The sequence below is a fragment of the Limimonas halophila genome (genome assembly GCF_900100655.1).
Lineage (GTDB): Bacteria > Pseudomonadota > Alphaproteobacteria > Kiloniellales > Rhodovibrionaceae > Limimonas > Limimonas halophila.
This window is the reverse complement of record NZ_FNCE01000005.1, coordinates 1-109,331: the sequence shown is the minus strand read 5'-3', so window position 1 is coordinate 109,331 and position 109,331 is coordinate 1. Positions and strand designations below refer to the sequence as shown.

Here is a 109,331-nt window from a genome sequence, read left to right as displayed (position 1 = left end):
GGTAGGGATAGCGGTGGGCGAGGCGCACGGCCTGCGCGCCGTCAACGGGGATCAGCCGGATCGCCGTGGTTTCGGCCAGGCTGGTGATGGCGCTGGCGGGCGTGCCGCCGACGAAGAAGACGGCATCCAGCTCGCCGTCGCGCAGGCGGTCCGCGGCACGGCCCGCGTTGAGCTGCACCTTCTCGACGCCGTCGAAGCCCACGCCATAGGCTTCCAGGATGAACTGCGCGTCCACGCGCGTGCCCGACCCCGGCGCGCCGACGGCCACTTTGCGGCCCTTGAGGTCCTCCACCGTGCGGATGTCGGAGGTGGCGCGCACCACGATGTGGATGGCCTCGGGAAACAGATTGGCGATGGCGCGCAGGCCGGGGACGGGTGGGCTGTCCTCGAACAGCCAGGTTCCCGTGTGCGCCCAGTACGCCACATCCCCCTGGACGAGCGCGGAGGGCAGCTGCCCGCTGGCCATGCGGCGGATGTTGTCGACCGACCCTTCGGTGGACTGGACGACGCCGATCAGGTTGGGAACGCCGCAGCTGCCGCCGGCCTCGCAGGCGCGGCTGCCGTGCGGGTGGCTGATCGCCTTGGCCAGCATGCCGCCGATGGGAAAGTAGGTGCCGCTGGAGGCGCCCGTGCCGATCTGGAAGAACTGCATGTTGCTTTCGGCAGCGCGGGCGGCGGGCACACTCGTCAGGGCCGCGGTGACGAGAAGGGTGATGACCCGGATGAATCGCCGAAAACGCTGCGGCCCCATCGCGAAGACCTTTGCATTGCGGAGTTTCACGCTAGCATGTCCGCGAGTGTTGCACCAGGGTCACACATTGACGCGAATGGCGGGGATCGGGGCGCGCGGCCTCCGCACGGCCGCACTGGCGGGGCTGCTGGTCCTGGCGGGACCGGGCGCCGCGCCGGCCGCGCCCGATCAGGCGGCCAGCAACCGGCTGCGCATCGGCTGGACACCCTGGGCCTCCAGCGAGGCGACGGCGCGCCTGGCCGCCACGGTGCTGCGCGAACGCCTGGGCTACAGCGTGGAGCTGGTGCAGGCGGGCGCGCCCTTCCTCTACCGCGCGCTCGCCGAGGGGGAGGTCGACGTCTTCCTGGACTCCTGGCAACCGGACGGCCACCGCAGCTTCCTCGACGCCGTTGGGCGTGAGGTGGTCGATTACGGCATCCTCTACGGCGGCGCGCGCCTGGGCTGGATCGTGCCCGAGCGCACGACCCCGGCAGTGATCGGCGCCATCCCCGACCTCAAGGATACGGACGTGCGTGCGCGCCTGAACGGCACGATCCGGGGCGTGGACGCGGGCACGGGCGTCATGCAGCTCTCCCGGGACGCGCTGCAGGCGTACGGCCTGGACGGCTACAGCCTCGCCCCGTCCAGCGATGCGGGCGCAGCCCTGGCCGTGCGCCGCGCGCTCGACAACGGCGAACCCGCGGTGGTGACGGCGCGCCGCCCGCACTGGATGTTCGAGGCGTACGCGCTGCGCTTCCTGGCCGACCCGAAGGACGCGCTCGGCGGACCGCAGCGCGTCCACAAGCTGGTGCGCACGGGCTTCATGACGGACCACCCCTGGGCCAGCCGGGTGCTCATGCGCATGCACCTGCCGCGCGCGGCCGTGCGGCGCATCATGGCCGAGGGCCGGGCGCGGACCTACCCTCGGGCGGTCGACACCTACATCCGTCGCAACCCGGCCCGGATGCGCTACTGGGTGACCGGCCGCATGACCGCGCGCGAGGAGCCATGAGCCTGCCCTCCACGGCCCACGTTCCCCAGCCCGTCCCGCTGGTGCTCACCACCAACGCGGGGTTGGAGGACATCGTCGCCGCCGAGTTGAGCGAGCGCGTCGCCGAGCACGGCGGGCCCCGTGAGGCGGTGACCCACCTGCCCGAACGCGTGCGGGGGCGCGTGCGCGTGGACGTCGCCGCGCCCGCGGACACGGCGCTGGCGGCGGCCATGGCGCTGCGCTCGGCGCACCACGTGCTGCGGCCGCTGGCGTCCCTGCGCCTGCCGGACGACGGCGCGCCGGCAGCGGTCGCCGAAACCGCGCGGCACGTTGCGATGCCGGAGTTGACGCCGGACACGCCCTTCCGCGTGACCACCGAGCGCAGCGGCGAGCACCCCTTCACCTCCGTCGCGGTCAACCAAGCGGTGGGCGCGGCGCTTCAAGCCGCCACCGGAGCGCCCGTGTCCCTGGACGCGTTCGCCGTCGAGATCCGCGTCGATATCGTGGACCGCGACGCGCGCATCTCCGTGCAGCACACGCGCCAGCCGCTGTCGATGCGTCATCCCATGCGCTACCGCCAGCGCGTGGCGCTGCGCGCGACCGTGGCCCACGCCACCGCGCGCCTGGCCGGGCTGGGACTCGATCGTCCGCCGCTGCGCATCGGCGACCCCTTCTGCGGCACGGGCACGCTGCTGATCGAGGCGGGGGCGGTGTTTCCCGAGGCCGCCCTGCTCGGCGGCGATCACGCCCGGCGCGCAGCGGCCGGGGCGCGCCGGAACCTGGCCGCGATGGGCCTGGGCGAGCGGGCGGCGATCAAGCAGCTCGACGCGCGCGAGCTGGCGGACCACTGGGCGCCGGACAGCCTGGACCTCGTCCTGACCAACCCGCCCTACGGCCGGCGCATCGGCCGCGGCATCGTCTTCGAGCCCTTCTACGGCGACATCCTCGCCCAGCTCCGGCGCGTCCTGCGGCCCGGCGGGCGGGCGGCGGTGCTCACCGACCGGCGCGGGCCGTTCCGCCGCGCGGTTCACCGCATCGGCGGCTTCGGCATCCCGCACCAACGCGTGCTGCGGACCGGCAGCACCTTCCCCGCCATCGTCGTGCTGGAAAAGCACGCGTGAGCCGTCAGCGACCCCCCGTGACGGTGGCCACATCGGGCACGGCCAGCAGGTGCGCCGGGCAGCGCCGGCAGTCGGAACTGCCAAGGCCCTTCACGGGCGCGCTCGCACCCCGTTCGCTGAGCCAGCGCTGCCACGCGCACTCTTCGCCGCCCGGCCAGCCCAGGACGCAGCGCACCTCGGCCCGCGCAAGCACGTGGTCGACGTGCCAGCGCGGGCGTTTGTCGGGCCGCAGGTGACGGCGTACGCGCGCGGCGATTCCGCCGGGCCCGCGCGCGTTGCCGAGATACACGTACAGGCCCGGCGACAGCGTACACCCGTTCGGGCGCGGCACGGGCAGCTGTACGGACTCGGCAATCGTCAGCACCAGGGCGTACGCGCCCGCCTCGGCCGGCAGCGCCCTGGCGTCCGGGCCCGGCTGATACGTACGCTCACAGAGTGGAACGCATGGCCTCATTCTGTCTTTCTCCTATAAGGAGAAAGAACCCTGGCGAGATTCCGCTGCTGAATCCTCGGCTCGCCGTGGGTTCCGCTGACGAAGCGCCCAGATAAACCGTCATTTGCGGAACAACCGGGAACCTCCCTAGGCTCCACGCGCACCGCAGGGGACGGACCGGCCATGCTCCTCCAGCCCGAACGCATGCGCGCCTACGCCGAGCGGGTCGCGGATCTCATCGGCGAGGAACGCTACGCCGAGGCCGCGCGCGAGGCAACGAACCTCTCCCACGCCCGTGTCGCCGAGATCCTGATGGAGGACGCGCCGCGCCGGGCCGTCGTGCCCTTCCTGGAACGCTGGGGCCGCGACCGCGCCGCCCTTACGCTGGCCGAGCTGCCCGACGAATTCGCCGCCGAGCTGGTGGCGGAAGCCGACCGCGAGCGCGCGACCGACTGGCTGGCGGGCATGCCCACCGACGTCGCCGCCGACATCGTCGCCGAGCTGGACGGCGACACGGCCGAACCCCTGCTGGCGGACCTGCCCGCCGCCTCCCGCGCCTCCGTCCAGCGCCTGTCGCGCTACGAGGAAGACAGCGCGGGCGCCTGGATGAGCCCCTACTTCGTCGCCGTGCCGCTGGACAAGTCCGTCGGCGAGGTCATCGAGGCCCTGCGCGCCGCCCCGCACCGCCACGCCAACACGGCCTACGTCTACGTCGTCGACGAGCAGCAACGCCTCGTCGGCGTGGTGTCGCTGCGCGAGCTGATGCTCAGCCCCGCGACACTGCCCGTGCGCCGCCTGATGAAGCGCGACATCCTCGTGGCGCGCACCGGCGACAACGCCGCCGAGGCCGCCGACCGCACCTACACGCGCGGCCTGAAGATGCTGCCGGTCGTCACCGAGGCGGACGCGCTCGTGGGCGTGCTGACGATGGAGGACGCGCTGGAGCTGCTGTCCGAGCAGCTGGCCGACGAGCTGTCGGGCATCGGCGCCACCTCCCGCGAGGAGAGCTTCTTCACGCCGCCGTGGCGCGCCATCCAGCTCCGCCTGCCGTGGATGGCGGCCAACGTCTTCCTCAACCTGGCGGCGGTGAGCATCATCTCGGCGTTCGAGGCGACGCTCGCCCAGGTCGCGATCCTGGCCGCCTTCCTGCCCATGATCACCGACATGGGCGGCAACGTGGGCATCCAGGCGCTGTCGGTGTCGATCCGCTCGATCGCGCTGGGCGAGGTGCGCCTGCGCGACTACTGGCAGGCCGTGCGCAAGGAACTCGCCATCGGCGTGGTCAACGGCCTCGCCCTGGGCGCGCTGTTCGGGGTTATCGCGTACGCCATGGAGGCCAACGCGCTGCTGGGCGGCATCGCGGGCGCGGCGCTGGCGGTGAACGTGCTGGTCGCCGGGGTGGTGGGCGGAACGATTCCCTTCTTTATCCGGCGCATCGGCCTGGACCCGGCGATGCTGACCGGCCCCATCCTGACCACCGTGACCGACATCACCGGCGTCAGCATCTACCTGGGCCTGGCGAGCCTGGTGCTGGCGGGCCTGGTCGCTTAGCCCGGCGGCGCGGTGGTGGGGGCCAGGCTCACCACACAGTCGCGGCCCGCGTGCTTGGCCCGGTAGAGCGCGGTGTCGGCGCGGTCCGTTAGACTGGTGAGATCGTCGCCCTCCTGCATCTGCGCGACGCCCACGCTGACCGTGATGGCTTGCCCGCGCGGGAAGGCGTGCGCCTCGACGGCCGCGCGCACGCGCTCGGCGAGGGTTTCCGCCTGCGCCTGATCCGTTTGCGGGAGGACGATGGCGAACTCCTCGCCGCCCCAGCGGCCCACGAGGTCGGCACTGCGCGTCACCTCGCCCAGGATGCCGGCGAGGTGCTTGAGGATCTCGTCCCCGGCGAGGTGTCCCAGGCTGTCGTTGACGCGCTTGAAGTGGTCCAGGTCCAGCATCACCAGGCTGAGCCGCTGGCCATAGCGCGCCGCCACGGAGATGAGGTGGTCGGCCTGACGCTCGAACGCGCCGCGGTTCGCCAGCCCGGTGAGGAAGTCCAGCTGCGCGTTGCGCTGGTCGGTGATGTCGCGAACGATCGCGTAGAGGCCGTGAACCTCACCGTGGACCCCGCGATGCGGGATCATCTCCACGCGGTGCTGGCGCGTGCCGCCGTCGGCGTCCGGCAGGCTGTGCTCGTAGCTGACGCGCCGCCCGGCCAGCGCGGCCTCCAGATTGGGGCGGATGCGCTCGTAGGTCGCCTCACCCAGCAGCTCGCTGACGTGCATGCCGCGGATGGTGTCGGCGCTGAGCCCGAAGCGCTCCTCGTAGGCCGCATTGACCTCGCGATAGCGCAGGTCCGTGTCGAGGTAGGAGATCAGGACGGGCACCGCGTCGACCAACAGCGCGCGCCGCTCCCGTTCCGCGTGGTAGGCGGCGGCGTTGTACAGGCTCGCCGCCAGCACACCCGACGCCAACTCCAGCAGGTGACGTTCCTCCTCGCCGAAGCGGTCCGGCTCACCGGCCATCACCTTGAGCACGCCGTAGGTGCGGTTCTCGTGAATGAGCGGCGCCACGATGCCCGAGACGAAGCCCAGCTCGCGCGCCTTGTCCTTAAGCTGGACGGCGGGATCGGTGGCGACGTCCGTAACCAGGCGCGGCGTGCGGCTGTGAAACGCGAGCCCCGAGGTGGAGCCCGACATGGGCAGGCGCGTCCCCTCCAGGCCGCGCGCGCTGCCGGCCGTGGCGCGGTAGACCATCTCACCGCCCTCGGCCTCCTCGACCGCCGCGCCGTCGCCCCCGGTCACCGCGAGCGCCACCTCGGCCACGCGCCGGCGCCGTTCGTCGAGGTTCAGGCCGGCCGTGGCGACCTCGCGCTGAAGCCGCGTCAGGGCTTCCAGTTGGTGGAGCCGCGCGGCGGCCTTGCGGTCCTCGGACACGTCGCGCTGGAGGGCGACGAAATGCGTGATCGCCCCGCCGTCGTCGCGGAGCGGCGAGACATCCGCCGCCATGTAGAAGGGCGAGCCGTCGCGCCGGTAGTTGACCAGCTCGAAGGTGGCTTCGCCGTCGCTTTCCAGCGCCGCGCGCATGCGCTTGAGCACCTGCGGCGAGGTGGCCGGGCCCTGCAGGATGCGCGGCGACCGGCCGACGACCTCGTCCGCCGAATAGCCGGTCATGCGTTCCCAGGCCGGATTCACGTAAAGGATGCGGGGGCCGGGCCGGTCCAGCTTGGCGTCGGCGATCAGCACACCGTCGGACAACGCGTGCAGGGCCGACGCCATAACGTCCGGGGACAGGGCATTTGCCATCGCATCGCTCAACCCAAGCCGAAACACGTTCCTTTTATTTAAAATTTGGTTGATAGGCAACCACACCGACAATCCGCCGGCTGTGCTGTCGAGATGCCCGTGTCCGGCGCCGCAGGCCCCGAACTCGGCCATCGCCGCCGACCGGCCCGTTCGCGTGTCCGGGGCCGGCCGGGCGCGGCTACGGTTTTTCCTCGACGCGGGACCGGTACTCGGTCGACCCGTCCAGCGTGGCGATCGCCGCGTTGGCGCGCGCCACGGCTTCGGTGACGTTGGGATCGGTCTTGTCGAAAATCAGGTGGAAGCTGCTGCGGCTGAGCACGACGTCGCCCAGGTGCACCGGCGCCATGTCCCCGAGGACCCGTTTGACCTGGTCGCGCAGCCGCGGCGGCTCGCCCACCAGGAAATCGATCCGCCCGCGGTCGAGGAGTTTCAGGCACTGGGCGTAGGCGCGTGTGCGCTGGACGTGGATCGTGCCGTCGGCCGCCATGCGGTCCAGCTTCGCGATGCCCAGCGACCACCCCTGCGGCGCGCAGGTGTGCAGGCCCCGCATGTCCGCAAGGCTGGTGATGCGGCCGGCGTCGCCGGCCCGCGTCATGGGCACGATGGGCAGCGTGAAGATGGGATCGGAGTAGACGTACCGCTCCTGGCGGGCGCCGTTGCGCGTGTAGGGAAACGCCGCCTCGGTCGTGCCGCGCCGGACAGCCTGCTCGGCGCGCTTCCACGGGCGGTAGACGACCTTTACCTCGTGCCCCGCCCGTTCGTAGGCCGTGCGCACCAGGCGCGTGACCGGCCCGCCGCCGGGCTGCTCGCGGCCCGTGAAGGGCGCCCAGGTTCCCGTGACCAGCCGGATCGGATCGGCCGCGGCCCCGGTTGCCGCCAGGAGGACACCGGTCGTGACCGGAACCACCCATCTCCGCATCGGCGCGCGACCTCTTCGACCGCCATGTACCTCAGACGTGTTCTTAATCTGAGATTTTCATATTGCTTTGATGGCGGTCAAAGCCAGATCGCAACGGTGTGAAGACAATTGATCTGCGAAAATCAATAAAAATTTTCGGTGTATTCAATTTTTCGGGCCCGTGCTTGGATCAAACACCCCGGTCGTCGCAGCGCTCGCCGCGCGAGCGCCCCTTGGACTCGCCGCCATCGGGCCGGGCGCAGCGCTGACGATCGGCGCGGCCGCCGGGGTCGACGGGATCGGCCGGGGCATCAGGGGCTTCGCGTTCGCGCCGTGCCTCCTCCAGGGAACGCAGGCGCCGGCGCAGATAGGGGCTGACGCAGTTCGGATCGGGGTCGGCCATGGTGCAGCCCTCCTGATAGCGAGTCCGAACTACACCATGACCGCCCAGCGTGAATCAACCTAGGTTATTTTGCATCCGTTTCTTGGCAAGGCCGGCGCGCGCTCACTCCAGCTCGATGGCGCCGTCGATCTCGACGGTTTCGTTCAGCTCCGGCAATTCCAGCGTCACCTTGGCCTTCACCGTTTCGTTGCCGGAGAGCTTGCCCTCGGAGATGGCCTTGTTCACGGCCTTCTCGATCTCGCGCTGGCTGGTGACGCCGACCTTCTTGAGGAACTTCCGCGTGGCCATGTTGAAGGTTTCTTCGTTCATCGTGACTGCCCTGTCCGCCGGTTTCCGGGTGAAGTTCGCGCGCCAGCGTAGCAGGAACACCGCCGCCGAGGCACATCCTTCCCGTCCGTGAGCGGGGGCGCGCCGGCGGGGCCGGGTCAGGCGGGGATCATTGCTCGTCCTGAAGCGTGTCCATGAAGTCCCGCATCTGGTTGTGCATTTCGATGCGGGCTTCCAGCGCCTTGCCGTGGCGCTCGGCCATGCGGTCGTGAAGCTCGCGGATGCGGGCGGGATCGGGGCGGTCCGCCACCATGGCCTGCTGCATCTCGTCGCGGATGGCCATCATGTCGAGCATGGCTTCCATGTGCTGGCGCCGCATGTCCTGGCGCATTTCGGTCAGCTCGGCCTGCTTCTCGTCGCTGAGCCCCTGCATCATGCCGGGACCCATCATGCCGCCGCCCATCATAGGCCCCATCATGCCCATGCCGCTCATCATGCCGGGCCCCATCATACCCGAGCCGCCCATCATACCGGGGCCCATCATCCCGGACTGACCCATCATGCCCGGGCCCATCATGCCGGATTGGCCCATCATACCCATGCCGCCCATCATACCTGGGCCCATCATCTGCCCGCGCATCATGCCGGAGCCACTCATCATCATGCCGGGGCCGCCCTGCTGCCCCATCATGCCCGAGCGCTGGCCGCGCATGGACCGCATCATCTGACGCCGCTGGTCGGGGTCCATGTTCCGCATCATCTCGCGCATCTCGTCGCGGTCCATCTTCCCCTGCATCATGCCTTGGCCGTGGCGGTCGTCGTCGGCCTGGGCGAGCGGGGACAGGGCCAGTCCGCCGGCCATCACCGTGGCGGCCAGCGCGGCGCGCAGGGTGCGTGTTGCAAACGTCATCGCCGTTCTCCTTTCGATAATCTGAACCGAGGCCATGCCTCCGGCTGCGCGCCGAAACAGCGTGAAAGCCCTGCGCCCCCGCGAGCAAACCGGCGGGTGCGGCGCTACCCCGGATGCACCGGACCGGCCGGGCGGCACGCTGCCCGGACGCATCCGGATGCACCTTCATGCGCCACGGTCGGCCTTCCGCTTGCTGGAAGGTCAAGCACCAATGCGGGGTGATGCCGACAAAAGCGGCGGGTTCGCTCGGCAGGCGCCGCGAGAGGGTTACTCTCGTCGCGCGCGCTGCCGGCCCATCAACCGGGCGAACTTGGTGAGCAGCTTGACGGTGTCGGCGTCGAGGTCGTGGACGGTCTGGACGAGCTTGCGCTGGGCGCGGCGGTGTTCGGTGTCGTGGCGGGGCAGCTCGTCGAAGCGGAAGAACTCCTCCAGCGGCTGCCCCAACGCGTCCGCCAGGTGCACCAGCGTGGTGAGGCTGGGCGCGGTCTTGCCCGTTTCGTACTGCGAGAGAGTCTGGGACTCGACGCCCGCGGCTTCAGCGAGCTTTTCCTGACCGTAGCCGCCGACCTTGCGCAGTTCCTGGATGCGCACGCCCAGCATGCGCTGAACGTCGTACACGCGCTGCGTCTTGGTGTTGCGCCGCTTCGCCATCGCGGCGGAGCGTGCCGACGCGGCGATGAAGCCGACACATATGCAAAATCGTATTCGGCGCTCAACCCTCTTTTAGTTGGTGTGTGAGTCATAGTACGGTTCGCTCGTACACCGATTCAGAAACCAGAGCAGTTTTGATATGGGTGACACACTGGATCAGCGCGGGTGGCCGGTGCGGCTTGGCGGGCTGGTGCCGCGCGCGGGCGCAAGCGCACCGGTCCCGGCCGAACGCGAGCGGGTGGCGTGGTGCGTGCGCTGGATGCGGGCGGACGTGGCCGGGCTGTCGCGGCGTGCGGCGGCGCGGCGGACCGGCTTTTCCCTGGCGCGCGTGGCGGCGTTCGAAACCGCCTGCGACGGCGTGCCGACCCGCTACGCCGGGCGGCTGCTGCGCGCGTGCGATGTGGAACCCGACGCCTTCATCGACGTGCTTTTCGGCCCCACGGACTGGCCGCGCGACCCGGCGATGTTCACACCCCTGCCCGCCGACGCCCGCGCCCTCGAATCCCTGCTCCGCCTCTGGCGCACCGAACCTACCGGCGCGAACGCCTCCCTGCGGCGGCTCGTCGAGGCGACGTTGGGTGGGGTTCCAAAGTAAATACAAAAGCCTGAAAGAACAAAGCAACGTTTGTATCGATCAAACTACTTTTACTTAATTATTTATATTAACTTTACTATATTACACTTTATTCATTGCGTCATATAATTTTAGTAATGTTATTGACTCAACGCTTCCATCAAGAGGAAAAATTTTGTACCCTACTTTTGGCGTGGGATCGGTTGTCGATTCGGCGCTCGAATTACAATGAGCTTGGCAGCCTTCGAGGAAACTTTCTTTAAATTTACCAAGATTAAAAACAAATGATGGGACAAACCCTCCAAAAAGGCCCGCGCATGCGTACAAATTTCCATGAGATGGCAAAAATATAATAAGATGACATTTCTGCTCTTTTTCCTTTTGATCTAATACGGTGTTCGCCATTTTTAGGCCATCTTTTATACCTTTTTGTTGTTGCCAAAATGTTAAAGCTGCCCCACGGTCGTTCAAAATATTGCGTAAAAAATCACCGTTGTTGCTAAACGTCCATTCTTTTTCAAATAATAAATGTCCTGAGCCCAACAATATTTTGGACATCATTTGAATATGTGATATAAAATCTACGGAAATAGATCCTTGAAAATGACTTTCTTGTTGAATTTTGCACGATAGACGTGCTTGTTCGAGATTCTCTATCGGATTCCCGTCCCCATCAAACATTTTTTTACCACTTTTATTTATTTTTCCCAAAATAACTTTTTCTACTTCATCTCTCGGTCCCGATATTTCTTCAATATTATATCTTTCGCGATATTCAGTGTTAACATCCAGCTTAAACTCAGTATGGACCTGACCGCTTTTGTCTACCTTGAATTTAGCATTTTTCCCGCTCCCGGTTGAAAAGACAGACAGATCAAGATCACTCAGTCCAATTTGATTTGCTGCCATACTTACAATTGGATCTTTTAAGTAAGATGCATCTATGCTAGAGCCTAAATCGTTATTACACTTTGCGCTTACATCGAATGTTACAAATTTATTGCTTCCCCCAATAGATCTGGGTATAATATGTTCTTTTGAGGCTTTGTATGTACTGTCGTGAGAATCGTTGTAGATCCTGTTTTTGCTGTATATACAGTAGGGCATTTTTCCACCATGATTCCATGCAGGATCGACGTTATTAATTGATGAGCCCCAAACTAAACGAAACCTAGTGTTGAGTATATGACATATGGAAGACCATGTAAGATTACAGCATCTCACGTCTTTTCGGGAACAGGTGTGGATGGCCGTGACAAGCACGGCCATGAGGGTTTGGGGCCGACTTTCCTACGCCGTAACGGTCGAACACCGTTGCGGCTATCCGCGCCGTGATTCTCGGTTTGCATCCGATCTGTACCATTTTTCGTGGTCTGCCGGAACGTACAGCCGGTCGTGAGGGACCCATTCAGTGCCGCGAGACGCCGGTGTCGAGTGACAGATGGGGTCAAACTGCCTGTCAGTTTGTCAAACAGCCTCCTGTTTGTTGATGCGATCCGCCTTCTCCACGAGTTGCCGGGCCTGGCGGACGGAGGCGGCGTCGATCATGCGGCCGTCGAGGGTGACGGCGCCGCGGCCGTCGCGCTGGGCTTCGGCCATGGCGTCGAGGATGCGGCGGGCGTGCTGGACGGCGGTGTCGTCGGGCGTGTTGACCTCGTTCGCCAGCTCGATCTGGGCGGGATGGATGGCCCACTTGCCCTCGCAGCCGAGCACGCTGGCGCGGTGGGCTTGGGCGCGGAAGCCGTCACTGTCTTGCACGTCGCCGAAGGGGCCGTCGATGGGGCGCAGGCCGTTGGCGCGCGCGGCGACGACCATGCGCGCGATGGCGTAGTGCCACATGTCAGCCCAGTGGGTCTGGCGCGAGCCGTCGGCCAGGGTGTCGGTGAGCACGCTGTAGGCGGGGTTGGGGCCGCCGATCGTGGTCACGCGCATGCCGGTGGAGGCGGCGTAGTCGGCCACGCCGAAGTGCAGGCTTTCGTTGCGCGACGAGGCGGCGGCGATGGCCTCGACGTTCTGCATGCCCAGCGCGGTTTCGATCAGCAGCTCGAAGCCCAGGCGCTTCTGCCGGCCGGTGGCGGCTTCCAGCTGGCTGACCAGCATGTCCACGGCGTAGACGTCGGCGGCCGTGCCCGCCTTGGGGATCATCACGAGGTCCAGGCGCTCGCCCGTCTGCTCCAGGATGTCGACGAGATCCCGGTACATGTAGTGGGTGTCGAGGCCGTTGATGCGGATGGACACCGTCTTCTCGCCGTAGTCGACGGTGTTCAGCGCCTCGATGATGTTTTTGCGCGCCTGGAGCTTGTCGTCCGGCGCGACGGCGTCCTCCAGGTCGAGGAAGAGGACGTCGGCGGCGCTGCTGGCCGCCTTTTCCAGCATCTTGGCGTTGCTGCCGGGAACGGCGAGTTCGCTGCGGTTGAGGCGCGCGGGCGCGGGCTGGACGGGCGTGTGGCTCATTTTGAAGACCTCTCGTGGCGGGCCGCCGCGTTTTAGCCGCCTCGGGTCAGATTCGTCAGCCCCCGCGCAAGGGGATGGCGTTCGGTCACGAGCTCCTTCAGGCGCGCGTCGAGGACGTGGGTGTAGATCTGCGTCGTGGAGATGTCGGCGTGGCCCAGCATCTGCTGCAGCGAGCGCAGGTCGGCGCCGTTGGCGAGCAGGTGCGTGGCGAAGGCGTGGCGGACGACGTGCGGGGAGACGCGGTCGGGGTGGATGCCGGCGCGCACCGCCAGGTCCTTGAGCAGCTGCGCCACGCGGTCGCGCGTCAGGTGGCCCGAGCGCGACGTCCGCGAGGGGAACAGCCAGCCCGCGTCCGCGCCGGGCGGCAGGAAGCTGGGCCGCAGCGGCAGGTAGGCGGCGAGGGCGTCGCGCGCCGGCTGGTTGATGGGGACCATGCGCTCGTTGCCGCCCTTGCCCTCGATCACGAGGGTGTCCGAGCGGCGCCGGGCCGCGCGCACCGGCAGCGTGACCAGTTCGCTGACGCGCAGGCCGGTGGCGTAGAGCAATTCCACCAGCGCGGCGAGGCGCAGGCCGCGCGGCCCCTCCAGCGCGCGCGCCTCGGCGAGCAGGCGGTCGACCTCGTCCTCGCCCAGCACCTTCGGCAGCGGGCGCTTGGGCGTGGGGCTGTCCAGCGCCTGGGCGGGGTCGTCGGCGCGCCAGCCCTCGGCGTAGAGGAAGCCGTAGAACTGCCGCAGCGTGGCGATGCGCCGGGCGGCCGTGCGCTCCGCCAGCCCCTGCGCGTGCAGGTCGGCGAGGTAGGCGCGGATCGCGCCCGCGTCCGCCCCCGCTAGCGACTCGCCGCGCGCGGCCAGGAACCCGGCAAGGTCGCGCAGGTCGCGGCCGTAGGCGGCGAGGGTGTTGTCGGCCGCCGCACGCTCACCCGCCATCATCTCCAGGAAGCGCTCGATCAGGGCGTCCTGGCTGGCGGTCATGGCCCGGCCTCAGATCCCGTTGGCGGCGGCGGCCTCGATGGCGATGCGGCGCGCGACCCCGGTGAGCTCCACGCGGCGCAGGGCCGTCAGCGCGGTCCCCAGCACCATGGGGTGGATGCGTTCCAGGCCGCTCTCGCCGAGGACGACGAGAGAGAGCAGCACCGTCTCGCCCGTGCGGCCGGCGCGGCCAGCCTCGCGCAGGGCGTAGAGCAGCGCGGCCGGGGGCGCCGGGCGGGCACCGTCCCCGGCGGCGCCAGCGATCTCGATCCAGGGGCGCGCGTCATTCACCTCCAACGCCTGGAAGCCCGCGCGCACCACGCTTTCGCGGAACGCCAGCGTGGTGCCCTCGGCCTCGGTGGCGGAACGCCACGCCGCGAGGCTGCCGTTGGCGGGCACGTGCGCCGCCCCGGCCAGCCGCGCGTAGGGCACCAGGGCCGTCACCGCGGCCTTGGCCGCCGGGTCCACGATGGCCTCGCCCTGGGCCATCTGCAGCCACTTGCCCGCGGCCTCGCCGCGCCCGGCCACGTAGAGCAACCGCCCGCCGGGGCCGGTAAACCACGCCAGCTCGGCGCGCGGCGTCATCTCGGCCGCGACGGGCGCGAACAGCCGCGCCAGGGCCGGATACAGCGACGGCTCGGCGGTCTGCATCACCTGCCGGATCAGCTCCGCCCTGACCGCGTCCTCGCTCTCGTCGCGCGCGGCCTGGTGGTACAGGGCGCGCCGCCGGGTCGGGGTCATGGCCTGGACCGCGTCCTCCTCGGTCAGGCTGGCGGCGTTCTTCAGGCGGGCCGACTCGAAGCTGAAGCGGTCGTAGAGCGCGCCCAGGCGCTCGGCCGGCAGCGCCCCCATGGCGGCGGCGCGCTCGGCGGCGCGGGCGCGGCGCGACAGCGGCGTCTTCGGCGACTCCGCGATGGCCGCGAGCACGCCCGGGCCGGCCCCGTCCAGCATGGCGTCGGGCACGGGCGTGTCCGTGGCGGCCAGCAGCGCCAGCGTCAGCGCGCCCGGCCGCTCGGGCAGCGGCAGAGAATCGGCGCCGCCGTCCACCGCGTCGTAGAGCGCCAGGAAGGGCGAGGCCTGCCCGCCGGCCTTCTCGCGCAGGAGGCGCACGGTGAGCGCGGCCTGCTGCGGCTTGCCAGTGTGGTGCTGGCAGACCGCCAGCGCCCGCTGCCAGAAGCTGTGATCGTATTGGCCGAGGCCGTCGCGCACGCGCTGGCAAGCGCCTTCGACGTCCCGGCGCAGGAAGAGCGCCTGCACGCGCAGGCGGGCCAGCTCGGCCGTGCGGTGCTCGCGCGGGACCACGCTCAGCAGGCGCAGCAGCCCCTCGGTGTCGCCCATCGCCCACAGCCGGCGCAGGCGCGCGTGCAGGAGGTCGGGGCCGTCCGTGTCCCCGGCGCGCGTGCGCTCGGGGGGCGCCGTGCTCGACAGCAGCAGCCGCCGCGCCAGCTTGCGAAGCGCGGGGGCGTGCAACTCGGCCGGGATGCGGGGAAGCAGCCGCGCGACCACATGGCGCGGCGTGCCGTCCCAGATGGCGGCGCCCAGGCCCTGGCCGCCGGGGTCGAGCACGCCGATCGTGGCCGGGTCCAAATCGCCCAGCGGCGCGACGTCGATGCCCTCGCCGGCGCCCTTGTCCTCTTCGCCGGCAGCCGTGTCGCCCCCGGTGTCGGGCGCGGACCCGTCGGCCGGCGTGTCGCCGTCCGGCTGCGCGGAATCCGCGGCCGGTTCCGTGTCGGCCGAGCCGGTGTCGGCCGGCTCCAGGCTCAGCGGCTCGCCGGCATCGCCGTCCTGCGCCCGCGCGGCTGCCGCCGTCAGCCCCGCGGCCAGCGCCAGGGCCAGGACCGCCACCCCGGCGCGGCACCGGGACACACCGGCCGACTCGCCCGCGTTAGCTGTCGAAAAAGCGCGCATCGGGAATCGTGATCTCCACCTGCTGGCGCGGCACGGGGAAATCCCACAGCGTGACGAAAATCCCGCCGCCGACGACGGCGAGCAGGATGACAACAAGAAGAGCAAGGCTGACGTGCTTCATGGGCTCCACTGCCGAAAAGGCGGCACGACCTTGCGTCGCGCCGTCGCTATCGTGCTAGGTTCCGAGTATGACGACTTTGGGGCATCCTGGTGCGCGGCGCAAAACCTGCGCCCGGCGACCACCGGAGCGCCCCGTCCCACGCTGCGCGCACCATCCGCAGAGCGCAATGACCAACCCGTCGACCGCTGACGCTCTTCCGTGTTCCGTTGCCCTCGTGGGGTTGATGGGCGCGGGCAAGAGCGCGATCGGCACCCGCCTGGCTCACCACTGGGGCGTGGCCTTCACCGACACCGACACCGAGGTCGAGCGCGCCGCCGGGATGTCGATCGCGGACATCTTCGAACTGCACGGCGAACCCGCGTTCCGCGACTGCGAGCGCCGCGTCATCGCGCGCCTGCTGGACGGCCCGCCGCAGGTCCTGGCCACCGGCGGCGGCGCCTTCGTGCAGGACGCCACGCGCGCGCTCATCCGGGAGCGGGCGGTGTCGGTATGGCTCAAGGCCGACCTCGACACCCTGTACCGCCGCACGCACAAGCGCGGGCACCGGCCGCTGCTCCAGACCGAGGACCCGCGCGCCAAGCTGGAGCGCCTGGCCGCCGAGCGCGACCCGCTCTACGCGCAGGCGGACCTGACCGTGCCCACGGACGACCGCCCGCTCGACGCCACGGTCGCGGCCGTCGCCCAGGCCGTGGAAGCCCACTTCGCCGCGCGCGGCACGCCGCCGACCCCCCGGACCGGAGCGACCGAGTCGTGACCACCCACAGCCCCGAAGCCGTCGAGCGCGTCGAGGTGGACCTCGGCAGCCGGTCCTACCCCATCCTCGTCGGGCCGGAGCTGCTCGCCACCGGGGGCGAGCACATCCGCGAGGTCCTGGACGCGCGGCGGGTGTTCGTCGTCGCCGACGAGACCGTGGCCGGACTGCACCTGCCCGCCTTCCAGCGCGGCCTGGAACAGGCGGGGCTGCGGCACGAGGCCTTCGTCGTCCCGGCGGGCGAGCACACCAAGGATTTTTCCCACCTGGAGCGGCTGGTCGACCGGCTGCTGGACGCCGGGGCCGAGCGCCGCGACGTCGTGGCCGCGCTGGGCGGCGGTGTCGTGGGCGATCTGGCGGGCTTCGCCGCGGCGGTGACGCTGCGCGGGCTGGCCTACGTGCAGGTGCCGACGACGCTGCTGGCGCAGGTGGACAGCTCCGTCGGCGGCAAGACGGGCATCAACACCCGCCACGGCAAGAACCTCGTCGGCGCCTTCCACCAGCCCTCGCTGGTGCTCGCCGACACCGACGTGCTGGACACCCTGCCGGCGCGCGAGCTGCGCGCGGGCTACGCCGAGGTCGTGAAGTACGGCTGCATCAACGACGCGCCCTTCTTCGCCTGGCTGGAAACCAACGGCCTCGACGTGCTGGAGGGCCGGACCGCCCCCCGGCGCGAGGCCATCGTGCGTTCGTGCCGGCGCAAGGCCGGAATCGTCGCCGAGGACGAAACGGAATCCACCGGCGCGCGGGCGCTGCTCAACCTGGGCCACACCTTCGCCCATGCGCTGGAGGCCGAGTGCGGCTACGACGGGACGCTGCTGCACGGCGAGGCCGTGGCGATCGGGCTGGTGCTGGCGGCGGAGCTTTCCGCCGAGCTGGGCGTCTGCCCCGGCGCCGACGCGGCGCGCGTGCGCGCCCACCTCGCGGCGGCGGGCCTGCCCACGAGCCCCCTGGACCGCCCGGCCGTCGCCTGGTCCGTGGCGCGCCTGCTGGACCACATGGCCCACGACAAGAAGGTCCGCGACGGGCGCGTGACCTTCGTGCTCATGCGGGGCATCGGCGCGGCCTACCTGAGCCGCGAGGTGCCGCGCGAGGCCGTCGCGGCCGTGCTCGGGAACGCCCTCATGGCCGCCTGAGCCCTTTCCCCTTCACCACCGGGTTCATGCTTGATGGGAAGTGAGATCGCGATCTCCGTCCTCGTCATCGTCGCGCTGCTGATGGCGTCGGGGTTCTTTTCCGGCTCCGAAACGGCGTTGACCGGGGCCTCGCGCCCACGCATCCACGCCGCCGCCCAGCAGGGCAGCCGCGCCGCGCAAATCGTGTATGCCCTGTGGGAGCGCAAGGAGCTGCTGATTGGCGGCATCCTGCTGGGCAACAATCTGGTGAACATCGCCGCCTCCGCGATCGCCACGGCCGTGTTCATCAAGCTGGTGGGGGACGCCGGCACGATCTACGCCACCGTGCTGATGACGCTCCTGGTGCTGGTGTTCGCGGAGGTGCTGCCCAAGACCTACGCCATCCACAACGCCGAAAAGGTCTCGCTGGCGGTGGCGCCGGTGATGCGCGTGGTGATGGCGGTCTTCGGCCCGGCCACGCACGCCATCAACTTCCTGGCGCGCGGGGTGCTGCGGCCCTTCGGCGTCGACATCGGGGCGCCGCTGGGCTCCAGCCAGACCGAGGAGGAGCTGCGCGGCGCCATCGACCTGCACGCCGGCGGCACCGAGGAGGTGCGCCAGGAACGCCAGATGCTGCGCTCCATCCTGGATCTGGGCGACGTCGAGGTGGGCGAGATCATGACCCACCGCAAGAACATCATCGCCCTCAACGCGGACGAGGACGTGGACACCCTGATCGAGCAGGTGCTGGATTCGCCCTTCACCCGCATCCCCGTCTGGCGCGAGACGACCGACAACATCGTGGGCGTGCTGCACGCCAAGGAGCTGTTCCGCGCCTTCAAGGAAGCCGGCGGCGACACGAGCGCGCTGCACGTCGGCGAGATCATGCACGCGCCCTGGTTCATCCCCGATTCCACGGACCTGCTGCGCCAGCTTCAGTCCTTCCGGCGGCGGCAGGAGCACTTCGCCATCGTCGTGGACGAGTACGGCGAGATGCTCGGCATCGTCACGCTGGAGGACATTCTGGAGGAGATCGTCGGCGACATCGCCGACGAGCACGACGTCGAGATCGCCGGCGTGACCACGCTCAAGGACGGCGCCATCCTGGTCGAGGGCACGGTCACGATCCGCGACCTCAACCGTCAGTTCGAGTGGACCCTGCCGGACGAGGAAGCCTCCACGATCGCCGGGCTGGTGCTGCACGAGGCCCGCCGGATTCCCGAAGTGGGCCAGACCTACGTCTTCCACGGTTTCCGCTTCGAGATCCTGGGCCGCCAGCGCAACCAGGTGACCTCCATCAAGATCACGCCGGTGGAGGACGAAAACGCCGAGGAAACCGGGTAGGATCGTTAGGCCACCGCCGAAAGGGCACCGCCATGCCGCTGTCCGACCCCACCGAGCGCGAGCCGCTGCACCGCCGCCGCTACGTCTTCGACGGCTACCGGCGCGCGGACGGCCTGTGGGACATCGAGGGCCGGATCGTGGACACCAAGGCCTACACCTTCGCCAACACCGACCGCGGCACGATCCCGGCGGGCGAGCCGCTGCACGAAATGGCGGTGCGGCTGACACTGGACGACGATTTCACGATCCGCGACATCGAGGCCGCGACGGACCACGGCCCCTTCACCGTCTGCCCCGGCGCGACCGCGACCTACCGCGCGCTCATCGGGCACAGCGTGGGCGCGGGCTGGCGGCGCACGCTGCGCAAGGTGGCCGGCGGCTGGGACGGGTGCACGCACATCACCGAGCTGCTGGGTGCGATGGGCACGGTCGCCTTCCAGACCATCGGCCCCGCCCGCGCCAAGCGTGCGGGCGACAGCGGCGGCGACGGCGAGCGCGGCCTCATCGGCACCTGCCACGCCTTCCGCCGCGACGGCCCCGTGGTGCGCCGGCAGTGGCCGGAGCACGCCACCCCGCCGGACGGCGAAGAGACGTGACCGCCTCTCACGCCGGGGCGCGCGGCGGCATGCCCAGGCGGAACAGCAGCCCGTGGCCCGCGTTGGCGTGGCCGCGTTCCGTGGCCGCGCTGCGGAAGTAGCCCAGCACGAAGGTCCGCACCGCCGAGGTCAGCCCGCCCACGGCGCGCTGGGCATCCACCCCGGCGACGATGTCGCTGACCGTCACGCCCTCGCGCCGGGCGATCTCCTCCAGGCTTTCCCACAGTTCGGGTTCGAGCCGCAGACTCGTCCGCCGGCCGTTCACGGTGACGTTCCGGCTCACGAGCGCGCTCGACAAGGCATCCCGACCATCCGCCATCGGGTTCGACGTGCCCCCTCGCTTTCACAACCTATCCGGCTAGGCCGTGCGGCGAAGGATAGACACGCTGCACGCGTTTGCAACCAGAAATGACGTATCCGAGGAGTTATACCCGTTATCCGAGCGCGCGACCGCCGGCGTGTCACGCCCCGGCGATGCGCGCGTCCTCGGCCGGGGTGCGGGCCGTGAGCTGGAGGGCGTGCACGCGCTCGGCCAGTTCGGCGCTGAGCGCGTCGTGGATCATGCGCTGGCGCTGCACGCGGCTGACGCCCTCGAACACGGGGCTGACGACGGTAACGCGGAAGTGCGTCTCGCCGCCGGGCAGCCAGCCGCTGTGGCCGCGGTGCTTGTGGGAGTCGTCCGCGATCTCCAGGCGCTCGGGCGTGAAGGCGTCGCGGAGCTTGGCCTCGATGCGCTCGGCCATGGTCATGGCTGCCTCGCGGAATTCCGATAGCCGGCAGGGTTGTGGCCCTGAACGCCGCTGATAGCCTTCCCGCGCCGCCGCATGCAAGCGCGGCCGACCCGCAGGCCCCGGACCCAACCGCGCAGAACCCACGCGACCCGCCGCATGAGCACCCAAACCGCCACCGCCACGGGCGCATTCTCGCGCCGAGCCGCCTACCTGTTGCTCGCCGCCGTCGTGCTGATCTGGGGCGCGAACTGGCCTGTCATGAAGGTCGGCCTGGCCTATGTGGAGCCCTTCACCTTCACGGCGCTGCGCATGCTGCTGGGCGCGGCGGCGCTGTTCGGCGTGCTGGCGGCGACGGGGCGGCTGGCGGTGCCGACGCGCCGCGACCTGCCGGTGCTGCTGTCGGTCGGGCTGTTCCAGATGGCGGGCTTCCTGGCCTGCGTCATGTTCGGCCTGCAGACCGTGGATGCGGGGCGCTCGGCCATCCTGGCCTACACCACCCCGCTGTGGGTGACGCCCGTGGCCGTCGCCGTGCTGGGCGAGCGCATCGGCGCCTGGAAAGGGATCGGGCTGGGGCTCGGCCTCGCCGGGGTGGCGGCGATGTTCAACCCGCTGGGCTTCGCCTGGGACGACCCGGCGGTGGTGCGCGGCAACGGCCTGCTGATGCTGGCCGCGTTCTGCTGGGCGGTGGCGATCCTGCACGTGCGCGCGCACAGCTGGGATTCCTCGCCGCTCCAGCTGGCGCCCTGGCAGATGTGCGTGGCCGCGCCGATCCTGACCGCGCTGGCGCTCACCTTCGAGGGCACCGGGAGCATCACCTGGGCGCCCGAGTTCCTGGCCGTGATCGCCTACAACGCCCCGCTGGCCACGGCCTTCTGCTTCTGGGGGGCGGTGACGGTGACGCGCGCCCTGCCCGCGATCTCCACCTCGCTGGGCTTCCTGGGGGTACCGGTGCTGGGGATGCTGCTGGCAGCGGTGACACTGGGCGAGACGCTGACGCTGACGCGCGTGAGCGGGCTGGTGCTCATCGTCGCCGGAATGGCGCTGGTCAACCTGGCGGACCTGCGCAGCGACTGACCGCCGGCGGGCCGCGCTTCCTTGTCTCACCGCGCGGCGCCACCCATACTTTCGGCACCATGAAGAAAGCCGCCGCCGAAGCCCTTTCCCGCCCGTTCCGCGACAGCCGGGCCTACGCCCGGAGCGAGCCGCGTGCGTGCGACCAGCCGGGCTGCGAGGGCGTGGGCGAATACCGCGCCCCGCGCTCGCGCGAGCGGCTGAACGAGTACTACTGGTTCTGCCTGGACCACGTGCGCGCCTACAACCGCTCGTGGAACTACTTCGCCGGCATGAGCGAAGAGGAGATCGAGCGCGAACGCGAGCGCGACTGCACGGGCAGCCGCCCCACCTGGCCCTTCGCCAGCCTGGGCCGCGGCGGTCCCCGCTACGGCACACGCGGCTTCCGCGACGACTTCGGCTTCTTCCACGAGGAACGCGGGGACGAGGACGGCGCGCGCGCCCACTGGCAGGAAGAGCGCGGTAGCGGCACCGGCTCGAAGCGGCGCGCCCGCACGCCCGAGGACGAGGCGCTGGCGGAGCTGGACCTGCAGCGCCCCGTGACCTTCGCCGACATCAAGGCGCGCTACAAGGCGCTGGTGAAGCGCTTGCACCCCGACGCCACGGGCAACCGCGACGAGGCGCAGCAGGACAAGCTGAAGGCCGTGAACCAGGCCTACGCCACGCTGCGCACCGCCTGGGGGCGGTGACCCGTCCGCGGATCTCGTTGCCGGCTCTCGGGGGTACGCAAACGCCGGTCGGCCACCTACATCGGAGAGCGAGCGCGCCCGCCCGCGGTGCGCGGGATGGCAACGGAAAGGACGACGATGGCAGCAGAGACGGCAACGGCGCCGGGTGTCAGCCAGCAGCCCGACATCAAGGTGTCGGTGCGCCAGACCTTCGGCATCGACAGCGACATGGAGGTTCCCGCGTTCAGCCAGGGCGACGAGCACGTTCCCGAGCTGGACGAGACCTACCGCTTCGACCACGACACCACGCTGGCGATCCTGGCGGGCTATGCCTACAACCGCCGCGTCCTGATCCAGGGCTACCACGGCACCGGCAAGTCCACCCACATCGAGCAGGTGGCGGCGCGGCTGAACTGGCCGTGCATCCGCATCAACCTGGACAGCCACATCTCGCGCATCGACTTGGTGGGCAAGGACGCCATCGTCCTGCGCGACGGCAAGCAGGTGACGGAGTTCCGCGAGGGCCTGCTGCCGTGGGCGCTGCAAAACCCCACGGCGCTGGTGTTCGACGAGTACGACGCCGGCCGCCCGGACGTGATGTTCGTCATCCAGCGCGTGCTGGAGGTCGAGGGCAAGCTGACGCTCTTGGACCAGAACCGGGTGATCCACCCCCACCCGGCCTTCCGCCTCTTCGCCACGGCGAACACCGTGGGCCTGGGCGACACGACGGGCCTCTACCACGGCACGCAGCAGATCAACCAGGGCCAGATGGACCGCTGGAACATCGTGGCCACGCTCAACTACCTCCCCAGCGAGGAGGAGAAGGCGATCCTGCTGCAAAAGCTGCCGCAGTACGACAGCGAGCAGGGCCGCAACACCATCCAGGCCATGGTGAACTGCGCCGACCTGACGCGCGCCGGCTTCATGAACGGCGACATCTCCACCGTGATGAGCCCGCGCACGGTTATGACCTGGGCGGAGAACGCGGCGATCTTCAACGACCCCGGCTTCGCCTTCCGCGTCAGCTTCCTCAACAAGTGCGACGAGCTGGAGCGGCCCATCGTGGCCGAGTACTACCAGCGCTGCTTCGGCACCGAGCTGCCGGAGACGGGCGTGAACGCGACGATCGTTTAGGCAGGGCGCATGAGCCGGAACACCGGCGGCGAAAGCAGCAGCGAGCGCTTCAAGCAGGCGACCGGCGCCACGCTGCGCGCGCTGGCGCGGCGGTCGGACGTGACCGCGAGCTTCCACACCAACCATCAGACCGGCTCGCAGGCGGGCACGGACGTCCAGCTGCCCGAGCCGGGCCGCGAGATGTCCAGCGAGGAAGCCGCCCGACTGCGCGGCGAGGCCGACGCCTGTGCCGTGCGCATGCGCTACCACGACCAACGGGTCCACAGCGCCAACCGCCCCACGACCCAGGCGGCGCGCGAGGTCTTCGACGCCGTGGAGCAGGCGCGCTGCGAGTCGCTGGGCAGCACCTTCGCCGGGGTGTCCGCCAACCTCGACGCCGCGCTGGACGAACGCTACCGGGCGCGCGGCTACACGCACATCCAGCACCGCGAGGATGTGCCGCTTTCCGAAGTGCTGCGCGTGCTGGCGCGCGAGCGCATGACCGGCCAGACGCCGCCGCCGGCCGCCAAGGCCATGCTGGACGCCTGGCGCCCCACGCTGGACGCCGACGTGCTGCGCGACCTGGAGGAGATGGCCGGCCAGCGCGAGGATCAGGCCGGCTACGCCCACACCGCCCACCGCCTGCTGCGCCACCTGGACCTGGAAGCGCCCGAGGAGGAGACCCCCGAGGAGGAGCAGCAGGAAGAGGCCGAAGCCGAAGAGGGCGGCCAGGACGACGAGAACGAGGACACCACGGGCTCCGCCGGGCAGCAGCACGGCCAGGACCACGGCGGCGAGGAAAGCGAGTCGGGCGAGCAGCAGCACGCCAGCGCCGCCGCCGAGGAGTCGCAGACGGAGTCCCAGAGCCAGACGGTCGCCGGCGCGAGCTCGGAGCAGCCCGGCCGCCCCGGCACGGAGCCGCGCCCCGACCGCGACCACAATCAGGCGGAACAGCCGCCCTATCAGGCCTACACCACGGCGTTCGACGAGACCGTGGACGCCGCCGATCTGTGCGACCCGGACGAGTTGACGCGCCTGCGCCGCGTGCTGGACCAGCAGCTCACCCACCTCCAGGCGGTCGTCTCGCGCCTCGCCAACCGCCTGCAGCGCCGCCTGATGGCGCGGCAGACGCGCGCGTGGCAGTTCAACCTGGAAGAGGGCTATCTGGACACCGCGCGCCTGGCCCGCGTGATCGCCAACCCGGACCAGCCGCTTTCCTACAAGCAGGAGACGGAGAGCGAATTCCGCGACACCGTGGTCACGCTGCTGCTGGACAACTCCGGCTCGATGCGCGGGCGGCCCATCACCGTGGCGGCGATGAGCGCCGACATCCTGGCGCGCACGCTGGAGCGCTGCGGCGTGAAGGTGGAGGTGCTGGGCTTCACCACGCGCATGTGGAAGGGCGGTCAGTCGCGCGAGCGCTGGATCGCGAACGGCAAGCCGGCGCATCCCGGCCGCCTGAACGACCTGCGCCACATCGTCTACAAGAGCGCCGAGACCCCCTGGCGCCGCGCCCGGCGCAAGCTGGGCCTGATGCTGCGCGAGGGCGTGCTCAAGGAGAACATCGACGGCGAAGCGCTGATGTGGGCCCACCAGCGCCTGATCGCGCGGCCCGAGCAGCGCCGCATCCTCATGGTCATCTCCGACGGCGCGCCGGTGGACGACTCCACGCTCTCGGTGAACCCCGGCACCTATCTGGAGCGTCACCTGCGCCAGGTCATCGACTGGATCGAGCGGCGCTCGCCCGTGGAGCTGACGGCCATCGGCATCGGCCACGACGTCACGCGCTACTACCGGCGCGCGGTGACGATCCACGACGCCGAACAGCTCGGCGGCACGATGATGGACAGCCTCGCCGACCTCTTCGACGAGCAGCCCGTCAGCACCAGCGCGCGCGGCGGCCAGCAACGGGACCGGACCGCCCGAAGCGGCTCGTCCGTTTGGCGGCGCTGACCTGCGTTTCCCCCACCGCCTTCGCCCGTTCGGACAGCGGACGCGCTCCGGCGCGCGTGCGATCCTGCCGGTCCGTTGCGCGGTCCCGCCTCGGGACCGGCGCCGGATCGGAGGACGCAACCGTGATCGGCTTCAAACGCATCGCGATCTGGGCGCTCGCTGCCCTGCTGCTGGTCCCGGGCGCCGCGCACGCCCAGCGGGAGCTGACCGTGGCGGCGCTGACGGGCTGGCCGCCCTTCTCCGACGAGGGCCTGCCGGCGAACGGCTTCGCCAACGAGGTCATCACGGTCGCGCTCAAGCGCGCCGGCTACGACGCCCGGGTGGAGATGATGCCGTGGCCGGAAGCCAAGGCCAGCGTCATGGCCGGGGAACACGACGTGCTCTCCTCGGTCTGGCACACCGAAGCCCGCGCGGAGAAGCTCGCCTTCACCGACCCCGTCGCCGAGAACCGCATCGTCTTCATCGCGCCGGCGGAGTCGCCCTTCACCTACACCGGCCTCGACAGCCTGAAAGGCAAGACGGTCGCCGTGGCGGAGGAATACCACTACGCCGAAGCGTTCCTGGAATCCGACGCCTTCACGCGCCTGGAGAACCCCAATCTGGTCGCCGGGCTGTTCCAAGTGGCCAACGGCGAGGCGGATCTGGCCGTGGGTGACGAGCTGACCGCGCGCTACCTGATCGGCGAGAGCGCCAAGCGCTTCGAGGGCATGGACTTCGCCCTGAGCGAGCGCGCGCTCAGCGAACGCCCGCTGCACGTGGGTGTCAGCCGCGCCGTGGCGGGCACGCAGGCGATCGTCACGGCGTTCAACGAGGCGCTGGCCGCGATGCGGAAAGAGGGGACCTACGTGGAGATCAAGGAGAAGCACGGGCTTACAGAGGCGGACGCGCCGCAACAAGTGGCAACACCCGACGCGGAGTGAAGCCGCACGCAGCGAAAACCGCGTTGAGTCGCATCGAATTTGGCGGAATAGCTTGCGCGATTTGAATCCTTTTCTTGCAACATCGCGCGCGACCCCCGTGGATACGGACGTATCTGCCGCCGAGCGCACGCGAATGTCATGCGCGTGCCACAAACGACCGCAATTCGACTTGATCCGGATGAAAAGGTTAACGCGCTGTTAACTTTTGCCGTGCCAGGCTGTGCCCACTGAGCAGGAGGCCGTGTGCGCACATGCGCTGGCAGGATCGCCATACCAGCTGGTTCCGGCGGGCCGTCCGCCCCGGCCGCGTGCTACGCGGCCTGGGGCGCGAGGAGCGCGGCACGGCGGCGGCTGAGTTCGCCTTGCTGATCACGCCGCTGATGGTGATCATGTTCGGCATCGTGCAGTTCGGCCTCGCCTTTTCCGTCTACAACACCATGACGGACGCCGCGCGTCGAGCCGCCCGCGCCGTGGCGGTCCAGGGCGAGGCGCCGGGGAACGCCGGCACCATCGCCCAAAACAGCCTGCAAAGCTGGGGCCACACGCAGTTCAGCGTGGACACCGAGGTGGCCCCCGACGGGCGTGTCACCGTCCGCATCAGCACGGGGCTCAGCGAAGCAGCGCTGATCAATCCGGTCGGTCTCATCCCGGACGACGCCCAGCTCAGCACCCGCGTCGTCATGCGCCGCCTGCCGGGCGCCGGGGGCGGAAGCTAGGGCGGATCGCCGGAAAGCAGAATCACCTTTTCCGTATGCTCACGGCGCCGTGGCCGTCCCGGGGTGATTCTGCTTGCTCGTGCGTGGACAGCCACACGGCTACCACGCCGAAGGCGCTGAAACTGCTCGCACGGGAAAACAGGAACCTGGCGTGAGGTTTCTGGCTCTATCGGCGAACACGATTTCACGCACGATGGTCTCGGGCGCCGACACTCCTCCCCGTCCGGACGGCTGCCGGGTCCGGCCTTCGCGGGCAAACTCTTGGCGTGACCAGCGCGAGGAGGCCCCGTGTCGGACCGGCGGCGCCGGGCGGAAACGGACGCGGATCGGCCGGCCATCCGCGTCGCGGTGCTGATCAACGGTGTGGGCTTGCGCCTCGCCAAGGGGCGCTTGCTGCTGGCCGTCGTGGACCGGCTGGTGGCGCGCGGCTACGCCGTCGACGTGCTCGTCCACGATCCGCCGGCCTGGCTGGCGGCGCGCTTGCCGGCGGAAGCGCGGGCGGTCGACATCAGCCGCGTGTGGGAGCGCTGGCTGCCGCCGCGGCAGTTGGGGAAGATGGGCGTCTACCTCTCGCTGGCGGCGCTGGTGCGCTATCTGCGCCGCGAGCGGCCGGCGGTGCTGCTGGCCGGTTCCATCCCGCCCAACGTGACGGCGCTGCTGGCGCGGCGGCTGGCGGGCGTCGCCACGCGGATCGTCCTGCGCCAGAGCAATGTCGTCGCCATCCCCGGCGACCCGGATTGCGGCGGTGTGCGCGCCCGCCCGCGCGACCGCCTCGTGCGGCGGCTGTACCGTGAGGCGGACGCGATCGTCGCGGTGTCACGGGGCGTCGCGGACAACACCGCGCGCCTGCCGGGGGTGACGGGCGAGCGCGTGCACACCGTGCTCACAGGGTACGACGGCCGGGTGCCGCGCTGGAGCTGTGCGCGGCCCGAGCAGCCCTGGCTCAGCGACGGCGGCCCGCCGGTGATCCTGAACGTGGCGCGCTATGTGGCGAAGAAGGATCAGGCGACGCTGCTGCGCGCCTTCGCGCGCGTGGCGGCAACGCGGGACGCGCGCCTGCTGATCCTGGGCCGCGACGGGCCGGAACGCCGGCGGCTGGCGGCCCTGGCGGCGGAGCTGGGGGTCGCCGAGCGCGTGGCCCTGGGCGCCTTCACCGACAACCCCTACGCGGCGATGGCGCGGGCGCGCGTGTTCGTGCTGTCGTCGGTGTCGGAGGGCATGCCGAGCGTCGTGCTGGAGGCGCTGGCGTGCGGCTGCCCGGTGGTGAGCACCGACTGCCCCAGTGGCCCGCGCGAGGTGCTGGCCGACGGGGCGTTCGGGCGCCTGGTTCCTGTCCGCGATCCGGCCACGCTGGCCGAGGCCATCACCGCCACGCTGGACGCCCCGCCCGACCCCGAGCGCCTGCGCACCCACGCGGCCCAGCACACCATCACCCGCGCGGCCGAGGCCTACGCCGACGTGGTGGCCGATCAGGTTTTAGCCGGTATGGCGGCCTGCCGCTGACGCCGCAGGCGCGCCTTCGGCCAAGCCGACCTAGGAGTCCCACGGATTTTCCGGCGACACTGCGCTCGGTCGTGAATGACCCATTCGCCCACCACGCTGGTCCCATGGCGGCTTGCCGCTGACGCGGCTAAGCCGCCCTACGAGGGCCTTGAGAAGCCCGTTCATCGCGGTCGGACACCGGTGTCGACTGACAGATGGTTCCAAGAATCATTCTTGGTCCAAAGATCATCTTTGGTCGTGAGGGACCTGTACGTTTGCCGCGCGACGCCGGTGTCGAGTGACTGATGTTTCCAAAGATCATCTTTGGTTAGAGGATGAAGCGGGAGAGGTCCGTATCGCGCGCCAGGTCGGCGACCTGATTGTGGACGTAGTCGGCGTCGATGCGGACGGTTTCGCCGGCACGGTCGGCGGCGGTGTAGGAGACCTCGTCCAGCAGCCGCTCCATGACGGTGTGCAGGCGCCGGGCGCCGATGTTTTCGACGCTGCCGTTGATCTCGGCGGCGAGGTCGGCGAGCGCGTCGATGGCGTCGGGCGTGAAGTCCAGCGTGACCTCTTCGGTGCCGATCAGCGCCTTGTACTGGCGGATCAGGCTGTTCTCGGGCTCTTCCAGGATCCGCTTGAAGTCGTCGCGGGAGAGCGCGTCCAGCTCCACGCGGATGGGCAGACGGCCCTGGAGTTCCGGCAGCATGTCGGCGGGTTTGTTGTCGTGGAACGCGCCCGAGGCGATGAAGAGGATGTGGTCCGTCTTGACCGTGCCGTGCTTGGTGGAGACCTGCGTGCCCTCGATCATGGGCAGGAGGTCGCGCTGCACGCCCTCGCGCGAGACGTCGCCGCTGGTGCGCGCGTTGCCGGCGGTGATCTTGTCGATCTCGTCGAGGAAGACGATGCCGTGGTCTTCCACCTGGCGGATGGCCTGGTTCGTCAGGGTTTCCTGGTCGAGCAGGTTGTCGGCCTCCTCCTCGATCAGCTTGTCGCGCGCCTCGGCGACCCGCAGCTTGCGCGAGCGCGAGCGCCCGCCGGTCATCTGCTTCATCAGGTCGTTGAGGTTGATGGCGCCCATCTGTCCGCCACCGCCGGGCATGTCGAACATGGGCATCTGGCCGCCGCCGCTGTCGCTGATGTCGACCTCGACCTCGCGGTCGTCCAGCTCGCCCTTGCGCAGCATGCCGCGGAACTTCTGGCGCGTGTCGCCACCGGCACTCTGACCGACGAGGGCGTCCAGCAGGCGTTCCTCGGCGTTCAGCTCGGCGTGGGCCTGGACTTCTTTGCGCAGGCGCTCGCGCGTCATGTTGATCGCGATCTCGACCAGGTCGCGGACGATCTGCTCCACGTCGCGGCCGACGTAGCCGACCTCGGTGAACTTGGTCGCCTCGACCTTGAGGAAGGGCGCCTCGGCCAGCTTGGCGAGCCGGCGCGCGATCTCGGTCTTGCCCACGCCGGTGGGGCCGATCATCAGGATGTTCTTGGGCTGCACCTCGTCGCGCAGCTCCTCGGGGAGCTGCTGGCGGCGCCAGCGGTTGCGCAGCGCGATGGCGACGGCGCGCTTGGCCTCGTTCTGGCCGACGATGTAGCGGTCCAGCTCGGAGACGATCTCGCGCGGGGAGAAGGGCGCGCGGCCGTGGTCCTGGGCGATTTCAGCGGACATCGAGACGCTCGAGCGTGATTTCCTGGTTGGTGTAGATGCACACCGAGCCGGCGATGTGCATGGCGCGCGTGGCGATGGTTTCGGCGTCCATCCCCTCGACGTCGAGCAGGGCGCGCGCGGCCGCGTGGGCGTAGGGCCCGCCGGAGCCGATGCCGATCAGCCCGTCCTGGGGCTCCAGCACGTCGCCGTTGCCGGAGAGGACGAGCGAGGTGCGCGCGTCGGCCACCGCCATCATGGCCTCCAGCCGGCGCAGGTAGCGGTCGGTGCGCCAGTCCTTCGCCAGCTCGACGCAGGCGCGCATGAGCTGGCCGGGGTGCTGTTCCAGCTTGCCCTCCAGGCGCTCGAACAGCGTGAAGGCGTCCGCCGTGGCGCCGGCGAAGCCGGCGATGACCTCGCCCTTGTTGCCCAGCGGGCGCACCTTGCGCGCGTTGCTCTTCATCACGGTGTTGCCGAGCGTGACCTGCCCGTCGCCCGCAACGACGACGCGGTCGCCCTTGCGCACCGAGAGGATGGTGGTGCCGTGCCAGTCGGTGGAACCGGAATCCACGTCGCGCTCCGTGTGGCCGTGGGTGGGGTGCGCCCGGAAGATGGCGGCGCGCATCGCGCGTTTCAACGCACCCCGGCGCGCGGGGCGTCGGCATCGCGGCGCAGCGCGAGGTCCAGGTGGTCCAGCGCGGCGGCGATGGGGATGAAGAAGTTGACGCCGATGGACGTGGGATCGCCGCCCGCCTGCACGCCCGACACCGCCAGCCCGACGACGTTGCCCCGAGCGTCGAGCAGCGGCCCGCCGCTGTTGCCGCCCTGGATGTCGGCGTCGGCCTGGATCAGGCGCAGGCCGCGCTCGCTTTCGCGGAAGGCGCTGACGGTGCCGCGCGTGACCGTGGCGGCCAGGTCTTCGTCCAGCGGCGTGCCCACGGCGTAGACGGTGTCGGCGATCCGGGGCGAGTCGGCGCGGATGGGCACGGGGGTGTGGCCGTCGGGTTCGACGTGCAGCACGGCCACGTCGCGCCGCCGGTCCCGGCGCAGCACGCGCGCCATGACGCGCCGCCCGTCGGTGAGCGTGACGGGCATGCGGTCGTTCGCGCCCACGACGTGCTGGTTGGTCAGGATCAGCGCGGGGGTAACGAAGACGCCGCTGCCGTGGCCGTCCGCGCCCACGGTGACGACGGCGTGGCGCACGCGGTCCGCCTTGCCCCGGAGCGGCTCGGTGTAGAGCGGCGGCGAGGCCACCTCCAGCTTCGCGCGCCGCGGCTCACCGCCGCTCGCGTCGTCCGGCGCGGTCAGGAGCTTGCGGACCCCGTCGGTCCCGAGCAGCGTCCGCGCGGCGTTCGCCATGGCGCGGTCCAGCAGCAGCACCTCGCCGTTGCGGGCGGCGTCGGCGAGCTTCGCCTCGGCCTCGACCGTGCGGGAAAAGACGGTGCGCTCCTTCAGCACGGAATAAACCCGCCAATCGACCGTGATCTCGGCGCGCCCGCGCTGGCGGCCCGTGGCGTCGCCGCTGAACCAGTCGATGCCGTCGCAGACCGTCATCTCGATGCCGGTGACGCGGGCGCCCAGCAGGTAGCGGGCGTTGCGTTTCTCCGTGCGGAAGAGGGCGTCGGGATCGCGGGTGAGCGTCACCCCGGCCTCGTGCAAGACCTCGCGCACGCGCTCGCCCCAGCTTTCCGGGGCGTCGCGCAGGGGCGAGCGACCCCAGACGACGTGCGAATCGAAGGGGTAGCAGGACAGCATCGCGTAGCGGTAGTCGCCCACCCGCGTGCCGGGGCGGATGTCGACGCGGCTGCCGGCGTATTCCACGGGCGCGGTGGCGGCCGACAGCTCGGGCGCGGCCGGTGGGTCCGGCACATCGCGGCCGCCCACCGGCGCGCACGCACTCAGGACGACACACGCGGCAACCAGCAGCGGCAGGGCGCGAAGGGGCAGCGGCACACGCATGCGGCGAAGCGTAGAGGCTCGCCACGCGCATGCAATCGTGTGGTGTCGCCCGTCCGTGGGATAAGCGGCGTGCGTGCCCGCTCTGGTCCGGGCGCGGCGTGGCTGCTACAAGAGCGTCGATCCCGAAACCCCTGCAGCCCCATCGCCAAGCTGGAGCAAAGCGCCATGCGCCGTGGCGAGGTCGCGCGCTCGACCAAGGAAACCGAGATCACCGCCCGCGTCGACCTGGACGGCACGGGCGCGTGCGAGATCGGCACCGGCATCGGCTTCTTCGACCACATGCTGGAGCAGCTGGGCCGGCACGCGCTGATCGACATCACGCTCACCGCGCGCGGCGACCTGGACGTGGACGCCCACCACACCGTCGAGGACTGCGGCATTGCGCTGGGTCAGGCGATGGCCGAGGCCCTGGGCGACCGCGCGGGCATCCAGCGCTACGGCGACGCGCTGCTGCCCATGGACGAGGCGCTGACGCAGGTGGCCGTGGACCTCTCCAACCGCGCCTTCCTGGTGTGGAAGGTGCCCTTCGCGCGCGAAAGCCTGGGCGCGCTGCCGACCGAGCTGGTGGCCGAGTTCTTCCGCGCCTTCACCGCGCACGCGGGCGCGACGCTGCACGTCGTCAAGCTGCACGGCGAGAACGACCACCACGTCTGCGAGACCTGCTTCAAGGGGGTGGCGCGGGCGCTGCGCGCGGCCGTGGCCGAGGACCCGCGCGGCGGGGGAGCCGTGCCCTCCACCAAGGGCGCCCTGTAACGGGCCCCGCCTTAATCAACCCGTAAACCGGTTTCGCGTACGATCCGCTCGGCGGGTCGACGCCGGGAGGCGCCCGAACCATGGAAGACGTCGTCGTCATCGATTACGGCGCGGGCAACCTGCGCTCCGTCCACAAGGCCCTGGAACGCGCCGCCGCCACGGCCGGCGCCAACGCCCGCGTGCGCGTGGTCAGCGACGCCGAGGCCGTCGCCGCCGCCGACCGCGTGGTGCTGCCGGGCGTGGGCGCGTTCGCCGACTGCTGGCGCGGCTTGACCGCCCTGGACGGCGTGGTGGACGCGCTCAACGAGACGGTGTGGCAGCGCGGGCGGCCGTTCTTGGGCATCTGCGTGGGCATGCAGCTCATGGCCACGCGCGGCCGCGAGTACGAGGTCTGCCCGGGGCTGAACTGGATCGCCGGGGAGGTGGTGGCGCTCAGCCCCGACGATCCCCACCTCAAGGTTCCGCACATGGGCTGGAACGAGCTGACCGTGCTTGCCACGGAACATCCCGTGTTCGCGGGCATCTCGGGGGACGCGCACGCCTACTTCGTGCACAGCTACGCCTTCCGCGCCGAGGATCCGGCGAGCGTCCTGGCGACGACGGACTACGGCGGGCCGGTGGTGGCCGCGATCGGCCGCGCCAACGCCGTGGGCACGCAGTTCCACCCCGAGAAGAGCCAGGCCACCGGCCTGACGCTGCTGCGCAACTTCCTGACCTGGACGCCCTGACCCGATGACCGTGGAACACACGACCAACCTCACGGCGACCGAGATCGAGCGCATCACCGAGCTGGAAGGCGCCGACCTGCATGACCTGTGCGACGCCGCCGAGGCGGCGATCCGCGACGGCGGCGGCTTCGGCTGGCTGCAGCCGCCGGAGCGCCACGTCATGGAGACCTACTGGAAGGGCGTGCTGCTGGTGCCCGAGCGCGACCTGCTGGTGGCGCGCGTGGACGGCGTGATCGCTGGCTCAGCGCAACTTCTCCGCGCGCCCCGCAACAACGAGGCGCAGGCCTACGTGGGCACGCTGTCCACCTTCTTCATGGCGCCGTGGGCGCGCGGGCACGGCCTGGCGCGCCGGCTGGTGGAGTCCATCGAGGAGCTGGCGCTGTCCCACGGGCTCAAGGTGCTGAACCTGGATGTGCGCGAAAGCCAGCGCCGCGCCATCCAGATCTACCACCACCTGGGCTTCGTCCACTGGGGCACGAACCCCTGCTACGCCCTGGTGGACGGCGAATGGGCCAGGGGCTACTACTACTACAAGTATCTCGCTGCGGAGCCCGCATGATCCTCTATCCCGCCATCGACCTGAAGGGCGGGCGCGCGGTGCGCCTGCTGCGCGGCGACATGGCCGCGGCCACGGTCTACAACGACGACCCCGTGGCCCAGGCCCGCGCCTTTCAGGACGCCGGCTTCGAATGGCTGCACGTCGTCGACCTGGACGGCGCCTTCGCCGGGCATCCCGCCAACGCCGAGGCCGTGCAGCGCATCGTCGAGGAGGTGCGCCTGCCCGTGCAGCTGGGCGGCGGCATCCGCGACCACGCCACGATCGGGCGCTGGCTCGACGCCGGCGTCGAGCGCGTGATCCTTGGCACCGCCGCCGTCAAGGACCCCGAGCTGGTGTACGCCGCGTGCCGCGAACATCCCGGCCGCATCGTCGTCGGCATTGACGCGCGCGACGGCTATGTCGCCACCGAAGGCTGGGCCGAGGTTAGCACGCTGACGACCCAGGACCTGGCGCGGCGCTTCGAGCGGGCGGGCGTGACGGCCATCGTCCACACCGACGTCGGCCGCGACGGCGCGCTCACGGGCGTCAACGTGGCGGCCACGGCCGAGTTGGCGCGCGCCATCGACACCCCGGTCATCGCCTCCGGCGGTGTGGCGGGGCTGGACGACCTGCGCCGCCTGCGCGCCGTGGAAGACGCGGGCATCGAGGGCGTCATCGTCGGCCGCGCGCTCTACGACGGCCGCATCGAACCCCGCGAGGCGCTCGCCCTGCTGGCCGGCGAAACGGCGTGAGGGAGGACGCGCAGGCATGCTGAAGGCCCGCATCATCCCCTGCCTGGACGTGAAGGACGGCCGCGTCGTGAAGGGTGTCAACTTCGAGGGGCTGCGCGACGCCGGCAATCCCGTGACCCAGGCGGAGGTCTACGACGCCGCCGGGGCGGACGAGCTGTGCTTCCTCGACATCACGGCCAGCCACGAGGACCGCAACATCCTGCTGGACGCCGTGCGCCGCACCGCCGAGGCCTGTTTCATGCCGGTCACCGTGGGCGGCGGCGTGCGCACGCTGGACGACATCCGCCAGCTGCTGCTGGCCGGGGCGGACAAGGTGTCGATCAACACCGCGGCCGTGAAGAACCCCGACTTCGTGCGCGAGGCGGCGGAAAAGGTCGGCAGCCAGTGCATCGTCGTCGCCATCGACGCCAAGGCGAGCGAGACGCCCGGTCTGCCCAGCGGCTTCGAGATCTTCACCCACGGCGGGCGCCACGCCACGGGCCTCGACGCCGTCGCCTGGGCGCGCAAGATGGCGGAGCTGGGCGCGGGCGAGATCCTGCTGACCTCGATGGACCGCGACGGCACGCGCGAAGGCTACGACATCCCGCTCACCCGCGCCATCGCGGACGCGGTGAGCATCCCCGTGATCGCCTCGGGCGGCGTGGGGAACCTGGAGCACCTGGCCGAGGGCATCCGCGACGGCCACGCCAGCGCCGTGCTGGCCGCGTCCATCTTCCACTTCGGCCAGCATTCCATTGCGGAAGCGAAACAATACCTGCGGGACGCCGGCGTGCCCGCCCGCCCCGCGACGGCCAACGACGGTTGAGCACCATGACAGCGCACGACGACAGCTCCGAGTCCGCCGACACCCCGCAGCGCGCCGCGACGGAGGGCCACGTGCTGGACCGCCTGGCGGCCGTGATCGCCAGCCGCCACGGCGGCGATCCGGCCAGCTCCTACACCGCCAAGCTGTTCAGCCAGGGCCCCGAGAAGATCAGCAAGAAGCTGGGCGAAGAGGCCGTGGAGGCCGTGATCGAGGGCACCAAGGGCGACCGCGCGCGCCTGGCCGAGGAGAGCGCCGACGTGCTCTACCACATGCTGGTGCTGTGGTCGGCCCACGGGCTGGCGCCTGATACCGTCTGGCACGCGCTGGAAAAGCGCCTGGGCACCTCCGGCATCGCGGAGAAGAAGGCGCGCGACAAGCAGGCTTGAGCGGATCGGACAGTGGGCTTGGAGGCAGCGATGGCGCAGTACGACGACACCAACATCTTCGCCAAGATCATTCGCGGCGAGATTCCGTGCAACAAGGTTCACGAGGACGACCACACCCTGGCGTTCTACGACGTGAATCCGCAGACCCCGACCCACGTGCTGGTGATTCCCAAGGGCCGCTACGTGAACTCGGACGACTTCTTCAACGAAGCACCCGAGGAAGAAATCACGGCCTTCTTCCGCACGGTCGGCAAGGTGGCGCGTGAGTTGGGCGTGGCCGACAACGGCTACCGCATCCTGGCCAACGCCGGGAAGGACGCGCACCAAGAGGTGCCGCACTTCCACCTGCACATCTTCGCGGGCACGGACCTGGGCCCGATGATCACGCCGCGTGGTTAAGGCGCCCGCGGCTTTTCACACGGTTTTGAGCGCTTGCGGCGCCGTGGCCCCTTGGCGGGGCTCGCGGCGTCATGCATATCGGTTGAGCATTTTTTGAGTGCGAGCAAACAGAGGGGAGACGCTGTGAGCGTTGCCCAGACCAAGTCCCGCGCGCCGGCCAAGTTCGAGGACCCCGAATTCACGGCGGACGGTGAGCGCCGTGCGCAGGTCGATTTTCAGGCGATGCGCACGCTGTGGATCAACACCGGCACGCTCTGCAATCTCGCCTGCACCAACTGCTACATCGAGTCGAGCCCGAAGAACGACGCGCTGGTCTACATCTCGCTGCAGGAGGTCGCGCGCTACCTGGACGAGCTGGACGAGCTGGGCACCGGCCGCGAGGTCGGCTTCACGGGCGGCGAGCCCTTCATGAACCCGCAGATGACGGCGATCCTGGAGGACACCCTGCGCCGCGGCTACCGCGCGCTGGTGCTCACCAACGCCATGCGGCCCATGATGAAGCAGGGCGAGGCGCTCAAGCGCCTGAACGAGACCTACGGCGACCAGCTCGTGATCCGCGTGTCCGTGGACCACTACTCGCGCGACCTGCACGAGGAAGAGCGCGGCCACAACACCTGGGCCAAGATGGTGGACGGCCTGAAGTGGCTGGCCGACAACGGCTTTCAGCTGGACATCGCCGGGCGCACGCGCTGGGGCGAGGACGAATGCGGCCTGCGCGAGGGCTACGCGCGCCTGTTCGGCAAGCTCGGCGTGCCGGTGGACGCGCACGACCCCGAGGAGCTGCTGCTCTTCCCGGAGATGGACCCCAACGCCCACGTGCCGGAAATCACGACCGCGTGCTGGGGCAAGCTGGGCATCGACCCGTCCAGCATCATGTGCGCCAGCTCGCGCATGGTGGTGAAGCGCAAGGGTTGGGACCGTCCCGGGGTCGTGGCGTGCACCCTGATCCCCTACGACCGCGAGTTCGAATTCGGCGAGACGCTTCGCGAGTCCATGAAGCCGGTCAAGCTGAACCACATCAACTGCGCCAAGTTCTGCGTCCTCGGCGGCGGATCGTGCTCCTAGAAGGGGGATCGTTGAGCTGACATGACGGGCGCGACGCTGGAACCGGACCGCGATCTCGGCCCCCGCGACGGGGCCGTCTTCGTGTTCGGCGGTCCCGTCAGCAACCTGGAAGCCACGCGCGCGGCCCTCGCCGCCGCCGAGCAGCACGGGATCCCGCCCGAGCGCACGGTCTGCACGGGCGACGTGGTCGCCTACTGCGCCGACCCGCAGGCAACCGTGGACGCCATCCGCGAGGCGGGCGTGCACACCGTGATGGGCAACTGCGAGGAATCGCTGGGCGAGCGCGCCGACGACTGCGGCTGCAACTTCGCCGCCGGCAGCGCCTGCGACGCGCTGAGCGGGGCGTGGTACGCCCACGCGAACCGCCACCTCACCGACGATGCCCGCGCCTGGATGCGCGATCTGCCCCGCGTGCTGCGCTTCCGGGTCGGGCGCGTTCGCGTCGCCGCCGTCCACGGCTCGCCGGCGCAGATCAACGGCTGGGTGTTCGCCTCGACCGACGCGGCCGAGAAGCACGCCGCCCTGCGTGCCCTTGGCGTCGACGCGATCGTCGCCGGCCACGCCGGCATCCCCTTCGTGCACGACCTCGGCGACGGCCTCTGGGTCAACGCGGGCTCGGTGGGGATGCCGGCCAACGATGGCACGCCGCGTGGCTGGTCCGCGCTGCTGATCCCCGATGGCGACGGCGTACGCGTCGAGCTACACGCGCTCAGCTACGACCACGCGGGCGCGGCGGCGCGCATGCGCGCCGAACGCTTGCCCGAGGCCTACGCAAGCGCACTGGAAACCGGCCGCTGGCCGAGCGAGGACGTGCTGCCCGCCGCCGAGCGGGCACAGGCGGGGGTGGCGCTGCCGGCCACGCGGACGCTGCGGTGGGCGCCAATCGCCGCGGCGGCGCGGTAGCCCCGAGCCGGAACGATCCCCAGCACGAACGAGGAGGAGGAGACGGGATGGAGATGCTGATGACCTGGGCGCTGCCGGCCGCGGTGGGCGCCATCATCCTGGCCAGCTTCTTCGTCTCGCCGCGCGTGCGCTACGCCGACGGCTTCTTCAAGGGCACCGCGCCCGACGGCGTCGCGCCCGGCGTGGTCACGCTGGTGCTCTCCCAGGTCACCACCTGGGTGTTCGCGCGTTCGCTGATGAACGCGGCCATCCTGGGCTTCTACTTCGGCCTGCCGGGCACGCTGGCCTACGCCGGCTACTACCTCTCCTTCCTCACCGGCGGCGCGATCATCCACTCCCTGCGCTTCCGCCACGGCCACAGCAGCGTGCAGGGCTTCCTCAGCGCGCGCTACGGCCGGCTCGGCACTGGCTGCTACAACGTCCTCATCGCCGTGCGCCTGCTCAGCGAGGTCTTCGCCAACCTCCTCGTCGTCGGCATCATCTTCGGGCAGGCGGGAACGCTGGAATACAACCTCGCCATCGGCGCCATCGCGGTGCTGACGCTGGTGTATTCCATGCTCGGCGGGCTGCGCGCCTCGCTGCGCACCGACGTGCTGCAAATGGTGCTGCTGATCGGCGTGCTGGGCGCGCTGCTGATGCAGCTCGGCTTCGCGGGCGAGCTGGATCTGACGGGCATGCTCGCCACCACGGGCAGCGCCGACGCCGGGCCGGGCTGGGTGCTGCTGGCGGTCGCGGGGCTCCAGGTGTGGAGCTATCCCATGCACGACCCCGTGATGATGGACCGCGGCTTCCTGGCCGACCGGCGCACCACGCGGCGCAGCTTCCTCCACGCCGCCTGGCTGGGCACGCTGACGATCCTGGCCTTCGGGCTGATCGGCGTGAACGCCGGGCTGGTGAGCATGGAAGGCGAGGCCATGATGGACACCCTGGCCCGCCAGCTCGCGCCCTCGACGCTGCTGCTGTTCAACCTGGCGCTGGTGATCTCCGCCGTGTCGACGCTGGACTCCACGCTGTCCAGCGCGGCCAAGCTGACGGTCGTGGACATGGGCCTGGCCCCGCCCAAGCTGCAGAGCGGCCGGTTGTTCATGGCCGGCTTCATGGCGGGCGGCCTGCTGCTGCTGTTCGCCGGCAGCGACGACCTCTTCTCCGCCGTGGCCGTGAGCGGCACCGCCTCGATGTTCCTGGCGCCGGTGATCGTGCTGACGCTGTGGGGCGGGCTGACGGCGCCGCGCTGGAGCTACTTCACCGCCTTCGCCGCCGCGCTGACGGGCGCGGTGCTCTACTTCCTGGAGACGGCCGGGCACCTCGCCGTCATGGCCCCGGCGACCGGCCTGGAGCACAAGTACAGCCAGCTGCTGGTGATCTGCGTGGCCGTGCTGGCGATCGGCTTCGGCGCCTTCGCCGCCGGGTTGGCCGGGCCGCGGGCGCGGCGAGCGTAAACGGAAGCGTACGGGGGAGTGGGCTATCGCGCCGATGGCACCCGGGCCTCGGCGCTTGCCGTGATTGTTACGTATCGTCCTCGGGCCGGCGCAGGCGCTGGAGCGTGGTCGAGCGCGGCGGCACGCAATCCGCGGCGGCCAATTCCCAAAGCCGCTCGGCGATGCAGTCCGGCCCGATACCCTTGCAGCGCGGGCACTCGGCCTGAACGATCGCCTGCACGTCCGGGGCGAGGACGGCGAGGGCCGAGCACGGTCGCCCGGGATCGGCGGGTCGTTGGCTTGCTGCCATCGCGGTATTCCCCTTCACGGCTGTCGTCGGTCGGACAGCCTTCAACTGTTAATGCGAGTGTACCGGAACCGCGGCCGCACATCACGCGCAGCAATGCCCACCGGGGTCACGCTTCCGCGACCCCCCGGTTAGCCGATCGGGGTGGTGCGCGGACATCCGCGTTCCATATATCGGCTCGGGGCGGGCTGCCGCCAGCTGTCGAAGGGGGCAATTCGCCGCACCCCGCTTGCTCCCTCGCGCCCGCTGTCCCATAGACGTGACGCAAGGGTAGATCGCTCGCTGAGGAGAGCACGCATGCGACGGCTGGTTCCGCGGCACTGGCGCACGCTTCTGCCGATCATGGTCGTCCTGGCGGGCATGGGCACGCTCGTCTACTATGCGGCGCCGCTTTACGACATGTTCTGCCGCGTCACCGGGATCGGCGGCACCACCCAGCGCGCGGACGCCGGCACGCAGACGCAGGTGGTCGACCAAAAGGTGCGCGTGCGCTTTTCCACCCAGGTGGCCGACGACCTGCCGTGGACCGTGACGCCGCCCAAGACCGTCACCGTGCAGGTGGGCGAGCGCAACACCGTCTTCTTCGAAGCCGAGAACACCTCGAACGAGGCCATCGTCTCCCACGCGGCCTACAACGTCACCCCGCTGAAAGTCGGGGAGTACATCTCCAAGATCGAGTGCTTCTGCTTCACCGAGGAGCGCCTGAAGCCCGGCCAGCACGTGCGCATGCCGGTGCAGTTCTTCGTCTCGCCGCAGATGCTGAAGGACTCCACGACCGACGACGTGCGCCAGCTGACGCTGTCCTACACCTTCTTCCACTCCGCGAACCCCGAGGGCGCGAAGGATCTGGACCGCCTGGACACGCCGCAGACGAGCCGTCAGCCGGAAAACGGCGGCCAGCCGGATGGGGACTCGCGCGGTTGAGCGCGCCGCTGCACTTGATCGACGTTAACAATTTCTTAAGGGCGATGGCAGCAGCCTTGCAACCGTGTGGTGTGATTGTGTGCCCACGGGTGGTTCCATGGCTGCCGCCAAGACCTCCATCCGCCTCAAGCGCGAGGACGTCGCCAGCGGCCGCATTCCGCTGTCGGCGCGCTTGAAGGCGTGGTGGGAGGGCTACGACGTCTACCTGCCGGCCCCGCGCAAGCGCAAACCCGCGAAAACCGGCCACGAGGTGCGCGCGCCGGAAGCCAAGGTGCCCTGGGACGACGCGCGCATCTCGTTCGTTCAGGAACTGTGGGGCCGCGGCCTCGACCGGCCGGGGGACCGCGATCACATCGTCGGGCTGTGCGCGCCGATGGGGCTGGATTCCTCGATGAGCGTGCTCGACGCCGGCTGCGGCCTGGGCGGGGGCACGCGCGCCATCTGCCGCGCCTACGACTGCTGGATGACGGGGATCGAGCCCGATCCCCAGCTCGCCGAAGTGGCGCACACCCTGTCCGAGCGCGCCGGACTGACGCGCAAAGCCCCGGTTCACCACGAGTCGCTGGACGACCCGGACCTCAAGGCGCGCGGCTACGACCGCATCTTCGCCAAGGAAGCCTTCTTCCGCGTGGGCGACAAGCTCACGCTGCTGGACCGCCTGGAGGAAGCGCTCAAGCCCGGCGGGCAGCTGCTGTTCACCGACTACGTCGTGCAGGACAGCACGGTGCAGGAGTCGGCGCTGATCGACGCCTGGCGCCAGCGCGAGCGCACGCCGGTGACGCTCTACAGCGTGGACGACTACAAGGACGCGCTGAAGGACCGCAAGCTGAAGATTCCCATCACCGAGGACGTCACGAATCAGGTCGCGGCGACCATCCAGCACGCCTGGGCCGCCTACATGCAGAGCGCCCGGGATTCGGGGCGCATCCGCGAATTGGGCGAGCTGGTGCTGGAGGAAGCGGAGTTGTGGACGCGCCGCCTGCAAGCCTTGCAGCAGGGCGAGTTGCGGGTCTATCGCTTCCACGCGCTCAAGAAGGACGAGAACAGGATGCTGGCCGACTGGTAGGTCCGGCCGAAGCGGCGGCCCGGCGCGCCTTGACGCGGGCGCTCTATCTTGACGCGGCCGGCCCGGATGCCTAGCTTCCGCGCCTCAGCACCCGGGGGATGCCCCGGTCGTCCCGCAACACCCAACCGGATCGTGAGGCCGAGAGCGATGCGCACTGCCAACTCGCTGCGCAGCCTGAAGAAGCGCGACAAGAATTGCCGCCTCGTCAAGCGCCGCGGCCGCATCTACGTCATCAACAAGCAGAACCCCAAGTTCAAGGCGCGCCAGGGCTAAGCCCGGCACGTTGAAACGGGGCCGCGCCCGGCCGGGCGCGGGGCTTTATGCGGCGGCACGCCGGAAAGAAAACCGGGGAGCCGGGTGAATCAGCCCGGCTCCCCGTTTTCGTGTGCCCGCATCGCCCGACGAACCGCTCTCCGATTCCGGTCGCGCCAAGTCGCGCGCAGGCAAAGCCCCGCTAAACGAATGGTTTTTGTTTAAAACCACTGTCGCGCACGCTGTCGCGTGCAGGCGCTGCTTGCTGAGGTCTTCGCAAGCGGAACTTGACCGGTCTCCGCGCCGGGGGCACGCTTCCCCGAATACACCGGGCTGCATCACGCGCCCGGCCGGGAGGCTGCCATGGTCGAGATGCCGGCCCCGAATCAGGACGTGCTGAACCGCGCCGACGCCATCGCGCGCGATCTCACGGACCTGATCCCCGATCACTGCGTCATTTCCAGCGCGCAGGAGCGCCGCGCCTACGAGGCCGACGGCCTCACGGCCTACCGCCAGGCGCCGCTCGTGGTGGTGCTGCCGGAAACGACCGCGCAGGTCAGCCGCGTGCTGGCGTACTGCCACCAGCACGGCATCCGCGTGGTGCCGCGCGGCTCCGGCACCTCGCTCTCGGGCGGGGCGCTGCCGCTGGAAGACGGCGTGCTGCTGGGGCTGGGCAAGTTCAAGCAGATCCTGGACATCGATTTCGACAACCGCTGCGTGGTCGCCCAGCCCGGCGTGACCAACCTGGCCGTCACGCAGGCCGTCGAGCACGAGGGCTTTTATTACGCCCCCGATCCGTCCAGCCAGATCGCCTGCTCCATCGGCGGCAACGTCGCCGAGAACGCGGGCGGGGTGCACTGCCTGAAGTACGGGCTGACCACCAACAACGTGCTGGGCGTGGAGATGGTGCTCATCGACGGCACGGTTCTGCGCCTGGGCGGCAAGCACGGCGAGCCCGAGGGCTACGACCTGCTCGGCCTCATGGTCGGCTCCGAGGGGCTCTTGGGCGTCGTCACCGAGGTCACGGTGCGCATCCTGCCCGCGCCGGAAAGCGCGCGCGCCGTGCTGCTGGGCTTCCCCTCCGCCGAGCAGGCGGGCGACACCGTGGCCGACATCCTGGCCAACGGCATCGTGCCCGCGGGCGCGGAGATGATGGACGGCCCCGCCATCCGCGTGGCCGAGGACTTCGTCCAGGCCGGCTACCCGACCGACAGCGAAGCTCTGCTCATCGTGGAGCTGGACGGCCCAGAGGCCGAGGTGGAGGAGCTGCTGTCCCGCGTCTCGCACCTGGCGGAAAACAACGGCGCCACCTACGAGCGCGTCAGCCACGACGACGACGAGCGCGCGCGCTTCTGGGCCGGGCGCAAGGCGGCCTTCCCGGCCGTGGGCCGCATCACGCCCGACTACTACGTCATGGACGGCACCATCCCGCGCCACCGCATGGCCTCCGTGCTCACCCGCATCCGCGAGCTGAGCGAGCACTACGGGCTCGGGGTCGCCAACGTCTTCCACGCCGGCGACGGCAACCTGCACCCGCTGATCATGTACGACGCCAACGATCCCGACCAGCTGCACCGCGCGGAGGACTTCGGCGCCGACATCCTGCGCGCCTGCGTCGAGGCGGGCGGCGTGCTCACGGGCGAGCACGGCGTGGGCGTGGAAAAGCGCGACCTGATGGGCACGATGTTCAACGACACCGAGCTGAAGCTCCAGAACCGCATCAAGTGCGCCTTCGACGACCAGGGGCTGCTCAACCCGGGCAAGATGTTCCCGACCCTCCACCGCTGCGCCGAGCTGGGGCGCATGCACATCCACCACGGGCAGATGCCCTTCCCCGACCTGCCGCGGTTCTGAGGGGTGAGCGTGAGCGACGGCGATTCCGCGCCCGAAACGATCCACGCCCGCGCCGCCCGCCCGGCGGATGCGGACGAGCTGGCCGCGCTGGTGGCGGACGCGCACGGCGGCGAACGGCCGCTGGCGCTGGTGGGCGCGGGCACGAAGCAGGCGCTGGGCAAGCCGCTGCCGCCCGCGCAGCCGGTCGAGCTGTCCGCCTTCACCGGCATCGACCTCTACGAGCCGGAGGAACTCGTGCTCGCGGCGGGCGCGGCGACGCCCATGCCCGAGATCGCGGCGGCGCTGGCGGACAAGGGCCAGGAACTCGCCTTCGAGCCGCCCGACCTCGGCCCGCTGCTCGGCCACGGCCCGGATGCCGGGACGATCGGCGGCGCGCTGGCGTGCGGGCTGGCGGGGCCGCGGCGCGTGGCGGCGGGCAGCGCGCGCGATCACCTGCTGGGCGCGCACCTCGTCACCGGCACGGGCGAGCGCATCCGCGCCGGCAGCCGCGTGGTGAAGAACGTCACGGGCTACGACCTGCCCAAGCTGATGTGCGGCAGCTTCGGCACGCTCGCCGCGATGACGCAGGTGACGCTCAAGGTGCTCCCGGCGGCGGAGGCGACGCGCACGATCCTGCTGCGCGGGCTGAACGCGGAAACGGGCGTGGCGGCGCTGACGGCCGGGCTGCAATCCGCCTACGCCGTCTCGGGCGCGGCGCACATCCCGCACGCGGCGGCGAAGCGGGCGAGCGACCGGCACCTGCCGGAAACGGACACCAGCCTGACGCTCCTGCGTGTGGAGGGAGCCCCCAAGTCCGCCGTCCACCGGGCGGAAAAGCTGGCGCGCCACGTGGTCGGCGACTACGCCAAGGCCGAGATCCTCGAAGACGGACCGAGCCGCCCGCTGTGGCACGCCGTGCGCGACGTCGCGCCGCTGCTGGGCGGCGAGTGCCGTGCCGTGTGGCGGCTGGCGGTGCCGCCCAGCGAGGGCGCGCGCGTGGCGGCGAAGCTCTGCGAGCTGGATGCGAACGCGCGCTGGTACCTGGACCAGGGCGGCGGGCGCATCTGGCTGGACCTGCCCGAAGGCGAGGACGCGCGCCACCGCGAGGTCCGCGCGGCACTGGCCGGCACGAGCGGCCACGCCACGCTGATCGCCGCCGGCGAGGCGGCGCGCCGCCGGGCCCAGGTCTTCCAGCCGCAGGACGCGGGGCTGGCGGCGCTGACGCGCAAGGTGAAGGCCGCCTTCGACCCCGCCGGCATCCTCAATCCGGGCCGCATGGACGGGGCCGGCTGACGATGCAGACGCAGTTCTCCATCGCCCAGCTCGCCGATCCCGACACGAACGAGGCCAACGACATCCTGCGGAGCTGCACGCACTGCGGCTTCTGCACGGCCACCTGCCCGACCTACGTGCTGCTGGGCGACGAAAACGACAGCCCGCGCGGGCGCATCTACCTGATCAAGAACATGCTGGAGGACGGCGGCACCCCGGACGACAGGACGGTGCTCCACCTGGACCGCTGCCTCACCTGTATGTCCTGCATGACGACCTGCCCGGCGACGGTGAACTACGCCCACCTGCTGGAACACGGCCGCCACCACATCGAGCGGACCTACACGCGCCCCCTGCCCGACCGCCTGCTGCGCCGCCTGCTGGAAGAGCTGATCCCCTACCGCCGGCGCTTCCGCGCGGCGCTGCTGGGGGCCCAGGCGGCGCGGCCGGTGGCGCGCTGGCTGCCGGGGCGGCTGCGCAACCTGGCCGCAACCGCGCCCGCCAGCTTGCCCGCGCCGTCGTGGGCCGAGCGGCCGGGCGTCTACCCGGCCGAGGGCGAGCGGCGCATGCGCGTGGCGCTGCTGAGCGGGTGCGCGCAACCGGTCGTCTCCCCCGACATCCACGCGGCGACGATCCGCCTGCTGACGCGCCACGGCGTCGAGGTGGTGGTGCCGAAGGACGCTGGGTGCTGCGGCGCCATCGTCCAGCACCTGGGCCGCGACGAGGCGGCGAAGGGCCACGCGCGGCGCACGATCGCGGCCTGGGAGCGCGAATTGGACGGCGAGGGGCTGGACGCCGTCGTGTCCAACACCTCCGGCTGCGGGCCGACGATCAAGGACTACGGCTACCTCTTCCGCCACGACGAGGCCTGGAAGCACCGGGCCGAGCGCGTCAGCGCCCTCGCCCGCGACGTCACGGAAGTGCTGGCGGAGCTGGACCTTCAGGTGGACACCGCGCCGGGGCTGCGCGTGGCCTACCACGCCGCCTGCTCGCTCCAGCACGGCCAGGGAATCACGCGCACGCCCAAGCAGTTGCTGCGCGCTGCCGGCTATACCGTGACGGACGTACCGGAAGGCCACCTGTGCTGCGGCTCGGCCGGGACCTACTCGCTGCTCCAGCCGGAACTGGCGAACCAGCTTCGCGACCGCAAGGCGGGCAACATCACCCGCACCACCCCGGACGTGGTCGCCACCGGCAACGTCGGCTGCCAGACGCACCTGGACCCGGCCCTGGACGCGCCCATCGTCCACACCGTCGAGCTGCTGGACTGGGCGACGGGCGGCCCGAAGCCGCCGCGCGTGGCGGCGGCTGAATAACCCGGGGGGCCGCCGGTCGTCAGACCGGCTTGAAGTCCCGGTAGAGCGGTCGCCCGTCGGGGCGCGTCGCGGGGTCCGTCACCGTCGTGCGATACATCGCCGGCGAGCCCTCGTGGGTCAGGAAGCGGTAACAGCCCGACTTCTCCAGCAGGTCCTGCATCTCGTGGTACATCTTGGCCCGCTCCTCGGGGTCCTGGACGGTCACGGCCTTCGCGTTCAGCTCATCGAAGCGCTTGTTGCAGAACCGCTCCCAATTCCATTTGCCGACCTGCTCGCAGGTGAAGAAGGTCGTGGCGTAATAGGGGTCCGGGACCATGGAGAAGCGCTGCAGGATCAGTTGCATCTTCTTCCAGCGATCGCCCTCGCTCTCCATGCCGATGGTCCAGAACGACCCGGCGTCCTGGACATCGATCTCCAGGTTGATGCCGACGCGGGCGAGCTGGGCGTGGATGACCTCCGCCATCGTCTTGAACTTCGTCTGATTGAGCGCGTCGATCTGCAGCGTGATCCCCTCGGCGCCGGCCTTCTTCAGGTATTCGCGCGCCTTGTCGGGATCGCCTTCCGGCGGGATCAGCGCCGCGTCGCGGTGGCCGGTCAGACCGGGGGCGACGAAGCCGGTGGCGACCTCGGCCTGACCGAAGTACGCGGCGTTCAGGACCTCCGGCACGTTGATCGCCCACTGCACGGCCCGCCGGACGTTGATGTCCTGCAACTTCGGGTGCTCCTGGTTCATTCCCAGGTACACGTAATACAGGGACGGGTTTTCCTCGATCGTCGTGTTCGCCGGCGGGTCTTCCTTCAACTGCTTCAGCGAGGCCAGCGTGACGTGGGTAAAGTCGAGGTCGCCGGCCTGATAGGCGGTTTCGGCCGACTTGGTGTCGTCGATCGGCAGGATGCGGATTTCGTCGAAGCCGGGCTTCGGGCCGGTCCATTCCGGATTGCGCGTCAGCTTGACGTGCTGGCCGGGCTTCCATTCATCGAGCACGTAGGGCCCCGAGAAACACGGCGGCTCCATGCCGAAGTCGCCGCCGTTCTCCGTCGCCTCCATCACCGCCTTTTTCGAGACGATGTGGCCGCAGCCGTAGGGCAGGGTGATGTTCCACAGCGGCACGAACGGCTTGGAGAGCACGATGACGCCGGTGTACTTGTCTTCCACGTCCACGCGGTCGAGCGGGCCCCAGTCGTCCTTCACGGGGCTGTCATGCTCGATGATGCGTTCGAAGGAGAACTTCACGTCCTCGGCGGTCATCTCGCCGTAGCCGCCGGTGAACATGATACCTTCGCGCAGCTTGAAGCGGATGTGGGTGTCGTCCACCTGCTCGATGGACTCCGCCGCCTGGAGCTGCCAGTCCCACGCGTCGCCCGGCTTGTACTCGATCAGCTTCGAGTAGATGCAGTTCATCACATCGACGTTGTAGGCGTTCTGATAGAAGCCGGGGTCGAGCTTGTTGATGTCCGAATAGGCGCGTGCGACCAGCACCTTCCCCTCGGCCGCCCAGACCGCCCGCGACAGCGGCATGCCGTTCGCCACGACACCGGCGCCGAGCGCGGCGGCGCCCTGCATGAAGCGGCGCCGGTTCACCGGCATATCCGATTGGCGTGGATGATCCGTCATGCGCGTCCTCCCTTGCATCCGCCCACCATCCTGGCGGGGTCGGCGTTTTTGTGTCGCACGCAAACCGGCACACGACGTTGCCGGATGCCGTTAACCCGCCGATGGTGGACTCCGGGAGGGGTGTGGAGCAAGGCACGGGCCGCACGTGCGGCATGCGGTCAGTCTTCCAGCAGATAGCCCTGACGATGCGCCAGCGGCGTGCGACCGGCGATCTTGGCGATCGCGTCGCCGCGCGCAGCCTGGCGGTGCAGCCGCCGGGTCAGAACGATGCCGTCGGTGCGGGCGTGGACAACCGCTCGCTGCCGCGCGGTGGGGCCGGCGTCGAGCGGGACCAGTTCGGCAATGGGATCGCCGCCGCGAACCTGCTGCCCGAGTTCGGCGCGGTAGATCACGGCGCCCGTGGCCGGCGCGCGCAGGATGTCGCAGGCGTCCAAGCCGGTCGGCTCGCAACGTGGTTGCGGCGCGGGGCCCGGGTCGCCCGCCAGATGGCCGCGGCGCTGAAGGGCCCGCACCAGCGCCCGTGCGTCGCGCTTGGCCAGCCCGTCGTCCACGTCGGCGAAGCCGCGCAGCTCCACCGTGGCGGCCACGCACCCCTGCGGGATCGGCAGGTCCGGATGCGCCGCGCCCAGCCGGGTCCAGGCTGCCGACAGCGTCTCGGAGAAGGTGCTTCCGCCCGTCACCCCGGCCGTCAGCACCGCGGCGCAGTCGAGCTCGCCGGCCAGGTCGGCGGCCGCCGGCCAGAGCTCCGGCAGGATGAAGAGGTGCAGCAGCCCCGCGTCGTCGCAGTGCAGATCGAGCGCGAGATCGGCGTCGCAGGCTTCGCGGGCGAGCACGCGGTGCAGGGCGTCGATTTCGCGTTCGGGCTGTTGGGCGTCGAGCGCCGCGCGCATGGCCGAACGCAGTTCCGCGAGGTTGGCCCGCGCGTCGTCGCCGAGCCGGTCGCCCGCGCCGGCCGCGGCGGCGGCAAGGTCGGGCCAGCCGCGGTTGAAGTTCTGGCCGCTGGCAAGGTCCTGCCGCGCCGGCGAGGCGCCGGTCACACGCTGCGCCAGGCCGAGCGGATTGGCGCACGGCACCACGACGACCTGCCCGGCGATCCGGCCGGCCTCCTGCGCGGCGTCGAGTTCCGCCAGCAGATGCCGGGCGACCAGATAGCCCGGGGTTTCGTCGGCGTGCACCCCGGCCTGGATGTAGGCCTTGGGGCGTGCGTCCGGATCGCCGTACCGCACCATGCGAACCGTGCGGCTGGTTCCCGGCGTTTCCACATCCAGCGGCACATCGATCGGTTCGCCGCCCATGCGCGCAGCCTCTCCCCGCCCTGTCCCGCACAGGCACGCCCGACAGCGTGTCGAAGCGTGTGAATTGACCGTAGGGCACCGGGGTGTTGAGCGGCAACCCGCGCCCACGCAGGCGGCGAACGTGCCGGGTGCCCGCCGCCCGACCGACCCGCGCTGGCGAGCTTCGGGCTACATCGCCATGTCGTACTCGTCTTCGTGGTGGTGGCCCTTGCTCCGGGGCTTTTCGGAGACCATGGCCTCGGTGGTGATGATGAGGCCGGCGACGGAGGCTGCGTCCTGAAGCGCGGTCTTCACCACCTTCAGCGGGTCGATGATGCCGGCCGAGCGCAAGTCGCCGTAGCTGTTGGTGGCGGCGTCAAAGCCCCAGTTCGGGTCGCCCGTGTCCAGCACCTTCCCCGCCACGATCGAGGGCTCGACGCCCGCGTTCGCGGCGATCTGGCGCAGCGGCGCCTGGAGCGCGCGGCGCACGATGTCCACGCCCACCTGCTGGTCGCGGTTGAGCGCCGTCACGCCGTCGAGCGCGCGCGCGGCGATGGCGAGCGCGGTGCCGCCGCCGGTGACGATGCCGTCCGTGACCGCGGCCCGGGCGGCGTTCACGGCGTCGTCCACGCGGTCGCGCTTTTCCTTGGTCTCGAACTCCGTGGCCCCGCCCACCTTGATGACGGCCACGCCGCCGGTCAGGCGCGCCAGGCGCTCCTGCAGCTTTTCTTTGTCGTACTCGGAGTCCGTCTCGGCGATCTGGGCGCGGATCTGCTTGCCGCGGTCCTGAATGGCCTCCGAGGTGCCGCGGCCGTCGATGACGGTGGTGGTATCCTTGGTGATGCGCACGAGGCGCGCGCGGCCCAGCATGTCCAGCGTGGCGTTCTCCACCTTGTTGCCCAGCTCGCCGCCGACGACCTCGCCGCCCGTGACGACCGCGAGATCGCCCAGCATGGCCGTGCGGCGCTCGCCGAAGCCGGGGGCCTTCACCGCCGCCACGCGCAGGCCGCCGCGCAGGCGGTTGACCACCAGCGCCGTGAGGGCCTCGCCAGAGACGTCCTCGGCCACGATGACGAGCGCGCTGCCGTTGCGCGCGACGCTTTCCAAAAGCGGCAGGAGGTCCTGCAGATTGTCCAGCTTGCCGTCGTGGATCAGGATGTAGGGGTCCTCGAACTCGGCCTGCATGCGCTCGCCGTCGGTGACGAAGTAGGGCGAGAGGTAGCCGCGGTCGAAACGCAGCCCCTCCACGAGGTCCAGCTCGGTCTCCTGGCCGGCGGCCTCCTCCACGGTGATCGTGCCGTGCTCGCCCGCCTTCTCCACGGCGTCGGCGACCAGTTCGCCGATGGCCCGCTCGCCGTTGGCGGCGATCGTGGCGACCTGGGCGATGCGCCCGCGCTCGCTGGTGCGCTCGGCCTGCGCGTCCAGCTCGGCGGCGACGGCCGTGACCGCCTGCTCGATGCCGCGCTTGACCTCCATCGGCCCCATGCCGGCGCTGACGGCCTTGGCGCCCTCGCGCACGATGGCCTGGGCCAGCACGGTGGCCGTGGTGGTGCCGTCGCCGGCGATGTCGTTGGTCTTCTGCGCGGCTTGGCGCACGAGCTGCGCGCCCATGTTCTCGAAGCGGTCCTTCAGCTCGACCTCGCGCGCGACCGTGACGCCGTCCTTGGTCGAGCGCGGCGCGCCGTAGCCGCGGGTGAAGGCGACGTTGCGGCCCTTGGGCCCCAGCGTCACACGGACGGCGTTGGCGAGGGTGTCGACACCGCGCAGGAGCCGGTCGCGGGCATCCTGGCCGAAAACGAGCTGCTTGGCGGTCATCGTCGCTTCGATCCTTCGTCGGGCGCGTCCACACGCGGCGGACGCCGGTTGCACCAAGGTTGTTCACCTTTTGTTTTATCGCTCGGGTGACGGTCCGAAGGCCTCGGACCGTCGAAAGACCGGGACGCCCGTTCGCCGCCATCGGCGGCGGGGGCCGCGCGCCGGACGGCGCGGCGGCCCCGACCGGGCGTTACGCGGCCTTCTGGGCGCCCTCGCCCTTGGTGAGGATGCCCAGGACGTCGTTCTCTCGCAGGATGGTGTAGTCCTTGCCGTCGAGCTTGACGTCGGTGCCCGCGTACTTGCCGATCAGCACGCGCTGGCCGACCTCGACGTCGACGGACAGCCGGTTGCCGTTCTCGTCCTTCGCGCCGGCGCCCACCGCGACGACCTCGGCCTCCATCGGCTTTTCCTTGGCTGTGTCGGGGATGATGATGCCGCCCGAGGTCTGCTCCTCCTGCTCAACGCGCTCGACCAGGATGCGGTCGTGCAACGGACGGAATGTCATGGCGATCCTCCACCTCGTTGGATGCGGGTCGTTTGGGTCTGCTTCCCGAGGTCGTCCTGTTTCGGCTCGCGTGCCCGATGTTCCACCGCCGGGCTGCGGCGCGGGCCGCACGGCGTGCCGTGCACCGCCCGCGCCCGGCGGGCGGCCGCGCCGCGTTTTAGCACTCTCTCGCCGAGAGCGCCAACGCCGCGGCGCCCAGGAAATGGGGAGGCGCGCGCGCCGGTTCAACCCTCTTCCCGGCGCGCCGCCACGGGCCGAACGGGTTTTTGCGAACGCGACGGTGCCACGGGCGCGCGGCGGGCGGAATTGCCCGTCGGGGGCGCGCACCCCTCCGGCCGGGATACGCCGCGCGAACGCCGCGGCGTTTTGGCAGCACCCGCGCGGCGCGGCTGCCAAGCCTCTGATATGGCCGGATTTTCTTGCCGGGCGCGAACAAGCGTGCAACGCTGGAGGGGTGAACGGGCCAGCTCGTTGTGCGAACGGGCACGCCGGCCCGAACCGTCCAGGAGGTGATGGACGCCATGACCCCGCGTTGCACGATCGGCGGTTACCGCCTGACGACGGCGGAGATCGTCTACCACCTGCCCGACCATCCGGACCTGCTCCAGACCTTCGTCTGGCAGGACTACGACCTGATTCCCAAGCTGCCCGTGCTGACGCACTTCCTCGACTTCTGGCGCCACAACATCGACGGCGCGCTGCATTCCGTGCGCGTGTGCACCGCGCCGGACGGAGCGGCGGGCGGCTACCGCAACGTCGTCTGGGAGGGGCGGCTGCACTGATCGCCCGGACGGCGGTCAAGCGAACCCGTCGTTGCCGCCGTCCGTGACGAGGGCGGAAACGTCGGTCGCGTCCAGCTCGGCGGCCTCGGCGTCGAAGCCGGGCTGGACGACCTCGCCGCCGAGCCGGATCTCGCCATCGGCTAGGCGCGCCGTGGCCGTGCCGTCGGCGAAGGCGACCTCGACGGCCGCGTTGAGCGCGATTTCCGCTTCCGCCCCGGCGCTGTCGATCTCCAGCACGTTGCCCGAGGCGTCCAGCTCGGCATCCGCCAGGGCACCCGGCAGCGCGACGCGGTCGCCCGCGTTGGCCGCGAAGGCCACGGCGCCGTCGTCGCCCGAGACCTCCAGCGTCTCCGCCGCCGCCGTGCCGACGACGCGGCCGGGGTAGGCAATCTCCAGCCGCTGTCCGGTGCCGTCGAGCACCGTCAGGTTCTCCGGCACCACGTCCGGGCCCGGCACCACCCGGCCCGGCTGGCCGGGGCCGAGCGTCACGTCGTCGGGATCGAACGCGGCCCCGACCGCCTCCCCGCCCAGCGTGACCGTCGGGGGCGCACTCGCCGTGTCCAGCCCGGCCGTGGCGACGCCGTCGGCGAAGCCGATCTCCACCTCGCCGTTGAGGAAGATGGTCGCGCGCGTGCCGTCCTCGGGCCGGGAGAGCACGAGCGCGGTTCCCGTCTGCGCCACCTCGTAGCTGCCGAGCGGCCCCGGCAGCGCCACGCCGTCGTCGGTCCCGGCCGCCCAGGTGACGTCCGCGCCGCTTTCCAGCGTCACGCGCTCGCCCGCCGCCGTGCCCCGGACCTCGGCGCGGAAGGGGACTGTCAACGCCTGCGGCGTGCCGTCGAGGATGGTCAGGTTGCGCTCGGCGGCGACGGGCTCGACGCGGACGGTGGCCGTGTCGCTGGCGCCCGCCGGGTCGGTCACGGTGTAGGTGAAGCTGTCGCCCGCGCCGGCATCCGCGCCCGGCGTGTAGGTCAGCGTGCCGTCCGCGCCGACCGTGGCCGTGCCGTTGGCCGGCGCTTCGCCGATGGCAAAGCCGAGAGCATCGCCGTCATCGTCCGGGTCGGTGACGCGCTCGCCGAGATCCGCGCGCAGCGTGCCCCCCGGCGCGCCGGTCAGGCGCGCGTCCGTGGCGTTCGGCAGGGCGTTGGCATCGGGCGCGGGCACGTCGCGGCTGTCCGCGAGCGTGGCGACGAACAGCCGGTCGCCGCCACCCGCCTCCGGCGAGCGCGTGAAGACGGCCGTTTCGCCGTCGGCGGAAATGGCGGCGGTCCCGGCGTCGGGGGCGTCCGGTCCCGGCGGCGGGGCGACGGCGTCGATGTCGGGGTTCTCGAAGTCGCGCACGAAGACGTCGTCGGCCGCATTGCCGTCACCGGCGACGAGGTTCGTGGCCTCGCTCGTGAAGACCGCGCGCTCGCCGTCCTCGGAAAGCGAGATTCCCCCGGTGTTGAAGTTTGCCTCAGTGCCGTCCGGCCGCGCGGCGATGGCGGTGGTTTCGCCGGTCTCGACGTCGATCAGCGTGGTGCTGACGACGCGGCTGAGCGCGATCGTGCTCGCGTCGGGCGACAGGCTCAGGCTCGGCGGTAGGATGCCGTTCACCGGCACGTCCGGGCCGAACCGCTGGCTCGTCCCGTCCGCGCGGTCGTGGAGCACCACGCTGCCCTGCCCCTCGGGTCCCGAGCCGTCGAGGTAGGCGACGAAGCGCCCGTCGGCGCCGATGTCGAGCACGCGATCCGGCGCGAGCGGATCGCCGATGCCCTCGCTGATGCGGGTGAGCGTGCCGTCGCCCGTGTCGCGGACGAAGATGTCGGCCTCGCCGTTGGCGTCGCCGGGCACGAGATTGTCGGCCGCGCTGACGAAGGCCACGGCCGCGCCGCCGTCCGCCACCGCCGGGGCGCGCGCGGGCGCGCCGGCCTGCGCGCCATCCGGCCCGACGCTGGCCCGCTCCAGGTCGCCCGTGCCCAGATCCTTGAGGAAGACGTCCGCGAGGCCGTTCGTGTCGCCCTCGACGAGGTTGCCGGCCGTCGAGGTGAAGGCGAGCGCCTCGCCGTCGGGGCTGAGGTCGAACGCGCCGATGCCGGTCTCCGGCGCGGCGCCGTCGTCGGTTTCGCTCACCCGCTGAACCGAGCCGTCGGCGGTGTCGAGCACGAAGGCGTCGCGGGCATTGTTGGCGTCCTCGGGAACGAGGTCCGAGGCGGTGGCGGAAAACGCGATCACCTCGCCGTCCTCGCCCACGGCCACGTCGCCGATCGTGCCGGCATCGACGCCCGTGTCCGCGACTCCGCGCACGCTGACGCCGTCCTCGGGCTCGATATCCACGGCCACGCGGCTGCTGGCGGTCAGGCCGTCGGCGTCTTCCACGGTGTAGGTGATCGTGGCGGGGCCGCCCGCATCCCGGTCGGGAGCGATTTCCAGGCGGTCGCCGGGGGTCACATCGACATCGACCTTGCCGTCGGTCACGGCCGCCTCCGCGATCTCCAGCCCCGCGCCGTCGGGATCGCGGTCGTTGGCGAGCACATCCAGCGTCAGGGACTGGTCGCTGCGCAGCCTGGCCTGGTCGGGCACGGGCTCGGGGACGCGCTCGGCCGGGAACGCGGGTTCGTCCAGGCGCACGCGGTAGACGTCGAGGGCGCTGTCGGCGTCGCCGGGGCGCAGGTTCGTGGCGCGGCTTTCGAACACCACGACCTCGCCGTCGGCGGAAATCTCGGGATCGCGCGAGGCCCCGTCGCCGCCCGCGCCGTCGGGCGTTTCGCTGACGCGCGTGATCTCGTCGGTGACGCGGTCGTAGACGAAGACGTCGCGCACGCCGTTGGCGTCGCCGGGCACGAGGTCGTCGCTGGCGCTGGAAAAGGCGACGCGGCGGCCGTCGGCGTCGATGGACAGCGCGGGCGTTTCGCCGCCAGCAATCCGCCCGGCGGGCGCGATGACCTCGATCCGGTCCGTGGCACGGTCCTGCAGCACGATCTCCGCGCCCTCGCCGGGCTCGCGGACATAGGCGACGTGCCGCCCGTCCGCCGAGACGGCGGCGCCCCTCGTGTCCGTGGGCGTCAGAATCGCCGTCTCGTCCAGCCCGCCGAAGCCGTCGAGGCGTTCGCCGAGGCCGCTGGCGCGGTCGGTGAGCACGGTGTTGGCGGTGGCGGTGACGAGGTCGCTCGACGCGGGACCGTCGAACGCCTGCGTGACCGCGAAGAGCCGTCCGTCGGGTGTGAGCGCGATGCCGCTGTCCGCCAGGACGGGGTCGGGCTGGCGCGTGTCCGCTGTGCCGGCCGCGCGGTCGGCGAGCGTGATCGTGCCGCCGCGCGCGAAGGCGACCAGCCCGCCGTCGGCCTTGATCGCCGGGCGCAGGTTGTCGGGATCCCCGCCCTGTGGGTCGAGGTCGCCGCCGGGCACGCGCACCGCGCCGCCGTCATCCAGGTCGAGCGCGAACACCTCGTCGCGCTGTTCGCCGTCGTTGGGCGTGAGATCCTCGGCCACGAAGGCGACCGTGCCGCCGTCGTCGCTGATGACCGGGTTGATCGAGGCGTCGTTGGCCGGCCCGGCCGGGTCCTCGCTGACGCGCTGCACGGCGCCGGTGGCGGGCGTCTTCACGAAGACATCGCGCGTTCGGTCGAAGGCGTCCGGCTCGAAGGCCTGGTCCGCGCTCTGGAAAGCGACGCGGCGGCCGTCGCCGCTGACGCTGGGGTTCTCGCCGCCGGCGGCCTGCGTGCTCCCGGCGGGCGTGGAGATGAGCGTGAGGCTGCGGATGACCGGCACGGCATCCTCGCGGTTCGCGTGCACGCCCCGAAGCCTACGCGCGCCGTGCGCCGCCGCTCAATCCGCCGCGGGCGGGGACGCGATGCCGCACGCGCCTTGGCGCGGTCCACCCCCGTCGCTAGCTTCACCCCAACGCGGGAGAGCCGGAAGGGCCGAGTGCCATGAGCACGCTGACGTTTGCCGGACAGAGCGCCGCGCGCCGCGCCGACGACCGCGCGGTCGGCGCGTGGCTGCTGGCGGTGTGCGGGATGATCTTCGCCATGGCCGTGATCGGGGCGATCACGCGCCTGACGGAAAGCGGGCTGTCCATCATGGAATGGGCCCCCGTCAGCGGCGTGCTGCCGCCCATGTCGCAGGCGGAGTGGGAGCGCATCTTCGCGCTCTACAAGCAGACGGCCGAGTACCGCGAGCTCAACGCCGGCATGTCGCTGGCGGAGTTCAAGACGATCTTCTGGTGGGAGTGGGTGCACCGCCTGTGGGGCCGGCTGATCGGCGCGGTCTTCCTGGCCGGGTTCCTGTGGCTGCTGCTGCGCGGCAAGCTGCGCCGCGGGCTGACGCCGCACCTGATCGCGCTCTTCGTCCTCGGCGGGCTGCAGGGCGCGCTCGGCTGGTTCATGGTCGCCAGCGGCTTCGCCGAGCGCACCGACGTCAGCCAGTACCGCCTCACCCTGCACCTCGGCTTCGCCCTGGCGATCTACGCCTACGCCCTGGCGCTGGCGATCCGGCTGCGCTGGCCGAGCGCGCCCGCCAGTGCCGACGCCGCCGGGGTGCGGCGCGGGTTGTGGGCCTTCGCCGGGCTGGTCGCGGTCACGATCGTCGCCGGGGCGCTGGTCGCGGGGCTGAACGCCGGCATGTCCTACAACACCTATCCCCTGATGGCGGGCGAGGTGGTGCCGGCGAACTACGGCGTGCACGCGCCCTGGTGGCTGAACTGGTTCGAGAACGTCGCCGCCGTGCAGTTCAACCACCGCCTGCTGGCGCACCTGACCGTCGTGGCCGGGCTGGCGCTGTGGGTGTGGGGGTGCTTCGCCCGGCTGAGCGAGGAAGCGCGGCGGGCGCTGGCGTGGCTGGCGCTGGGCTCGCTGGGGCAGCTGGTGCTGGGCGTGGTGACGCTGCTGGCCGTGGTGCCGGTGTGGTTGGGCGCGGCGCACCAGGCGGGCGCCATCGTCGTGCTGTCGCTGACCATCTGGGCGCTGTCACGCGTGCGCGCGCCGGGCGTGGGCGCGGCGGGGGTTTGACCGGCCCGGTGCGGATTCTTTTTCCAGCCCATCGATGACCACAGAATGGGGCCATCCGGCACGGCGGGTGGCGAGCCTCATCCCTCCCAGCGCGCCGGCGAACACGGCGAGCTGGGCCCCTCCCTTCTCCTGAAGGAGAAGGGTTGGATGGCGGGACTTCGCGCCCCGCATCGTCGGTGCAGGCCACCGGGAGATGCCACATGCCCGCGAAACGGCTGCTGATCGTCGCGCACGCGCCCTCGCCCAACACGCAGCGCCTGCTGGACGCGGTGGTGCGCGGGGCGCAAAGCGCGGACATCGAAAGCGTGGAGGTGGTCGCCAAGCGGCCCTTCGACGCCGACGCCGAGGACGTGCGCGCCGCCGACGCCGTCATCCTGGGCACGCCGGAAAACCTCGGCTACATGAGCGGCGCGCTGAAGGATTTTTTCGACCGCATCTTCTACGCCGTGGGCGAGGACACAGAGGCCCTGCCCTACGCCGCCTACATCCGCGCCGGCAAGGACGGCACCGGCACCTACAACGCCATCCGATCCATCACCACGGGCCTGCGCTGGCGCCCCATCCAGGAGCCCATGATCCTGCACGGCGAGTGGCAAGAAGCCTTCGTCGGCCAGTGCGAGGAGCTGGGCACGCTCGTCGCGACCGGGCTGGACATGGGCATTTACTGACCGCCTAGCGTCGTCCCTCAGCGCCCGCCGTCCAGCAGGCCGTGGCGGCGGTGCCAGGCTTCCAGGGATTCCGGCGGGTAGCCGGCGTGCTGCTCCTCGCCCGGCCGGGCGTCGATGCGCACCCAATTGGCCTTGGAGTCCAGCAGGATGTGCACGACCTCCGGCGGCTCGGGCAGCGGCGTGTCGATGGCGCTGGCGAAGGGGTGGACCAGCTCGGGATACGCTGGATCGAAGACCCACAGCGCGGTGCCGCAGTGCGAACAAAAGCGCCGCTCCCCCGGGCTTTGCTCGCCGTCCACCCGGGCGTGGAAGACGGTGATCGCCGCGCGCCCGCGCACGCTGAGGGTGTTCGCGTCGGCGCCCAGGTTGACGGCGTAGCCGCCCCCGCCCGCCGTCTTGCGGCAGATCGAGCAGTAGCAGCGGTTGTAGGGCACGGGCGCGTAGGCCTCGACCGAAAAGGCCACGGCGCCGCAATGGCACGAGCCGTCCAGGTGCATGGCGCTCCCCGCGATGGCGTGATTTCCGGCATGGAAGCGTGCCACCCCGGCGCACTTGCGAACAGGTCCACGAGCGGGCAGCCCCGACGCGCTTCGGCACCGGTTTCGGACCGGCACCTTCCCCAAGATTGACGCAAACGGCGAATGCACTCGGGCGTCCGTCGGTCTGACACAAGTTTCCAAAGATCATCTTTGGTCGTGATGGACCCATTCATCTCCGCGCAACGCCGGTGTCGAGTGAAAGAAGCGATTAAACACGCTCGTGTTTAAAGACGCGGGCGAAGATGGTGCCGACGTGCTGGGTGTGGAAGCTGGGGTCGAAGCAGGCGGCCAGGGCGTCGGGGTCGAGCGCGGCCGTGACCTCCTCGTCCTGCTGCAGGAGGGAGAGAAAGTCGGCACCCTCGTTCCAGACCTTCATGGCGTTGCGCTGGACGAGGCGGTAGGCGTCCTCGCGCGCGACACCGGCCTGAGTGAGCGCGAGCAGCACGCGCTGGGAGTAGACCAGCCCGCCCAGGCGGTCGAGGTTGGCCTTCATGGTGTCCGGGTAGACCAGCAGCTTTTCGATCGTGCCGGCAAGACGGTGCAGGGCGAAGTCGAGGGCGATCGTGGCGTCGGGGGCGGTGACGCGCTCGACGGAGGAGTGGGAGATGTCGCGCTCGTGCCAGAGGGTCACGTTTTCCAGCGCGGGGGTGACGGCGGAACGGACGATGCGCGCGAGGCCCGTCAGGTTCTCGGAGAGGATGGGGTTGCGCTTGTGCGGCATGGCCGAGGAGCCCTTCTGGCCTTCCTCGAAGTATTCCTCGGCCTCGCGGACCTCGGTGCGCTGCAGGTGGCGGATTTCGGTGGCGAGGTTTTCGATGCTGCTGGCGATCGTGCCCAGCGTGGTGAAGAAGGCGGCGTGGCGGTCGCGCGGGATGATCTGCGTGGAGATGGGCTCGGGCGTCAGGCCCATCTGCTTGGCGACGTATTCCTCCACGTAGGGATCGATCGTGGCGAAGGTGCCCACGGCGCCGGAGATGGCGCAGGTGCCGACCTCCTCGCGCGCGGCTACGAGGCGCTTGCGCGCGCGGGCGAAGGCGGCGTGGTGGCTGGCAAGCTTGAGGCCGAAGGTCGTGGGCTCGGCGTGGATGCCGTGGCTGCGGCCGATGCAGAGCGTGGCCTGGTGTTCCTTGGCGCGCGTTTCCAGCGCGTTCAGCAGGCGGTCGAGCCCGGCGAGCAGCAGGTCGGTGGTCTGGACGAGCTGGACGGCGAGGCAGGTGTCCAGCACGTCGGAGGAGGTCATGCCCTGGTGGACGAAGCGCGCCTCGGGGCCGACGTGCTCGGCGAGGTTGGTGAGGAAGGCGATGACGTCGTGGCGGGTCTCGCGCTCGATCTCCTCGATGCGGGCGACCTCGAACTGCCCGCGCTCCCACACGGCCTTGGCGGCGGCATGGGGGATGACGCCCAGCTCGGCCTGCGCGTCGCAGGCGTGCGCCTCGATTTCGAACCAGATGCGGAAGCGGTTCTCGGGCTCCCAGATGCGGGCCATCTCGGGGCGGCTGTAGCGCGGGATCATGGCGGGCATCCTCCGACTCGCCGTGGGACGGGCGGAGATAGGCCGCGACGGGTGGGCGCTGTCAACGCCGCAGAAACCGTTCGGTCACGGCGAACCGAGCTCGGGCGAAAGCTCCGGCGCTACAACAACCCCTTCCGCTTGAAGGAGGCGTGGCCGGTGCGGGTGATGATGACGTGGTCGTGGACGTTGACGGAGAGCTTCTTGCCGGCGTCCGCGATCTCGCGCGTCATTTCCACGTCCGCCTTGGAGGGCGTGGGATCGCCCGAGGGGTGGTTGTGGACGAGGATGATCGCGCTGGCTTCCAGCGCCAGGGCGCGCTTGATGATCTCGCGCGGGGAGGCCGGCGTGTGGTCCACGGTGCCGCGCGCGAGCTGCTCGTCGGCGATGAGCTGGTTCTTGCGGTTGAGGAAGAGGACGCGGACCTGCTCCACCTTGTCCTCGGCCATGGCGACGCGGCAGTAGCGCAGCACCTTCTCCCAGTCGGACAGCACGGTGCGCTGCTGGGCGCGTTCGCGGCCCGCGCGCTCGGCGGCCTCCTGGGTCACCTTGAGCGTGGCGGCGGCGGCGTCGCCCATGCCCTTCACGCCGGCGAGGTCGCCGGGATCGGCGGCGAGCACGGCGGCCAGCGAGCCGAAGCGCTGCAACAGCCGCTTGGCCAGCGGTTTCACGTCCCCGCGCGGGTGGGCGGCGAAGAGCAGCACCTCCAGGATCTCGTAGTCCTGCAGCGCCTGCCCGCCGGCATCGAGCACGCGCTGGCGCAGACGCTGGCGATGGCCCGTGTAGTGGGGACGCCCGCCGTCCTTTCCGTCACCCGAGCGCGCCCCATTGTCCGCCATCGCGCCTCCGCGGTCCGGCATGCCGGTGTGTGCGCCGCCCGGCGGCGGCGCGCTGCGCGCAATTCAAGGCTGTCCCGCCCGCGTTTGCAAGCTCAGCGCGCGGCCGCGGGCACACACGCGTGTGCATCCTCGCCCGCGTCGCCGGCATCCGCCGGCCGGTCCGCGTCCGCTGCCAGCCGCGCCCGCGCGGCCCGGAAGACCTCGGCCAGGGCTTCGAACTCGGGCTGGCGGGGGGAGGTGCGGCGCCACGCCAGCACCACGCGGCGCGGGCACGCGCCCCGGAGCGGCACCAGCGCGATTTCGTGCGAGCGCGCCGCCCCGGCGTCGTGCGCCAGCTGCGGCAGCAGCGTCAGCCCCAGCCCCATCTCCACCATCGCCAGCAGCGTGGACAGGCTGGTGGCGGCGAAGCTGTCGTCCTCGCGCGGCAGCACCTCCGGGAAGGCGGAGAGCGCGTGGCGGTGCAGGCAGTGGCCGCGCTCCAGCAACAGCAACGAATGCTCGCGCAGGTCGGCGCCGCTCACCTGCTCGCGCCCGGCGAGCGGGTGCGCGCGCGGCGCCGCCAGGGTGTAGCTGTCCTCGAACAGCGTCGCGGTCGCCAGGTCGCCCGTCTCGTACGGCAGGGCGATCAGGATGGCGTCCAGCCGGCCGGCGGCGAGGCCCTCGATGAGGCTCTCGGTGAGTTCCTCGCGCAGGTAGAGCCGCAGGTCGGGATGGTCGCGCCGCAGCGCCGGCATGGCGTGCGGGATGAGGTAGGGGCCGATCGTGGGGATGGTGCCCAGCCGCAAGTCGCCGCGCAGGGTTCCGGCCTGCCGACTGGCGAGGTCCACCAGGTCGTGCGTGGCCGTGAGGACGCCGCGCGCCCGTTCGGCGAGCTGTTCGCCCACCGGCGTCATCGTCACCGAGCGCTTGGTGCGCTCGGCCACCCCGACCCCGAGCGTGGCCTCCAGCTCCTTCAGCCCCGCGCTCAGCGTGGACTGGCTGACGTGGCAGGCCTCGGCGGCGCGGCCGACGTGGCGCTCGTCGGCGAGCGCGACCAGGAAGCGAAGCTGGCGCAGGCTGGGCAGCATGGTGGACCCTCCGCAGCGGACTCTGTTCGGTTCAATCGATCACACTCCGCAAAATTATTCATTTCACCGAACGGAGCAAGGCGACCAGCTTGCGCGGTGTCACGAACGGCTTTGCAAAAGGAGCTTGCGCCATGACGACCGAGCAGCAGCCCACCCTGCCCCGCCTGAACGAGCCGGCCCCGGACTTCTGCGCGCCCACGACCCAGGGCCAGCGCTCGCTGTCCGACTACACGGGCCGGTGGCTGGTCCTCTTCTCCCACCCCGCCGACTTCACGCCCGTCTGCACGACGGAATTCGTCGGCTTCGCCAAGAACCACGAGCGCTTTCAGGAGATGAACTGCGACCTGCTCGGCCTGTCGATCGACAGCAAGCACGCCCACATCGCCTGGGTGCGCAGCATCAAGGAGAACTTCGGCGTCGACGTCCAATTCCCGATCATCGACGATGTCTCCATGAAGGTCGCGACCGCCTACGGCATGATCCAGCCGGGCGCCAGCGACACCTCCGCCGTGCGCGCCACCTTCGTCATCGACCCTGAGGGTGTGCTGCGCGCGATGATCTACTATCCCATGCCGGTCGGCCGCGACATCGAGGAGGTCGTCCGCCTCGTGCAGAGCCTACAGACGGCGGACGCGTACGGCGTCGCCACGCCCGAGGCGTGGACCCCCGGTCAGTGCGTCATCGTGCCGCCGCCGCAGACCCAGGCGGAGGCCGAGCAGCGCGCGAACGCGGGCTACAATTACACGGATTGGTACTTCTGCACCAAGGAGCTGTAAGGCCCGATTCCGCGGGACGCCCGGTCCGCCGGGCGTCCCTGCCCGCCCGGCTGGACCATCACAAGCGAGAGACGCGCCATGAGCACACAAGGCCCCGAGGTCACCGGCTTCTTCGATTACAAAACCTTCAGCGTGCAGTACGTGGCCGCCGACCCGGCGACGAAGCAGTGCGCCATCATCGACCCCGTGCTGAACTATGACGAGAAGGCGGGCCGCACCAGCACCGAGCACGCGGACACCATCCTCCAGCACGTCCGCGAGAACGGGCTGACCGTCCAGTGGATCCTGGACACCCATCCCCACGCCGATCACTTCTCCGCGGCCAGCTACCTCAAGGAGCAGACGGGCGCGCCCATCGCCATCGGCGAGCACGTGAAGGACGTCCAGCAGCTCTGGAAGAAGATCTACAACTGGCCCGAGGACACGCCGACCGACGGCCGCCAGTGGGACCGCCTCTTCGCCGAGGGCGACACCTTTCAGGTGGGTGAGCTCCCGGCGCGGGTGATGCATTCTCCCGGCCACACGCTCGCCTCGGTCACCTACGTGATCGGCGACGCCGCCTTCGTGCACGACACCCTCTTCCAGCCGGACTTCGGCGCCGCGCGGGCCGACTTCCCCGGCGGCAGCGCGCAGACGCTCTACCGCTCGATCCGCCGCATCCTGGACGAGCTGCCCGGCGAGACGCGGCTGTTCACCGGGCACGACTACATGCCCGGCGGCCGCGCGCCGCAGTGGGAGTCCACCGTGGCCGAGCAGCGCGCCGAGAACCCGATGGTGCACGACGGCGTCAGCGAGGCCGAATTCGTCAGGATGCGCCACGCGCGCGACGCGGAGCTGCCGCTGCCGGTGCTGATCCTGCACGCCCTGCAGGTGAACACCAACGCGGGCCGGCTGCCGGCGCCGGAGGACAACGGCGTCGCCTACCTCAAGATCCCGCTCAACCAGTTCTGAGCCCGAGCGACCATGCGCCTCCCCCGGCTCGACAGCGCGATCCCCGCCGCCGCCTGGCTGAAAAGCTATCGCGGCCGGGACCTCTCGGCCGATCTGGTGGCGGCGGTGATCGTCACCATCATGCTGATCCCGCAGAGCCTGGCCTACGCCATGCTGGCCGGCCTGCCGGCCGAGGTGGGGCTGTACGCCAGCATCCTGCCGCTGATCGCCTACGCCATCTTCGGCTCCAGCCGGGCGCTGGCCGTGGGGCCTGTGGCGGTGGTGTCGCTGATGACGGCGGCGGCCGCGTCGCGCGTCGCCGAGCCGGGCTCGCCCGAGTACGTCGGCGCGGCGATCGCGCTGGCGATGCTGTCGGGCCTGATGCTGGTGGCGATGGGCCTGGCGCGGCTGGGTTTCCTGGCGAACCTGCTCAGCCACCCCGTGATCTCGGGCTTCATCACCGCCTCCGGCATCCTCATCGCCGCCAGCCAGCTTCAGCACGTCCTGGGGATCGACGCCGGGGGCCACACGCTCGTCGCGATCGTGACCGCGCTGGCCGCGCACATCGGGGAGACGAACCCCTACACCCTGGCGATCGGCGCGGGGGCGACCACCTTCCTCTTCTGGGTGCGCACGAACCTCAAGCCCCTGCTGCGCGACCGGCTGGGCATCTCGCCCTTCGCCGCGGACCTGCTCGCCAAGGCCGGGCCGGTGGCGGCGGTGGTCGTCACCACCTCGGCGGTGGCGATCTTCGACCTGGGCGCGCGCGGCGTGGACATCGTGGGCAGCATTCCCGAGGGCCTGCCGCCCGTGACCGCGCCGCCGCTGGACCTCGACCTCTGGGGCAGCCTGGCGACCTCGGCGCTGCTGATCAGCGTGATCGGCTTCGTGGAATCCATCTCGGTGGCGCAGACGCTGGCGGCCAAGAAGCGCCAGCGCGTGGACGCCAACCACGAACTGAAGGGCCTGGGCGCGGCCAACCTGGCCGCCGCCTTCTCCGGCGGCTTCCCCGTGACGGGCGGGTTCTCGCGCTCGGTGGTGAACTTCGACGCCGGGGCGGAGACGCCCATGGCGGGCGTGCTCACGGCCGTGGGCATCGCGGCGACGGCGGTGTTCCTGACGCCGCTGTTCTTCTACCTGCCCAAGGCGACGCTGGCGGCGACCATCATCGTGGCCGTGCTGTCGCTGGTGGACCTGGGCGCGATCAAGCGCACCTTCGTCTACTCCAAGCCCGACTTCGCCGCGATGGCGGCGACCATCCTGATCGTGCTCGGCGTGGGCGTGGAGGCCGGCGTGGTTTCCGGCGTCGGGCTGTCGGTGGCGCTCTACCTGTGGCGCACCAGCCGCCCGCACATGGCGATCGTCGGCCAGGTGCCGGGCACGGAGCACTTCCGCAACGTCGACCGCCACAGCGTGGTGACGAGCGAGGAGGTGCTTTCCATCCGCGTGGACGAAAGCCTCTACTTCGCCAACGCGCGCTACCTGGAAGACAAGATCTACGACATGATCGCCGAGCGGCCGGAGCTGAAGCACGTCGTGCTGCAGTGCTCGGCCGTGAACCTGATCGACGCCAGCGCGCTGGAGAGCCTGGAGGCGATCAACGAGCGCCTGCACACCGCCGGCGTCCAGTTCCACCTCTCCGAGGTGAAGGGCCCGGTCATGGACCGCCTGCAGCGCGCCCACTTCCTGGAGGAGCTGACCGGCAAGGTCTTCCTCAGCCAGCGACAGGCGATGGCGGAGCTGGACCCCGACACGGTCGCCCGCGCCGAGGGCCGTCGCCTGGAGCGGGAGTTGCACGCCGTGTAGGGACTCCGGGAACCCGATCCCGTCCGGCGGTGTTGGCTCCGTGCGCCCGCAGGCCGTGATGCGGGCACGCGGGCCTTCGGGAGGGGCGATGACGGGATGGCTGCTGCTCGCGGGCTGGATCGCGGTGGTGGCCGCGTCGCTGGCCGCGCTGATGCGCGATCTGGCGCGCAACAACCCGGAAATCCACGGCCTGATGAAGGTCGTGTGGGTGCTGACCGTGGCCTATTCGGGGCCGCTGGGGCTGGCGATCTACCACTATGCCGGCCGCAAGCAGATCCAGCGCGACGACATCTGGCGGCGCGCTTTCCGCTCGGTGTCGCACTGCTATTCCGGCTGCGGCCTGGGCGAGATCGTCGGCCTGCTGGTGGCGGTGGGACTGCTCGGGCTCAGCACCGTGTGGACGGCGGGGCTGACCTTCGCCTGCGCCTACATCATGGGCTTCGCGCTGACGATGGGCCCCTTGATCCAGGGCGGCGAGCGCGTGGCCACGGCCTTCGTCGACACCGTGACCAGCGAAACCGCCAGCATCGCCGTCATGGAGACCGTGGCGATCGGCGTCGATCTGACGCTCGCGGGCGGCGCCGGGCTGGCCGAACCGCTGTTCTGGGGCTCGCTGATCGTCTCGCTGACCGTGGGTCTGGCGGCGGCCTACCCGGTCAACGTCGTGCTGATCCGCCTGGGCGTGAAGGAAGGCATGCACGACCCCCGCGCCCACGCCGCCGCGTGACGCGGACCGCGCGTCAGCCGTCGTAGGGCGGCTTGTGCAGGCCCTTGGGCGAATAGGTGAAGACCTCGACGCCGTCCTCCGTCACGCCGACGGAATGCTCGAACTGCGCCGAAAGCGCCTTGTCGCGCGTCACGGCGGTCCAGCCGTCCTCCAGGATCTTCACGTCGGGCTTGCCGGCGTTGATCATGGGCTCGATCGTGAAGAGCATCCCCGGCTGCAGTTCCAGGCCCGTGCCCGGATCGCCGTAGTGCAGGACCGTGGGCGCGTCGTGGAACACCTGCCCGAGCCCGTGGCCGCAGAAATCGCGCACCACGGAAAAGCGGTTGCGCTCGGCGTAATGCTGGATGGCGTGGCCCACGTCGCCCAGGGTGTTGCCGGGCTTCACCTGCTCGATCCCCCGCATCATCGCCTCGTGCGTGACGTCGCACAGCTTGCGCGCCTTCACGCCGGGCCGGCCGGCCCAGAACATGCGGCTGGTGTCGCCATGCCAGCCGTCCAGGATGACGGTGATGTCGATGTTGAGGACGTCGCCGTCGCGCAGCTTCTTCTCGTCGTTCGGGATGCCGTGGCAGACGACCCGGTTCACCGAGATGCAGGTGGCCTTGGGAAAGCCCTTGTAGTTCAGCGGCGCCGGCGTGGCGCCGTGGTCCAGGATGAACTGGTGGCACAGCCGGTCCAGCTCACCCGTGGTCACGCCGGGGCGAACGTAGGGCGCGATATAGTCGAGCACCTGCGCGGCGAGCTGGCCCGCGCGGCGCATGCCCGCGAACGCCTCCGGGCCGTGGAGTGTGACGCGGCGGCGGTCCTTGGCCTCGACGGTCTGTTGCTCTGGCTGGTCCATCGAACTTCGACAGGCTGTGGTTTCGGGGGATCGGGCGGTGGCTCAATTCAATGCGGTCGGGGCCGGGTTTGCAACCCCGGGCCGGCGCGCCGGCCCGCGCGGCGCGGCATCCGGGCGCGGCGAAGCGCCTCACGCCATCGTGCATTCGGGTGGTGGGGCGGAACCGCGCGCAGGATTGCACACCGCGCCCCGACCGCCCACCGTCGGGACAGCTTGGCAAGGAGGAGACGACGATGCGCGGAATGCGCGCAGCGGCGCTGGGCGTCGCGGGGCTGTTGCTGGCCGGCTGCGGCACGGACGCCTTCGACATCCAGTTCCCCTGGTCCGAGGCGGGCGAGCCGGAAACCGAGCGCTTCGAGCAGGCGGGCGTCGACGACGAAGCCCGACAGGCCGACCTGGAAGCCTGCGTGGACAGCGCGCGCGCCCAGATCGCGCGCGACCAGCGCATCGACCGGAGCACCGAGCTCGGCACGACCGGCACCACCTCGGCATCGGGCCAGACAGTCGAGCTGCGCCAGCGCATGGAAGATTTCGGCTACGAGCAGCGCCTCAACCGTCTGATCGCAGACTGCATGCAGCGCAAGGGCTACACCGTCACCGAGGCCGCGGGCGAGTAGGCCGCGCGCACCCTCACGGGGTCGCGGCATCCAAAAGCGGGTCGGGAGGGAGGCCCGAGCCGACCCGACCGAGGCACGGGCCTCCCGACGCTGGCGCTTACGCCATCGCCCGCGTCTTCTTGGGGTCGAAGAAGGGCTTGGGCACCACCTTGGCCGGCCGGTGGTGCGTGCCGTCCGTCGTGGCGAGCGGCGTGCCCTCCTCGCTCAGCTCGGTCGCCACCAGCGCCAGGGCGATGTTCTGCCCCAGGCGCGGGCTGTGCACCGCCGAGGTGATGCAGCCGACGCGCCGCTCACCGTCGAACACGGGCCAGGGCTCGGTGTTCGGCGAGGTCAGCGCGGGCCCGCCAACGTCGAGGCCGACCAGCTTGCGCGACACGCCCTCCTCGCGGATGCGCTTGAGCGCCGCCTTGCCGACGAAGTCGGCGTCCATCTCCAGGTCCACCAGGCGGTCCATGCCCAGCTCGTAGGGGTTGGTGCCCAGGTCCATGTCGGCCTGGTAGGAGAGCATCGCGCCTTCCAGGCGCCGGATGGTGCAGGTGTGGCCCGGCGCCAGGCCGTAGGGCTTGCCGGCCGCCATGATGCGCTCCCACAGCTCCTCGCCGCGGCTGCCGTCGCGCAGATAGATCTCGTAGCCGCGCTCGCTGGACCAGCCGGTGCGCGAAACCACGAGCGGGATGCCGTCCAGCTCCGTCTCGCGCAGCCAGAAGTAGCGCAGCTCCTCGATGTCCTCGCCGAAGAGGTCCTTCATGATCTCCAGGGACTTCGGGCCCTGAAGCTGGAGCGGCGAGACGTCCGGCTCGCCCACCGAGACGTCCAGGCCCGCGTACGCGGCCAGGCCCTGCGCCCACAGCAGCACGTCGCTGTCCGCCAGCGACAGCCAGAAGTGGTTCTCGTCGAGCCGCAGCAGAATCGGGTCGTTGATGACGCCGCCGTACTGATTGGTCAGGAAGACGTACTTGCACTGGCCGACGTTCAGCTTCGACAGGTTGCGCGGCGTGAGCAGTTGCGTGAACTCGGCCGCGTCCGGGCCGGTGATCTCGACCTGGCGCTCGACGGCGACGTCGCAGAGGATGGCGCGTTCGGTCAGGTTCCAGAAGTTCTGCACCGGGTCGCCGAAGCTGCGCGGAATGTACATGTGGTTGTACACCGAATAGGCCTGCGCGCCCCAGCGTTGCGTCGCGGGGAAATACGGCGACTTCCGGATTCGCAGATCGAAGGTGGTGGGATCGGGTGCGGTCGTCATGCGTTCGAACCTCCCATTTATACAGATCGGTCTATCTACCGTGGGCGAACGACCACGTCAATCCGCAACGCACCCCGGCTCCATCGCCCACCGGAAGCAGGTGGATGGTCTGCGATTGTGGCGCGCTGAACGGGCCGTGGAAGCGGGCATACGAGGGGGCAAATTCCTCGACGAACCGCCCTTAACGCTGCCGGCGCGGGCAATAAAAGGTGGAGCGGCCGCTCTGCACGATGCGCCGGATGCCGCCCGTTTGCGCCGGCTCGCAGGTGCAGCCCGGGCACGCCTCGCCCTCGCGCCCGTAGACGGCCCAGGCGTGCTGGAACATGCCCAGCTCCCCGCTGGACTGGCGGTAGTCGCGCAGCGAGGAGCCGCCGGCCTCCACGGCGCGTTCCAAAACCCGCCGGATCGCCGCCGCCAGGTCCGCCGCCCGCTTGCCCTGCACCGCGCGCGCCTGCCGGCGCGGCGAGATCCCGGCAAAGAACAACGCCTCGCAGACGTAGATGTTCCCCAGCCCCGCCACGGTCGTCTGGTCCAGCAGCGCCGCCTTGATGGGGGTGCGCCGGCCGTCCAGCCGTGCCGCCAGCGCCGGGCCGTCGAACGCCGGGTCCAACGGCTCCGGCCCCAGGTGGCGCAGCAGGCGGTGCTCGGCGAGCGCGTTGTCGCTGGTCATCTCCACGATGCCGAAGCGCCGGGGATCGTTGAAGCGGATCTGCGCGCCCGCGTCCGTCACCAGCACCAGATGGTCGTGCGGCTCGAACGGCGCCTCGGGGTCCTCGGCCACCACCATGCGCCCCGACATCCCCAGATGCGCCAGCAGCACGCCGCCGTTATCCAGATGCAGCTGGATGTACTTCGCCCGCCGGGCCACGGCCGTCACCGTGCGGCCCGTCAGCCGTGCTTCCAGCCCCTCCGGCATGGGCCAGCGCAGCGCCGGGCTGCGCTGCACCACCCGCGCCAGCCGCCGGCCCGCAAGCACCGGCCGCAAGCCGCGGCATACCGTCTCGACTTCCGGCAGTTCAGGCATGGAAACACCGTGTGTTTCATCACATCTGTCACTCGACACCGGCGTTGCGTGGCGGGCGTTCGGGTCTCTCACGACCAAAGATGATCTTTGGAAACGCCTGTCACTCGACACCGGCGTTGCATGGCGGGCGTTCGGGTCTCTCACGACCAAGGATGGTCCTTGGACCATCCATACCGTCGGCTGGCCGAGACCTACACCTTCGGCCGAACGCGTCAATCTCGGCTGGGGCAGCGCCAAGCCCCGAGCGCATGCCCCAAACACACGGTGGTTGCCAAACGGGATGGAACACGCGCCGCCGCCCACGTAGGCTCGCGGCCATGAGCGAGCAGTTTCCCGATCGGCGCGCCTCGGACGGCTTCGTCCGCGGGGTCTTCACCTCGGTCGCGCGGCGCTACGACTTGATGAACGATCTCATGTCCGGCGGCGTGCACCGCTGCTGGAAGGACCGCATGGTGCGCCAGCTCGACCCACGCCCCGGCGAGACGGTGCTGGACGTCGCCGGCGGCACGGGCGACATCGCCTTCCGCATCCACGACCGCATGCGCGGCCAGGGGAACGTGGTCGTCTGCGACCTCACCGCTTCGATGGTCGAGGTCGGCCGCGACCGCGCCATCGACGGAGGCCGGCTCACGGGGCTGTCGTGGGTGTGCGGCGACGCCCAGCGCCTGCCCGTGGGCTCGGCGTCGGTGGACGCCTACACCATCGCCTTCGGGCTGCGGAACGTCACCGACGTCGACGCGGCGCTGGCGGAGGCTGCGCGCGTGCTGCGCCCCGGCGGCCGGTTGCTGTGCCTGGAGTTCTCGCGCGTCGTCTGGCCCAGCCTGCAGCAACTCTACGACGCCTATTCGCACGCCGTCCTGCCGCGCCTCGGCGAGGCCGTCGCGGGCGACCGCGAGAGCTACCAGTACCTCGTGGATTCCATCCGCCGCTTCCCCGATCAGCCCACCCTGGCGGAGCGCATGCGCGAGGCGGGCCTGGCGCGCGTGGGCTGGCGCAACTTCTCCGGCGGCATCGTCGCCCTGCACAGCGCCCGCCGGCTCTGATCCCGGCTTGCCTGCACGGCCCCGCGGCGCTAGCTTAATCACAGCTCGCCACCGTGGAATGTGCCGATGCCACCCGCCCCCGCCGGAAAACCCCTCGCCGGGAAACGTATCCTGCTCGTCGTCTCGGGCGGCATCGCCGCCTACAAGACGCCGGAGCTGGTGCGCCGCCTGCGCGAGCGCGGCGCGGCCGTGCGCTGCGTCCTCACCGAGGCGGGCGCGCGCTTCGTCACGCCCCTGGCGCTGGAGGCGGTGAGCGAGGACGTCGTCTACCGCGACCTCTGGGCGCTGACGGCGGAGTCCGGCATGGGCCACATCCAACTCAGCCGCGAGGCCGACCTGGTGGTGATCGCGCCGGCCAGCGCCGACCTCCTGGCGAAGCAGGCGAGCGGGCTGGCGGACGATCTGGCGAGCACGCTGCTGCTGGCTACGGACACCGAGGTGCTCGCCGCGCCCGCGATGAACGTGCGCATGTGGCAGCATCCGGCCACGCAGGCGAACGTCGAAACCCTGCGCCGACGCGGCGTGCGCGTCGTCGGCCCCGACGCCGGCGACATGGCTTGCGGCGAGCACGGGCCGGGGCGCATGGCCGAGCCCGAGGCCATCCGCGACGCCGTCGAGGCCCATTTCGGGGCGGACGCGCCCCTGGCCGGCCGGCGCGCGCTCGTCACCAGCGGGCCCACGCACGAGCCCATCGACCCCGTGCGCTACATCGCCAACCGCGCCTCGGGCCGCCAGGGCCACGCCGTCGCCGCCGCCCTCGCCCGGCTGGGCGCCGACACCACGCTCGTCACCGGGCCCACGGCCGAGCCCGATCCGGCGGGCGTCACCGTCCGCCACGTGGAAAGCGCGCGCGAGATGCTGACCGCGTGCGAGGCCGCGCTGCCCGTGGACGTCGCCGTCTGCGCCGCCGCCGTGGGCGACTGGCGCGCGGCCGAGGAAGCCGCGCACAAGTGCAAGCGCGAGGGCCGCGACGCCTGGGCGCTGGAGCTGGTGCAGAACCCGGACATCCTGGCCCGCCTCAGCCAGCCGGGGGCGAACCGGCCGCCCCTGGTCGTCGGTTTCGCCGCCGAAACGGACGCGGTGGTCGCCAACGCCCGTGCCAAGCGCGCCCGCAAGGGCTGCGACTGGATCGTCGCCAACGACGTCGCCCCCGGCACCGGCACCTTCGGCGGCGCGCACAACACCGTCCACCTCATCACCGGCGACGACGCGGAGCCGGAGGCGTGGCCGCGCCTCGCCAAGACGGACGTGGCCGAGCGCCTGGCCGCGCGCATCGCCGACAGTCTCGGAGAAGGGTCGTGAGCCTCACCATCCCCGTCGCCCAGATGCCGCACGCCAGCGACATGACGCTGCCGGCCTACGCCACGCCGGGCAGCGCCGGCATGGACCTGCACGCGGCCCTGACGGCGGACACGACCATCCACCCGGGCACGCACGCCCACATCCCCACCGGCATCGCCATCGCCCTGCCGGCCGGCTACGAGGCCCAGGTGCGCCCGCGCTCGGGCCTTGCGGCCAAGCACGGCGTCACCGTCCTCAACGCCCCCGGCACGATCGACAGCGACTACCGCGGGGAAATCGGCGTGCTGCTCGTGAACCTGGGGCCGCAGCCCCACACCGTGGCGCGCGGCGACCGCATCGCCCAGCTGGTGTTCGCGCCCGTACTCAACGCGGTTTGGTGGCCCGTGGCCGAGGTGTCCGGCGCCGCCGCGACCGACCGGGGCGACGGCGGCTTCGGCTCCACCGACTGACGCGCCCCCTGCCCAATTCGAACGCGATCTGACGAGGCACCATGCTCCGCCTGTCGAAGAAGCTGCTGTTCGCCATCGAGGCGGTGGTCGACATCGCCTACAACGCGGGCGCCCAGCCCGTGCGCTCGACCGAGATCTCGCGCCGCCAGGGCATCCCCCGGCGCTACCTGGAACAGGTGCTGCAGCAGCTGGTCCACCACGGCGTCCTCGCCGGCCAGCGCGGCCCGCGCGGCGGCTACCGCCTGGCCCGCGAGCGCCGCCGCATCACCGTGGGCGAGATCATCCGCATCGTCCGCCAGCTGGAGGGCAGCACCGACCCCACCGACGACAACGAGGGCTCGGAGATCGGGCGCACCGTCATCCGCCCCATCTGGCGCGACATGCAGGACGAGATGATGGCCCGCTTCGACAAGATGACCGTCGAGGATCTGTGCGACCGCGCGCGCAAGCAGGGCATCGTCTCCGAAGCCGCGCAGATGCCCGACTTCTCCATCTGACGGCGCGCCCGCGCCCGCAGCTGGTTGGCGGCGCTTGCCCCATCCCCCGGGTTGCACCGACAATCGCGGCCGCCGATGGAACCACCCGTTCCCCGCGAGGTGCCGCGATCGCCCGCACGCCGCTGCGATCGGACGTGAGAACGCTCACGGTCCGCTTCTACGAAGACGCCTGGAACCGCGCCGACGAATCGGCCGCCCGCGCGATCCTCTCGCCCTCGGTGCGCTTCAAGGGCACGCTGAGCGAGGCGAGCGAGGGCCCGGAGAGCGTGTTGCGCTACATGCGCGGCACGCGCGCCGTGCTGACGGGCTTCCGCTGCATCATCGACGACCTCGTCGTCGAGGAACCGCGCGCCGCCGCGCGCCTGACCTTCACCGGCACTCACGTGGGCACGCTGCTCGGCGCGCCGCCCACCGGCCGACAGGTCACCTGGTCCGGCGCCGGCTTCTTCACCGCCGCGCGCGGCCGGCTGAGCGAGATCTGGGTCGTCGGCGACATTGAGAGCCTGCGCGCACAGCTGTACGCGACACCCTGAACAAAGCGGCGCACAGCTGTACGCGACACCCTGAACAAAGCGGCGCACAGCTGTACGCGAGTTCTTGAGCGAACCAGCGCGCACCAGCACGCGACAACACCGTCAGCGGTCTTGCGCCCGGCCCGCGCGCGGGCCTAAATCCCGTCCCTGGAAGCCGCACACCGCGAAAAAGGCGCTCGCCATGTCGCAGCAAGACGCCCGCCTCGATGCTTCACCCAAGGCCCCGGGCCGCATCTACGACTCCCCGCTCGCCACCATCGGCGGGACGCCGCTGGTGCGCATGCCGCGGCTGAGCGAGCGCCACGGCGTCACGGGCGCGACCGTTCTCGGCAAGTGCGAGTACTACAACCCGCTGTCCTCGGTGAAGGACCGCATCGGCATGGCCATGGTCGAGGCCATGGAAGCCGAAGGCCGCCTGGACGCCGACACCGTCGTCATCGAGCCCACCTCCGGCAACACCGGCATCGCACTCGCCTTCGTCTGCGCCGCCAAGGGCTACCGCCTCATCCTCACCATGCCGGAGACGATGTCGGTCGAGCGGCGCAAAATGCTGCGCCTCATGGGCGCCGAACTCGTGCTCACCGACGGCAGCATGGGCATGCGCGGCGCCGTTGCGAAGGCGGAACAATTGCTGCACGACATGCCCAAGGCCGCCATGCCGCAGCAGTTCCGCAACCCCGCCAACCCGGAGATCCACCGCCGCACCACGGCCGAGGAGATCTGGACCGACACGAACGGCGAGGTGGACGTCGTCATCTCCGGCGTCGGCACCGGCGGCACGCTCACCGGCGTCGGCTCCGTGCTCAAGCAGCGCAAGCCGTCGGTGCAGATGGTCGCGCTCGAACCCGAGGACAGCCCCGTCCTCTCCGGCGGGCAGCCCGGCCCGCACAAGATCCAGGGCATCGGCGCCGGCTTCATCCCGGACAACCTCGACACCTCGCTGATCGACGAGGTCATCCGCATCGGCAACGACACCGCCTTCGCCACCTCGCGCGAAGCCGCCGCCGTGGAAGGCATGGCCGTCGGCATCTCCTCCGGCGCCGCCATCGCCGCCGCCATGGAACTCGGCCAGCGCCCGGACATGCAGGGCAAAACCATCGTCACCGTCGTCCCCTCGGCCGCCGAACGCTACCTCTCCACCCCCCTCTTCGACGGCATGTGACCAAGGATGATCCTTGGAACCGTCTGTCACGCGACACCGGCGTCGCGCGGCTGACGTACGGGTCTCTCACGACCAAAGATGATCTTTGGAAACATCTGTCATTTGACACCGGCGTCTCGCGGCGACGAATGGGTTCCTCACGACCAAGGATGATCTTTGGACCAAGGATGATCCTTGGAGCCCTCTGTCACGCGACACCGGCGTCGCGCGGCTGACGTACGGGTCTCTCACGACCAAAGATGCCGGCTGAAAACGTGTTGTGTGGCAACGGCCGACGGCCTTGCGCGCGGCGGGCGGCCGGGGCCATCTGAGCGGTCGAAGCTGCTGCCACGGAACCGGGTCATGGACCTCAACGACGAGCAGATCGAGCGCTACGCCCGCCACCTCGTGCTGCCGGAAATCCGCGAGGACGGGCAAGAACGCCTGCTGAACAGTTCGGTGCTGGTGGTCGGCGCGGGCGGCCTGGGCTCGCCGCTCTTGATGTATCTCGCGTCGGCGGGCGTCGGGCATCTGACGGTCGTGGACGACGACGTCGTCGACCTCGCCAACCTGCAGCGTCAGGTCATCCACGCCACGGCTGATGTCGGCCGCCCCAAGGTGGAGAGCGCGCGCGAGCGCATCCGCGCCATCAACCCCGAGATCGCGGTCGAGACGGTGCCCGAGCGCCTATCGGCCGACGGGCTGATCGACCTGATCCGGCGCCACGACCTCGTCGCCGACGGCAGCGACAACTTCGCCACGCGCTATCTGGTCAACGACGCCTGTTTTCTCGCGGCGCGGCCGCTCGTCTCCGCCGCCATCCACCGCTTCGACGGCCAGCTCGCCACCTTCCGCGCGTTCGAGCGGGGGCCGTGCTACCGCTGCGTCTTCGGCCCGCAGCCCGAGGCCGACCCCAAGCAGTCCTGCGCCGACGTGGGCGTGCTGGCGATGCTGCCGGGCGTCATGGGCTCGCTCCAGGCCACCGAGGTGGCGAAGGAGCTGCTTGGCGTGGGCGAGGGCCTGACCGGCCGCCTGCTGCTCTACGACGGCCTGCACACCACCTTCCGCACGATCACCACCAAGCCCGACCCCGCCTGCCCCCTCTGCGGCCCCGACGCCACGATCCGCGACCTGACCGCGACACCCGACGGCGGCGTGCGCGCGGGGTGACGGCGGACAGCCGTATCAACCACCGTCGGCCGTGAGCCGGGCATCCACGGTGTCCAGATGGGCGCGCAGGCAGCGCACGGCCGCGAGCAGGCCCAGGCTCGGCACGCCCGTCGCGCCGGCGCGCGCGGCGGCCGCGTCCACGCGGTCCGCCAGCACCTCCACGGCCTCCAGCGCCGCCAGGGCCTCGCTGACGGCGTCGTCCATCGCGCGGATGGTGGCCTCCGGCGTCCGCCCGGCGCCCGAGTCGCCGCCGCCCGAGTCCTCGCCCGCGCCGTCCCGCGCACACGCCGCATCCGCCATCACCAAACCCGCTGCTGAACATAGAATCCGTCGTTGATCGACGGGTTTGAGCATGGCCGATTGGACAGCGCGCCGTCAACCGCCTAGGGGCGTGGCAAACGAACGGCAGCGTCGAAAAGCGATGGCTCACGTCCCGATCATCACGGCGGAACAGTGCCGCGCCGCGCGCGGGCTCTTGGATTGGAGCCAGCAGGAATTGGCCGACGCCGCGCACGTCGGCACGGTCACGGTGCGCGGCCTGGAACGCGGCAAAACCCAGCCCCGCCGCCTCAGCGCCGAAGCCATCCGCGCCGCCCTGGAAAACGCGGGCGTCACCTTCCTCGACGGCGAGGAACCGGGGGTTCGGTTGCGCAAGGGCGCGAAACAGGTGCCCTTTTAAACAAGCGAGTTTTTCTGAATGTTACCAACTCTACAATCCAACCTTTTTCTTATTGTATCATTTATCATTCCAGGCTTTATAATATATTATATTAGGTCAAAATTTACAACAGGTCGAATGGAACGTGCAAATCGAATTTTGATCGAGCTAATCGCGCTCGGGGCGGTTAATTTCGCAGTATGGTCGTGGCTGATCGTCATCTGGTCCGCGTTCGAGGACGCGAACACCAATACGTGGTTGTCCGTGCTGATCTGGTTCGTCGTGGTGTTTTTATCCCCGATCGCGCTCGGTATCCTCGCCAGCTATGACACACAGCACGGTTGGTCCGAACGAGCTTTTCGAAAAATGGGACTTCATCCGGTGCATCCAGTGCCGGCTGCGTGGGACTATGTCTTCCCGCGGATCAGCACGGCAAATTGGGTTCTGATAACGTTCCATGATGGGAGTTTTGTTGGCGGCTTTTTTGGGCCAAAATCGTTTGCCTCTTCAGATCCCAGTGAGCGCGATCTCTATATTGAGCAAATATTTCATATAGAAGACGATAGGACGTGGCAAATGGGGCCGGAAGGGAAAGGAATCTTGATCAAAGACCAAGACATCGCATATATTGAGTTTATCGGCGTGGGAGGAAACGACGATGGCAAAGGATGAGACTGCGAAAGCTTCCAAGGGCCGGCTGGAGGAGGGCTATCAGCCGCTTGAAAAGGGCTATCGGCCGCAATCTCACGCGAAGCCGACGGATTACACGCCGCCGGTGGGCGGCAGCAGCGTGCAGCGCCCGCCAGCCGCGTCCGGCGGGACCGCATCCAGCCGCCCGGAGAACGGGTCCAATTCCAGCAGCGACAACACATAGGCTCGCGAGGCGCGCGTCCGGACCCTACCCGCTCCGATCCAGGCCCATCTGCCAGAAGTCGGCTTCCAGGCGCGTGGCGTCGCGGAAGAGGCGGCACAGCGCGGGCCAGCGGTCGGTCCGGGCGGGTTCGCGGCCGGCGCGCTTGGCGGCCACGCGGTCGATCTGGGCCACGGCCTTGCGCGAGACCTGCTGGAAGTCCGGGCCGCCGTACAGCTCGATCCAGTCGCGGTAGGGGTTGCCGTCCAGCCGCGTCGCCGGGTCGGCCAGCAGGTGCGCCCCGATCTCGCCGTAGCCGCAGGCGCACGGCGCCAGCGCCACCAGGAGGTCGAGCAGGTCGCCCGCGTGCCCGGCCTCCAGCACGTAGCGCGTGTAGGCCATGGTCGCGCGCGCTTCCGGCGTGGCGCGCATGTCCGCTTCCGACAGGCCCCAGCGCTCGCAGTACTGCACGTGGAGCCGCATCTCGGTGTTGAGCAGCGCCTCCACGGCCCCCGCCGACTCGCGCATCTCGTCCAGGTCGTCCGCCTTGTAGACGGCCAGCGCGTAGGCGCGCGCGAAGTGGATGAGGAAGAGGTAGTCCTGAATCAGGTAGTGCCGAAAGCTCGCCTCCGGCAGCGTCCCCTTGGCGAGCTGGCGCACGAAGCTGTGCCCGGTGTAGGCCGACCAGTCGTCGGCGCACGCGGCCTTGAGCTGGCCGACGAGGCTGGCGTCCGCGATGGGCGGCTCGGGCGCGGCCGGGGTGTCGCTCATCTCGCGCTGACTCCGCGGTCGGGTGGGCGATTCCGTCGCCGCAGATCGCCCACGCGGCCGCGCGCGTCAAGGCGCTGGGCGCTCACCGCTCCAGCATCTTGCGGCGTTCCTCGAACTCCTCGCGGTCGATCTCGCCGCGGGCGAAGCGCTTTTCCAGGATTTCCAGCGGGCTCTCGCCGGTGCGGCCGGACGCGGGCGGCTGGTGGGGGTGGTTCGTATGGCCGCCCAGCCAGCGCACGATCAGGACCACGACGGTCACCGCGACCGCCAGGAAGACGATCATCATCAGCGGGCCCATGATCCAGCCCCAGCCGCCGGGGCCCATCATGTGCTGCGGGCCGTAATAGCGCCCGCCTTCCTGTGCCACCGCCAGCGCCGGCGCACTCGCGCCCAGGGCGGCCACCGCCGCCATCGTGCGTGCAAACCGCATCGCGAACCCTCCTGTTGCTGCCGTCAGGCTCACGCCTTCCAGCGGGGGCCGGTCAAGGCGCCAATGCCATCCTGGCCGATCGCGCGGCCGAGGCGCCACGGCGCCGTCCGCGCGGCAGACGGGGGCCGGGCCGCGCTCTTGCTGACTGATGATTGTTGACAATCATCAGCGGCCGGTGACAGCCTTTCCGCCGGAAAATGGGTCGGCACGTGATCGCAAAGCGCCGCCCTCGGTCGTGCGAGCGTTCAAGACAACGCTCCCTGTCGAAGACCGCGTTCAAAAAAGGGGGACTTCGTGAAAATCGGTTTCATCGGGCTGGGCAACGTCGGCGGCAAGCTCGCCGGAAGTTTGGTTCGAAATGGATTCGACGTGACGGTCCGCGATCTGGACCCGTCGCTGGCTGAAGATCTTTTGAAGCAGGGCGCGCATTGGGCGGACAGCGCCAAGGAGCTGGCGGAGTCCGTGGATTTGGTCATTACCTGCCTTCCCAGCCCCGAGGTCAGCGCGACCGTCATGGAAGCGCCCGACGGGGTGCTCGCGGGCCTGGCGCCCGGCAAGCTGTGGCTGGAGATGAGCACGACCCTGGAATCCGAGGTGCGCCGCCTGGGCGCGCGCGTCAGCGAAACCGGCGCGCAGCCCCTGGATTCCCCGGTGTCCGGCGGCTGCCACCGCGCCGCCACCGGCAACATCTCGATCTTCGTCGGCGGCGAGCGCTCGGCCTTCGACAAGGCCTTCCCGGCGCTGCGGGTCATGGGCCGGCGCATCCTGCACACCGGCCCCGTCGGCAGCGCTTCGGTGCTGAAGGTGCTGACGAACTACGTGGCCTCGGTGAACCTCGCCGCGCTGGCGGAAGCTTGGGCCGTCGCCGCCAAGGCCGGCATGGACATGGCCACGACCTACGAAGCGATCAAAGCCTCCTCCGGCAATTCCTTCGTCCACGAGACGGAAAGCCAGGTCATCCTCAACGGCAGCTACAACATCAACTTCACCCTCGACCTCGTGCGCAAGGACCTGGGCCTGTTCCGCGAGCTGGCCGAGCGCAACCAGGTGCCCAAGGACGTCGCCGACACGGTCGAGCGCGTGTTCCACGACACCCAGGCCCGCTACGGCGACCGCGCCTGGTCGCCCAAGGTGGCCAAGCGCCTGGAGGACGCCTGCGGGGTGCAAATCCGCGCGGCGGGCTTCCCCGCGGAACTCGTGGACGACGAAGTCGAAGAGCCCGGCGTGGAAATCGGGCCGAGCCGCCTGCAACACGCCAGCTAACGAAGGACGCGACACGATGACCGACATCTCGCTCGACGCCATCGCCGAATGGACGCACCGGGACTGGCAGCAGTACGCCGCCAAGCTGCCCATCGACGGCCGCATGCTGTGCGGCGGCGACCGCGTCGACGCCGCCGACGGCGAAACCGTGGAAACCATCAACCCGGCCACGGGCGCGGTGGTGGGCCACATCGCCCGCGCGCGCAGCCGCGACATCGACCGCGCCGTCGCCGCCGGGGTCTCGGCGCACCGCGCCGGCGCGTGGTCGCGCATGGCCCCGCGCGACCGCGCGGCCGTGCTCTTCCGCTGGGCCGCGCTGATCGAGCGCCACGCCGCCGAGTTCTGCGCGCTCGACACCGTCGAGATGGGCCGGCCCATCGCCGACATGGTCCACGTGGACATGCCCGAGGCGCTGAAGACGATCCGCTTCTTCGCGGAATCCGTCGACAAGATCACGGGCACGACCACCGCCACCGCCAGCGACGTGCTGCACTACACGCTGCACCAGCCGCTCGGTGTGGTGGGCGCGATCTCGCCGTGGAACTACCCGCTGCTGATGGCGATCTGGAAGGTCGCCCCGGCGCTGGCCGCGGGCAACAGCGTCATCCTCAAGCCCGCCGAGCAGGCCGCGCTCAGCTCGCTGCGCATGGGCGACCTCTTCGTCGAGGCCGGCGGCCCGGCGGACGCCTTCGCCGTCGTGCCCGGCCTGGGCGAGGAAGCCGGCGCGGCGCTCGGCCTGCACATGCAGGTGGACAAGGTGACTTTCACCGGCTCCGCCGCCGTGGGCAAGGAGCTGATGAAGGCCGCGGGCGCGTCCAACCTCAAGCAGGTGGCGCTGGAGTGCGGCGGCAAGAGCCCGCAGCTGCTGTTCGCCGACCTGCCCGACCTGGACCGCGCCGTGGACGCCGCCATCGACGGCATCTTCGCCAACATGGGCGAGGTGTGTAACGCCGGCTCGCGCCTGCTGGTGCAGAAGTCGATTTACGACAAGGTCCAGCAGCGCTTCGCCGAGCGCGCGCCGGGCCGCTACGTGCCGGGCGATCCGCTCGACCCCAACGTCACCTGCGGTCCGCTGGTTGAGTACGCGGCGCAGGACCGCGTGCAGGGCTACAAGCTGTGCGCCGAGCGCGAGGGCGCCCGCAAGCTGTTCGAGGAGACGCTGCGGCCCGAATTGAGCGCCGGCGCCTATGTCGCGCCCACGGCCTACGCGGACGTGCGCCCGGACATGACGATCGCGCAGGAGGAGATTTTCGGCCCCGTGACGGCGATGATCCCCTTCGCCGACGAGGACGAGGCGATCCGCATCGCCAACGATTCCATCTACGGCCTCGCCGCCGGGATCTGGACCAGCAACCTGAGCACCGCGCACCGCTGCGTGCGCGATCTCGAAGCCGGGACGATCTGGGTCAACACCTTCGACGACGGGGACATGACCCAGCCCTTCGGCGGCTGGAAGCAGTCCGGCAATTCGCGGGACAAGTGCTTCGAAAGCATGCTCGAATACACCCAGAGCAAATCCGCCTGGGTGCAGGTGTAGGGGGCGGGTCGTCCGCCCCCCGTTTGCTCGCGGGCCGTCGCCGGGCCGTTTGTCCGTCTTTTCAAATCCGTTTTCAAAACGACCGAGGACAAACGGCCGCCCGTACCCGGCGGCCCGGGGCACCCACGAAGCTCGCAGCTTGGAGGTGCGACCATGAAACGTGGTATTTTGTTTGCCGTTACGATGGCGGCGACCGTCTCGGTGTCCGCCACGGCCAGCGCCCAGGACGCGGAAGAGCTCGCCAAGGATTTCAAGTGCGACACCGTTCGCTTCGCCCAGCCGCCGTGGACGGGGGTTTCCATCAAGACGGAAACCGCCGCCTGGATGCTGAAAAAACTGGGCTACGAGGTGGAGAACACCACGGCGTCGCTCGCCGTCAGCTACAAGGCGATGGCCGGGGACGACGTGGACACCATGCTTTCCCAGTGGTTCCCCTCGGCGCGCAGCATGTTCCGGCCCTTCGGCATTCAGGGCAAGTTGGACATCGTTTCCCCCAACCTGACCGGCGGCACCTACACCCTCGCGGTTCCGGACTACGTTTATGAAGCCGGTGTTAAAAGCATTGAAGATTTGGACGAATATAAAGACCGCTTCGGCGGCCAGATTTATGGGATCGATCACGGCAGTACCGGGAACGACACCGTCAAGTCTCTGATCAAGGACGACTACGCGGGGCTCGGCGACTGGGAGCTCACCCCCTCCAGCGAGGCGGGCATGCTCTCCGCGCTGGCCAACCACACCCAGGACGAGGAGTGGATCGTCCACCTCGCCTGGGCGCCGCATCCCATGAACATCAACCACGACATCAAGTATCTCGAAGGCGCGGCCGAGTACTGGGGCCCCAACAAGGGCGAGGTCATCGTGCAAACGGTCACGCGCGAGGGCTATGCCTGGGCGTGCCCGAACGTCGGCCAGTTCCTCGACAACTACGACTGGACCGTCGATGAGCAGAGCCTGGCCATGGAATACGTGCAGAACCAGGAGATGGAAGCCCTCGCGGCCGGCAAGCGCATGATCCGCGAGAACCCGGAGATGCTGGACCGCTGGTTCGACCGCAGCGGCATCTACCAGACCGGCGGCATCACCACCCTGAACGGCGAGAAGGCCGCGAAGCCGATCATCGCCAAGGCGGTGAAGGAGTAACCCGCTCCCCTTCCGGTGTTTAGGGCATGATGAGATCGGATCGGCCAGGCCAAAAGGCCAGCGCGCGCCGCAGGCCCGCAAACGATCCGGGCTCTGAATCATGCCCGCAACCGAAAGAGATTAGAGTGCGATGAGGCTCGCAGACTGATTCTGCGTCATCTCATCGCACTCGAGCGATCTGCCTGGAGCCCCGGCCACCCGGCCGGGGCTCTTTTTTCGGGGCTGTAAAACGGTCATTCGGCCGGCGCCGTCATCCGCATCTCGCCGAGCGCGCGGCGGACGATGGCGACCGCGGACCACACGAACAGGCCCGCGAGCCCGGCGGCCACGGCCAGGTCCGGCCAGGGACTCGACGACGCCCAGACGCCGCTGGCGGCCAGCACCACCGCCACGTTGCCGAGCGCGTCGTTGCGCGAGCACAGCCACACCGAGCGCACATTGGCGTCGCCCTCGCGGTGCTTCAGCAGGATCAGCACGCTCGCCAGGTTGGCGAGACAGGCGAGCACGCCCACGCCACCCATCACGCCCGCGTCGGGTACGCCGAGCACCAGGGTTTGGTAGGCCGTCGCCGCCAGCACCCAGACGCCGAGCGCGCCCAGGGTGACGCCCTTCACCAGCGCCGCGCGCGAGCGCCAGCGCAGCGCCATGCCCGCCACGGCGAGGCTCATGGCGTAGGTCAGGCTGTCGCCCAGGAAATCCAGGGCGTCCGCCTTCAATGCCTGGGAATCGCCCAAGCTTCCCGCCGTCATCTCCACGACGAACATGACCCCATTGATGGCGATGACGGCCACCAGCGCGCGCCGGAAGCCGGGCCGCGCGCCCGCCGAAGCGACCGTCTCGTCACACGAACAACTCACGTGCGAAAACCTCCTTGCCGCGCGTCCAGCCTACACGCTCACGCCGCCGCGGTCGTGGGCGCGGCCGGGCGTTGACCGTCAGCCGGTTGCACCGGGATGATGGCGGGCATCATGGACTTCTTTCCTGCCCCCGGGGCGTTCGGCGCCTCCGACCCGCTCTTCATCCTCCTCGCCGCGCTGGCCCTGGAAGCCTACGCCGGGGACTTCGTCGCGCGTCTGCCGTGGCTACCGCACCCGCGCGGGGTGATGGCGCGCGCCGCCGCCGACCTCGAACGCCGCCTGAACCGGCCCCAGCGCGGGCGCAACGCGCTCATCGTGCGCGGCGCGGCCGTGGCGGTCGGCCTGGGGATCGCGGCGCTGGCCTCGGGCGCCGGGATCGAGCTGTTCACCCGCCACTTCCAGTTCGCCTGGATCCTCGAGGTCATCCTTCTGGTGCCGCTGATCGGCCAGCGCGCCACGGGGCGCACGGCGGGCCGGCTGAGCGCCGCGCTCGACACCGGGCGGGTGGCGGATGCGCGCGAGCACGCCCGTGTCCTCGCCGGGGACGTTCTGGACCCGCAACGGCTGGACAAGCTGGACGCGCGCGGCATCGCCATCGCGGCCATCGGGGGGCTGGCGGAACGCTACGCCAGCGCGGTGGTGGCCCCGATCTTCTGGTATATCATTCTCGGCCTGCCGGGGGTCTTCCTGCAACAGGGGGTGCGCGTGGTCGCCGCCGTGGTCGCGACGGGCAACCGGCCCGGCGGCGGCGGCTACGACCCGGCGCGCGAGGGCGACTTCGCCTTCGCCGCCGTGCGCCTGAACACCGCGCTGGAGTGGATTCCCGACAAGATCGCCGGGCTGCTCATCATCCTGGCCGCCGCCTTCGTGCCCACGATGAAACCGCAAACGGCGCTGCGGCGGCTGAAGAAAGCGCCATGGTGGTCCATCGGCGCGCTCGGCGGGGCGCTGAACCTGCCGGCGCGGCGGGACCGCGTGCTCTCGCCGGCGGGCGCCCCCAGCGGCCACGAGGTGGGCCGCGCGCTGGCGATCTACACCGTGGCGTGCGTGCTCGACGTTGGGCTGGTGGCGCTCATCACCGTGCTTTACCACGGGCTGTGAGCGCCGCCCGAAAGCCGGATCAGCTGGTCTCGCGCGGCAGCTCGTTCACGGCCTCGTCGACCTCGTGGAAGCTCGGCTGGAGATGGCCGGGGATGTTGCCGCGCCCGACCTCGACCGCGACCTGGGGCGCGTAGCCGTTGGCCATGTTGATGATCACGTCGCGGATGACGTGGTAGAATTTATGTTCTTCCTCGTAGATCTGCTTCAGCCGGTTCGCGATCGGGCCGACGATTCCGTAGGACAGGAAGACGCCCAGGAAAGTGCCCACAAGCGCGCTGGCGATCAGATGGCCCAGCACTTCGGGCGGCTGATCGATGCTGGCCATCGTCTTGATGACGCCCAGCACGGCCGCGACGATCCCCAGCGCGGGCAGGGCGTCCGCGATCAGCGCGAGGGAATGCGCCGGCTGCAGGTGTTCCTTGTGCTGCTTTTCCAGGCGCGCATCGATGTAGTCCTCGACATGGTGGGGATTGTCCATGTCGAGCGTCAGCATGCGCAGCGTGTCCGCGGTCAGGGTTACCGCTTCCTCATCCTTCATGACGCGGGGATAGTTGGTGAAGATGGAACTCTCGCTGGGCTGCTCGACGTGACCCTCGATGGCGAGGTTGCCCTTCTGCTTCTGCAGGCGGGCGAGCTGAAACAGCAGACACAGCAGGTTGGTATAGTCCTTCTTGCCCCACTTGGCGCCCCGCACCACTTTCAAGAAGCCGCCGGCCGCCCGCTTCGCCACGGGCAGCGAGTTGCCGGTGATGAGCGCGCCCGTCGCGGCGCCGCCGATGATCATGAACTCAAATGGCAGCGCCTCCAGCACCACCTGGATCTTGCCGCCGGCCATGATGTAGCCGCCGAACACGCAAACCAGGACCACGCCGATACCAACGAGCGGCAGCATGTCAGCTCCTCGCGCCTCGCCCAGATTCAGCCACGCAGCCGGCGGGATAGCCTCGACAGGCTCAACAAATCGTAAAAACTTTTTGGGTACGTATCGCCGTCCCGACACGGCCGGCGGGAAATCCCGCCGCCGCTGCGGGGTGGCGACGGCCCCGCACAGCGCGTATACGGCGGTGTGACGGCACCTGGACCCCGCCGGGAAGGACCGCATGGCCGCATCCGACGCCGCCGACTTCAGCGAAATACGCCGTCTGGCGCACGAACTGCCGGCGGCGGACGAGGACGCCCGCGCCCGCGCCGCCGAGCAGCAGCGGGGCCTGGCCAAGCCGCCCGGCTCGCTGGGCCGGCTGGAGGCGCTGGCGGGCTGGCTCGCCGCCTGGCAGGGCAAGCACCCGCCCACGGCCACACGCCCCCACATCGCGCTCTTCGCCGGCAACCACGGCGTCGCGGCGCAGGGCGTTTCCGCCTACCCGCAAAGCGCCACGCAGGCGATGGTTCGCACCTTCATCGACGGCGGCGGCGCCATCAACCGCATCTGCGGGCTGATGGACGTGGACCTGCGCGTCTACGAGATGGCGCTGGACGAGCCCACGCGCGACTTCACGCGCGAGCCCGCGATGACGGAGGACGAGGCCGCGCGCGCCATGGCCTACGGCATGATGGCCGTGGACGGCGAGATGGACCTCATGGCGCTGGGCGAGATGGGCATCGCCAACACCACCGCCGCCGCCGCGCTCTCCGCCGCCGTCTTCGGCGGCCCGGCGCGCGACTGGGTCGGCCCCGGCAGCGGCCTGGACGAGGCGGGTGTCGCCCACAAGGCCGAGGTCGTCGCCACCGCCCTGCGCCTGCACGCCGACGGCTTCACCGACGGCCTGGAGATCCTGCGCCGCGTGGGCGGGCTGGAGCTTGCGGCCGTCGCGGGCGCGGTGCTGGCTTGCCGGCTGGCGCGCGTGCCCGTGGTCCTGGACGGCTACGCCGCCACCGCCGCCGCGGCCACGCTCACCACGCTCGCGCCGGGGATGCTGGATCACTGCGTCGTCGCGCACGTCTCCGCCGAGCCGGGCCATCGCCGCCTGCTGGACGCGCTCGGCATGCGGGCGCTGCAGGATCTGGACATGCGCCTGGGCGAGGCCACGGGCGCCGCACTGGCGATTCCCCTGATTCAGAGCGCTTGCGCCTGTCACACCGGCATGACCACGCTCGACGCCGCCGGTGTGACCCCATTGAGTTGAGACGGGAGCGAGGCAGCCGTGTCGATCGAGCGTGTCACCGTCCACGCGCTGACCCACACAGGCGGCATGCGCGCCCACAACGAGGACAGCCTGGCGGTGGGCGACTGGGTGGCCGTCAACGACCTGGAGCGGCCCAAAACGCTGCATCCCCAGCTGCCCGGCCCGGTGACGGCCATCGTCGCCGACGGCATGGGCGGCCACGCCAGCGGCGACGTCGCCAGCGAGGGCGCGACGCGCTACCTCGCCAAGCGCATGGGCCAGATCGCGCGTCCGGACCAGGCGGCGCAGCTTCTGCAGGAAGCCAACCGCCACCTCTACGAGATGATGGAGACGGGCGACGGCGCGCCCGGCATGGGCACGACCGTCGTGGCGCTGGTGCTGCGCCCGGACGAGGCCATCCTCGCCAACGTCGGGGACAGCCGCGCGTACCGCTGGCGCGCCGGCGAGCTGGTGCAGCTCAGCACCGACGACACGCCCGGCCCCAAGCTCGCCGACGGCCGCACGGCCGCCCACACGAGCCCCATGTTGACGCAGTCCCTGGGCGGGCAGAGCGGCTACGTCGAGGTGGCGGCGCACGCCGACACCGACACGCCGCAAGCCGGCGACCGCTACCTGCTCGCCAGCGACGGGCTCACCGATCTCGTCAGCCCCGACACCATCGGCGCGCGCCTGGCGGGCCTGGACGGCGCGGCGGCCGTGGAAGCGCTCTTCCGCGACGCCATGAATGAAGGCGGCAAGGACAACATCTCCATCGTCCTGGTGGAGGTGCAGGCGTGAGCGCGGCCGGGGATGGGGGGCTGCGCCTGGACCGCGCGACGAACCGCCTGAGCCACGGCGGCCGTGTGTTCGATCCCGCGCTGCGGACCTGGTCGGCGATGCGCGAGCCGGCGGACGGCGGCGAGCCCGTAACGCCGCGCGAGGCCGTGACCTGGCTTCAGCGCGAAAGCGGTCACCCCTGCCGCGTGCCCGTCGCGGTGTTGGGCACGCGCGACCCCACGCCCCAGCAGCACACGACCGCCGTGGCCGTGGGCGAAACCCTGGCGGGCATGGGCCTCACGGTCGTCTGCGGCGGCCTGGCCGGAGTGATGGACGCGGTGTGCCAGGGCGTCGCCGCGGCCGGCGGCACCAGCGTGGGGCTCCTGCCGGAAGGCGACTGGGCCACCGCGAACCCGCACGTCACCATCCCCATCGCCACCGGCCTGGGCGTGGCGCGGAACGCCGTCATCACGCGCGCCGGGCTGGCCGCGATCGCCGTGGGCGGCGGCCACGGCACCACCTCGGAAGTGGCCTACTGCCGCCAATTCGGCACGCCCATCATCGCGTTGGCCGACGCGCCGGTCCTCTCGGGCGTGATCCAGCGCGACAGCGTGGACGCCGCCGCCGAGGACGTGGCGCGGGCCGTGCTGGCGCTCCCGATCGCCCCCACCTGACCGGACACGCTGACCAGCCGTTCCGCCATCACGGCCACCCGCAAGGGGTGCGTCATTGCCGCCGTGGCCGCGCGCGCCGCCGCTCATCGTGCGGGCACCCTTCTGATCGCCGGGCGCGCCGGAACCGGGCAAGGGTCAATCCGGTCAAGGTATCATCGCTCTGGACGTAAAGTTTACCAGGATCTGAAAAATTCCTGCCGCCGACGCGGTGAACGAGAACGGCGGCTGAAACAGCGACGAAACTGACGATGGCTGCGACGACTCCGAGTAAGACTTCCCCTGCCACGCGGGGAGCCCCGTCCCGTTTCGGATTTACTTCCCAATAGCGCACGAGCAACGCGGCGTCACGCTGCTACCATCCGGCGACGCGATCGCGGAGCGCCGCCCAGGCGTTGCCGCGTGGCACCGATCCCGGAGGTGGAATCATGGCTGACCGTCGCACGCGCCGCCTGGGCGCCTACGCGCTCTTGGTCGCGCTCGGACTCTCGCAAGCCGGGTGCGGCGCCGTTTTGCTGGGCGCCGCGGGCGCTGGGGCCGGGTACGTGGCCGGCAACCATTACGCCTCGGAGCGGGCCGAGGAACGCGCCGAACAGCGCGCCGAGGCCGAGCCAGCCAAGGTTTCGCCGGCCGACGCCCCGCAAACGGCGGAGGCACCTCGGTCCGCCGACACCGAAACCGCCACGGCCGACTAGGCATGGGAACCGGCCCCGCGCCCGTCAGGCGGTCGCGGGGCTTTCCTGCGCCACGTGGACCGGCGGCGCGCTGCCGTCCTTCTCCACGCCGAAGTAGAGCGTTCGGTGGGGGAAGGGGATCTCCACGCCGTTCTCGTCGAAGACGCGCTTCATGCGCTCCAGGAAGGCGCGCTTGACGGCGAACTGCTTGAGCGGACGCGTCTTCATCCGCACGCGGATCTCCACGGCCGAATCGCCCAGGTTGTTGAGCCCGAAGACCTCCAGTTCGCCCAGGATGAAGGGCGACCACTCGGGGTCGTTGCGCAGCTCGTCCGCCACCCGATGCAGCAGGCGCACCACCTCCTCGGTGCGCTCGCGGTAGGCCACCCCGGCGTCGATCAGCGCGTAGCCGTAGCCCCGGTTGTAGTTCGTCACCGAGGTCACGTCGCTGAAGGGCAGGACGTGCACCGTGCCCGCGAGGTCGCGCAGCGTGACCGTGCGGATGGTCAGCCGCTCGACCTCGCCGGCGTGGCCGCCCGCCTCGATCCAGTCGCCCACCGAGAGGGCGTTCTCCATCAGCAGGAAGCCGCCCGTGATGACGTCCTTCACCAGCGCCTGCGCGCCGAAGCCGACGGCGAGGCCGATGACGCCGGCGCCGGCCAGCAGCGGGCCGATGTCGAGACCGATCTGCGACAGCACGATCATCGCCGCGATCACCGTCAGCGCGATGCGCACCACGTTGTGCACGAGCGGCAACAGGGTCTGCTTGCGCGTGCTCGCCCCCGTTTCGCTCTCGCGTGACAGCGAGCGCTCGATCAGGATCGAGGCGACCTCCCAGGCGACGAAGGTGCCGGCCACGATCAACGCGATGCTGACCAGGTTCGCCACCAGCGCGCTGCCGTGGTCCGAGGTCAGCCACGCCAGCGAGCCCAACCCCCAGGCGTGCAGCACCGCAAGCACCGCGAGCACGGCGATCACGCCCGTGATCAGCCGGCGCACCGGCCCCTCATAGCGCGCGGCGCGTTGCGGCAGGCCGGGCACCCGGTCCGCGAAGCGCTCGGTGCTGCGGAACAGCCGCACGATCAGCGCCGCACCCCCGCGCACGGCGAGCTGCGCGCCCACCACCACGAGCAGCGTCAGCGCCAGCGCCCGGGCGAGGAAGGCGAAACCGCCCGGCACCTCCAGCGCCCAGGTCAGGTAGAGCGCCACGACCACCAGGCTGGCGAGCAGGTGCCAGACGTCGGCGAGGCGCGCGCGCACCATGCCCACGGCCTGCGGCACGCGCACGCGCGGCAGGCGGCGGCGCTCGCCCGATTCCCCGGGCTCGCGGCGCAGGACGGCGGCAACCTCGCCCCGGTGGCGCAGCACGAAGCGCACCGCGATCACGGTCAGGCCCAGCCCCAGCAGCTTCATCAACACGCCCTGAGCCGGCGCCGGCAGCCCGAGCAGCAGCGCCGCTTCCAGCAGGAAGAAGCCGTAGACCGCGAGCTGCACGAAGCCCCGCGCCCAGCGGTAGAGGCTGTGTGCCCCCTCGTCGCTGAGCGGCACCAGCCGCAGCGCCGGCGCGTGCGGCACCAGCAGGAAGCGCGCCGCCACCAGCACCAGCGCCACCAGCACGTGCGCGTTCACCAGCGTCAGCGCCACGAGTCGCGTTCCGGGACCGGGGCCGAGCGCGGGCAGCACGGCGTAGGCCACGCCCGCAAAGGCGGCGATGGGCACGAGATCCAGCAGCGTCCGTCCCAGCAGGTAGAGCGCGCGCAGCCCCAGCCCGGCGGCCAGCCGGTCCGCGAGCGCGTGGCGCGGCCGGCGCAGCAGGCGGGCGGCGATCCACGACGCCAAGGCCCCGGCCGCCAGCGTAACGACCAGGCGCACCAGCATTTCCGCCCACTGCCGCAGCACCGCCGGGTCGCTCGCCTTCGCCGCGAGCCCCGCCACGGCGCCGGGAACCGCCGCGGCCGTGGCGGCGGCGCTGTCGAGCTGCTCGGCGACGACGCCCATGCGCGCGTTCACGCCCGCCAGCAGGCGGCCGCCCAGGCCCTGCGGCTGCGGTTCCGCTTCGGGCTCGGCCGCGCGCTCGGCCTGGATCAGGGCTTGCAGCTCCGCCTTCAGCTCCGCCCGCGCCTCGGGATCGTCCAGCTTCTGGATCAGGCGCTCGACGGCCTGGCGATCCACCGGATCCTCGGCGGCTTGCGCTTGCGCCGTCGCGGGAAGGGCGGCAGTCAGGCCGGCAAGCAGCACGGCCAGCAGGGCGGTCAGGCGGCAAACGCGCAGCATCATGGGGCTCGTACGGACATTGTGGTTGAACGAAGGTGTCGATACGGGCTCGGTTTCGACATGTAAAGCACGTGCCTTGACGAGCCGCCTCGCGCGGGCGTAGACACGCTCAGTCCATAGCCACCGTCCCGGTGTCGTCCAGCTCCCGGTCGCATCAGCCTGCGGGGAGCTCCGCCAGTCCGCGAGGGGTCGCGCACTGGCGCGTTTGGTGCTGACTGCATCATTGGACCCGGCCGGCCGGTGGGACGGGACCGCGGCCGGACGGCCGGAAAGGATCGCGGCGATGTTCGACAGCCTGCAAGAGCGGCTGGGCACAGTCTTCGAGGGCCTCAAGGGCCGCGGCGCACTGTCCGAGAAGGACGTGGACCAGGCGCTGCGCGAGGTGCGTCTGGCGCTGCTGGAGGCCGACGTCGCCCTGCCCGTGGTCAAGCAGTTCGTCGCCGACGTGCGCGAGCGCGCCGTCGGGCAGGAGGTGACGAAGTCGGTCACGCCGGGCCAGCAGGTCGTGAAGATCGTCCACGACCGCCTGACCGAGATGCTGGGCGGCGAACACGCCGAGATCGAGCTCACCACCGAGCCGCCGACGCCCATCATGCTCGTCGGCCTCCAGGGCTCGGGCAAGACGACCTCCACGGCCAAGCTCGCCAAGTACTTCCAGGACAAGCAGCGCAAGAAGGTCCTGATGGCCTCGCTGGACGTGCGCCGGCCCGCCGCCCAGGACCAGCTGCGCACGCTGGGCGCGCAGATCGGCGTCACCGTGCTGGAAAACGTCCAGGGCGAGCCGCCCAAGGCCATCGCCAAGCGCGCCAAGCGCGAGGCCACGCTCCAGGGCTACGACATCGTCCTGCTGGACACCGCCGGCCGGCTCGCCATCGACGACGAGCTGATGAACGAGATCGTCGAGGTGCGCGACGCCGCCGAGCCCGCCGAGACGCTGCTCGTCGCCGATTCCATGACCGGTCAGGACGCCGTCACCACCGCCCAGAAGTTCCACGAGGGCGTGGGCGTCACCGGCATCGTCCTCACCCGCGTGGACGGTGATGCGCGCGGCGGCGCGGCCCTGTCCATGCGCGCGGTCACCGGCCAGCCCATCAAGATGATGGGCACGGGCGAAAAGGTGGACGCGCTGGAGCCCTTCCACCCCGAGCGCATCGCCAACCGCATCCTGGGCATGGGCGACGTCGTCTCGCTCGTGGAAAAGGCCCAGGAGACGGTCGAGGAGGAGCAGGCCGAAAAGCTCCGCAAGAAGGTTCAGAAGGGCAAGTTCGACCTGGACGACCTCGCCCAGCAGTACCGCCAGCTCCAGAAGATGGGCGGCATGCAGGCGCTCATGAAGATGCTTCCCGGCATGGGCCAGCTGGGCAAGCAGATGAAGAACCTGGAAAGCATGGTCGACGAGAAGTCGGTCAACCGGCAGATCGCCATGATCCAGTCCATGACCGAGCAGGAGCGCAAGCGGCCCGAGATCATCAAGGCCTCGCGCAAACGCCGCATTGCCGCCGGCTCCGGCATGACCGTCCAGGACGTGAACAAGCTGCTCAAGCAGCACCAGGAAGCCCAGAAGATGATGAAGCGCGCCAGCAAGCAGAGCAAAAAAGGCGCGAAGGGCGGCATGCCCGACATGAGCGACATGCCCGGTGGCATGCCGGGCGCTGGCGGCGGCATGCCCGGCGGGGGCGGCCTCCCCGGTGGGGGCGGCATGCCCGGCGGCGGGCTGCCCGGAACCGGCGGCGGCATGCCCAGCGGCCTGCCCGGCACCGGCAAGCCGGGGCGCGGGCGTGGGCGCAAGCGCTGACCCGCTTCCCACACCACGCAATCACGAGACGACGCCTCTTCGACGACGACCCAGCGAGCAAGGGAGAAACACACATGGCGCTGGCGATTCGCCTGATGCGCAAGGGCGCCAAGAAGCGGCCCTTCTACCGCATCGTGGTGGCCGAGAAGGACGCCCCCCGCGACGGGCGCTTCGTGGACCAGATCGGCTTCTACAACCCGATGGTCCCGCCGGATCACCCCGAGCGCTACAAGATCCACAGCGAGCGCGCGACGCAGTGGCTCAACAACGGCGCCAAGCCGACGGACCGTGTGCACCGCCTGCTGGAGAAGGAGGAGCTGATCACCCCGCGCTCCATCCCGCAGCAGACGCGCAACCACATCCCCAAGGCCGAGCGCCCGCGCAAGGGCCGCGGCACCGGTCGCAGCGGCAGCCGCGCGTAGCTTGGAAGCTACCGGCGTCTGTCTGCCGACACCGGCGTCGGTCGCGACCGGGTGGTGTCGCTCCCGCGCGGTGTTTTCGGACCCCGGCGCGAGAGGCTTCGAAGCTACCGGCGCCCGTCTGCCGACACCGGCGTCGGTCGCGGCCGGGTGGTGTCGCTCCCACGCGGTGTTTGCGGACTCCGGCGTGGGTAGCTTGGAAGCTACCGGCGCCCGTCTGCCGGCACCGGCGTCGGTCGCGGCCGGGTGGTGTCGCTCCCACGCGATGCCGGCGTAGCGGTGGCCCGACGAGGTGACGCCATGCCCGATGAGCCCAACACAGACCAGCGGGTCTGCCTGGGCGTGGTCGTGGGCGCGCACGGCGTGCGCGGCAGCGTCCGCATCAAGCCCTTCACCGGCGAGCCCGAAGCCGTCGGCGCCTACGGGCCCGTCACGGACGAATCGGGGCGGCACCGCTACGAGCTGACCGTCCACGGCACGCACAAGGGCACGGTGCTCGCGGGAATCGCCGGGGTGCGGGACCGCGACGCCGCGCTCGCCCTCAAGGGCACGCGGCTCTACGTGGACCGCGCCAAGCTGCCGGAGCCGGCGGAGGACGATACCTTCTACCACGCGGACCTCATCGGGCTGCCGGTGGAAGACACGGCCGGCCGATCGCTGGGCACCGTCGCCGCGGTCCACGACCACGGCGCCGGCGACATCCTGGAGATCGCGGGGCCGGACGGCGCCGCCCGCCTCCTGCCCTTCACCCGGGACGTCGTGCCCACGGTGGACATCGCGGGCGGGCGCATCGTCGCCGACCCGCCGGTGGAAACCGAAAGCCCCGGCGGCGCGGACACGGCCGAGGACGAAGAGACGGCGTGACCGGGGCCGACCCCCCCCGGCGGACGGAGCGTGGATGACGGCGCAGAGCCAGCCCTGGACGGCGACGGTCCTCACCCTCTTCCCGGAGGTCTTTCCGGGTCCGCTCGGGGTGAGCCTGGCCGGCAAGGCGCTGGAGCGCGGGATCTGGCACCTGGATGCCCTGGACATCCGCGCGCACGCGTACGATAAACACGGCTCCGTTGACAGCCCGCCGCTGGGCGGGGGCGCCGGGATGGTCATGCGCCCGGACGTCGTCGACGCGGCCCTCGCGTCCGTCGCGGACCGGCCCGGCCCGGTCGTCTACCTCTCGCCGCGCGGACGCGTGCTCGACCAGAGCGTCGTGCGCGAGCTGGCCGGCGAGCCGGGGCTGACGCTGCTGTGCGGGCGCTACGAGGGCGTCGACGAACGCGTGCTGGAGGCCCGCAACGTCGCCGAGCTGTCGGTCGGAGACGTCGTGCTCTCCGGCGGCGAGGTGGCGGCCATGCTGGTCCTCGACGCCGTCGTGCGGCTGCTGCCGGGCGTCATGGGCAACGCCGAAAGCGGCGCGGACGAGAGTTTCGAGAGCGGGCTGCTGGAGCACCCGCACTACACCCGTCCGGCGGAGTGGCAGGGGCGCCGCGCCCCCAACGTGCTGCTCTCCGGACACCACGCGCGCATCCGCCAGTGGCGCCGCGACCAGGCGGAGCGCATCACCAAGGCGCGGCGACCCGACCTCTGGGCGCGCTACGTCGGGCAAACGGACCACGAGCCTGAGGACGACGAGCGATGAAACCGATCATCCAGGAGCTCGAAGCCGAAGAGCGCGAGCGCCAGACCCAGAACAAGGACATCCCCAGCTTCGGGGCTGGCGATACCGTGCGCGTGAACGTGCGCGTCGTTGAGGGGAACCGCGAGCGCGTCCAGGCGTTCGACGGCACCGTGCTGGCGTTCAAGCAGCGCGGGATCAACTCCTCCTTCCGCGTGCGCAAGTACAGCTTCGGCGAGGGCGTCGAGCGCGTCTTCCCGCTGTACTCGCCGAACATCGACTCCATCCAGGTGCTCAAGCGCGGCGACGTCCGCCGGGCGAAGCTGTACTACCTGCGCAACCGCAAGGGGAAGTCGGCCCGCATCCCCGAAAAGGTCACGGGCGACGTCGCCAAGCAGCGCGCGGCCGCGAGCACCAGCGCCAAGGGCCGGCGCAGCAACAAGAAGCGCAAGACCCCGGCCCAGAACCAGGGCTGACCCCCACCTCTGGGCGTGCGCGATGCGTGCGTGGTTGGCGCCGGCCGGTGAAACACCCGGCCGGCGTTCGCGCATGTCCACCCGCCGCGCGCGGGTGTTGTTCGGGCGCGCGCCGATCCCAGATCGTGTGATACCCCTGGGACCGGCGCGGCGGTGAAAAGGAGCCTTTCGATGAGCAAGCCCCGGACGCTGTTCGACAAGATCTGGGACGAGCACGTGGTCGAGCGGAAGGACGACGGCACCTGCCTGCTCTACATCGACCGCCACCTCGTCCACGAGGTCACGAGTCCGCAGGCGTTCGAGGGGCTCCGGCTCAACAACCGCGCCGTCCGCCGCCCCGACGCGACCCTGGCGGTGTGCGACCACAACGTCCCCACCTATAACCGCGCCCAGGGCATCGCGGAGGAAGACAGCCGCGTCCAGGTGGAGACGCTGGAGCAGAACTGCCGCGACTTCGGCGTCGAGATGTACGGCATGGACGACCCGCGCCAGGGCATCGTCCACATCATCGGCCCCGAGCAGGGCATGACCCAGCCGGGCATGACCATCGTCTGCGGCGACTCCCACACCGCCACGCACGGCGCGTTCGGCGCCCTGGCCTTCGGCATCGGCACCAGCGAGGTCGAGCACGTGCTCGCCACGCAGACGCTGCTGATGAAGCCGGCCAAGAACATGCGCATCACCGTGGACGGCAAGCGCCCCGAGGGCACCACCGCCAAGGACCTGATCCTGGCCATCATCGCCAAGATCGGCACCGCCGGTGGCACCGGGCACGTCATCGAGTATGCCGGCGAGGCCGTGCGCGAGCTCTCCATGGCCGGGCGCATGACCATCTGCAACATGTCCATCGAGGCGGGCGCCCGCGCCGGCATGATCGCGCCCGACGAGACCACCTTCGAGTACATCAAGGGCCGCCCCTACGCCCCCAAGGCCGGGCAGTGGGAGCAGGCCGTGCAGTACTGGCGCTCCCTGCCCTCCGACCCCGGCGCCGAATACGACACCGAGGTCGTCCTGCACGCCGACGAGATCGCGCCGCAGGTCTCCTGGGGCACCTCGCCGCAGGACGTCGTGCCGGTCACGGGCGCCGTGCCGGACCCGGCCGACGCGCCCGACGAAAGCCGCCGGCGCTCGATCGCGCGCTCGCTGGACTACATGGGCATCACGCCGGGCACGCCCATGCAGGACCTGAAGCTGGACAAGGTCTTCATCGGCTCCTGCACCAACGCCCGCATCGAGGATCTGCGCGAGGTCGCCAAGGTCGCCAAGGGCCGCACGGTCGCCGACGGCGTGCACGCCATGATCGTTCCCGGCTCCGGCCTCGTGCGCGAGCAGGCCGAGGAAGAGGGCCTGGACCGCATCTTCACCGAGGCCGGCTTCGAGTGGCGCGAGCCCGGCTGCTCCATGTGCCTGGCCATGAACTCCGACCGCCTGGAGCCCGGCGAGCGCTGCGCCTCCACCTCGAACCGCAACTTCGAGGGCCGCCAGGGCCGCGGCGGACGCACCCACCTCATGTCCCCCGCCATGGCCGCCGCCGCCGCCATCACCGGCCACATCACCGATGTGCGCGAGATGGTCCAAGAAGCTGAGCAAACAAAGCTTGTTTGATCGCACCAGTCAGGCAGGTGGACGCCCGAGAAAATTCGCCGTTTGCGTCAATCTTGGGGACGGTGCCACGACTGGTAGGGCCGATTAGACTAGTAGGGCGGATTAGCCGCGCAAGCGGCAATCCGCCAAACTGACTGGCAGTTTGACCCCGTCAGTCAGTCGACCGGACGCCTTCCAAACGAGATGTTTGCGTCCGTCTTGGGAAAGGTGCCCGGCCCCCGCCGACACCGGCCTACGCCGGTCCCCTTTGCGCACCCGTGCAACCTGCCCCTAGACTGACGGCAGCTTGCACGAGGATGCCATGACCGAGCCCGTGAGCCTGACGCCCGAAACCTACCTGGAAGCCCAGCGCGCGGCGGAGCCGACCCGCCATTTGGCCGTCATCGCATCCGTGCGCGAGGGCCTTCCCATCGCCCTGGTCGAAGAAACCGCCGAGCGGCTCGGGCTGTCCTTCAAGGCATTGACGCACCTGGGCATCCTGGCGCCGCGCACGGCGGCACACAGCAAGCGTACGGGCCGTTTGAGCCCGGCGCAGTCCGACCGCGTCACACGCTTTTTCCGGGTGTTTCAGCACGCCGTCGGCACCTTCGGCGACAGCACCCGCGCCCACACCTGGATGACGCGCCCCTCGCGCGCGCTCGGCGAGCAGCGCCCGGTGAACCTCTTCGACACCGACGAGGGCGTGCGCCTGGTCGAAGACCTGCTGAACCGGATCGATCACGGCCTCGCGGCATGACCCTGCCGACAAGCGGGTGGCGGCTGGCGCGGGCGAAGCACGCCGATACTCCGCGTTCGCTCCCGGCTGGTCGAAGAGGCCTCGAACCTCTTGCTGAATCCGCGCCATCCGGCGGCCGGCGTCCTTGAGGAACCCGCGACGCGCCCCTTCAGCTTCGATCCACGCCTGTTCGGGTGACGCCGCGAGCCGCTCCTGACGCTTGCACAGCCCCCACCACCCGGCGCTCCAAACGCGCGCGCCCCGTGACTGGACCGCGACCACGCGGACCGATCACGCTTGACCGGCGGACTGGCACGCGCCACATTCCGGCACACGACGTAGGGGCCGGACACGGTCCGTCGCCGCAACGCCGGCCAAAGCAGCGACGCGCTGGCGGCGGACGGCAGCAGGATTTTCCACGCAAGCGGCGACCTGAGGCGTCGACGAGCGGACGTTCGGCGCGGGAACAGCCCGCGCACGCGGCGTCCGTTTTTTTGTTCCGCAAACCTGCCCTCGGGGGCGCGGCACAACACGAGCCCCGGGTCCATGCGGCCCGGACTTCTGGTTCATCTGCTGGTCCAGGGGGGTGCACGATGCACACGGACGACACCCTCACACTGGGGATGGACTCGGAAGCTTTTCCGAGCGACGCCCAGGCGACGGTTTCCACCCTTCCGCAGGCCGAGCGCACGGGGCCCGATGCGGGCGAGCTGCGTGCGGACAGCCCCGATCATTTCGTTGTTCAAAACGGCGAGTGCTTCGCTGGCCGCCACCTCATCATCGATGTGTGGGACGCCCACGGCATCGACGACGTGGACCACGTGCGGACCACCCTCGAACGCGCCGCGCGCGAGGCCGGCGCCACGCTCTTGCACACGCACTTCCACCACTTCACGCCCAACGGCGGCGTGACCGGCGTGGCCGTGCTGGCGGAGTCGCACATCTCCATCCACAGCTGGCCGGAACGCGGCTACGCGGCGCTGGACGTCTTCATGTGCGGCGACAGTGAGCCCGAGCGGGCGGTCGAGGTGCTGCGCGAGGCCTTCACGCCCCACCGCCTGGACGTGCAGGAGCACGTGCGCGGGCGCATGCCCGCCGACGCCTGACGCACCCGCACAAACCGGCCCGCAGGCATGCCCCGGCGAATCGTCAGCCTGGTGCCCAACGCCACGGAAATCGTGGCGGCGCTGGGCTGCGGCGACCGGCTCGTGGGGCGGTCGCACGAATGCGACCATCCCCCACACGTGGCCGGGCTGCCCGCCGTCACCAGCGCCCGCATCGACAGCAGCGCGGCCAGCGCCGAAATCGATGCGCAGGTGAAACGAACCCTGGGCGACGCCCTCAGCCTCTACGACCTGGACCGGGGGCTGCTGGCGGACCTGCGGCCGGACCTCGTGCTGACGCAGGACCGGTGTGACGTCTGCGCGGTGTCGCTGGCGGACGTGGAAGCGGCCGTGGCCGAGCTGACCGGCGGGGCGCGGCTGCTCTCCCTGGCCCCGGCGCGGCTGGCGGACGTCTGGCGCGACGTTGAGCGCGTCGCCGAGGCGATCGGCGTCCCGGCGGCGGGCGCGGAACTGGCGCAGGCCCTGGCCCGGCGGGTCGAGGCGGTGCGCATGGCCACGGCCGGCCGCCCGCGCCCGCGCGTGGCGGCGCTGGAGTGGCTGGACCCGCTCATGGCCGGCGGCCACTGGGTGCCGGAGCTGATCGCGGCGGCCGGCGGCACGGACGTCTTCAACACCCCGGGCGCGCCCGCCTTCTTCATCTCGCCCGACGACCTGGCGGCGGCCGATCCCGACGTCATCGTCGCCATGCCCTGCGGCTTCGCCCGCGAGCGCGTGGACGCGGAGCTGGCGGCCCTGACCCATCAGCCGTGGTGGACCCGGCTGCGCGCCGTGCGCACGGGGCGCGTGCACGCCGTGGACGCCAACGCCCTGTTCAGCCGCCCCGGCCCGCGCCTGGCGGACTCGGCCGAACACCTCGCCGCGCACCTGCACCCCGAGGTGATGGGCCAACAGGCGTAACACACGCCCGCCACACGATGCGCACGGGGTCGCCGCTTGCCGGGGATGCCCGCAAGCCGCTATGCCCTGCCGACACGAAACCTTTGGGGAGAGCCTTCGTGCGCACGCTGTTGCGGCGGTCCATCCCCGCGCTCATTGTCCTGCTCACCCTCGCGACCGCGCTCCCGGTCACCGCGCAGACGCCGCAGCTGCCCGACTTCGTGGCCGACGCCGGCCGGGAAAGCGAGCAAACCGGCAGCGCGCAGGAGACCGTCAGCCGCAAAGACCTGGAAGCGCTGGCGGAGACGCTGCGCGATCCGGCGGCGCGGGAACGCTTCCTGCGGCGGCTGGACACCCTCCTCGCCGCCCAGCAGGAGACGGGCGGCGACGAGGAAGAGCCGGTCGCCAAGCGCGCGGCCAGAAGCCTCGTGGCCTCGGCCCGCGAGACGCTCAACGACCGCCTGAACGCCGCCGGCACGGCGTTGAGCGAGTTCGCCGCCGAGATCGGCCGCATCCCGGCCGCGATCGACCGCTTTCAGGCCGGTATGGCGAACCCGGCCGCCCGCAACACGTGGCTGCGCCTGGCCGGGCGGCTGGCAATCGTGCTGCTGGCGGGATTCGCCATCGAAGCCGTCGTCGCCTGGCTGCTGCGGCCGCAGTGCGAGCGTCTGCGCGCCCACGTGCGCCCCACGGCCGGCGCCCGCACCGCCATGGCCTTCCTGCGCATGCTCATGCGCGCGGCGCCCGTGGCCGCGTTCGGGATGGTGGCGCTGAGCGTGGTGCAGCTGCTGCGGTTCGGAATCGTGGCCGAGATGGTCGCGTTGCTCCTGATCCAGGCGTGGATGGCGGCGCGCGGACTGATGATCGTGGGGCGCTTCGTCCTCGCCCCGCAGACGCCGGAACTGCGCCCCCTGCCGTTGAGCGACGCCATGGCCGGCCACCTGACGCGCTGGCTGCGGCGGCTGGGCGGCACAGCGATCATCGGCTTCATGGGACTGGAGGCCCTGGACCAACTGGGGCTGGCGACGAGCGCGTACCACGTGCTCCAGCGCCTGCTGGCGCTCGGCCTGGCGGTGGCGCTGATCGTCTTCTTCACGCAGATGCGCACCCACGTCGCGCGCTGGCTGCGCGGTCCCGCGCACGAGCCGCGCGTGCGGTCGCCGGGCATGCGCGCGCTGGCGGAGGTCTGGCACCTGGTGGCAGCGGTCTTCATCGTCGCCGTCTACGCGGTGTGGGCGCTGGAAATTCCGGGCGGCTTCCGCTTCCTGGCCGAGGCGGGGACGCTCACGATCATCACCCTGATCGCCGTGCGCGTCCTTCAGATCGGCCTCGACCGCGGCCTCAAACGCTGCCTGCACATCGGCGAGGAGATGCGCCGCGCCCGCCCCAGCCTGGAGCCGGCGGCGAACCGCTTCCTCCCCGCGCTGCGGCGGGTCCTCGGGTGGCTGGTCAACATCGCCGCGGTCCTCGTCATCCTTCACGTCTGGGGTGCAGGGACGCTGGACTGGCTGACGTCGAGCCTGGGCCGAGAGGTCATCCTCACCGTCCTGGCGGTGGTCCTCACGGCGACCGCGGCGTTCGCGGTGTGGGAGGGAATCGACGCCGTCATCGCCCGGCGGCTGGCGCGCAGCCGCGAACGCGACGACCCGCGCCAGCGCGCCCGCATGGAGACGCTGCTGCCGCTGGCGCGCAACGTCATCCGCGGCGTCGTCATCCTCGTGGCGGCGATCCTGGTACTGCCGGAGCTGGGCCTGAACATCGGCCCGTTGCTGGCCGGCGCGGGCGTGATCGGCGTGGCCATCGGCTTCGGCGCGCAGACGCTGGTGAAGGACGTCATCACGGGCGTCTTCATCCTGGCGGAGAACAGCCTGGCCGTGGGCGACTGGGTGGAAATCGGCGGCCACAGCGGCGAGGTGCAGGCGCTCACGATCCGCACGGTCTCGTTGCGGGATCTCAACGGCTACGTCCACGTCGTGCCCTTCAACGAGGTCACGAGCGTGCTGAACATGACGCGCGACCACGGCTACGCGCTGGCCGACCTCCCCGTGGGCTACCGGGAGGACGTCAACGCCGTCACCGCCATCCTGGAGGACATCGGGGAGGAGCTGCGCACCGACGCCGAGTGGGGACCGCTGATCCTGGGGCCCATGGAGATCTTCGGGCTGGAGCGCATGACCGAGGCCGGGATGGAGGTGCGCGTGCGCATGAAGACCCGGCCCTTGATGCACTGGGCCGTGCGGCGGGAGATCCTGCGCCGCGCCAAGGCGCGCTTCGACGCCGCGGGCATCACGCTGGGCGTGCCCCACCGCACCCTCGCCTTCACCCAGGATCACGAAGGCAAGGCCGCGCCCGCCCGCGTGCGCCTTGAGGGGGAAAGCACGGGCGAGGCGCCGGAAGCGCGCGCGGCCCAGCCGAGGCGTTCGCGCCCGGCCGCCGTCGCCTATCCGGGCGAGGGCGAGAGCTGACCGCGCCCGCTCAACGGATCCCCAGCATCTTGTGCGTTTGCAGGCTGAGCCGCCACTGCGGGTTGGCCATGCAGTAGGCCACGGCGGCCTCGGTGTTGGCCTGAAGCTCGGGCCCGTCCATGGGCTGCAGGTAGAAGTACCGGAAAGCGAGGTCGGCGTACGCCTCGGGCGGTGCCCCGTGCTGCGGGTAGATCAGCTTCAGTTCGTCGCCTTCGGTCAAGGTCAGCGGCGCGCCCGCCTTGGGGCTCATGCACACCCAGTCCACCCCGGCGGGCGGGACGCGCGTGCCGTTGGTCTCGATCGCCACGGCGAAGCCGCGCGCGTGGAACGCGGCCACCGCCGCCGCGTCCAGTTGCAGCAGCGGCTCTCCGCCCGTGCAGACGACAAAGGGCGCGCCCTGCTCGTTCGGCCATTTGTCGGCCACCGCCTCCGCCAGCGCGTCGGCGTCGCGGAACTTGCCGCCGCCGGGGCCGTCCGTGCCCACGAAGTCGGTGTCGCAGAACTGGCAGACGGCGTGCGCGCGGTCACGCTCCAGCCCGGACCACAAGTTGCAGCCCGCGAATCGGCAGAACACTGCCGGCCGGCCGGCGTGCGCGCCCTCGCCCTGCAGGGTGTAGAAGATTTCCTTGGCGCTATACGCCATCCGTCGCCTCGCCCGCGCGGTAGCGCCGCCAGCCCTCGGCGCGCAGCTCGCACGCCGGGCAGGTGCCGCAGCCGTAGCCCCAGGCATGTTCCACGGAGCGGTCGCCGCGGTAGCAGGTGTGCGTGCGCACGCGGATCGTCTCCACCAGCTCGCCGCCGCCGAGCTGCTCCGCCAGCGCCCAGGTGGCGGCCTTGTCGCGCCACATCAGCGGGGTGTGCAGCACGAAGCGCGCCGCCATGCCCAGGTTCAGCGCCACCTGCATGGCCTTCACGGTGTCGTCGCGGCAGTCCGGGTAGCCGGAGTAGTCCGTCTCGCACATGCCGCCGACGAGGTGGCGCAGCCCGCGCCGGTAGCCCAGGGCCGCCGCGTAGGTCAGGAAGATCAAGTTGCGCCCCGGCACGAAGGTGCTGGGCAGGCCGTCGTCCGCCATCTCGATGGCGCGCTCGCTGGTCAGCGCGCTCTCAGCGACCTGCGCCAGCCCGGATGCCTCCACGAGGTGGTCTTCACCAAGGGTCCCGGCATCGGCGTCGAGGCTCGCCGGCACCGCCGCTCGGACATCCTCGCGGCAGCGCATTTCCACGTCGTGGCGCTGGCCGTAGGCGAAGCCGACCGTTTCCACGTGCGCAAACCGCGTCAGGGCCCACGCCAGGCAGGTGGCACTGTCCTGGCCGCCGGAAAACAGCAGCAGCGCCGCGTCATCGCGCATCCGGGCCTCCCGTTCGCTCGCCCCGTCCCGGTCATATTCCCGTGAGCGCCATTGTGCCACCCGTCCGCTTGGGCAGACTGGTCTCAGCCGCCATCGGGAAACCACACACCACGGTCGCTCTCATGTCCGCGCTGGACTGCATCGGCTATTTCCTGGTTCTCACGCCGCTCGGCGCCTTCATGTGCGCCGTCACGGCGCCGATGGTGACGGAGCATGCCGGGATCGCCCACCGCGCGCTGGGCGGCATCGTCTGCGTGACCGGCGGGCTTCTCGTGCTGTGCGGGATCCTGCTGCTCCTCGCCGGCCTGAGCCGGGTTCCCGCCTGACCCGTCGCGGCGGCCGGCCGGGCATGCCGTCAGGACGCGGCCTCGACGGTGTCCCGCACGCCCACGACGCGCGACGGCGGCAGGTGGATGCGCACCGTCGTGCCCTCGCCCGGCGTGCTGTCCACGCTCACCGACCCGTCGTGCAGCTCCGCCAGCTCCTTCACCAGCGTCAGCCCCAGCCCCGTGCCCTCGGCCTTGCGGCGATGGCGATCCGCATTGACCTGCTCGAAGGGCCGGAAGGCGCGGGCGATCTGGTCGCGCGACATACCCGGCCCGGTGTCGCGCACGCCGATCTCCACGCCCCCGTCCCTGCTTCGCGTGGCGTAGGCGGTGACACGCTCGCCCTCCGGCGTGAACTTGAGCGCGTTGGCGAGCAGATTGACCAGGATCTGCTTGATCGCCCGGTGATCGGCCCAGACCCGGGGCAGCCCCGCCGGCGCGTCCACCTCCAGGTCCACGGTGCGCGCTTCCTGCCGCCCGCGCACCAGCCGCAGCGAGGCGTGCAGCAGATCCGACGGCGCCAGCTCCGTTTCCTGCAGCGTGTAGCGCCCGGCCTCGACCTTGGAGATGTCCAAGATGTCGTTGATCAGCGCCAGGAGGTGTTGGCCGCTGACATGGATGTCCTCGCAGTACTCGCGGAACTGGGCGCTGCTTTCGTCCGGAAAAGCTTGATCGCGCAACAGTTCGGAGAAACCGATGATGGCGTTGAGCGGTGTCCGCAGTTCGTGACTGACGTTGGCCAGGAACTCGCTCTTGGCGCGGTTGGCCGCCTCCAGCTCCATGTTCTGGCGCTCCAGGCGCTCCTGCGTCGCGCGCAGCTCGGAGATGTCCGTCAGCGAAGCGTAACGGCACACCGCGCCGCTCGTGCGCTCCCCGAGGTCCGCGATCTTGAGCAGCATCGGCCGCGGCGCGCCGTCCGCGTCCTCGGCGACGACCTCGCCCTCGCCCACACCCTCGCGCACCAGCTCGCCCAGGCTGCGCAGCGTCTCCTCCTCGGGCAGGCGAGCGCGTGGCAGGCCGTCGGCGGCCATGGCGTCGAAGCTGTCCGCGCCGACGAAGCTGCGCGCCGCGGCGTTGGCGTACACCGGCCGGTCGTGGGCGTCGTAGGCGACGATGGCGTCGCTGGTCTGGTCGGCCAGCGCGTGCATGAACGCCAGATCCTCTCGGTGCGTGCGCGCGACGTGGCGCAGCAGGTCGCGCACCGCACGCCCGACGTCGCGCCATTCGTCGTTGCCGGCCTCGACGCGGAGCGAATCGGCGTGCTCGGGATCGGCCATTGCGCGCTGAAGCCGGTCGCGCAGCCGCAGCATGGGAGCCAATGCCGTGCGCCCGACCACGGCCATCGTGGCGGCGCACACCGTCAGCGAGATGAGCAACACCAACCCGGCGATGCGCCAGACGAAGGCGTGCAGCTCGGTCTCGATCCAGCCCGCTTGCAGCCGCGCGACGACGCCGTACCCGGTGACGTTGAGCTCTTCCGGCGGGTAGTAGACCAGCAGGGAGCGCCCCCCGTCCGTCCACGCCGGGCCGTCGCGCAGCGCGTCCGGCAGGGTCTTCGGCGCGTCGCCGAAGCGGCCCAGTTCCGCGCCCTCGGGCGTGAGCAGCCGCCCGCCCTGCACCGGCGTCGCGCCGGGCAGCCGCTTGCCCGCTTGCAGCACGCTGTGCACGTGCGGCTCGCTTCGCCCGTCGGCGACGGGCGACAGCAACGCGGTGAGCGCCGCCTGCCCGCCGTGCCGCGCCCGGGCCACGAGATCCGAGCGGTAGTCGAAGTAGGACGGTACCAGGATGACGGCTTCGACCAGCAGGATGCTGAGGAACACCACGGCGGCGACGCGCCAGCACAGCCGGCAGCGCAGGGATGCGCTCAAGCGGGTCAACAGGTGCCGGAACGCCGGCATGGAGCCTCACACGGCTGCACAACAGTTGCGAAACATGGTGGCAGTCTCCACCACAGCGCATAAACCGGTGTTCCGGCAAGGTGGCCGGCGGCTCAAATTTCCGTGATTTTTGGTAAAACTTGGCTTTTTAGAGGAAGTGCCGCAGCGCAGCGATGGCGGCGGCCCGGGGATGGCCCCGAACAGCAAACGGCCCGGGCGGCGCGAGCCGTCCGGGCCGTCGGGTCCGACCGCGCCGCGTGGGCGCCGGCGTCATTCCTGCATGATGCCCAGGATCTGCAGGACGTTGATGAACATGACCATGAAGGTCGTGTACAGCTCGAAGGCGCCGAAGATGGACTTGCTGGCCGCCACGTCGCCCGAATCGCCGGCGTCGTAGCGGTTCTTCACCTCCTGCGTCTGATACGCGGTCATGCCGGCCATGATCAGCACGACGGCGCCGGAGAACAGGAGCGAGAACAGCGAGCCCGTGGTGAAGAAGAAGCTGACGATCATCACCACGATCATCCCCATCAGCGCCATGGCGCAGAAGGTGCCGACCGGGCCCAGATCCTTCTTCGTGGTGTAGCCGAACAGGCTCAGCCCCGCGAAGGCGCCGGTCGTGATGAAGAACGCCCGGGGCACCAGCCACGGATCCATCGAGAGGTACTGCATCAGCACGGGCGCGAGGAAGAGCCCCCAAAGCCCGGCGTAGGTCCAGAAGCAGATCTGCGCCGCGCCCACCGACTTGCTGGCGATGATGCGCGGGCCGAAGAAGCTCAGCCCCAGGATGCCGATGAACCACAGCAGCATCAGGCTGGCGACGGTCTGGAAGATGGCCGGGCTCGACAGCGTCAGGAGCGAGACCGCGCCCGTGAACGCCACGCCCAGCGCCATGTAGTTGTAGACGCGCAGCATGTAGTTGCGCAGCCCGACGTCGACCTGTGCGGCCTCCGCCTGCGCGCGCGTCATCGTGCGGCGATCAGGGCTCTCTGCCATGTTTGTCCGTTCCCTTCCGGTCAGCGGTGATTCACGCACGCGTCCGGCACACCGGCCCGCGCTGAGAACCTCTGCCATCAAATATTCGCGCTCCAACGCCGGAGTTCAAGCGCAAACGGTTTGATTCAAGGAATTGCCACACGGTACCCGGTTGTGTCGATGTCCGCCAGCGGCGCGGCGCGCGCCCGTGACGCGGCTTTGGCGGGCTTTGCGCCCGCCCGCGCATGTGCAAGCCTCCGCGCGCAACAGCAAAGGGGAGCAGCCGATGGAGTACCGCCCGCTCGGCCGCACCGGGCTGCGCGTGAGCGCGCTGTGCCTGGGCACGATGACCTGGGGCACGCAGAACACGCGCGACGAGGCCTTCGAGCAGATGGACTACGCCCTGGAGCGCGGGATCAACTTTGTCGACACGGCGGAGATGTATCCCACGCCCTACCAGGACGAGCTGCACGGCCGCACCGAGGAAATCATCGGCGCGTGGCTGAAGGCGCGCGGCACGCGCGACAAGATCGTGCTCGCCTCCAAGGCGCTCGGCCCCGGCCAGCGCTTCGCCCACGTCCGCGGCGGCCCGCGCTTCACGCGCGAAAACCTGGAAAACGCCGTGGACGCCAGCCTGCGCCGGTTGGGCACGGACGCCATCGACCTCTACCAGCTGCACTGGCCCGAGCGGCCGTCCAACTACTTCGGCAAGCTGGGCTTCGACTTCACCGCCGACGGCCAGTGGACGCCGCTGGAAGACACCCTGGAAGCGCTGGACGCGATCCAGCGCAGCGGCAAGATCAAGCACGTCGGCGTGTCCAACGAAACGCCGTGGGGCGTGATGCGCTACCTGGCCCTCGCCGAACAGGGCGGCGGACCGCGCATCGCCAGCATCCAGAACCCCTACAGCCTGCTGAACCGCAGCTTCGAGGCCGGCAACGCCGAGATCGCCATCCGCGAGGACTGCGGCCTGCTGGCCTACGCGCCGCTGGCCGCCGGGATGCTCACCGGCAAGTACCTGCACGGCGCGGAGCCGCCGGACGCGCGGCTGACGCTCTACCCGCAGAACTCGCGCTACCGCAAGCCGCAGGGCCTGAAGGCCACGGAAGCCTACGTCGACGCCGCGCGCCGCCACGGCCTCGACCCGGCGCAGATGGCGATCCGCTACGTCGTCTCGCGGCCCTTCACCACCGCCGCCATCATCGGCGCCACCAAGATGTCCCAGCTCAAGGCCGACATCGACGCCCACGACGTCACGCTGTCCGAGGAGCTGCTGGCCGAGCTGGAGGACATCCACCGCGTCTACACCTACCCCTGCCCGTAAAAGCGGCGATGCTTGCCGCGGCGGCCGTGGATGGTTACATCCCTGCCGCCAGTCATCAGCGGAGGTCCGGCATCATGGAGCCCTTCACGCGTCTGACCGCGACGGCGGTGCCGTTGGGGATGGACAACGTCGACACCGACATGATCATCCCCAAGCAGTTCCTGAAGACGATCAAGCGCACCGGCCTGTCGCGCGGGCTCTTCTACGACCTGCGCTTCGACGACAACGGCGATCCGGTCGACTTCGTCCTCGACCGACCCGAGTACCAGGGCGCGCAGATCCTGATCGCCGGCGACAACTTCGGCTGCGGCTCGTCGCGCGAGCACGCCCCCTGGGCGCTGCTGGACCACGGCATCCGCTGCATCATCGCCGAAAGCTTCGCCGACATCTTTTACGGCAACTGCTTCAAGAACGGTATCCTGCCCATCACCCTGCCCGTCGAGCAGGTGCGCCACCTGCGCGCCCTCGCCGAACGCGGCGACGGGGGCCGCTTCACCGTGGATCTGGACGCCCAGACCGTCACCGATCCCGAGGTCGGGACCTACGGTTTCGAGATCGAGCCCTTCCGCAAGCACTGCCTCTACAACGGGCTCGACGACATCGCGCTGACGCTGGAAAACGACGCCGCCATCACGGCCTTCGAGGAGCAGGACAAGCAGCGCCGCCCGTGGCTGTTCTAAACACAGGCGTGTTAGCGCGCCGTCGGCGCGCGAGCTGAAGCTGTTAATCGCACCTGTCACTCGACACCGGCGTCGCGCTGAGGTGAATGGGTCTCTCAAGCTCGCACGGGCGTCGGGCTTCGGATTGGCGTAAACACGAGGGTGTTTAACCCCCTCTGACATTCGACACCGGCGTCTCGCTGAAGCGAATGGGTCTCTCACGAACTTTTGGCGGTTCGATCGCATCTGGCTCTGGAGACCAGCATCGCGCCGGGATGATACGAGTGGACATGGAGATAGAATCATAAGAGTGAAGTTTGAGCCGCCTCATCTCCGTAGGAAGCTGCGGCATCGGCGGGTTGGTCCTTTCTCCTTTCAGGAGAAAGACAGAATGAGGCCATATACCAAAATCAATATACCTCCACAGCCGCTGGTAT

111 protein-coding genes and 1 pseudogene (1 of these 112 running past the window's edge) are annotated in these 109,331 nt (G+C 70.3%); 71 read left to right on the top strand and 41 right to left on the bottom strand.

The window, feature by feature from the left end; translation table 11 throughout:
* Nucleotides 1-781, bottom strand: the 5' portion of a protein-coding gene (locus BLQ43_RS08400) for a TAXI family TRAP transporter solute-binding subunit (protein ID WP_090019707.1). Its footprint begins 299 nt before the window's first position; the window shows 781 of its 1,080 coding nt (coding positions 1-781); the start codon lies at nt 779-781; its stop codon lies off the left edge, out of view.
* A 46-nt stretch (nt 782-827) separates the two neighbouring features.
* Here BLQ43_RS08400 and BLQ43_RS08395 point away from each other — a divergent pair, with 46 nt between their 5' ends.
* Both BLQ43_RS08395 and BLQ43_RS08390 read left to right on the top strand, forming a co-directional pair.
* Nucleotides 828-1,742 (top strand): glycine betaine ABC transporter substrate-binding protein, encoded by a 915-nt coding sequence (locus tag BLQ43_RS08395; RefSeq protein ID WP_176758592.1) that lies wholly within the window; start codon nt 828-830, stop codon nt 1,740-1,742.
* The gene (locus BLQ43_RS08390) at nt 1,739-2,842 is read left to right on the top strand and encodes a THUMP domain-containing protein (protein WP_090019702.1); all 1,104 of its coding nucleotides are present in this window, start codon (nt 1,739-1,741) and stop codon (nt 2,840-2,842) included. Before BLQ43_RS08395 ends, BLQ43_RS08390 begins: the two co-directional genes overlap by 4 nt.
* A 4-nt stretch (nt 2,843-2,846) precedes the next feature.
* Here BLQ43_RS08390 and BLQ43_RS08385 read toward each other — a convergent pair whose 3' ends face one another.
* On the bottom strand, nt 2,847-3,296 hold the full coding sequence (locus tag BLQ43_RS08385; protein WP_090019700.1) for a GIY-YIG nuclease family protein: 450 nt from the start codon (nt 3,294-3,296) through the stop codon (nt 2,847-2,849).
* A 162-nt stretch (nt 3,297-3,458) separates the two neighbouring features.
* On the opposite strand from BLQ43_RS08385, the gene mgtE reads away from it, so the two are divergent.
* Entirely contained in the window at nt 3,459-4,826 is a 1,368-nt protein-coding gene (gene mgtE, locus BLQ43_RS08380) for a magnesium transporter (protein ID WP_090019698.1), read from the top strand.
* Here the strand turns inward: mgtE and BLQ43_RS08375 are convergent.
* The 6 genes from BLQ43_RS08375 to BLQ43_RS08350 all read right to left on the bottom strand — a co-directional run bounded on the left by BLQ43_RS08375 (nt 4,823) and on the right by BLQ43_RS08350 (nt 9,691).
* Complete coding sequence (locus tag BLQ43_RS08375) at nt 4,823-6,562, bottom strand: sensor domain-containing diguanylate cyclase (protein ID WP_176758591.1); 1,740 nt, start codon at nt 6,560-6,562, stop codon at nt 4,823-4,825. The genes mgtE and BLQ43_RS08375 overlap by 4 nt on opposite strands.
* A gap of 178 nt (nt 6,563-6,740) precedes the next feature.
* Nucleotides 6,741-7,469 (bottom strand): substrate-binding periplasmic protein, encoded by a 729-nt coding sequence (locus BLQ43_RS08370; protein ID WP_176758590.1) that lies wholly within the window; start codon nt 7,467-7,469, stop codon nt 6,741-6,743.
* Nucleotides 7,470-7,650: 181 nt separating this feature from the next.
* Complete coding sequence (locus tag BLQ43_RS08365; protein ID WP_090019691.1) at nt 7,651-7,863, bottom strand: hypothetical protein; 213 nt, start codon at nt 7,861-7,863, stop codon at nt 7,651-7,653.
* A 102-nt stretch (nt 7,864-7,965) separates the two neighbouring features.
* Nucleotides 7,966-8,172 (bottom strand): DUF6494 family protein, encoded by a 207-nt coding sequence (locus tag BLQ43_RS08360; RefSeq protein ID WP_090019689.1) that lies wholly within the window; start codon nt 8,170-8,172, stop codon nt 7,966-7,968.
* Between the two features lie 127 nt (nt 8,173-8,299).
* The gene (locus BLQ43_RS08355; protein WP_218119162.1) at nt 8,300-9,040 is read right to left on the bottom strand and encodes a periplasmic heavy metal sensor; all 741 of its coding nucleotides are present in this window, start codon (nt 9,038-9,040) and stop codon (nt 8,300-8,302) included.
* A gap of 267 nt (nt 9,041-9,307) precedes the next feature.
* On the bottom strand, nt 9,308-9,691 hold the full coding sequence (locus BLQ43_RS08350; protein ID WP_143006204.1) for a helix-turn-helix transcriptional regulator: 384 nt from the start codon (nt 9,689-9,691) through the stop codon (nt 9,308-9,310).
* 139 nt (nt 9,692-9,830) lie between these two features.
* Between BLQ43_RS08350 and BLQ43_RS08345 the strand changes: the two genes are divergently transcribed.
* Nucleotides 9,831-10,286 carry a helix-turn-helix domain-containing protein gene (locus tag BLQ43_RS08345; RefSeq protein WP_090019687.1) on the top strand — a complete coding sequence of 152 codons (456 nt, stop codon included), beginning with the start codon at nt 9,831-9,833 and terminating at the stop codon, nt 10,284-10,286.
* Between the two features lie 81 nt (nt 10,287-10,367).
* Here the strand turns inward: BLQ43_RS08345 and BLQ43_RS08340 are convergent, their stop codons facing one another.
* From BLQ43_RS08340 to BLQ43_RS14610, 5 genes are all read right to left on the bottom strand, one after another.
* Complete coding sequence (locus tag BLQ43_RS08340; protein WP_176758589.1) at nt 10,368-11,372, bottom strand: HNH endonuclease; 1,005 nt, start codon at nt 11,370-11,372, stop codon at nt 10,368-10,370.
* A 360-nt stretch (nt 11,373-11,732) separates the two neighbouring features.
* Nucleotides 11,733-12,719: an HpcH/HpaI aldolase/citrate lyase family protein gene (locus tag BLQ43_RS08335; RefSeq protein ID WP_090019686.1), complete on the bottom strand. Its 987-nt coding sequence runs from the start codon at nt 12,717-12,719 to the stop codon at nt 11,733-11,735.
* 32 nt (nt 12,720-12,751) lie between these two features.
* A complete protein-coding gene (locus tag BLQ43_RS08330) occupies nt 12,752-13,690 on the bottom strand; it encodes a site-specific tyrosine recombinase XerD (protein ID WP_090019684.1) in 939 nt (312 codons plus the stop codon).
* Nucleotides 13,691-13,699: 9 nt separating this feature from the next.
* On the bottom strand, nt 13,700-15,532 hold the full coding sequence (locus BLQ43_RS08325; RefSeq protein WP_090019682.1) for a hypothetical protein: 1,833 nt from the start codon (nt 15,530-15,532) through the stop codon (nt 13,700-13,702).
* A 40-nt stretch (nt 15,533-15,572) separates the two neighbouring features.
* The gene (locus BLQ43_RS14610) at nt 15,573-15,716 is read right to left on the bottom strand and encodes a hypothetical protein (RefSeq protein ID WP_176758588.1); all 144 of its coding nucleotides are present in this window, start codon (nt 15,714-15,716) and stop codon (nt 15,573-15,575) included.
* A gap of 166 nt (nt 15,717-15,882) precedes the next feature.
* Here BLQ43_RS14610 and BLQ43_RS08320 point away from each other — a divergent pair, with 166 nt between their 5' ends.
* The 4 genes from BLQ43_RS08320 to BLQ43_RS08305 are packed head-to-tail and all read left to right on the top strand — an operon-like array spanning nt 15,883 to nt 19,522.
* Entirely contained in the window at nt 15,883-16,470 is a 588-nt protein-coding gene (locus BLQ43_RS08320) for a shikimate kinase (RefSeq protein ID WP_090019680.1), read from the top strand.
* The gene (aroB, locus tag BLQ43_RS08315; RefSeq protein ID WP_090019678.1) at nt 16,467-17,603 is read left to right on the top strand and encodes a 3-dehydroquinate synthase; all 1,137 of its coding nucleotides are present in this window, start codon (nt 16,467-16,469) and stop codon (nt 17,601-17,603) included. The genes BLQ43_RS08320 and aroB overlap by 4 nt, the downstream gene beginning before the upstream one ends.
* A 33-nt stretch (nt 17,604-17,636) precedes the next feature.
* Complete coding sequence (locus tag BLQ43_RS08310; protein WP_090019677.1) at nt 17,637-18,926, top strand: HlyC/CorC family transporter; 1,290 nt, start codon at nt 17,637-17,639, stop codon at nt 18,924-18,926.
* A gap of 32 nt (nt 18,927-18,958) precedes the next feature.
* Nucleotides 18,959-19,522 (top strand): DUF2889 domain-containing protein, encoded by a 564-nt coding sequence (locus BLQ43_RS08305; protein ID WP_090019676.1) that lies wholly within the window; start codon nt 18,959-18,961, stop codon nt 19,520-19,522.
* A gap of 7 nt (nt 19,523-19,529) precedes the next feature.
* On the opposite strand, the gene BLQ43_RS08300 is transcribed toward BLQ43_RS08305, so the two are convergent.
* Complete coding sequence (locus tag BLQ43_RS08300; protein ID WP_218119161.1) at nt 19,530-19,805, bottom strand: ribbon-helix-helix domain-containing protein; 276 nt, start codon at nt 19,803-19,805, stop codon at nt 19,530-19,532.
* Nucleotides 19,806-19,983: 178 nt separating this feature from the next.
* Complete coding sequence (locus tag BLQ43_RS08295; protein ID WP_090019674.1) at nt 19,984-20,271, bottom strand: BolA family protein; 288 nt, start codon at nt 20,269-20,271, stop codon at nt 19,984-19,986.
* A 138-nt stretch (nt 20,272-20,409) separates the two neighbouring features.
* Between BLQ43_RS08295 and BLQ43_RS08290 the strand changes: the two genes are divergently transcribed.
* From BLQ43_RS08290 to BLQ43_RS08260, 7 genes are all read left to right on the top strand, one after another.
* Complete coding sequence (locus BLQ43_RS08290; RefSeq protein WP_090019673.1) at nt 20,410-21,327, top strand: DMT family transporter; 918 nt, start codon at nt 20,410-20,412, stop codon at nt 21,325-21,327.
* Nucleotides 21,328-21,386: 59 nt separating this feature from the next.
* On the top strand, nt 21,387-22,013 hold the full coding sequence (locus BLQ43_RS08285; protein ID WP_090019672.1) for a J domain-containing protein: 627 nt from the start codon (nt 21,387-21,389) through the stop codon (nt 22,011-22,013).
* Between the two features lie 117 nt (nt 22,014-22,130).
* On the top strand, nt 22,131-23,126 hold the full coding sequence (gene cobS, locus BLQ43_RS08280; RefSeq protein WP_090019671.1) for a cobaltochelatase subunit CobS: 996 nt from the start codon (nt 22,131-22,133) through the stop codon (nt 23,124-23,126).
* 9 nt (nt 23,127-23,135) lie between these two features.
* Nucleotides 23,136-25,058: a cobaltochelatase subunit CobT gene (gene cobT, locus BLQ43_RS08275; protein WP_090019670.1), complete on the top strand. Its 1,923-nt coding sequence runs from the start codon at nt 23,136-23,138 to the stop codon at nt 25,056-25,058.
* A 122-nt stretch (nt 25,059-25,180) separates the two neighbouring features.
* A complete protein-coding gene (locus tag BLQ43_RS08270; RefSeq protein WP_176758587.1) occupies nt 25,181-25,978 on the top strand; it encodes a substrate-binding periplasmic protein in 798 nt (265 codons plus the stop codon).
* A 251-nt stretch (nt 25,979-26,229) separates the two neighbouring features.
* Entirely contained in the window at nt 26,230-26,694 is a 465-nt protein-coding gene (locus tag BLQ43_RS08265; protein WP_090019668.1) for a TadE/TadG family type IV pilus assembly protein, read from the top strand.
* Between the two features lie 288 nt (nt 26,695-26,982).
* Nucleotides 26,983-28,197 (top strand): glycosyltransferase, encoded by a 1,215-nt coding sequence (locus BLQ43_RS08260; protein ID WP_090019667.1) that lies wholly within the window; start codon nt 26,983-26,985, stop codon nt 28,195-28,197.
* A gap of 307 nt (nt 28,198-28,504) precedes the next feature.
* Here the strand turns inward: BLQ43_RS08260 and hslU are convergent, their stop codons facing one another.
* Genes hslU through BLQ43_RS08245 form a run of 3 tightly spaced genes read right to left on the bottom strand, consistent with a single transcriptional unit; the run spans nt 28,505 to nt 31,777 of the window.
* Nucleotides 28,505-29,842 carry an ATP-dependent protease ATPase subunit HslU gene (gene hslU, locus BLQ43_RS08255; protein ID WP_090019666.1) on the bottom strand — a complete coding sequence of 446 codons (1,338 nt, stop codon included), beginning with the start codon at nt 29,840-29,842 and terminating at the stop codon, nt 28,505-28,507.
* The gene (gene hslV / locus BLQ43_RS08250; RefSeq protein ID WP_090019665.1) at nt 29,832-30,443 is read right to left on the bottom strand and encodes an ATP-dependent protease subunit HslV; all 612 of its coding nucleotides are present in this window, start codon (nt 30,441-30,443) and stop codon (nt 29,832-29,834) included. Before hslV ends, hslU begins: the two co-directional genes overlap by 11 nt.
* Nucleotides 30,444-30,451: 8 nt before the next feature.
* The gene (locus tag BLQ43_RS08245; protein WP_090019664.1) at nt 30,452-31,777 is read right to left on the bottom strand and encodes a S1C family serine protease; all 1,326 of its coding nucleotides are present in this window, start codon (nt 31,775-31,777) and stop codon (nt 30,452-30,454) included.
* Nucleotides 31,778-31,942: 165 nt separating this feature from the next.
* Between BLQ43_RS08245 and hisB the strand changes: the two genes are divergently transcribed.
* From hisB to BLQ43_RS08195, 10 genes are all read left to right on the top strand, one after another.
* On the top strand, nt 31,943-32,530 hold the full coding sequence (gene hisB / locus BLQ43_RS08240; protein WP_090019663.1) for an imidazoleglycerol-phosphate dehydratase HisB: 588 nt from the start codon (nt 31,943-31,945) through the stop codon (nt 32,528-32,530).
* An 80-nt stretch (nt 32,531-32,610) separates the two neighbouring features.
* Complete coding sequence (hisH, locus tag BLQ43_RS08235; RefSeq protein WP_090019662.1) at nt 32,611-33,258, top strand: imidazole glycerol phosphate synthase subunit HisH; 648 nt, start codon at nt 32,611-32,613, stop codon at nt 33,256-33,258.
* Between the two features lie 4 nt (nt 33,259-33,262).
* Nucleotides 33,263-33,817, top strand: a complete 555-nt coding sequence (locus tag BLQ43_RS08230; protein ID WP_090019661.1) for a GNAT family N-acetyltransferase — start codon at nt 33,263-33,265, stop codon at nt 33,815-33,817.
* The gene (hisA, locus tag BLQ43_RS08225) at nt 33,814-34,548 is read left to right on the top strand and encodes a 1-(5-phosphoribosyl)-5-[(5-phosphoribosylamino)methylideneamino]imidazole-4-carboxamide isomerase (RefSeq protein WP_090019660.1); all 735 of its coding nucleotides are present in this window, start codon (nt 33,814-33,816) and stop codon (nt 34,546-34,548) included. Before BLQ43_RS08230 ends, hisA begins: the two co-directional genes overlap by 4 nt.
* Before the next feature lie 16 nt (nt 34,549-34,564).
* On the top strand, nt 34,565-35,353 hold the full coding sequence (gene hisF, locus BLQ43_RS08220) for an imidazole glycerol phosphate synthase subunit HisF (protein WP_090019659.1): 789 nt from the start codon (nt 34,565-34,567) through the stop codon (nt 35,351-35,353).
* Between the two features lie 5 nt (nt 35,354-35,358).
* A complete protein-coding gene (locus BLQ43_RS08215) occupies nt 35,359-35,739 on the top strand; it encodes a phosphoribosyl-ATP diphosphatase (protein WP_090019658.1) in 381 nt (126 codons plus the stop codon).
* Between the two features lie 30 nt (nt 35,740-35,769).
* Entirely contained in the window at nt 35,770-36,138 is a 369-nt protein-coding gene (locus BLQ43_RS08210; protein WP_090019657.1) for a histidine triad nucleotide-binding protein, read from the top strand.
* A 123-nt stretch (nt 36,139-36,261) separates the two neighbouring features.
* The gene (locus tag BLQ43_RS08205; protein WP_245659514.1) at nt 36,262-37,203 is read left to right on the top strand and encodes a radical SAM protein; all 942 of its coding nucleotides are present in this window, start codon (nt 36,262-36,264) and stop codon (nt 37,201-37,203) included.
* Nucleotides 37,204-37,224: 21 nt separating this feature from the next.
* Nucleotides 37,225-38,106: a metallophosphoesterase family protein gene (locus tag BLQ43_RS08200; protein ID WP_090019656.1), complete on the top strand. Its 882-nt coding sequence runs from the start codon at nt 37,225-37,227 to the stop codon at nt 38,104-38,106.
* 47 nt (nt 38,107-38,153) lie between these two features.
* Nucleotides 38,154-39,545, top strand: coding sequence for an SLC5/6 family protein (locus BLQ43_RS08195; protein WP_218119160.1), 1,392 nt, complete (start codon nt 38,154-38,156; stop codon nt 39,543-39,545).
* Nucleotides 39,546-39,612: 67 nt separating this feature from the next.
* Here BLQ43_RS08195 and BLQ43_RS14365 read toward each other — a convergent pair whose 3' ends face one another.
* Nucleotides 39,613-39,834, bottom strand: coding sequence for a hypothetical protein (locus BLQ43_RS14365; RefSeq protein WP_143006203.1), 222 nt, complete (start codon nt 39,832-39,834; stop codon nt 39,613-39,615).
* A 294-nt stretch (nt 39,835-40,128) separates the two neighbouring features.
* Between BLQ43_RS14365 and BLQ43_RS08190 the strand changes: the two genes are divergently transcribed.
* The 6 genes from BLQ43_RS08190 to glcF all read left to right on the top strand — a co-directional run bounded on the left by BLQ43_RS08190 (nt 40,129) and on the right by glcF (nt 46,494).
* Complete coding sequence (locus tag BLQ43_RS08190; RefSeq protein ID WP_090019655.1) at nt 40,129-40,755, top strand: cytochrome c oxidase assembly protein; 627 nt, start codon at nt 40,129-40,131, stop codon at nt 40,753-40,755.
* Between the two features lie 97 nt (nt 40,756-40,852).
* The gene (locus BLQ43_RS08185) at nt 40,853-41,821 is read left to right on the top strand and encodes a class I SAM-dependent methyltransferase (protein WP_090019654.1); all 969 of its coding nucleotides are present in this window, start codon (nt 40,853-40,855) and stop codon (nt 41,819-41,821) included.
* 147 nt (nt 41,822-41,968) lie between these two features.
* Nucleotides 41,969-42,094, top strand: coding sequence for a type B 50S ribosomal protein L36 (gene ykgO / locus BLQ43_RS08180; RefSeq protein WP_090019653.1), 126 nt, complete (start codon nt 41,969-41,971; stop codon nt 42,092-42,094).
* Nucleotides 42,095-42,445: 351 nt separating this feature from the next.
* On the top strand, nt 42,446-43,927 hold the full coding sequence (locus BLQ43_RS08175) for an FAD-linked oxidase C-terminal domain-containing protein (RefSeq protein WP_090019881.1): 1,482 nt from the start codon (nt 42,446-42,448) through the stop codon (nt 43,925-43,927).
* A 9-nt stretch (nt 43,928-43,936) separates the two neighbouring features.
* On the top strand, nt 43,937-45,199 hold the full coding sequence (locus tag BLQ43_RS08170; RefSeq protein WP_176758586.1) for an FAD-binding protein: 1,263 nt from the start codon (nt 43,937-43,939) through the stop codon (nt 45,197-45,199).
* 2 nt (nt 45,200-45,201) lie between these two features.
* Entirely contained in the window at nt 45,202-46,494 is a 1,293-nt protein-coding gene (gene glcF / locus BLQ43_RS08165; RefSeq protein ID WP_090019651.1) for a glycolate oxidase subunit GlcF, read from the top strand.
* A gap of 19 nt (nt 46,495-46,513) precedes the next feature.
* Here glcF and BLQ43_RS08160 read toward each other — a convergent pair whose 3' ends face one another.
* The 4 genes from BLQ43_RS08160 to BLQ43_RS08145 all read right to left on the bottom strand — a co-directional run bounded on the left by BLQ43_RS08160 (nt 46,514) and on the right by BLQ43_RS08145 (nt 51,703).
* The gene (locus BLQ43_RS08160) at nt 46,514-48,109 is read right to left on the bottom strand and encodes an ABC transporter substrate-binding protein (RefSeq protein ID WP_090019650.1); all 1,596 of its coding nucleotides are present in this window, start codon (nt 48,107-48,109) and stop codon (nt 46,514-46,516) included.
* A gap of 158 nt (nt 48,110-48,267) precedes the next feature.
* Nucleotides 48,268-49,404, bottom strand: a complete 1,137-nt coding sequence (locus BLQ43_RS08155; protein WP_090019649.1) for a succinylglutamate desuccinylase/aspartoacylase family protein — start codon at nt 49,402-49,404, stop codon at nt 48,268-48,270.
* A gap of 168 nt (nt 49,405-49,572) precedes the next feature.
* A complete protein-coding gene (gene groL / locus BLQ43_RS08150) occupies nt 49,573-51,198 on the bottom strand; it encodes a chaperonin GroEL (protein WP_090019648.1) in 1,626 nt (541 codons plus the stop codon).
* A gap of 190 nt (nt 51,199-51,388) precedes the next feature.
* Complete coding sequence (locus BLQ43_RS08145; RefSeq protein WP_090019647.1) at nt 51,389-51,703, bottom strand: co-chaperone GroES; 315 nt, start codon at nt 51,701-51,703, stop codon at nt 51,389-51,391.
* A 521-nt stretch (nt 51,704-52,224) separates the two neighbouring features.
* Here BLQ43_RS08145 and BLQ43_RS08140 point away from each other — a divergent pair.
* On the top strand, nt 52,225-52,485 hold the full coding sequence (locus BLQ43_RS08140) for a Usg family protein (RefSeq protein ID WP_090019879.1): 261 nt from the start codon (nt 52,225-52,227) through the stop codon (nt 52,483-52,485).
* Nucleotides 52,486-52,500: 15 nt separating this feature from the next.
* Here the strand turns inward: BLQ43_RS08140 and BLQ43_RS08135 are convergent, their stop codons facing one another.
* Nucleotides 52,501-56,256, bottom strand: coding sequence for an Ig-like domain-containing protein (locus BLQ43_RS08135; RefSeq protein ID WP_090019646.1), 3,756 nt, complete (start codon nt 56,254-56,256; stop codon nt 52,501-52,503).
* 137 nt (nt 56,257-56,393) lie between these two features.
* Here BLQ43_RS08135 and BLQ43_RS08130 point away from each other — a divergent pair, with 137 nt between their 5' ends.
* Together BLQ43_RS08130 and BLQ43_RS08125 are read left to right on the top strand one after the other, a co-directional pair.
* Entirely contained in the window at nt 56,394-57,470 is a 1,077-nt protein-coding gene (locus BLQ43_RS08130) for a COX15/CtaA family protein (protein WP_090019645.1), read from the top strand.
* 200 nt (nt 57,471-57,670) lie between these two features.
* Nucleotides 57,671-58,138 (top strand): flavodoxin family protein, encoded by a 468-nt coding sequence (locus tag BLQ43_RS08125; protein ID WP_090019644.1) that lies wholly within the window; start codon nt 57,671-57,673, stop codon nt 58,136-58,138.
* Between the two features lie 17 nt (nt 58,139-58,155).
* Here the strand turns inward: BLQ43_RS08125 and BLQ43_RS08120 are convergent, their stop codons facing one another.
* From BLQ43_RS08120 to BLQ43_RS08105, 4 genes are all read right to left on the bottom strand, one after another.
* The gene (locus BLQ43_RS08120; protein WP_090019643.1) at nt 58,156-58,635 is read right to left on the bottom strand and encodes a GFA family protein; all 480 of its coding nucleotides are present in this window, start codon (nt 58,633-58,635) and stop codon (nt 58,156-58,158) included.
* A gap of 250 nt (nt 58,636-58,885) precedes the next feature.
* A complete protein-coding gene (gene purB / locus BLQ43_RS08115; protein WP_090019642.1) occupies nt 58,886-60,190 on the bottom strand; it encodes an adenylosuccinate lyase in 1,305 nt (434 codons plus the stop codon).
* Nucleotides 60,191-60,309: 119 nt separating this feature from the next.
* Entirely contained in the window at nt 60,310-61,026 is a 717-nt protein-coding gene (radC, locus tag BLQ43_RS08110; protein WP_176758584.1) for a RadC family protein, read from the bottom strand.
* A 92-nt stretch (nt 61,027-61,118) separates the two neighbouring features.
* Nucleotides 61,119-62,093 (bottom strand): hydrogen peroxide-inducible genes activator, encoded by a 975-nt coding sequence (locus BLQ43_RS08105; RefSeq protein WP_090019640.1) that lies wholly within the window; start codon nt 62,091-62,093, stop codon nt 61,119-61,121.
* Between the two features lie 131 nt (nt 62,094-62,224).
* Here BLQ43_RS08105 and BLQ43_RS08100 point away from each other — a divergent pair, with 131 nt between their 5' ends.
* From BLQ43_RS08100 to BLQ43_RS08085, 4 genes are all read left to right on the top strand, one after another.
* Nucleotides 62,225-62,869 (top strand): peroxiredoxin, encoded by a 645-nt coding sequence (locus BLQ43_RS08100; RefSeq protein ID WP_090019639.1) that lies wholly within the window; start codon nt 62,225-62,227, stop codon nt 62,867-62,869.
* Nucleotides 62,870-62,947: 78 nt separating this feature from the next.
* Entirely contained in the window at nt 62,948-63,820 is an 873-nt protein-coding gene (locus tag BLQ43_RS08095; RefSeq protein ID WP_090019638.1) for an MBL fold metallo-hydrolase, read from the top strand.
* A 12-nt stretch (nt 63,821-63,832) separates the two neighbouring features.
* Nucleotides 63,833-65,605, top strand: a complete 1,773-nt coding sequence (locus BLQ43_RS08090; protein WP_090019637.1) for a SulP family inorganic anion transporter — start codon at nt 63,833-63,835, stop codon at nt 65,603-65,605.
* A gap of 88 nt (nt 65,606-65,693) precedes the next feature.
* Nucleotides 65,694-66,332: a DUF4396 domain-containing protein gene (locus tag BLQ43_RS08085; protein WP_176758583.1), complete on the top strand. Its 639-nt coding sequence runs from the start codon at nt 65,694-65,696 to the stop codon at nt 66,330-66,332.
* A gap of 13 nt (nt 66,333-66,345) precedes the next feature.
* On the opposite strand, the gene map is transcribed toward BLQ43_RS08085, so the two are convergent.
* Complete coding sequence (map, locus tag BLQ43_RS08080; RefSeq protein ID WP_090019636.1) at nt 66,346-67,173, bottom strand: type I methionyl aminopeptidase; 828 nt, start codon at nt 67,171-67,173, stop codon at nt 66,346-66,348.
* Between the two features lie 233 nt (nt 67,174-67,406).
* Between map and BLQ43_RS08075 the strand changes: the two genes are divergently transcribed.
* Nucleotides 67,407-67,790 carry a hypothetical protein gene (locus tag BLQ43_RS08075; protein WP_143006202.1) on the top strand — a complete coding sequence of 128 codons (384 nt, stop codon included), beginning with the start codon at nt 67,407-67,409 and terminating at the stop codon, nt 67,788-67,790.
* 97 nt (nt 67,791-67,887) lie between these two features.
* On the opposite strand, the gene BLQ43_RS08070 is transcribed toward BLQ43_RS08075, so the two are convergent.
* Together BLQ43_RS08070 and mutM are read right to left on the bottom strand one after the other, a co-directional pair.
* Nucleotides 67,888-69,033 carry a glycine cleavage T C-terminal barrel domain-containing protein gene (locus BLQ43_RS08070; protein WP_090019634.1) on the bottom strand — a complete coding sequence of 382 codons (1,146 nt, stop codon included), beginning with the start codon at nt 69,031-69,033 and terminating at the stop codon, nt 67,888-67,890.
* Between the two features lie 181 nt (nt 69,034-69,214).
* A complete protein-coding gene (mutM, locus tag BLQ43_RS08065; protein WP_090019633.1) occupies nt 69,215-70,057 on the bottom strand; it encodes a bifunctional DNA-formamidopyrimidine glycosylase/DNA-(apurinic or apyrimidinic site) lyase in 843 nt (280 codons plus the stop codon).
* 317 nt (nt 70,058-70,374) lie between these two features.
* Here mutM and BLQ43_RS08060 point away from each other — a divergent pair, with 317 nt between their 5' ends.
* The 7 genes from BLQ43_RS08060 to BLQ43_RS08030 all read left to right on the top strand — a co-directional run bounded on the left by BLQ43_RS08060 (nt 70,375) and on the right by BLQ43_RS08030 (nt 76,192).
* Nucleotides 70,375-71,100, top strand: coding sequence for a class I SAM-dependent methyltransferase (locus tag BLQ43_RS08060; RefSeq protein ID WP_090019632.1), 726 nt, complete (start codon nt 70,375-70,377; stop codon nt 71,098-71,100).
* A gap of 66 nt (nt 71,101-71,166) precedes the next feature.
* On the top strand, nt 71,167-72,402 hold the full coding sequence (coaBC, locus tag BLQ43_RS08055) for a bifunctional phosphopantothenoylcysteine decarboxylase/phosphopantothenate--cysteine ligase CoaBC (protein WP_090019631.1): 1,236 nt from the start codon (nt 71,167-71,169) through the stop codon (nt 72,400-72,402).
* Nucleotides 72,399-72,851 (top strand): dUTP diphosphatase, encoded by a 453-nt coding sequence (gene dut / locus BLQ43_RS08050; protein WP_090019630.1) that lies wholly within the window; start codon nt 72,399-72,401, stop codon nt 72,849-72,851. The genes coaBC and dut overlap by 4 nt, the downstream gene beginning before the upstream one ends.
* Before the next feature lie 41 nt (nt 72,852-72,892).
* Complete coding sequence (locus BLQ43_RS08045) at nt 72,893-73,348, top strand: RrF2 family transcriptional regulator (protein ID WP_090019629.1); 456 nt, start codon at nt 72,893-72,895, stop codon at nt 73,346-73,348.
* A gap of 134 nt (nt 73,349-73,482) precedes the next feature.
* A complete protein-coding gene (locus BLQ43_RS08040; protein ID WP_176758582.1) occupies nt 73,483-73,881 on the top strand; it encodes an ester cyclase in 399 nt (132 codons plus the stop codon).
* Between the two features lie 181 nt (nt 73,882-74,062).
* Nucleotides 74,063-75,043, top strand: coding sequence for a cysteine synthase A (gene cysK, locus BLQ43_RS08035; RefSeq protein WP_090019627.1), 981 nt, complete (start codon nt 74,063-74,065; stop codon nt 75,041-75,043).
* A 342-nt stretch (nt 75,044-75,385) separates the two neighbouring features.
* Nucleotides 75,386-76,192, top strand: a complete 807-nt coding sequence (locus tag BLQ43_RS08030) for a HesA/MoeB/ThiF family protein (protein WP_090019626.1) — start codon at nt 75,386-75,388, stop codon at nt 76,190-76,192.
* Between the two features lie 15 nt (nt 76,193-76,207).
* On the opposite strand, the gene BLQ43_RS08025 is transcribed toward BLQ43_RS08030, so the two are convergent.
* Nucleotides 76,208-76,492, bottom strand: a complete 285-nt coding sequence (locus BLQ43_RS08025; protein WP_090019625.1) for a hypothetical protein — start codon at nt 76,490-76,492, stop codon at nt 76,208-76,210.
* A gap of 121 nt (nt 76,493-76,613) precedes the next feature.
* Here BLQ43_RS08025 and BLQ43_RS08020 point away from each other — a divergent pair, with 121 nt between their 5' ends.
* From BLQ43_RS08020 to BLQ43_RS14355, 3 genes are read left to right on the top strand one after another with little or no spacing between them, the layout of a single operon-like run.
* Complete coding sequence (locus BLQ43_RS08020; RefSeq protein WP_090019624.1) at nt 76,614-76,871, top strand: helix-turn-helix domain-containing protein; 258 nt, start codon at nt 76,614-76,616, stop codon at nt 76,869-76,871.
* An 18-nt stretch (nt 76,872-76,889) separates the two neighbouring features.
* Nucleotides 76,890-77,522 carry a DUF6338 family protein gene (locus BLQ43_RS14360; RefSeq protein ID WP_245659512.1) on the top strand — a complete coding sequence of 211 codons (633 nt, stop codon included), beginning with the start codon at nt 76,890-76,892 and terminating at the stop codon, nt 77,520-77,522.
* Nucleotides 77,509-77,724, top strand: a complete 216-nt coding sequence (locus BLQ43_RS14355; RefSeq protein ID WP_143006200.1) for a hypothetical protein — start codon at nt 77,509-77,511, stop codon at nt 77,722-77,724. Before BLQ43_RS14360 ends, BLQ43_RS14355 begins: the two co-directional genes overlap by 14 nt.
* A gap of 24 nt (nt 77,725-77,748) precedes the next feature.
* Here BLQ43_RS14355 and tenA read toward each other — a convergent pair whose 3' ends face one another.
* Both tenA and BLQ43_RS14745 read right to left on the bottom strand, forming a co-directional pair.
* Complete coding sequence (tenA, locus tag BLQ43_RS08015; protein WP_090019623.1) at nt 77,749-78,471, bottom strand: thiaminase II; 723 nt, start codon at nt 78,469-78,471, stop codon at nt 77,749-77,751.
* A gap of 82 nt (nt 78,472-78,553) precedes the next feature.
* On the bottom strand, nt 78,554-78,901 hold the full coding sequence (locus tag BLQ43_RS14745) for an SHOCT domain-containing protein (protein WP_218119158.1): 348 nt from the start codon (nt 78,899-78,901) through the stop codon (nt 78,554-78,556).
* 294 nt (nt 78,902-79,195) lie between these two features.
* Between BLQ43_RS14745 and BLQ43_RS08005 the strand changes: the two genes are divergently transcribed.
* From BLQ43_RS08005 to BLQ43_RS07995, 3 genes are all read left to right on the top strand, one after another.
* Complete coding sequence (locus tag BLQ43_RS08005) at nt 79,196-80,164, top strand: NAD(P)-dependent oxidoreductase (RefSeq protein ID WP_090019622.1); 969 nt, start codon at nt 79,196-79,198, stop codon at nt 80,162-80,164.
* Nucleotides 80,165-80,180: 16 nt separating this feature from the next.
* A complete protein-coding gene (locus BLQ43_RS08000) occupies nt 80,181-81,701 on the top strand; it encodes an aldehyde dehydrogenase family protein (RefSeq protein WP_090019621.1) in 1,521 nt (506 codons plus the stop codon).
* A 153-nt stretch (nt 81,702-81,854) separates the two neighbouring features.
* Nucleotides 81,855-82,844 (top strand): glycine betaine ABC transporter substrate-binding protein, encoded by a 990-nt coding sequence (locus BLQ43_RS07995; protein ID WP_090019620.1) that lies wholly within the window; start codon nt 81,855-81,857, stop codon nt 82,842-82,844.
* A 233-nt stretch (nt 82,845-83,077) separates the two neighbouring features.
* Here BLQ43_RS07995 and BLQ43_RS07990 read toward each other — a convergent pair whose 3' ends face one another.
* On the bottom strand, nt 83,078-83,701 hold the full coding sequence (locus BLQ43_RS07990; protein ID WP_281217567.1) for a cation efflux transmembrane domain-containing protein: 624 nt from the start codon (nt 83,699-83,701) through the stop codon (nt 83,078-83,080).
* 111 nt (nt 83,702-83,812) lie between these two features.
* On the opposite strand from BLQ43_RS07990, the gene BLQ43_RS07985 reads away from it, so the two are divergent.
* Entirely contained in the window at nt 83,813-84,802 is a 990-nt protein-coding gene (locus BLQ43_RS07985; protein WP_176758581.1) for a cobalamin biosynthesis protein, read from the top strand.
* Between the two features lie 19 nt (nt 84,803-84,821).
* Here BLQ43_RS07985 and motA read toward each other — a convergent pair whose 3' ends face one another.
* Nucleotides 84,822-85,694, bottom strand: coding sequence for a flagellar motor stator protein MotA (motA, locus tag BLQ43_RS07980; protein WP_090019618.1), 873 nt, complete (start codon nt 85,692-85,694; stop codon nt 84,822-84,824).
* 208 nt (nt 85,695-85,902) lie between these two features.
* On the opposite strand from motA, the gene cobT (BLQ43_RS07975) reads away from it, so the two are divergent.
* From cobT (BLQ43_RS07975) to BLQ43_RS07960, 4 genes are all read left to right on the top strand, one after another.
* A complete protein-coding gene (gene cobT / locus BLQ43_RS07975; RefSeq protein WP_090019617.1) occupies nt 85,903-86,925 on the top strand; it encodes a nicotinate-nucleotide--dimethylbenzimidazole phosphoribosyltransferase in 1,023 nt (340 codons plus the stop codon).
* An 18-nt stretch (nt 86,926-86,943) separates the two neighbouring features.
* Nucleotides 86,944-87,702: a PP2C family protein-serine/threonine phosphatase gene (locus BLQ43_RS07970; protein WP_090019616.1), complete on the top strand. Its 759-nt coding sequence runs from the start codon at nt 86,944-86,946 to the stop codon at nt 87,700-87,702.
* Complete coding sequence (locus BLQ43_RS07965; protein ID WP_090019615.1) at nt 87,699-88,355, top strand: SLOG cluster 4 domain-containing protein; 657 nt, start codon at nt 87,699-87,701, stop codon at nt 88,353-88,355. Before BLQ43_RS07970 ends, BLQ43_RS07965 begins: the two co-directional genes overlap by 4 nt.
* 425 nt (nt 88,356-88,780) lie before the next feature.
* Complete coding sequence (locus BLQ43_RS07960; protein ID WP_090019614.1) at nt 88,781-89,047, top strand: hypothetical protein; 267 nt, start codon at nt 88,781-88,783, stop codon at nt 89,045-89,047.
* A gap of 24 nt (nt 89,048-89,071) precedes the next feature.
* On the opposite strand, the gene BLQ43_RS07955 is transcribed toward BLQ43_RS07960, so the two are convergent.
* On the bottom strand, nt 89,072-91,303 hold the full coding sequence (locus tag BLQ43_RS07955; protein ID WP_090019613.1) for a mechanosensitive ion channel family protein: 2,232 nt from the start codon (nt 91,301-91,303) through the stop codon (nt 89,072-89,074).
* Between the two features lie 280 nt (nt 91,304-91,583).
* Between BLQ43_RS07955 and ffh the strand changes: the two genes are divergently transcribed.
* The 11 genes and pseudogenes from ffh to BLQ43_RS07905 all read left to right on the top strand — a co-directional run bounded on the left by ffh (nt 91,584) and on the right by BLQ43_RS07905 (nt 102,384).
* On the top strand, nt 91,584-93,095 hold the full coding sequence (gene ffh, locus BLQ43_RS07950; protein ID WP_090019612.1) for a signal recognition particle protein: 1,512 nt from the start codon (nt 91,584-91,586) through the stop codon (nt 93,093-93,095).
* A 74-nt stretch (nt 93,096-93,169) separates the two neighbouring features.
* Nucleotides 93,170-93,517 carry a 30S ribosomal protein S16 gene (rpsP, locus tag BLQ43_RS14740; RefSeq protein ID WP_218119157.1) on the top strand — a complete coding sequence of 116 codons (348 nt, stop codon included), beginning with the start codon at nt 93,170-93,172 and terminating at the stop codon, nt 93,515-93,517.
* A 297-nt stretch (nt 93,518-93,814) separates the two neighbouring features.
* On the top strand, nt 93,815-94,378 hold the full coding sequence (rimM, locus tag BLQ43_RS07940) for a ribosome maturation factor RimM (RefSeq protein WP_090019611.1): 564 nt from the start codon (nt 93,815-93,817) through the stop codon (nt 94,376-94,378).
* A 34-nt stretch (nt 94,379-94,412) separates the two neighbouring features.
* The gene (gene trmD, locus BLQ43_RS07935; RefSeq protein ID WP_090019610.1) at nt 94,413-95,147 is read left to right on the top strand and encodes a tRNA (guanosine(37)-N1)-methyltransferase TrmD; all 735 of its coding nucleotides are present in this window, start codon (nt 94,413-94,415) and stop codon (nt 95,145-95,147) included.
* Complete coding sequence (gene rplS / locus BLQ43_RS07930) at nt 95,144-95,599, top strand: 50S ribosomal protein L19 (protein ID WP_090019609.1); 456 nt, start codon at nt 95,144-95,146, stop codon at nt 95,597-95,599. The genes trmD and rplS overlap by 4 nt, the downstream gene beginning before the upstream one ends.
* 171 nt (nt 95,600-95,770) lie before the next feature.
* Nucleotides 95,771-97,204 (top strand): 3-isopropylmalate dehydratase large subunit, encoded by a 1,434-nt coding sequence (gene leuC, locus BLQ43_RS07925; protein WP_090019608.1) that lies wholly within the window; start codon nt 95,771-95,773, stop codon nt 97,202-97,204.
* A 301-nt stretch (nt 97,205-97,505) separates the two neighbouring features.
* The gene (locus BLQ43_RS07920; protein WP_090019607.1) at nt 97,506-97,940 is read left to right on the top strand and encodes an Xre family toxin-antitoxin system antitoxin; all 435 of its coding nucleotides are present in this window, start codon (nt 97,506-97,508) and stop codon (nt 97,938-97,940) included.
* A gap of 12 nt (nt 97,941-97,952) precedes the next feature.
* Nucleotides 97,953-98,117, top strand: a pseudogene (locus tag BLQ43_RS14910) (RES family NAD+ phosphorylase); the annotation flags it as partial.
* Between the two features lie 395 nt (nt 98,118-98,512).
* On the top strand, nt 98,513-99,025 hold the full coding sequence (gene speD, locus BLQ43_RS07915; protein WP_245659511.1) for an adenosylmethionine decarboxylase: 513 nt from the start codon (nt 98,513-98,515) through the stop codon (nt 99,023-99,025).
* 27 nt (nt 99,026-99,052) lie between these two features.
* Nucleotides 99,053-99,940: a cobalamin-binding protein gene (locus BLQ43_RS07910; RefSeq protein ID WP_090019606.1), complete on the top strand. Its 888-nt coding sequence runs from the start codon at nt 99,053-99,055 to the stop codon at nt 99,938-99,940.
* Nucleotides 99,941-100,038: 98 nt separating this feature from the next.
* On the top strand, nt 100,039-102,384 hold the full coding sequence (locus BLQ43_RS07905; RefSeq protein ID WP_176758580.1) for a mechanosensitive ion channel domain-containing protein: 2,346 nt from the start codon (nt 100,039-100,041) through the stop codon (nt 102,382-102,384).
* A 10-nt stretch (nt 102,385-102,394) separates the two neighbouring features.
* On the opposite strand, the gene queE is transcribed toward BLQ43_RS07905, so the two are convergent.
* Nucleotides 102,395-103,027 (bottom strand): 7-carboxy-7-deazaguanine synthase, encoded by a 633-nt coding sequence (gene queE / locus BLQ43_RS07900; RefSeq protein WP_090019604.1) that lies wholly within the window; start codon nt 103,025-103,027, stop codon nt 102,395-102,397.
* On the bottom strand, nt 103,017-103,733 hold the full coding sequence (gene queC, locus BLQ43_RS07895) for a 7-cyano-7-deazaguanine synthase QueC (protein ID WP_090019603.1): 717 nt from the start codon (nt 103,731-103,733) through the stop codon (nt 103,017-103,019). Before queC ends, queE begins: the two co-directional genes overlap by 11 nt.
* A gap of 122 nt (nt 103,734-103,855) precedes the next feature.
* On the opposite strand from queC, the gene BLQ43_RS07890 reads away from it, so the two are divergent.
* Nucleotides 103,856-104,059, top strand: a complete 204-nt coding sequence (locus BLQ43_RS07890) for a hypothetical protein (protein ID WP_090019602.1) — start codon at nt 103,856-103,858, stop codon at nt 104,057-104,059.
* A 29-nt stretch (nt 104,060-104,088) separates the two neighbouring features.
* Here BLQ43_RS07890 and BLQ43_RS07885 read toward each other — a convergent pair whose 3' ends face one another.
* Both BLQ43_RS07885 and BLQ43_RS07880 read right to left on the bottom strand, forming a co-directional pair.
* The gene (locus BLQ43_RS07885) at nt 104,089-105,957 is read right to left on the bottom strand and encodes a sensor histidine kinase (protein WP_090019601.1); all 1,869 of its coding nucleotides are present in this window, start codon (nt 105,955-105,957) and stop codon (nt 104,089-104,091) included.
* Between the two features lie 249 nt (nt 105,958-106,206).
* A complete protein-coding gene (locus BLQ43_RS07880) occupies nt 106,207-106,932 on the bottom strand; it encodes a Bax inhibitor-1/YccA family protein (RefSeq protein ID WP_176758579.1) in 726 nt (241 codons plus the stop codon).
* 265 nt (nt 106,933-107,197) lie between these two features.
* Here BLQ43_RS07880 and BLQ43_RS07875 point away from each other — a divergent pair, with 265 nt between their 5' ends.
* Complete coding sequence (locus BLQ43_RS07875; RefSeq protein WP_090019869.1) at nt 107,198-108,235, top strand: NADP(H)-dependent aldo-keto reductase; 1,038 nt, start codon at nt 107,198-107,200, stop codon at nt 108,233-108,235.
* 74 nt (nt 108,236-108,309) lie between these two features.
* The gene (gene leuD / locus BLQ43_RS07870; protein ID WP_090019599.1) at nt 108,310-108,915 is read left to right on the top strand and encodes a 3-isopropylmalate dehydratase small subunit; all 606 of its coding nucleotides are present in this window, start codon (nt 108,310-108,312) and stop codon (nt 108,913-108,915) included.
* Nucleotides 108,916-109,331 lie beyond the last annotated feature (416 nt).

Excerpts from the sequence above, each read along its gene's own strand:
- BLQ43_RS08030 (WP_090019626.1), top strand. The coding sequence starts at position 75,386 with ATGGACCTCAACGACGAGCAGATCGAGCGCTACGCCCGCCACCTCGTG.
- BLQ43_RS08210 (WP_090019657.1), top strand. The coding sequence starts at position 35,770 with ATGGCGCAGTACGACGACACCAACATCTTCGCCAAGATCATTCGCGGC.
- BLQ43_RS08060 (WP_090019632.1), top strand. The coding sequence starts at position 70,375 with ATGAGCGAGCAGTTTCCCGATCGGCGCGCCTCGGACGGCTTCGTCCGC.
- BLQ43_RS08345 (WP_090019687.1), top strand. The coding sequence starts at position 9,831 with ATGGGTGACACACTGGATCAGCGCGGGTGGCCGGTGCGGCTTGGCGGG.
- BLQ43_RS14610 (WP_176758588.1), bottom strand. The coding sequence starts at position 15,716 with ATGAAGCACGTCAGCCTTGCTCTTCTTGTTGTCATCCTGCTCGCCGTC.
- BLQ43_RS08265 (WP_090019668.1), top strand. The coding sequence starts at position 26,230 with ATGCGCTGGCAGGATCGCCATACCAGCTGGTTCCGGCGGGCCGTCCGC.
- BLQ43_RS08330 (WP_090019684.1), bottom strand. The coding sequence starts at position 13,690 with ATGACCGCCAGCCAGGACGCCCTGATCGAGCGCTTCCTGGAGATGATG.
- BLQ43_RS08365 (WP_090019691.1), bottom strand. The coding sequence starts at position 7,863 with ATGGCCGACCCCGATCCGAACTGCGTCAGCCCCTATCTGCGCCGGCGC.
- BLQ43_RS07885 (WP_090019601.1), bottom strand. The coding sequence starts at position 105,957 with ATGCCGGCGTTCCGGCACCTGTTGACCCGCTTGAGCGCATCCCTGCGC.
- BLQ43_RS08195 (WP_218119160.1), top strand. The coding sequence starts at position 38,154 with ATGGAGATGCTGATGACCTGGGCGCTGCCGGCCGCGGTGGGCGCCATC.
- BLQ43_RS08245 (WP_090019664.1), bottom strand. The coding sequence starts at position 31,777 with ATGCGTGTGCCGCTGCCCCTTCGCGCCCTGCCGCTGCTGGTTGCCGCG.
- hisH (WP_090019662.1), top strand. The coding sequence starts at position 32,611 with ATGGAAGACGTCGTCGTCATCGATTACGGCGCGGGCAACCTGCGCTCC.
- BLQ43_RS08075 (WP_143006202.1), top strand. The coding sequence starts at position 67,407 with ATGCGCGGAATGCGCGCAGCGGCGCTGGGCGTCGCGGGGCTGTTGCTG.
- BLQ43_RS08185 (WP_090019654.1), top strand. The coding sequence starts at position 40,853 with ATGGCTGCCGCCAAGACCTCCATCCGCCTCAAGCGCGAGGACGTCGCC.
- BLQ43_RS08385 (WP_090019700.1), bottom strand. The coding sequence starts at position 3,296 with ATGAGGCCATGCGTTCCACTCTGTGAGCGTACGTATCAGCCGGGCCCG.
- BLQ43_RS07985 (WP_176758581.1), top strand. The coding sequence starts at position 83,813 with ATGGACTTCTTTCCTGCCCCCGGGGCGTTCGGCGCCTCCGACCCGCTC.
- BLQ43_RS14745 (WP_218119158.1), bottom strand. The coding sequence starts at position 78,901 with ATGCGGTTTGCACGCACGATGGCGGCGGTGGCCGCCCTGGGCGCGAGT.
- cobS (WP_090019671.1), top strand. The coding sequence starts at position 22,131 with ATGGCAGCAGAGACGGCAACGGCGCCGGGTGTCAGCCAGCAGCCCGAC.
- coaBC (WP_090019631.1), top strand. The coding sequence starts at position 71,167 with ATGCCACCCGCCCCCGCCGGAAAACCCCTCGCCGGGAAACGTATCCTG.
- ykgO (WP_090019653.1), top strand. The coding sequence starts at position 41,969 with ATGCGCACTGCCAACTCGCTGCGCAGCCTGAAGAAGCGCGACAAGAAT.
- mgtE (WP_090019698.1), top strand. The coding sequence starts at position 3,459 with ATGCTCCTCCAGCCCGAACGCATGCGCGCCTACGCCGAGCGGGTCGCG.
- hisB (WP_090019663.1), top strand. The coding sequence starts at position 31,943 with ATGCGCCGTGGCGAGGTCGCGCGCTCGACCAAGGAAACCGAGATCACC.
- BLQ43_RS08200 (WP_090019656.1), top strand. The coding sequence starts at position 37,225 with ATGACGGGCGCGACGCTGGAACCGGACCGCGATCTCGGCCCCCGCGAC.
- BLQ43_RS07955 (WP_090019613.1), bottom strand. The coding sequence starts at position 91,303 with ATGATGCTGCGCGTTTGCCGCCTGACCGCCCTGCTGGCCGTGCTGCTT.
- BLQ43_RS14355 (WP_143006200.1), top strand. The coding sequence starts at position 77,509 with ATGGCAAAGGATGAGACTGCGAAAGCTTCCAAGGGCCGGCTGGAGGAG.
- map (WP_090019636.1), bottom strand. The coding sequence starts at position 67,173 with ATGGACCAGCCAGAGCAACAGACCGTCGAGGCCAAGGACCGCCGCCGC.
- rpsP (WP_218119157.1), top strand. The coding sequence starts at position 93,170 with ATGGCGCTGGCGATTCGCCTGATGCGCAAGGGCGCCAAGAAGCGGCCC.
- BLQ43_RS08340 (WP_176758589.1), bottom strand. The coding sequence starts at position 11,372 with ATGCCCTACTGTATATACAGCAAAAACAGGATCTACAACGATTCTCAC.
- BLQ43_RS08295 (WP_090019674.1), bottom strand. The coding sequence starts at position 20,271 with ATGACCATGGCCGAGCGCATCGAGGCCAAGCTCCGCGACGCCTTCACG.
- hslV (WP_090019665.1), bottom strand. The coding sequence starts at position 30,443 with ATGCGCGCCGCCATCTTCCGGGCGCACCCCACCCACGGCCACACGGAG.
- BLQ43_RS08145 (WP_090019647.1), bottom strand. The coding sequence starts at position 51,703 with ATGACATTCCGTCCGTTGCACGACCGCATCCTGGTCGAGCGCGTTGAG.
- BLQ43_RS08375 (WP_176758591.1), bottom strand. The coding sequence starts at position 6,562 with ATGGCAAATGCCCTGTCCCCGGACGTTATGGCGTCGGCCCTGCACGCG.
- mutM (WP_090019633.1), bottom strand. The coding sequence starts at position 70,057 with ATGCCTGAACTGCCGGAAGTCGAGACGGTATGCCGCGGCTTGCGGCCG.
- trmD (WP_090019610.1), top strand. The coding sequence starts at position 94,413 with ATGACGGCGCAGAGCCAGCCCTGGACGGCGACGGTCCTCACCCTCTTC.
- BLQ43_RS08125 (WP_090019644.1), top strand. The coding sequence starts at position 57,671 with ATGCCCGCGAAACGGCTGCTGATCGTCGCGCACGCGCCCTCGCCCAAC.
- cobT (WP_090019670.1), top strand. The coding sequence starts at position 23,136 with ATGAGCCGGAACACCGGCGGCGAAAGCAGCAGCGAGCGCTTCAAGCAG.
- BLQ43_RS07880 (WP_176758579.1), bottom strand. The coding sequence starts at position 106,932 with ATGGCAGAGAGCCCTGATCGCCGCACGATGACGCGCGCGCAGGCGGAG.
- BLQ43_RS08335 (WP_090019686.1), bottom strand. The coding sequence starts at position 12,719 with ATGAGCCACACGCCCGTCCAGCCCGCGCCCGCGCGCCTCAACCGCAGC.
- radC (WP_176758584.1), bottom strand. The coding sequence starts at position 61,026 with ATGGCGGACAATGGGGCGCGCTCGGGTGACGGAAAGGACGGCGGGCGT.
- BLQ43_RS07875 (WP_090019869.1), top strand. The coding sequence starts at position 107,198 with ATGGAGTACCGCCCGCTCGGCCGCACCGGGCTGCGCGTGAGCGCGCTG.
- BLQ43_RS08155 (WP_090019649.1), bottom strand. The coding sequence starts at position 49,404 with ATGGGCGGCGAACCGATCGATGTGCCGCTGGATGTGGAAACGCCGGGA.
- leuC (WP_090019608.1), top strand. The coding sequence starts at position 95,771 with ATGAGCAAGCCCCGGACGCTGTTCGACAAGATCTGGGACGAGCACGTG.
- BLQ43_RS08130 (WP_090019645.1), top strand. The coding sequence starts at position 56,394 with ATGAGCACGCTGACGTTTGCCGGACAGAGCGCCGCGCGCCGCGCCGAC.
- BLQ43_RS08120 (WP_090019643.1), bottom strand. The coding sequence starts at position 58,635 with ATGCACCTGGACGGCTCGTGCCATTGCGGCGCCGTGGCCTTTTCGGTC.
- queE (WP_090019604.1), bottom strand. The coding sequence starts at position 103,027 with ATGGCGTATAGCGCCAAGGAAATCTTCTACACCCTGCAGGGCGAGGGC.
- hisA (WP_090019660.1), top strand. The coding sequence starts at position 33,814 with ATGATCCTCTATCCCGCCATCGACCTGAAGGGCGGGCGCGCGGTGCGC.
- ffh (WP_090019612.1), top strand. The coding sequence starts at position 91,584 with ATGTTCGACAGCCTGCAAGAGCGGCTGGGCACAGTCTTCGAGGGCCTC.
- BLQ43_RS08140 (WP_090019879.1), top strand. The coding sequence starts at position 52,225 with ATGACCCCGCGTTGCACGATCGGCGGTTACCGCCTGACGACGGCGGAG.
- BLQ43_RS08020 (WP_090019624.1), top strand. The coding sequence starts at position 76,614 with ATGGCTCACGTCCCGATCATCACGGCGGAACAGTGCCGCGCCGCGCGC.
- hslU (WP_090019666.1), bottom strand. The coding sequence starts at position 29,842 with ATGTCCGCTGAAATCGCCCAGGACCACGGCCGCGCGCCCTTCTCCCCG.
- BLQ43_RS08360 (WP_090019689.1), bottom strand. The coding sequence starts at position 8,172 with ATGAACGAAGAAACCTTCAACATGGCCACGCGGAAGTTCCTCAAGAAG.
- groL (WP_090019648.1), bottom strand. The coding sequence starts at position 51,198 with ATGACCGCCAAGCAGCTCGTTTTCGGCCAGGATGCCCGCGACCGGCTC.
- BLQ43_RS08310 (WP_090019677.1), top strand. The coding sequence starts at position 17,637 with ATGGGAAGTGAGATCGCGATCTCCGTCCTCGTCATCGTCGCGCTGCTG.
- BLQ43_RS08395 (WP_176758592.1), top strand. The coding sequence starts at position 828 with ATGGCGGGGATCGGGGCGCGCGGCCTCCGCACGGCCGCACTGGCGGGG.
- BLQ43_RS08100 (WP_090019639.1), top strand. The coding sequence starts at position 62,225 with ATGACGACCGAGCAGCAGCCCACCCTGCCCCGCCTGAACGAGCCGGCC.
- BLQ43_RS08320 (WP_090019680.1), top strand. The coding sequence starts at position 15,883 with ATGACCAACCCGTCGACCGCTGACGCTCTTCCGTGTTCCGTTGCCCTC.
- BLQ43_RS07995 (WP_090019620.1), top strand. The coding sequence starts at position 81,855 with ATGAAACGTGGTATTTTGTTTGCCGTTACGATGGCGGCGACCGTCTCG.
- BLQ43_RS08290 (WP_090019673.1), top strand. The coding sequence starts at position 20,410 with ATGAGCACCCAAACCGCCACCGCCACGGGCGCATTCTCGCGCCGAGCC.
- speD (WP_245659511.1), top strand. The coding sequence starts at position 98,513 with ATGCACACGGACGACACCCTCACACTGGGGATGGACTCGGAAGCTTTT.
- BLQ43_RS08160 (WP_090019650.1), bottom strand. The coding sequence starts at position 48,109 with ATGACGGATCATCCACGCCAATCGGATATGCCGGTGAACCGGCGCCGC.
- BLQ43_RS07920 (WP_090019607.1), top strand. The coding sequence starts at position 97,506 with ATGACCGAGCCCGTGAGCCTGACGCCCGAAACCTACCTGGAAGCCCAG.
- BLQ43_RS08025 (WP_090019625.1), bottom strand. The coding sequence starts at position 76,492 with ATGGCGGATGCGGCGTGTGCGCGGGACGGCGCGGGCGAGGACTCGGGC.
- BLQ43_RS08070 (WP_090019634.1), bottom strand. The coding sequence starts at position 69,033 with ATGACGACCGCACCCGATCCCACCACCTTCGATCTGCGAATCCGGAAG.
- BLQ43_RS08190 (WP_090019655.1), top strand. The coding sequence starts at position 40,129 with ATGCGACGGCTGGTTCCGCGGCACTGGCGCACGCTTCTGCCGATCATG.
- rplS (WP_090019609.1), top strand. The coding sequence starts at position 95,144 with ATGAAACCGATCATCCAGGAGCTCGAAGCCGAAGAGCGCGAGCGCCAG.
- purB (WP_090019642.1), bottom strand. The coding sequence starts at position 60,190 with ATGATCCCGCGCTACAGCCGCCCCGAGATGGCCCGCATCTGGGAGCCC.
- BLQ43_RS08175 (WP_090019881.1), top strand. The coding sequence starts at position 42,446 with ATGCCGGCCCCGAATCAGGACGTGCTGAACCGCGCCGACGCCATCGCG.
- queC (WP_090019603.1), bottom strand. The coding sequence starts at position 103,733 with ATGCGCGATGACGCGGCGCTGCTGCTGTTTTCCGGCGGCCAGGACAGT.
- hisF (WP_090019659.1), top strand. The coding sequence starts at position 34,565 with ATGCTGAAGGCCCGCATCATCCCCTGCCTGGACGTGAAGGACGGCCGC.
- cysK (WP_090019627.1), top strand. The coding sequence starts at position 74,063 with ATGTCGCAGCAAGACGCCCGCCTCGATGCTTCACCCAAGGCCCCGGGC.
- BLQ43_RS08085 (WP_176758583.1), top strand. The coding sequence starts at position 65,694 with ATGACGGGATGGCTGCTGCTCGCGGGCTGGATCGCGGTGGTGGCCGCG.
- BLQ43_RS08000 (WP_090019621.1), top strand. The coding sequence starts at position 80,181 with ATGACCGACATCTCGCTCGACGCCATCGCCGAATGGACGCACCGGGAC.
- glcF (WP_090019651.1), top strand. The coding sequence starts at position 45,202 with ATGCAGACGCAGTTCTCCATCGCCCAGCTCGCCGATCCCGACACGAAC.
- BLQ43_RS08305 (WP_090019676.1), top strand. The coding sequence starts at position 18,959 with ATGCCGCTGTCCGACCCCACCGAGCGCGAGCCGCTGCACCGCCGCCGC.
- cobT (WP_090019617.1), top strand. The coding sequence starts at position 85,903 with ATGGCCGCATCCGACGCCGCCGACTTCAGCGAAATACGCCGTCTGGCG.
- leuD (WP_090019599.1), top strand. The coding sequence starts at position 108,310 with ATGGAGCCCTTCACGCGTCTGACCGCGACGGCGGTGCCGTTGGGGATG.
- motA (WP_090019618.1), bottom strand. The coding sequence starts at position 85,694 with ATGCTGCCGCTCGTTGGTATCGGCGTGGTCCTGGTTTGCGTGTTCGGC.
- BLQ43_RS08215 (WP_090019658.1), top strand. The coding sequence starts at position 35,359 with ATGACAGCGCACGACGACAGCTCCGAGTCCGCCGACACCCCGCAGCGC.
- BLQ43_RS14360 (WP_245659512.1), top strand. The coding sequence starts at position 76,890 with ATGTTACCAACTCTACAATCCAACCTTTTTCTTATTGTATCATTTATC.
- BLQ43_RS08230 (WP_090019661.1), top strand. The coding sequence starts at position 33,263 with ATGACCGTGGAACACACGACCAACCTCACGGCGACCGAGATCGAGCGC.
- BLQ43_RS08045 (WP_090019629.1), top strand. The coding sequence starts at position 72,893 with ATGCTCCGCCTGTCGAAGAAGCTGCTGTTCGCCATCGAGGCGGTGGTC.
- BLQ43_RS14365 (WP_143006203.1), bottom strand. The coding sequence starts at position 39,834 with ATGGCAGCAAGCCAACGACCCGCCGATCCCGGGCGACCGTGCTCGGCC.
- tenA (WP_090019623.1), bottom strand. The coding sequence starts at position 78,471 with ATGAGCGACACCCCGGCCGCGCCCGAGCCGCCCATCGCGGACGCCAGC.
- rimM (WP_090019611.1), top strand. The coding sequence starts at position 93,815 with ATGCCCGATGAGCCCAACACAGACCAGCGGGTCTGCCTGGGCGTGGTC.
- BLQ43_RS07960 (WP_090019614.1), top strand. The coding sequence starts at position 88,781 with ATGGCTGACCGTCGCACGCGCCGCCTGGGCGCCTACGCGCTCTTGGTC.
- BLQ43_RS07890 (WP_090019602.1), top strand. The coding sequence starts at position 103,856 with ATGTCCGCGCTGGACTGCATCGGCTATTTCCTGGTTCTCACGCCGCTC.
- BLQ43_RS08350 (WP_143006204.1), bottom strand. The coding sequence starts at position 9,691 with ATGGCGAAGCGGCGCAACACCAAGACGCAGCGCGTGTACGACGTTCAG.
- BLQ43_RS08355 (WP_218119162.1), bottom strand. The coding sequence starts at position 9,040 with ATGACGTTTGCAACACGCACCCTGCGCGCCGCGCTGGCCGCCACGGTG.
- BLQ43_RS08285 (WP_090019672.1), top strand. The coding sequence starts at position 21,387 with ATGAAGAAAGCCGCCGCCGAAGCCCTTTCCCGCCCGTTCCGCGACAGC.
- BLQ43_RS08095 (WP_090019638.1), top strand. The coding sequence starts at position 62,948 with ATGAGCACACAAGGCCCCGAGGTCACCGGCTTCTTCGATTACAAAACC.
- BLQ43_RS08390 (WP_090019702.1), top strand. The coding sequence starts at position 1,739 with ATGAGCCTGCCCTCCACGGCCCACGTTCCCCAGCCCGTCCCGCTGGTG.
- BLQ43_RS08090 (WP_090019637.1), top strand. The coding sequence starts at position 63,833 with ATGCGCCTCCCCCGGCTCGACAGCGCGATCCCCGCCGCCGCCTGGCTG.
- BLQ43_RS07910 (WP_090019606.1), top strand. The coding sequence starts at position 99,053 with ATGCCCCGGCGAATCGTCAGCCTGGTGCCCAACGCCACGGAAATCGTG.
- BLQ43_RS08105 (WP_090019640.1), bottom strand. The coding sequence starts at position 62,093 with ATGCTGCCCAGCCTGCGCCAGCTTCGCTTCCTGGTCGCGCTCGCCGAC.